The 115,343-nt window shown below is 33.8% G+C and carries 113 protein-coding genes, 4 tRNA genes and 3 pseudogenes; 63 read left to right on the top strand and 57 right to left on the bottom strand.

From position 1 onward, the window contains the following. Nucleotides 1-144: 144 nt before the first annotated feature. A complete protein-coding gene (gene der / locus ABEB31_RS07235; RefSeq protein ID WP_347050673.1) occupies nucleotides 145-1,452 on the bottom strand; it encodes a ribosome biogenesis GTPase Der in 1,308 nt (435 codons plus the stop codon). Nucleotides 1,453-1,695: 243 nt separating this feature from the next. After that, nucleotides 1,696-2,577, bottom strand: a complete 882-nt coding sequence (era, locus tag ABEB31_RS07230; RefSeq protein ID WP_347050672.1) for a GTPase Era — start codon at nucleotides 2,575-2,577, stop codon at nucleotides 1,696-1,698. Between the two features lie 117 nt (nucleotides 2,578-2,694). On the opposite strand from era, the gene ABEB31_RS07225 reads away from it, so the two are divergent. From ABEB31_RS07225 to ABEB31_RS21690, 4 genes and pseudogenes are all read left to right on the top strand, one after another. After that, a tRNA-Met gene (locus ABEB31_RS07225) sits at nucleotides 2,695-2,767 on the top strand. Between the two features lie 676 nt (nucleotides 2,768-3,443). Beyond that, nucleotides 3,444-3,572: a hypothetical protein gene (locus tag ABEB31_RS07220; RefSeq protein WP_347050671.1), complete on the top strand. Its 129-nt coding sequence runs from the start codon at nucleotides 3,444-3,446 to the stop codon at nucleotides 3,570-3,572. Nucleotides 3,573-3,627: 55 nt separating this feature from the next. Continuing rightward, nucleotides 3,628-5,337, top strand: a complete 1,710-nt coding sequence (locus ABEB31_RS07215) for a S8 family peptidase (RefSeq protein WP_347050670.1) — start codon at nucleotides 3,628-3,630, stop codon at nucleotides 5,335-5,337. 238 nt (nucleotides 5,338-5,575) lie between these two features. Then, nucleotides 5,576-5,725 (top strand): annotated as a pseudogene (locus ABEB31_RS21690) (lantibiotic dehydratase); the annotation flags it as partial. Nucleotides 5,726-6,055: 330 nt separating this feature from the next. Here ABEB31_RS21690 and ABEB31_RS07210 read toward each other — a convergent pair. The 3 genes from ABEB31_RS07210 to yiaA form a co-directional block, all read right to left on the bottom strand. After that, entirely contained in the window at nucleotides 6,056-6,316 is a 261-nt protein-coding gene (locus tag ABEB31_RS07210) for a hypothetical protein (RefSeq protein ID WP_347050669.1), read from the bottom strand. Next, nucleotides 6,291-6,650 carry a hypothetical protein gene (locus ABEB31_RS07205; RefSeq protein WP_347050668.1) on the bottom strand — a complete coding sequence of 120 codons (360 nt, stop codon included), beginning with the start codon at nucleotides 6,648-6,650 and terminating at the stop codon, nucleotides 6,291-6,293. The genes ABEB31_RS07210 and ABEB31_RS07205 overlap by 26 nt, the downstream gene beginning before the upstream one ends. Nucleotides 6,651-6,855: 205 nt before the next feature. Next, nucleotides 6,856-7,326 carry an inner membrane protein YiaA gene (yiaA, locus tag ABEB31_RS07200; protein WP_347050667.1) on the bottom strand — a complete coding sequence of 157 codons (471 nt, stop codon included), beginning with the start codon at nucleotides 7,324-7,326 and terminating at the stop codon, nucleotides 6,856-6,858. 128 nt (nucleotides 7,327-7,454) lie between these two features. Here yiaA and ABEB31_RS07195 point away from each other — a divergent pair, with 128 nt between their 5' ends. The 3 genes from ABEB31_RS07195 (at nucleotide 7,455) to ABEB31_RS07185 (ending at nucleotide 10,522) form a co-directional block, all read left to right on the top strand. Beyond that, nucleotides 7,455-8,975: a hypothetical protein gene (locus tag ABEB31_RS07195; RefSeq protein WP_347050666.1), complete on the top strand. Its 1,521-nt coding sequence runs from the start codon at nucleotides 7,455-7,457 to the stop codon at nucleotides 8,973-8,975. Between the two features lie 168 nt (nucleotides 8,976-9,143). Beyond that, nucleotides 9,144-9,215: transfer RNA gene (locus ABEB31_RS07190), tRNA-Glu, on the top strand. A 212-nt stretch (nucleotides 9,216-9,427) separates the two neighbouring features. Then, nucleotides 9,428-10,522 (top strand): exopolyphosphatase, encoded by a 1,095-nt coding sequence (locus ABEB31_RS07185; protein ID WP_347050665.1) that lies wholly within the window; start codon nucleotides 9,428-9,430, stop codon nucleotides 10,520-10,522. Between the two features lie 102 nt (nucleotides 10,523-10,624). Here the strand turns inward: ABEB31_RS07185 and ABEB31_RS07180 are convergent, their stop codons facing one another. Beyond that, the gene (locus tag ABEB31_RS07180) at nucleotides 10,625-10,870 is read right to left on the bottom strand and encodes a hypothetical protein (RefSeq protein WP_347050664.1); all 246 of its coding nucleotides are present in this window, start codon (nucleotides 10,868-10,870) and stop codon (nucleotides 10,625-10,627) included. Nucleotides 10,871-11,159: 289 nt separating this feature from the next. Here ABEB31_RS07180 and ABEB31_RS07175 point away from each other — a divergent pair, with 289 nt between their 5' ends. Together ABEB31_RS07175 and ABEB31_RS07170 are read left to right on the top strand one after the other, a co-directional pair. Then, nucleotides 11,160-12,419 carry a putative DNA modification/repair radical SAM protein gene (locus ABEB31_RS07175; RefSeq protein WP_347050663.1) on the top strand — a complete coding sequence of 420 codons (1,260 nt, stop codon included), beginning with the start codon at nucleotides 11,160-11,162 and terminating at the stop codon, nucleotides 12,417-12,419. A gap of 2 nt (nucleotides 12,420-12,421) precedes the next feature. Next, entirely contained in the window at nucleotides 12,422-13,189 is a 768-nt protein-coding gene (locus ABEB31_RS07170; RefSeq protein WP_347050662.1) for a TIGR03915 family putative DNA repair protein, read from the top strand. 18 nt (nucleotides 13,190-13,207) lie between these two features. Here ABEB31_RS07170 and ABEB31_RS07165 read toward each other — a convergent pair whose 3' ends face one another. Beyond that, on the bottom strand, nucleotides 13,208-14,674 hold the full coding sequence (locus ABEB31_RS07165) for a glycoside hydrolase family 130 protein (protein ID WP_347050661.1): 1,467 nt from the start codon (nucleotides 14,672-14,674) through the stop codon (nucleotides 13,208-13,210). 188 nt (nucleotides 14,675-14,862) lie between these two features. Here ABEB31_RS07165 and ABEB31_RS07160 point away from each other — a divergent pair, with 188 nt between their 5' ends. Then, nucleotides 14,863-15,402, top strand: coding sequence for a helix-turn-helix domain-containing protein (locus ABEB31_RS07160; protein ID WP_347050660.1), 540 nt, complete (start codon nucleotides 14,863-14,865; stop codon nucleotides 15,400-15,402). An 89-nt stretch (nucleotides 15,403-15,491) separates the two neighbouring features. Beyond that, nucleotides 15,492-16,418 carry a hypothetical protein gene (locus tag ABEB31_RS07155; protein ID WP_347050659.1) on the top strand — a complete coding sequence of 309 codons (927 nt, stop codon included), beginning with the start codon at nucleotides 15,492-15,494 and terminating at the stop codon, nucleotides 16,416-16,418. 26 nt (nucleotides 16,419-16,444) lie between these two features. Here ABEB31_RS07155 and ABEB31_RS07150 read toward each other — a convergent pair whose 3' ends face one another. Further along, the gene (locus tag ABEB31_RS07150; RefSeq protein WP_347050658.1) at nucleotides 16,445-16,687 is read right to left on the bottom strand and encodes a hypothetical protein; all 243 of its coding nucleotides are present in this window, start codon (nucleotides 16,685-16,687) and stop codon (nucleotides 16,445-16,447) included. Nucleotides 16,688-17,109: 422 nt separating this feature from the next. Here ABEB31_RS07150 and ABEB31_RS07145 point away from each other — a divergent pair, with 422 nt between their 5' ends. From ABEB31_RS07145 to ABEB31_RS07115, 7 genes are all read left to right on the top strand, one after another. Next, the gene (locus tag ABEB31_RS07145) at nucleotides 17,110-17,655 is read left to right on the top strand and encodes a DUF4494 domain-containing protein (RefSeq protein WP_347050657.1); all 546 of its coding nucleotides are present in this window, start codon (nucleotides 17,110-17,112) and stop codon (nucleotides 17,653-17,655) included. Nucleotides 17,656-17,796: 141 nt separating this feature from the next. Beyond that, on the top strand, nucleotides 17,797-19,329 hold the full coding sequence (locus ABEB31_RS07140) for a glycosyltransferase family 39 protein (protein ID WP_347050656.1): 1,533 nt from the start codon (nucleotides 17,797-17,799) through the stop codon (nucleotides 19,327-19,329). Continuing rightward, nucleotides 19,322-19,846, top strand: coding sequence for a DUF4269 domain-containing protein (locus ABEB31_RS07135; RefSeq protein ID WP_347050655.1), 525 nt, complete (start codon nucleotides 19,322-19,324; stop codon nucleotides 19,844-19,846). The genes ABEB31_RS07140 and ABEB31_RS07135 overlap by 8 nt, the downstream gene beginning before the upstream one ends. A gap of 91 nt (nucleotides 19,847-19,937) precedes the next feature. Next, a tRNA-Met gene (locus ABEB31_RS07130) sits at nucleotides 19,938-20,010 on the top strand. 138 nt (nucleotides 20,011-20,148) lie between these two features. Continuing rightward, nucleotides 20,149-21,015, top strand: coding sequence for a chromate resistance protein ChrB domain-containing protein (locus ABEB31_RS07125; protein WP_347050654.1), 867 nt, complete (start codon nucleotides 20,149-20,151; stop codon nucleotides 21,013-21,015). Nucleotides 21,016-21,075: 60 nt separating this feature from the next. Then, nucleotides 21,076-21,573 (top strand): hypothetical protein, encoded by a 498-nt coding sequence (locus ABEB31_RS07120; protein WP_347050653.1) that lies wholly within the window; start codon nucleotides 21,076-21,078, stop codon nucleotides 21,571-21,573. Between the two features lie 184 nt (nucleotides 21,574-21,757). Beyond that, a complete protein-coding gene (locus tag ABEB31_RS07115) occupies nucleotides 21,758-22,168 on the top strand; it encodes a lipocalin family protein (protein WP_347050652.1) in 411 nt (136 codons plus the stop codon). A gap of 94 nt (nucleotides 22,169-22,262) precedes the next feature. Here ABEB31_RS07115 and ABEB31_RS07110 read toward each other — a convergent pair whose 3' ends face one another. After that, the gene (locus ABEB31_RS07110; RefSeq protein WP_347050651.1) at nucleotides 22,263-22,568 is read right to left on the bottom strand and encodes a hypothetical protein; all 306 of its coding nucleotides are present in this window, start codon (nucleotides 22,566-22,568) and stop codon (nucleotides 22,263-22,265) included. A gap of 276 nt (nucleotides 22,569-22,844) precedes the next feature. Between ABEB31_RS07110 and ABEB31_RS07105 the strand changes: the two genes are divergently transcribed. Beyond that, nucleotides 22,845-23,333: a DUF1761 domain-containing protein gene (locus ABEB31_RS07105; protein ID WP_347050650.1), complete on the top strand. Its 489-nt coding sequence runs from the start codon at nucleotides 22,845-22,847 to the stop codon at nucleotides 23,331-23,333. Nucleotides 23,334-23,451: 118 nt separating this feature from the next. Continuing rightward, nucleotides 23,452-24,597 (top strand): GNAT family protein, encoded by a 1,146-nt coding sequence (locus ABEB31_RS07100; protein ID WP_347050649.1) that lies wholly within the window; start codon nucleotides 23,452-23,454, stop codon nucleotides 24,595-24,597. Nucleotides 24,598-24,604: 7 nt separating this feature from the next. Here ABEB31_RS07100 and ABEB31_RS07095 read toward each other — a convergent pair whose 3' ends face one another. Next, nucleotides 24,605-25,474: a diacylglycerol/lipid kinase family protein gene (locus tag ABEB31_RS07095; protein WP_347050648.1), complete on the bottom strand. Its 870-nt coding sequence runs from the start codon at nucleotides 25,472-25,474 to the stop codon at nucleotides 24,605-24,607. Nucleotides 25,475-25,535: 61 nt separating this feature from the next. On the opposite strand from ABEB31_RS07095, the gene ABEB31_RS07090 reads away from it, so the two are divergent. Further along, a complete protein-coding gene (locus ABEB31_RS07090) occupies nucleotides 25,536-26,498 on the top strand; it encodes an App1 family protein phosphatidate phosphatase (protein ID WP_347050647.1) in 963 nt (320 codons plus the stop codon). 60 nt (nucleotides 26,499-26,558) lie between these two features. Here the strand turns inward: ABEB31_RS07090 and ABEB31_RS07085 are convergent, their stop codons facing one another. Continuing rightward, the gene (locus ABEB31_RS07085) at nucleotides 26,559-28,472 is read right to left on the bottom strand and encodes an ABC-F family ATP-binding cassette domain-containing protein (protein ID WP_347050646.1); all 1,914 of its coding nucleotides are present in this window, start codon (nucleotides 28,470-28,472) and stop codon (nucleotides 26,559-26,561) included. Between the two features lie 64 nt (nucleotides 28,473-28,536). Between ABEB31_RS07085 and ABEB31_RS07080 the strand changes: the two genes are divergently transcribed. Continuing rightward, the gene (locus ABEB31_RS07080) at nucleotides 28,537-28,920 is read left to right on the top strand and encodes a DUF983 domain-containing protein (protein WP_347050645.1); all 384 of its coding nucleotides are present in this window, start codon (nucleotides 28,537-28,539) and stop codon (nucleotides 28,918-28,920) included. On the opposite strand, the gene ABEB31_RS07075 is transcribed toward ABEB31_RS07080, so the two are convergent. The 8 genes from ABEB31_RS07075 to topA all read right to left on the bottom strand — a co-directional run bounded on the left by ABEB31_RS07075 (nucleotide 28,901) and on the right by topA (nucleotide 39,931). Further along, the gene (locus tag ABEB31_RS07075) at nucleotides 28,901-29,974 is read right to left on the bottom strand and encodes an NAD(P)/FAD-dependent oxidoreductase (protein WP_347050644.1); all 1,074 of its coding nucleotides are present in this window, start codon (nucleotides 29,972-29,974) and stop codon (nucleotides 28,901-28,903) included. The genes ABEB31_RS07080 and ABEB31_RS07075 overlap by 20 nt on opposite strands. Before the next feature lie 78 nt (nucleotides 29,975-30,052). Further along, on the bottom strand, nucleotides 30,053-31,042 hold the full coding sequence (gene porN, locus ABEB31_RS07070; protein WP_347050643.1) for a type IX secretion system ring subunit PorN/GldN: 990 nt from the start codon (nucleotides 31,040-31,042) through the stop codon (nucleotides 30,053-30,055). 197 nt (nucleotides 31,043-31,239) lie between these two features. Continuing rightward, entirely contained in the window at nucleotides 31,240-32,229 is a 990-nt protein-coding gene (gene porN, locus ABEB31_RS07065; protein WP_347050642.1) for a type IX secretion system ring subunit PorN/GldN, read from the bottom strand. 44 nt (nucleotides 32,230-32,273) lie between these two features. Beyond that, nucleotides 32,274-33,815: a type IX secretion system motor protein PorM/GldM gene (gene porM / locus ABEB31_RS07060; RefSeq protein ID WP_347050641.1), complete on the bottom strand. Its 1,542-nt coding sequence runs from the start codon at nucleotides 33,813-33,815 to the stop codon at nucleotides 32,274-32,276. A 51-nt stretch (nucleotides 33,816-33,866) separates the two neighbouring features. Then, complete coding sequence (porL, locus tag ABEB31_RS07055) at nucleotides 33,867-34,514, bottom strand: type IX secretion system motor protein PorL/GldL (protein WP_347050640.1); 648 nt, start codon at nucleotides 34,512-34,514, stop codon at nucleotides 33,867-33,869. A gap of 55 nt (nucleotides 34,515-34,569) precedes the next feature. Further along, on the bottom strand, nucleotides 34,570-35,973 hold the full coding sequence (gene porK / locus ABEB31_RS07050) for a T9SS ring complex lipoprotein PorK/GldK (RefSeq protein WP_347050639.1): 1,404 nt from the start codon (nucleotides 35,971-35,973) through the stop codon (nucleotides 34,570-34,572). A 262-nt stretch (nucleotides 35,974-36,235) separates the two neighbouring features. After that, on the bottom strand, nucleotides 36,236-37,387 hold the full coding sequence (locus ABEB31_RS07045; protein ID WP_347050638.1) for a formimidoylglutamase: 1,152 nt from the start codon (nucleotides 37,385-37,387) through the stop codon (nucleotides 36,236-36,238). 6 nt (nucleotides 37,388-37,393) lie between these two features. Next, nucleotides 37,394-39,931: a type I DNA topoisomerase gene (gene topA / locus ABEB31_RS07040; RefSeq protein WP_347050637.1), complete on the bottom strand. Its 2,538-nt coding sequence runs from the start codon at nucleotides 39,929-39,931 to the stop codon at nucleotides 37,394-37,396. A 326-nt stretch (nucleotides 39,932-40,257) separates the two neighbouring features. On the opposite strand from topA, the gene miaB reads away from it, so the two are divergent. From miaB to ABEB31_RS06995, 9 genes are all read left to right on the top strand, one after another. Continuing rightward, nucleotides 40,258-41,703, top strand: coding sequence for a tRNA (N6-isopentenyl adenosine(37)-C2)-methylthiotransferase MiaB (gene miaB / locus ABEB31_RS07035; RefSeq protein ID WP_347050636.1), 1,446 nt, complete (start codon nucleotides 40,258-40,260; stop codon nucleotides 41,701-41,703). Between the two features lie 133 nt (nucleotides 41,704-41,836). After that, entirely contained in the window at nucleotides 41,837-42,208 is a 372-nt protein-coding gene (locus ABEB31_RS07030; protein ID WP_347050635.1) for a GxxExxY protein, read from the top strand. 120 nt (nucleotides 42,209-42,328) lie between these two features. Then, complete coding sequence (locus ABEB31_RS07025) at nucleotides 42,329-43,585, top strand: sigma-54 interaction domain-containing protein (protein WP_347050634.1); 1,257 nt, start codon at nucleotides 42,329-42,331, stop codon at nucleotides 43,583-43,585. 86 nt (nucleotides 43,586-43,671) lie between these two features. After that, complete coding sequence (locus ABEB31_RS07020) at nucleotides 43,672-44,178, top strand: LptE family protein (RefSeq protein WP_347050633.1); 507 nt, start codon at nucleotides 43,672-43,674, stop codon at nucleotides 44,176-44,178. A gap of 95 nt (nucleotides 44,179-44,273) precedes the next feature. Next, on the top strand, nucleotides 44,274-46,106 hold the full coding sequence (locus ABEB31_RS07015; protein ID WP_347050632.1) for a tetratricopeptide repeat protein: 1,833 nt from the start codon (nucleotides 44,274-44,276) through the stop codon (nucleotides 46,104-46,106). 3 nt (nucleotides 46,107-46,109) lie between these two features. After that, nucleotides 46,110-46,442 (top strand): preprotein translocase subunit SecG, encoded by a 333-nt coding sequence (gene secG, locus ABEB31_RS07010; protein WP_347050631.1) that lies wholly within the window; start codon nucleotides 46,110-46,112, stop codon nucleotides 46,440-46,442. A gap of 145 nt (nucleotides 46,443-46,587) precedes the next feature. Next, nucleotides 46,588-46,863: a co-chaperone GroES gene (locus ABEB31_RS07005; protein ID WP_012023920.1), complete on the top strand. Its 276-nt coding sequence runs from the start codon at nucleotides 46,588-46,590 to the stop codon at nucleotides 46,861-46,863. Between the two features lie 78 nt (nucleotides 46,864-46,941). Then, nucleotides 46,942-48,573 carry a chaperonin GroEL gene (gene groL, locus ABEB31_RS07000; protein WP_347050630.1) on the top strand — a complete coding sequence of 544 codons (1,632 nt, stop codon included), beginning with the start codon at nucleotides 46,942-46,944 and terminating at the stop codon, nucleotides 48,571-48,573. 313 nt (nucleotides 48,574-48,886) lie between these two features. Then, nucleotides 48,887-50,086 carry an alkaline phosphatase family protein gene (locus ABEB31_RS06995; RefSeq protein WP_347050629.1) on the top strand — a complete coding sequence of 400 codons (1,200 nt, stop codon included), beginning with the start codon at nucleotides 48,887-48,889 and terminating at the stop codon, nucleotides 50,084-50,086. A 237-nt stretch (nucleotides 50,087-50,323) separates the two neighbouring features. Here ABEB31_RS06995 and ABEB31_RS06990 read toward each other — a convergent pair whose 3' ends face one another. The 4 genes from ABEB31_RS06990 to ABEB31_RS06975 form a co-directional block, all read right to left on the bottom strand. Continuing rightward, nucleotides 50,324-51,163, bottom strand: coding sequence for an oxidoreductase (locus ABEB31_RS06990; protein ID WP_347050628.1), 840 nt, complete (start codon nucleotides 51,161-51,163; stop codon nucleotides 50,324-50,326). A gap of 91 nt (nucleotides 51,164-51,254) precedes the next feature. Beyond that, nucleotides 51,255-52,163: a helix-turn-helix domain-containing protein gene (locus tag ABEB31_RS06985; RefSeq protein ID WP_347050627.1), complete on the bottom strand. Its 909-nt coding sequence runs from the start codon at nucleotides 52,161-52,163 to the stop codon at nucleotides 51,255-51,257. Nucleotides 52,164-52,399: 236 nt separating this feature from the next. Further along, nucleotides 52,400-53,929: a SulP family inorganic anion transporter gene (locus ABEB31_RS06980; protein ID WP_347050626.1), complete on the bottom strand. Its 1,530-nt coding sequence runs from the start codon at nucleotides 53,927-53,929 to the stop codon at nucleotides 52,400-52,402. Between the two features lie 249 nt (nucleotides 53,930-54,178). Next, complete coding sequence (locus ABEB31_RS06975) at nucleotides 54,179-54,391, bottom strand: hypothetical protein (protein WP_347050625.1); 213 nt, start codon at nucleotides 54,389-54,391, stop codon at nucleotides 54,179-54,181. A gap of 211 nt (nucleotides 54,392-54,602) precedes the next feature. On the opposite strand from ABEB31_RS06975, the gene ABEB31_RS06970 reads away from it, so the two are divergent. From ABEB31_RS06970 to ABEB31_RS06945, 6 genes are all read left to right on the top strand, one after another. Then, nucleotides 54,603-55,598 (top strand): sensor histidine kinase, encoded by a 996-nt coding sequence (locus ABEB31_RS06970; protein ID WP_347050624.1) that lies wholly within the window; start codon nucleotides 54,603-54,605, stop codon nucleotides 55,596-55,598. Continuing rightward, nucleotides 55,574-56,287 (top strand): LytR/AlgR family response regulator transcription factor, encoded by a 714-nt coding sequence (locus tag ABEB31_RS06965; RefSeq protein WP_347050623.1) that lies wholly within the window; start codon nucleotides 55,574-55,576, stop codon nucleotides 56,285-56,287. The genes ABEB31_RS06970 and ABEB31_RS06965 overlap by 25 nt, the downstream gene beginning before the upstream one ends. A 117-nt stretch (nucleotides 56,288-56,404) precedes the next feature. Continuing rightward, on the top strand, nucleotides 56,405-56,875 hold the full coding sequence (locus tag ABEB31_RS06960; protein WP_347050622.1) for a hypothetical protein: 471 nt from the start codon (nucleotides 56,405-56,407) through the stop codon (nucleotides 56,873-56,875). After that, nucleotides 56,808-58,046, top strand: coding sequence for a hypothetical protein (locus ABEB31_RS06955; RefSeq protein WP_347050621.1), 1,239 nt, complete (start codon nucleotides 56,808-56,810; stop codon nucleotides 58,044-58,046). The genes ABEB31_RS06960 and ABEB31_RS06955 overlap by 68 nt, the downstream gene beginning before the upstream one ends. Before the next feature lie 17 nt (nucleotides 58,047-58,063). Next, complete coding sequence (locus tag ABEB31_RS06950) at nucleotides 58,064-58,528, top strand: hypothetical protein (protein ID WP_347050620.1); 465 nt, start codon at nucleotides 58,064-58,066, stop codon at nucleotides 58,526-58,528. Between the two features lie 36 nt (nucleotides 58,529-58,564). Then, the gene (locus tag ABEB31_RS06945; RefSeq protein ID WP_347050619.1) at nucleotides 58,565-59,812 is read left to right on the top strand and encodes a WG repeat-containing protein; all 1,248 of its coding nucleotides are present in this window, start codon (nucleotides 58,565-58,567) and stop codon (nucleotides 59,810-59,812) included. 161 nt (nucleotides 59,813-59,973) lie between these two features. Here the strand turns inward: ABEB31_RS06945 and ABEB31_RS06940 are convergent, their stop codons facing one another. Further along, the gene (locus tag ABEB31_RS06940) at nucleotides 59,974-60,219 is read right to left on the bottom strand and encodes a hypothetical protein (RefSeq protein ID WP_347050618.1); all 246 of its coding nucleotides are present in this window, start codon (nucleotides 60,217-60,219) and stop codon (nucleotides 59,974-59,976) included. 269 nt (nucleotides 60,220-60,488) lie between these two features. Continuing rightward, a complete protein-coding gene (locus ABEB31_RS06935) occupies nucleotides 60,489-60,908 on the bottom strand; it encodes a DoxX family protein (RefSeq protein ID WP_347050617.1) in 420 nt (139 codons plus the stop codon). Between the two features lie 256 nt (nucleotides 60,909-61,164). Here ABEB31_RS06935 and ABEB31_RS06930 point away from each other — a divergent pair, with 256 nt between their 5' ends. The 10 genes and pseudogenes from ABEB31_RS06930 (at nucleotide 61,165) to ABEB31_RS06885 (ending at nucleotide 68,386) form a co-directional block, all read left to right on the top strand. Next, complete coding sequence (locus tag ABEB31_RS06930; RefSeq protein ID WP_347050616.1) at nucleotides 61,165-61,623, top strand: hypothetical protein; 459 nt, start codon at nucleotides 61,165-61,167, stop codon at nucleotides 61,621-61,623. Between the two features lie 244 nt (nucleotides 61,624-61,867). Further along, nucleotides 61,868-63,106 (top strand): DUF3754 domain-containing protein, encoded by a 1,239-nt coding sequence (locus tag ABEB31_RS06925; protein WP_347050615.1) that lies wholly within the window; start codon nucleotides 61,868-61,870, stop codon nucleotides 63,104-63,106. 10 nt (nucleotides 63,107-63,116) lie between these two features. Then, nucleotides 63,117-63,632 (top strand): annotated as a pseudogene (locus ABEB31_RS06920) (DUF2199 domain-containing protein). Between the two features lie 47 nt (nucleotides 63,633-63,679). After that, nucleotides 63,680-64,150 carry an Mpo1 family 2-hydroxy fatty acid dioxygenase gene (locus tag ABEB31_RS06915; protein WP_347050614.1) on the top strand — a complete coding sequence of 157 codons (471 nt, stop codon included), beginning with the start codon at nucleotides 63,680-63,682 and terminating at the stop codon, nucleotides 64,148-64,150. Nucleotides 64,151-64,302: 152 nt separating this feature from the next. Then, entirely contained in the window at nucleotides 64,303-65,157 is an 855-nt protein-coding gene (locus tag ABEB31_RS06910) for a tol-pal system YbgF family protein (RefSeq protein ID WP_347050613.1), read from the top strand. A 34-nt stretch (nucleotides 65,158-65,191) separates the two neighbouring features. Continuing rightward, on the top strand, nucleotides 65,192-65,371 hold the full coding sequence (locus ABEB31_RS06905) for a hypothetical protein (protein WP_347050612.1): 180 nt from the start codon (nucleotides 65,192-65,194) through the stop codon (nucleotides 65,369-65,371). A 61-nt stretch (nucleotides 65,372-65,432) separates the two neighbouring features. After that, a complete protein-coding gene (locus ABEB31_RS06900; protein ID WP_347050611.1) occupies nucleotides 65,433-66,641 on the top strand; it encodes an outer membrane protein assembly factor BamB family protein in 1,209 nt (402 codons plus the stop codon). A 262-nt stretch (nucleotides 66,642-66,903) separates the two neighbouring features. After that, nucleotides 66,904-67,335, top strand: a complete 432-nt coding sequence (locus tag ABEB31_RS06895) for a hypothetical protein (RefSeq protein WP_347050610.1) — start codon at nucleotides 66,904-66,906, stop codon at nucleotides 67,333-67,335. Nucleotides 67,336-67,517: 182 nt separating this feature from the next. After that, nucleotides 67,518-67,724, top strand: coding sequence for a hypothetical protein (locus ABEB31_RS06890; protein WP_347050609.1), 207 nt, complete (start codon nucleotides 67,518-67,520; stop codon nucleotides 67,722-67,724). 485 nt (nucleotides 67,725-68,209) lie between these two features. Next, nucleotides 68,210-68,386, top strand: a complete 177-nt coding sequence (locus ABEB31_RS06885) for a hypothetical protein (protein WP_347050608.1) — start codon at nucleotides 68,210-68,212, stop codon at nucleotides 68,384-68,386. Between the two features lie 234 nt (nucleotides 68,387-68,620). On the opposite strand, the gene ABEB31_RS06880 is transcribed toward ABEB31_RS06885, so the two are convergent. The 16 genes from ABEB31_RS06880 to mraZ form a co-directional block, all read right to left on the bottom strand. Next, nucleotides 68,621-68,694 (bottom strand) — tRNA-Arg (locus tag ABEB31_RS06880). Between the two features lie 83 nt (nucleotides 68,695-68,777). Then, entirely contained in the window at nucleotides 68,778-69,227 is a 450-nt protein-coding gene (locus ABEB31_RS06875; RefSeq protein WP_347050607.1) for a GatB/YqeY domain-containing protein, read from the bottom strand. Between the two features lie 204 nt (nucleotides 69,228-69,431). Next, the gene (gene ftsZ, locus ABEB31_RS06870) at nucleotides 69,432-71,408 is read right to left on the bottom strand and encodes a cell division protein FtsZ (protein ID WP_347050606.1); all 1,977 of its coding nucleotides are present in this window, start codon (nucleotides 71,406-71,408) and stop codon (nucleotides 69,432-69,434) included. Between the two features lie 87 nt (nucleotides 71,409-71,495). After that, nucleotides 71,496-72,905: a cell division protein FtsA gene (gene ftsA / locus ABEB31_RS06865; RefSeq protein ID WP_347050605.1), complete on the bottom strand. Its 1,410-nt coding sequence runs from the start codon at nucleotides 72,903-72,905 to the stop codon at nucleotides 71,496-71,498. Between the two features lie 6 nt (nucleotides 72,906-72,911). Further along, nucleotides 72,912-73,634, bottom strand: a complete 723-nt coding sequence (locus ABEB31_RS06860) for a cell division protein FtsQ/DivIB (RefSeq protein WP_347050604.1) — start codon at nucleotides 73,632-73,634, stop codon at nucleotides 72,912-72,914. Beyond that, nucleotides 73,621-74,970 (bottom strand): UDP-N-acetylmuramate--L-alanine ligase, encoded by a 1,350-nt coding sequence (gene murC / locus ABEB31_RS06855; RefSeq protein WP_347050603.1) that lies wholly within the window; start codon nucleotides 74,968-74,970, stop codon nucleotides 73,621-73,623. Before murC ends, ABEB31_RS06860 begins: the two co-directional genes overlap by 14 nt. A 156-nt stretch (nucleotides 74,971-75,126) precedes the next feature. Continuing rightward, nucleotides 75,127-76,212, bottom strand: coding sequence for an undecaprenyldiphospho-muramoylpentapeptide beta-N-acetylglucosaminyltransferase (murG, locus tag ABEB31_RS06850; protein ID WP_347050602.1), 1,086 nt, complete (start codon nucleotides 76,210-76,212; stop codon nucleotides 75,127-75,129). Nucleotides 76,213-76,234: 22 nt separating this feature from the next. Next, a complete protein-coding gene (locus ABEB31_RS06845; protein ID WP_347050601.1) occupies nucleotides 76,235-77,545 on the bottom strand; it encodes an FtsW/RodA/SpoVE family cell cycle protein in 1,311 nt (436 codons plus the stop codon). A gap of 60 nt (nucleotides 77,546-77,605) precedes the next feature. Beyond that, nucleotides 77,606-77,965 (bottom strand): four helix bundle protein, encoded by a 360-nt coding sequence (locus tag ABEB31_RS06840; RefSeq protein WP_347050600.1) that lies wholly within the window; start codon nucleotides 77,963-77,965, stop codon nucleotides 77,606-77,608. A 69-nt stretch (nucleotides 77,966-78,034) separates the two neighbouring features. Continuing rightward, nucleotides 78,035-79,366: a UDP-N-acetylmuramoyl-L-alanine--D-glutamate ligase gene (gene murD, locus ABEB31_RS06835; protein WP_347050599.1), complete on the bottom strand. Its 1,332-nt coding sequence runs from the start codon at nucleotides 79,364-79,366 to the stop codon at nucleotides 78,035-78,037. Further along, a complete protein-coding gene (gene mraY / locus ABEB31_RS06830; protein WP_347050598.1) occupies nucleotides 79,367-80,599 on the bottom strand; it encodes a phospho-N-acetylmuramoyl-pentapeptide-transferase in 1,233 nt (410 codons plus the stop codon). A gap of 72 nt (nucleotides 80,600-80,671) precedes the next feature. Beyond that, a complete protein-coding gene (locus ABEB31_RS06825; RefSeq protein ID WP_347050597.1) occupies nucleotides 80,672-82,135 on the bottom strand; it encodes a UDP-N-acetylmuramoyl-L-alanyl-D-glutamate--2,6-diaminopimelate ligase in 1,464 nt (487 codons plus the stop codon). Then, nucleotides 82,132-84,141 carry a penicillin-binding protein gene (locus tag ABEB31_RS06820; protein WP_347050596.1) on the bottom strand — a complete coding sequence of 670 codons (2,010 nt, stop codon included), beginning with the start codon at nucleotides 84,139-84,141 and terminating at the stop codon, nucleotides 82,132-82,134. The genes ABEB31_RS06825 and ABEB31_RS06820 overlap by 4 nt, the downstream gene beginning before the upstream one ends. Continuing rightward, complete coding sequence (locus tag ABEB31_RS06815; RefSeq protein WP_347050595.1) at nucleotides 84,132-84,479, bottom strand: FtsL-like putative cell division protein; 348 nt, start codon at nucleotides 84,477-84,479, stop codon at nucleotides 84,132-84,134. The genes ABEB31_RS06820 and ABEB31_RS06815 overlap by 10 nt, the downstream gene beginning before the upstream one ends. Before the next feature lie 16 nt (nucleotides 84,480-84,495). Beyond that, on the bottom strand, nucleotides 84,496-85,404 hold the full coding sequence (gene rsmH, locus ABEB31_RS06810) for a 16S rRNA (cytosine(1402)-N(4))-methyltransferase RsmH (protein ID WP_347050594.1): 909 nt from the start codon (nucleotides 85,402-85,404) through the stop codon (nucleotides 84,496-84,498). Then, the gene (mraZ, locus tag ABEB31_RS06805; protein WP_347050593.1) at nucleotides 85,379-85,852 is read right to left on the bottom strand and encodes a division/cell wall cluster transcriptional repressor MraZ; all 474 of its coding nucleotides are present in this window, start codon (nucleotides 85,850-85,852) and stop codon (nucleotides 85,379-85,381) included. Before mraZ ends, rsmH begins: the two co-directional genes overlap by 26 nt. Nucleotides 85,853-86,229: 377 nt before the next feature. On the opposite strand from mraZ, the gene ABEB31_RS06800 reads away from it, so the two are divergent. The 3 genes from ABEB31_RS06800 (at nucleotide 86,230) to ABEB31_RS06790 (ending at nucleotide 88,436) form a co-directional block, all read left to right on the top strand. Next, nucleotides 86,230-86,994 carry an alpha/beta fold hydrolase gene (locus tag ABEB31_RS06800; protein WP_347050592.1) on the top strand — a complete coding sequence of 255 codons (765 nt, stop codon included), beginning with the start codon at nucleotides 86,230-86,232 and terminating at the stop codon, nucleotides 86,992-86,994. A gap of 42 nt (nucleotides 86,995-87,036) precedes the next feature. Beyond that, on the top strand, nucleotides 87,037-87,657 hold the full coding sequence (yihA, locus tag ABEB31_RS06795; protein WP_347050591.1) for a ribosome biogenesis GTP-binding protein YihA/YsxC: 621 nt from the start codon (nucleotides 87,037-87,039) through the stop codon (nucleotides 87,655-87,657). Nucleotides 87,658-87,809: 152 nt separating this feature from the next. Next, a complete protein-coding gene (locus ABEB31_RS06790; RefSeq protein ID WP_347050590.1) occupies nucleotides 87,810-88,436 on the top strand; it encodes a hypothetical protein in 627 nt (208 codons plus the stop codon). Between the two features lie 825 nt (nucleotides 88,437-89,261). On the opposite strand, the gene gldC is transcribed toward ABEB31_RS06790, so the two are convergent. Both gldC and gldB read right to left on the bottom strand, forming a co-directional pair. Further along, the gene (gene gldC, locus ABEB31_RS06785; protein WP_347050589.1) at nucleotides 89,262-89,594 is read right to left on the bottom strand and encodes a gliding motility protein GldC; all 333 of its coding nucleotides are present in this window, start codon (nucleotides 89,592-89,594) and stop codon (nucleotides 89,262-89,264) included. Further along, nucleotides 89,594-90,550, bottom strand: a complete 957-nt coding sequence (gene gldB, locus ABEB31_RS06780; RefSeq protein WP_347050588.1) for a gliding motility lipoprotein GldB — start codon at nucleotides 90,548-90,550, stop codon at nucleotides 89,594-89,596. Before gldB ends, gldC begins: the two co-directional genes overlap by 1 nt. Before the next feature lie 101 nt (nucleotides 90,551-90,651). Here gldB and nadE point away from each other — a divergent pair, with 101 nt between their 5' ends. Both nadE and ABEB31_RS06770 read left to right on the top strand, forming a co-directional pair. Continuing rightward, nucleotides 90,652-91,458, top strand: a complete 807-nt coding sequence (nadE, locus tag ABEB31_RS06775; RefSeq protein ID WP_347050587.1) for an NAD(+) synthase — start codon at nucleotides 90,652-90,654, stop codon at nucleotides 91,456-91,458. 92 nt (nucleotides 91,459-91,550) lie between these two features. After that, nucleotides 91,551-92,180, top strand: coding sequence for a response regulator transcription factor (locus tag ABEB31_RS06770; protein WP_008467169.1), 630 nt, complete (start codon nucleotides 91,551-91,553; stop codon nucleotides 92,178-92,180). 86 nt (nucleotides 92,181-92,266) lie between these two features. On the opposite strand, the gene dnaG is transcribed toward ABEB31_RS06770, so the two are convergent. From dnaG to ABEB31_RS06750, 4 genes are all read right to left on the bottom strand, one after another. Beyond that, nucleotides 92,267-94,330, bottom strand: coding sequence for a DNA primase (dnaG, locus tag ABEB31_RS06765; RefSeq protein ID WP_347050586.1), 2,064 nt, complete (start codon nucleotides 94,328-94,330; stop codon nucleotides 92,267-92,269). Between the two features lie 128 nt (nucleotides 94,331-94,458). After that, the gene (locus ABEB31_RS06760; protein ID WP_347050585.1) at nucleotides 94,459-95,487 is read right to left on the bottom strand and encodes a F0F1 ATP synthase subunit B family protein; all 1,029 of its coding nucleotides are present in this window, start codon (nucleotides 95,485-95,487) and stop codon (nucleotides 94,459-94,461) included. Between the two features lie 44 nt (nucleotides 95,488-95,531). Beyond that, the gene (locus tag ABEB31_RS06755) at nucleotides 95,532-96,254 is read right to left on the bottom strand and encodes a hypothetical protein (protein ID WP_347050584.1); all 723 of its coding nucleotides are present in this window, start codon (nucleotides 96,252-96,254) and stop codon (nucleotides 95,532-95,534) included. After that, a complete protein-coding gene (locus ABEB31_RS06750; protein ID WP_347050583.1) occupies nucleotides 96,241-96,801 on the bottom strand; it encodes an RNA polymerase sigma factor in 561 nt (186 codons plus the stop codon). The genes ABEB31_RS06755 and ABEB31_RS06750 overlap by 14 nt, the downstream gene beginning before the upstream one ends. Nucleotides 96,802-97,082: 281 nt before the next feature. On the opposite strand from ABEB31_RS06750, the gene ABEB31_RS06745 reads away from it, so the two are divergent. The 4 genes and pseudogenes from ABEB31_RS06745 to ABEB31_RS06730 all read left to right on the top strand — a co-directional run bounded on the left by ABEB31_RS06745 (nucleotide 97,083) and on the right by ABEB31_RS06730 (nucleotide 99,738). Continuing rightward, nucleotides 97,083-97,604 carry a GNAT family N-acetyltransferase gene (locus ABEB31_RS06745; RefSeq protein ID WP_347050582.1) on the top strand — a complete coding sequence of 174 codons (522 nt, stop codon included), beginning with the start codon at nucleotides 97,083-97,085 and terminating at the stop codon, nucleotides 97,602-97,604. Between the two features lie 5 nt (nucleotides 97,605-97,609). Further along, nucleotides 97,610-97,928, top strand: a pseudogene (locus tag ABEB31_RS06740) (DUF7677 family protein). A gap of 372 nt (nucleotides 97,929-98,300) precedes the next feature. Then, a complete protein-coding gene (locus tag ABEB31_RS06735; RefSeq protein WP_347050580.1) occupies nucleotides 98,301-98,897 on the top strand; it encodes a hypothetical protein in 597 nt (198 codons plus the stop codon). Then, nucleotides 98,857-99,738 (top strand): hypothetical protein, encoded by an 882-nt coding sequence (locus ABEB31_RS06730; RefSeq protein ID WP_347050579.1) that lies wholly within the window; start codon nucleotides 98,857-98,859, stop codon nucleotides 99,736-99,738. Before ABEB31_RS06735 ends, ABEB31_RS06730 begins: the two co-directional genes overlap by 41 nt. A 3-nt stretch (nucleotides 99,739-99,741) precedes the next feature. Here the strand turns inward: ABEB31_RS06730 and ABEB31_RS06725 are convergent, their stop codons facing one another. Then, nucleotides 99,742-100,719 carry a polyprenyl synthetase family protein gene (locus ABEB31_RS06725; RefSeq protein WP_347050578.1) on the bottom strand — a complete coding sequence of 326 codons (978 nt, stop codon included), beginning with the start codon at nucleotides 100,717-100,719 and terminating at the stop codon, nucleotides 99,742-99,744. Between the two features lie 154 nt (nucleotides 100,720-100,873). Between ABEB31_RS06725 and ABEB31_RS06720 the strand changes: the two genes are divergently transcribed. Next, nucleotides 100,874-101,734: a hypothetical protein gene (locus ABEB31_RS06720; RefSeq protein WP_347050577.1), complete on the top strand. Its 861-nt coding sequence runs from the start codon at nucleotides 100,874-100,876 to the stop codon at nucleotides 101,732-101,734. Nucleotides 101,735-101,816: 82 nt separating this feature from the next. On the opposite strand, the gene rlmN is transcribed toward ABEB31_RS06720, so the two are convergent. Further along, on the bottom strand, nucleotides 101,817-102,869 hold the full coding sequence (rlmN, locus tag ABEB31_RS06715) for a dual-specificity RNA methyltransferase RlmN (protein ID WP_347050576.1): 1,053 nt from the start codon (nucleotides 102,867-102,869) through the stop codon (nucleotides 101,817-101,819). A gap of 485 nt (nucleotides 102,870-103,354) precedes the next feature. On the opposite strand from rlmN, the gene ABEB31_RS06710 reads away from it, so the two are divergent. The 5 genes from ABEB31_RS06710 to ABEB31_RS06690 all read left to right on the top strand — a co-directional run bounded on the left by ABEB31_RS06710 (nucleotide 103,355) and on the right by ABEB31_RS06690 (nucleotide 107,230). Beyond that, complete coding sequence (locus tag ABEB31_RS06710) at nucleotides 103,355-103,921, top strand: YceI family protein (RefSeq protein ID WP_347050575.1); 567 nt, start codon at nucleotides 103,355-103,357, stop codon at nucleotides 103,919-103,921. 8 nt (nucleotides 103,922-103,929) lie between these two features. Continuing rightward, complete coding sequence (locus ABEB31_RS06705; protein ID WP_347050574.1) at nucleotides 103,930-105,321, top strand: hypothetical protein; 1,392 nt, start codon at nucleotides 103,930-103,932, stop codon at nucleotides 105,319-105,321. A gap of 28 nt (nucleotides 105,322-105,349) precedes the next feature. After that, nucleotides 105,350-105,877 carry a YceI family protein gene (locus ABEB31_RS06700; protein ID WP_347050573.1) on the top strand — a complete coding sequence of 176 codons (528 nt, stop codon included), beginning with the start codon at nucleotides 105,350-105,352 and terminating at the stop codon, nucleotides 105,875-105,877. A 201-nt stretch (nucleotides 105,878-106,078) separates the two neighbouring features. Beyond that, nucleotides 106,079-106,477, top strand: a complete 399-nt coding sequence (locus ABEB31_RS06695) for a hypothetical protein (protein ID WP_347050572.1) — start codon at nucleotides 106,079-106,081, stop codon at nucleotides 106,475-106,477. 111 nt (nucleotides 106,478-106,588) lie between these two features. Further along, nucleotides 106,589-107,230 (top strand): O-methyltransferase, encoded by a 642-nt coding sequence (locus ABEB31_RS06690; protein ID WP_347050571.1) that lies wholly within the window; start codon nucleotides 106,589-106,591, stop codon nucleotides 107,228-107,230. Nucleotides 107,231-107,478: 248 nt separating this feature from the next. On the opposite strand, the gene ABEB31_RS06685 is transcribed toward ABEB31_RS06690, so the two are convergent. The 8 genes from ABEB31_RS06685 to ABEB31_RS06650 all read right to left on the bottom strand — a co-directional run bounded on the left by ABEB31_RS06685 (nucleotide 107,479) and on the right by ABEB31_RS06650 (nucleotide 114,330). Beyond that, nucleotides 107,479-108,042, bottom strand: coding sequence for a phosphatase PAP2 family protein (locus ABEB31_RS06685; RefSeq protein ID WP_347050570.1), 564 nt, complete (start codon nucleotides 108,040-108,042; stop codon nucleotides 107,479-107,481). Next, nucleotides 108,042-108,389, bottom strand: coding sequence for a Sec-independent protein translocase subunit TatA/TatB (locus ABEB31_RS06680; protein WP_347050569.1), 348 nt, complete (start codon nucleotides 108,387-108,389; stop codon nucleotides 108,042-108,044). The genes ABEB31_RS06685 and ABEB31_RS06680 overlap by 1 nt, the downstream gene beginning before the upstream one ends. A gap of 153 nt (nucleotides 108,390-108,542) precedes the next feature. Beyond that, nucleotides 108,543-110,786 carry a M1 family metallopeptidase gene (locus ABEB31_RS06675; protein WP_347050568.1) on the bottom strand — a complete coding sequence of 748 codons (2,244 nt, stop codon included), beginning with the start codon at nucleotides 110,784-110,786 and terminating at the stop codon, nucleotides 108,543-108,545. A gap of 62 nt (nucleotides 110,787-110,848) precedes the next feature. Beyond that, nucleotides 110,849-111,355 carry a DUF6702 family protein gene (locus ABEB31_RS06670; protein WP_347050567.1) on the bottom strand — a complete coding sequence of 169 codons (507 nt, stop codon included), beginning with the start codon at nucleotides 111,353-111,355 and terminating at the stop codon, nucleotides 110,849-110,851. Further along, nucleotides 111,352-112,104, bottom strand: a complete 753-nt coding sequence (gene bamP / locus ABEB31_RS06665; protein ID WP_347050566.1) for a BamP family beta-barrel-assembly machinery protein — start codon at nucleotides 112,102-112,104, stop codon at nucleotides 111,352-111,354. Before bamP ends, ABEB31_RS06670 begins: the two co-directional genes overlap by 4 nt. Continuing rightward, nucleotides 112,094-112,792 (bottom strand): carboxypeptidase-like regulatory domain-containing protein, encoded by a 699-nt coding sequence (locus ABEB31_RS06660; protein ID WP_347050565.1) that lies wholly within the window; start codon nucleotides 112,790-112,792, stop codon nucleotides 112,094-112,096. The genes bamP and ABEB31_RS06660 overlap by 11 nt, the downstream gene beginning before the upstream one ends. 16 nt (nucleotides 112,793-112,808) lie before the next feature. Continuing rightward, complete coding sequence (locus tag ABEB31_RS06655) at nucleotides 112,809-113,576, bottom strand: carboxypeptidase-like regulatory domain-containing protein (RefSeq protein WP_347050564.1); 768 nt, start codon at nucleotides 113,574-113,576, stop codon at nucleotides 112,809-112,811. Next, the gene (locus tag ABEB31_RS06650) at nucleotides 113,563-114,330 is read right to left on the bottom strand and encodes a carboxypeptidase-like regulatory domain-containing protein (protein WP_347050563.1); all 768 of its coding nucleotides are present in this window, start codon (nucleotides 114,328-114,330) and stop codon (nucleotides 113,563-113,565) included. The genes ABEB31_RS06655 and ABEB31_RS06650 overlap by 14 nt, the downstream gene beginning before the upstream one ends. Before the next feature lie 165 nt (nucleotides 114,331-114,495). Between ABEB31_RS06650 and pepE the strand changes: the two genes are divergently transcribed. Next, nucleotides 114,496-115,203: a dipeptidase PepE gene (gene pepE, locus ABEB31_RS06645; RefSeq protein WP_347050562.1), complete on the top strand. Its 708-nt coding sequence runs from the start codon at nucleotides 114,496-114,498 to the stop codon at nucleotides 115,201-115,203. The last annotated feature ends 140 nt before the right edge of the window (nucleotides 115,204-115,343 follow it).

Raw genomic sequence — 115,343 nt, 5'->3', positions numbered from 1 at the left:
AGTTAGATGGTTAGACTACCGAAACCTTAAAAGGTTTAATTGTAGTTTTCACATTTATTCAAATATAATGCCAATAAAAAAATTAATGTGATAATTTCAGTGGTATTACCCATAAAAAAATCCCCTTTCCGGGGATTTAATATTTTATTTTTCTCTGATATAAATGTCGATTGGCACTCCTGCAAAATCCCAATTTTCTCTAATCTTATTTTCTAAATAACGCTTATATGGTTCCTTAACATATTGCGGCATATTGGCAAAAAATACAAACTGAGGAGTTGGTGTTGGCAATTGCATGCAATATTTAATTTTCACATATTTACCTTTTGTTGCCGGCGGCGGATAAGCTTCAATAACCTTCAACATATATTCATTAAATTTCGACGTCGCAATTCTTTGTTTTCTGTTTTCAAATACCTGAACCGTAGCTTCCAAAGCTTTCAACAAACGTTGTTTTGTTAAAGCCGAAACGAAAAGAATGGGCACATCTGTAAAAGGCATTAATTCCTTTTTAATTTTTTCTTCGTAATCTCTTGTAGACATGGTATCTTTTTCTACCAAATCCCATTTATTTACCAGAATTACAACACCTTTTCGGTTTTTTTCTGCCAGCCAGAAAATACTCTGATCCTGACCTTCAAATCCGCGTGTTGCATCGATTACTAATATACAAATATCTGCATGCTCAATTGCTCTTACGGAACGCATTACAGAATAAAATTCTAAATCTTCCTTAACTTTCGCTTTTCTGCGAATTCCCGCTGTATCTACAAGATTAAATTCGAAACCAAAACGGTCAAATTTGGTATCAATTGCGTCACGGGTTGTTCCTGCAATATCGGTAACTATATATCGGTCTTTACCAATAAGAGCATTGATAAAACTTGATTTTCCAGCATTTGGACGACCAACAACCGCAAAACGAGGCAAATCTTCCTTAACCTCAACTTCTGGTTTTTCCGGGAATGCTTCAATCAGGGCGTCTAATAAATCTCCGGTTCCGCTTCCGGAAATACTGGCAAAAGTAAAATATTCACCTAAACCCAGATTGTAAAACTCAACGGCATCTTTTTCACGCATAGCGTTATCCACCTTATTTACAGCCAGTAAAACCGGTTTTGTAACTTTGCGAAGTAATTTAGCAACGGTTTCATCCATTGGTGTAATGCCCTCTTCAACATCAACCACAAAAATAATAACATCGGCTTCGTCGATAGCGAGTTCTACCTGTTTACGGATTTCACCTTCAAAAACGTCATCAGATCCACGAACGTATCCTCCGGTATCAATAACAGAAAACTCTTTTCCGTTCCACTCGCTTTTACCATAGTTTCTATCACGGGTCACCCCAGATACAGAATCTACAATAGCTTCTCTTCTTTGTATCAGCCTATTAAAAAGGGTCGATTTCCCTACGTTAGGTCTTCCTACTATCGCAACAATGTTATTCATTTTTTTGAATTTTAGATTTTAGATCTCCGGTTTTAAATTTTTAGTTCCCTAAAAACCTAATCACTTGTGATCCAAAATGCTTATTTTAAATTTTTGCAAAGGTAGTTAAAAAAGTGACTAAGTCACTAAGTTTCTTAGTACCTGAGATTTTTGTTGTTTTTTGTTTCTGGTTTCAAGTTTCACGTTCAATTCAAACTTGAAACCTGAAACCTGATCCCTAAGTTTCGGGAGAAACAATTTAAACTATTGATTATATCCGAATCGTTTTAGCATATTAGCATTACTTCTCCAGTTCTTGTTTACTTTGACATACAGTTCAATGTGAATTTGTTTTCCGAAGAACTTTTCTAAATCGGCACGCGCATCGGTACCTACTTTTTTCAAAGCCGCACCTTTATGTCCGATTATAATTCCCTTTTGTGTCTCACGTTCTACCATAATAACCGAACGAATTCTGATGATTTTCTCATCTTCAAAAAACTCTTCCGTTACAATCTCCACTGCGTATGGGATCTCTTTGCTGTAATTCAGCAAAATTTTCTCGCGAATGGTTTCATTTACAAAGAAACGCTCCGGTCTATCAGTCAATTGATCTTTTGGATAATAAGCTGGAGATTCTGGCAATAATTCGATAATCCTTCCAAAAACTTCCGGAACATTAAAATTCTGTAAAGCTGAAATTGGAAAAATTTCTGCATTTGGCACTTTTTCTTTCCAAAATGATACCTGTTCTTCCAATTGCTCCTGATGCGAATTGTCGATTTTATTTAATAATAATAAAACGGGAATTTTAGCATGAATGATTTTATTAAAGAAAGCTTCATCTTTTAGATCCTGCTCTCCTATTTCGACCATATAAATTAAAATATCAGCATCTTCAAAGGCAGATTTTACGAAATTCATCATCGATTCCTGCATCTCATACGCCGGCTTGATGATTCCGGGAGTATCCGACAAAACCAATTGAAAGTCCTCTCCGTTTACAATTCCTAAAATCCTGTGACGCGTAGTTTGTGCTTTTGAGGTGATAATCGACAAACGTTCTCCAACGAAGGCGTTCATCAAGGTTGATTTTCCAACATTTGGATTTCCGATAATATTTACGAAACCTGCTTTATGTGACATTTTGAGTATAATTTATTTTGCAAAGGTAGTCATATCAAGTTAATACAGAAAATAAAACATTTTTTAATATTTTCATTGTTTTTCTCAAAAAACGGCGTATCTTTGCACCCGAAACATCGCGGGATAGAGCAGTAGGCAGCTCGTCGGGCTCATAACCCGAAGGTCACAGGTTCGAGTCCTGTTCCCGCTACAACGATAAAAAAGCTTCAGAGAAATCTGGAGCTTTTCTTTTTTGTTTATATTTTCTTTTATTCTCTTTGCGGGCACAGATTATAAATCTGCGCTATCGTTGCGGAGATATATCTAAGCGAACGGGGAAGTCTGAAGCTTTTTTTATTTACACTAAAATTTTGATTTAGATTGCGGGTACGAAGTCAGAAACATTCGCGTAGCGTCCACACTTCAAAGAGCAAAGGACATTCGCACAGCGTACATACTTCAAAGAGCCTGGAGGTTTATTAGTTAGTTACATCCAAAATTAATTGTTTTTTTTTGAATATTCTCTATAAGCCTGTTTAGCAATCGAATCCAATTGTCTGCTGGAAAAATAACATAAGCAGTTTTCTAAAATATGTTTTTTATCCCTATCATCTGAATAATACTCATTGACAGGAATATTATTATCTGCTATTTTTTAACTGTCGCCATCAAAGGATATCTGACATCAAATATTACAGTACAAATATTGTCTGGCACATTTTAAACCAATAGTAAATACATTTCAAAAATTGTTTCGACATGTACAACATAGCTTTTTACAAAGTTCTGCACAAATCAAATATATTTGTATTAATAATTTAAAATATATAAAAACATGAAATTTAAAAAAATACCCAAAAAAGATACAAATTTTAATTTAGAAAAATTTGGAAATCGCTAAATTAAAAAACTTACGAGTGATTATTGGTGGTGGAGATGATACAAAAGATGACCCTATTGACACAAATCATCAAAAAGGAGATTCTTCTGATAAGTGTAAGCCGCCACAGCCATAAAAAAACAGCTATCATTAATAAGAAATTGCCTCTTTAATTTATCAAGACTAATAAAATGAAATTACGTTTCTTTCTCTTACTCGCCTCTCTTATAATGTTTGTTCAATGTAATTCAATAAAACATCAAAAGGTTAATGATTTTAAATCAGTGACCGGAAAAAAAAGTTATACGGGTGAGGAAATAAAATCCTGGCATCAAAAAGATTTCGCATTTGATACTATCCCTGGCATTTCATTAGAAAAATGGTATTCAAAGAATAAAAAGAAACCTAAAAATAAAAATATCATCGTAGCTGTTGTTGATACTCAAATTGATAAAAATCACGAAGATTTAAAAGGACAACTTTGGATAAATACAAAAGAAATACCAAACAATGTAATCGATGATGACCAAAACGGCTACATAGATGATATTAATGGCTGGAGTTTTACGGGGACAAAAAGTGGCAGCTATGTTGTTTGGAACAGGTATGAATATGTTCGAATAGTTCAGTACTGGGGTAAATTGTTTGAAAACAAAACCGAATCTCAAATTAATGAGAAAGATTTGTGGAAATTTAAAGAGTATCAAAGGGCTTTAAAAACTTTTGAAGAGAAAACTAAATATTATGGAAACTGGTATAAATCTTTAAAACACGATGTAGCAATTTATCCTTTAGTTAAAGACACTTTAAAATACTTTTTCCCTAAAGAAGATTACACGTATAAACAATTAGATAGTCTTTATAAAAAATACAAAATTAACGATAAAAGATATAGACAAAGACGTGATGATAACGATAAAGATTTAGGGGCTCTAATTTCGTATATGATGAGCAATTTAGAAGTTGGTGAAAACTCTTTTAAGGAATTAAAAGATAAAGAAACCCAACTTGATTCAGTACTCAACAAAAACTTAAATATAAACTATAACGAACGACTGTCGATTGGTGACAATCCTAATATTCTGGAAAAAGGTTATGGTAACAACAAAATTAGTAATACTATAGAGGGAGTACGAACTATTCAGGATCACAATACAATGGTGTCGGGAATTCTTGCCGCAAACCGAAACAATAACATTGGAATAAAAGGTATAGCAAATATAATAATCATGCCTTTAAATATCTCTCCTTCAGGGGACGAACATGATAAAGATATTGCAATGGCAGTGCGTTATGCAGTTGATAATGGTGCTAAAATAATTAATATGTCATTTGGAAAAGAATTTTCTATGCATAAAGACTGGGTATCAGATGCTTTTAAATATGCCGAAGAACATAATGTTCTTTTAGTGCATAGTGCCGGAAACGACGGGGAAGATTTAGATAAAACAATTCACTATCCTAATGATCAAAACTATGACGGTATCAGAGGAATTTGCAATAATTTTATTAATGTTGGCTCAATTAATAAAAATTTTGGAGAAAAATTTGTTTCAGATTATTCTAATTATGGGAAACAAAATGTAGACTTATTTGCTCCAGGGGAAGATATTTATACAACTGGTTCTGGAAACATCTACAAAACAGATTCTGGAACTTCATTTTCGGTACCAATGGTATGCGGTACAGCTGCTTTAATATGGTCATATTATCCTAATCTTACCGCAAAAGAAGTCAAAGAAATCATTATGGATTCAGGGATTGCTTATTCTGGAAACGTAATCTTACCAGGTACTGAAGACAAAAAAGTCGCGTTTTCAGAATTATCCAAATCAGGAAAAGTACTAAATGTCTACAATGCTATGCAATTAGCTAAAAAAGTGAGCAAAAAGAAGAAATGAAACCAAAGTTTAAAATTTCTTTCTTTTTCAAAATATATACTGAGAACCCCCGCTATTTCCCATTCCTTTTTATTTGGATCTTCTCAAAAATTATAATTGTGAAAAGGCAATTTCTATTTACAAAAATATAATAGTAAAGAAGCATTAAATCTAGCATCACCGGAACTGGTAAATGAGCTTAACAAATGGGAAATTTCTAAACCTGATTCTTTTATGAAAAAAAAAAAAATCAGCTTTAGAATTTACCTTACTTCGATATATTGCAAGAATGTCGTCAAGGTGCACACCTTTTGGCCTTTTTGCAGGATGCTCGGTCGGGAAAATAGAGGTTGAAAGCAATATAATATTAGATTTACCTGAAAAAACACAAAAGATTTACCCAGTTTGATATGCAGTTCTGGATAGCAAGAGAATTCATCAAAAAACTTATTGAAAGTTGATAGCTCTTCTGGCTTATATCCGCCGCGGCGGACAAATGTTCGAGTCCTGTTCCTGCTACTGAGTAAAGCTTCAGAGAAATCTGGAGCTTTTTTTATTATATGATTTATAAGCAAAGCTATTAGTATTTTATTAGGTAAGTATTTGTCATGAAAAATTGAACAATTTTATAGACATGCGCACCTTTTAATTTAATGTCTTTACGAAGAAGAAGTAACCTGTCTGCACTCTACTTGTATAGCTTTAATTTTCTGTGCTTTTTTTCCTGTCAATAGTTACACTAAAAGCCAATGTTGCCAGTTTTTGGTGAATAAAGCAACTTCAGATCGAGATAATATTTATCAAATTCTTTTTTTGAAATGGCTTCTATATTTAATAACCACTTTAAATCATTCGCCTGCATTTCATATTTCAAATTCTTATCAAAACTTAGATAATTTTCAACTAGATAATTATCCCGTTCATTGAATAATTTAATTATAAAATCATCAACAACTTTTTCATTTGGTATATTCTTAAATAAGTAAATGTATCCCGCCATTTTGAGTTTTGATTTTCCATGAATTCTCATTCATGAGTAAATATACACCAAGCATAACAACTGCCATAAAAGTAAAAACGATCCACATGTTTGGATCTGCATCTTTATCATTTCTAAAAACAAACGAAAGCCCCGCCATTCCGAAAAATAAAAATGAAATCAACATCAAAACAGGGTTGGTACTTTTGTATGTCATCTTTTCCTTTACTAAATTCTCAAATGCAATTGCTCCTTCGCTTTCTCCACCAATATAAGAGGTCTTGTAAATTAATTTATTATTTAAAATATTGTATTCTCGTTTTGTAAACAACCTTCTTTGTTTTATCGTATACATCTTTACTTATTCTTAACATTAATGAAATATATTATCAAATATATTCTTTTTCTTTAATTTTCAATAAAACCAATGAAGTAATGGATGTTTATTATTCAAAATCATTATACGATATAGAATGTGATCTCTATATCTAAAGCCTTTAAAGTTTAGAAAACCTCAAAACCGCACACTAATGTGTAACAGTAATGAGGCCCGCTAAAAACTATATGGTAGTAGATTCAAATTGTTTAAGATCTCTTGTGTTTTTTTGCACAGCGAGAGCAGAAAACAGTCCTAATACAAACGACATTCCGAAAAATCCTTTTTCACTTAGTAACAAATTGGCGTTCCAAAGACCAATTATTAAGAATACTATCGACGCAATGGTACTAAACCAGCTTATACTGTAATACAAATCGGTTACCGGTATACCTTCGAGTCTGTCTCTCACGCTTTTTTGTACAGATATTACAGAGAATAGCCCAAAAAGAAGAACGGTGAAATAATATCCTTTTTCGTTGTACGCCATAGCCGAATTGTAAAGACCAATACAATAGGAAGTCATCCCTATAAGTAACGTCATCCAGGATGCACCGATGAAAGCAGCACTTGGCTTTAAAGGCGACCCATTATTTAATTTTGCATTTTTTGATTCTGAATTGTTGTTTAATTCATTTGATTTTAGCGGTTCCATAATTTTATGTTTTATAATTATGAAGCAAATGTCTGAATGAAGCCCGACTTTTGAAAATCAATTTATTTAAAAAACTGATGATATAAAAATACATTTTCATTACATTTATGTCCTCAAATATCAACCTTATGAATGCACTTCAGGAAATAGCTAATATGATGAATGATACAGATAAAAAGGCATTCATAACTTATCTATCTAAAAAAAACAAGCGCAAAGACACCAGTAATATTGAATTGTTTAATTCTTTAAAAACTGATGATATAAAAATAAAAAATGAATCTTTAAAAGATAAAAAAAGTGCTGATGCCTACCACGCTCTCCGAAAACGACTCTATGACAACATGATTGATTTCATGGCTAAGAGAAGTTTTGAAAATGACACTTCAGAGGAAAATAAAATACTTCGCCTCATTGTGGTAAGTCGTTTATTTTTTGAATATAAAATGGCAAAAACTGCCTTTAAGTGTCTTGCAAAGGCTGAAGAAATTGCATTAAGCATCGAACAGTTTAGTCTTTTAAATGAAATTTACATGATTCAGATACAATTTGCACATTTTAATTTGTCTGAGCCAATTGAAAATATAATAGAGAAATTTAAAGCAAATAAAAAACTGCTGGAATACGAAGAACAGCTTAATTTAGGATATGCCGTATTGCGCCGCGAACTTGCCGCGATCTACCACGAAAGCCGAATAGTAGATTTTCAGGAGCTACTAAAAAATACTGTTGAGACACATGGAATATCATTAAAAAAAGGCCTGACTTTTAAATCTTTATATCAAATCCTATTCATTGCAAATGAATACGCCGCATTAAATAATAACTATTCTCTTATACAGCCTTTTGTAGTTCAAAGTTATCGGTTCATCAGTAAAAAAACAGATACGACAGACAGACATCTCTATTATCATATCTACATTTTGTATTTTATCGCTAATTTCTATTTTAGAAATGGTCGTTTTAAAGATTCTTTAAATTATCTCCATTTAATGTTTAAGGAGCTTCAGAAACAATCGGGTAAATATTATCAACGTTTTTGCTTTAGATATTATCTCTTATTGGCTTTTAATGAAAATTACATTGGCCATCCTGAAAAAGCAATCGAAATTGCCGGAAAGGCACTTTCTTCTAATAAAAAAACAGATGTTAATGACAGTAATGACATTAGGCTTATGCTAATTGTTTTTTACATACAGCAAAATGCCGGACGAAAAGCTGCAAAAGAAATGGCAAAATTAAACCATACCGAAAGCTGGTACGAAAAAAAAATGGGAATGGACTGGACTATAAAAAAATGTCTGGTCGAAATCCTGCTGCATGCACAACAGGAAAACACAGAGCTGGCATTATCCCGGATAAAGAGTTTTAAAAGACGTTATAAAAAATACCTCTTAATGGTAAACGAAGAACGTGTCCTATCCTATCTTTTATATGTTGAGCACTATATTATGAAACCCGAAATTGTACAGACAGATAAATTTCAAAAAACGATAGAAGATTTTATAATAACATCACAAGATGGTCCGAAAGATATTATCATTATGAGTTTCCTGTCCTGGCTGCTGGCCAAAGTCAGAAGAAAAACCATTTACGAAACCACACTAAGCCTACTTTCCTCCTATTTCCCCGTTACAAATTCTATATAAAACGAAAAGAAGATTAATTTTTTAAGCAGATTTATCTTAAATCCTGTAATAAGATGAATTTATAAATTACAGTGCATCAGCTTTTTTAAAAATAACATCAAAAAAAAGTAAAAATCTTTTTGGATTTTTAAAATATATTCCCTTGTTTTGCACCCGCATTAGAGAAATGGCCCGTTCGTCTATCGGTTAGGACGCATGGTTTTCATCCATGTAAGAGCGGTTCGATTCCGCTACGGGCTACTAAGAATAAGCTTCAGAGAAATCTGAAGCTTTTTTTGTTTATTTAAAATATAAATAAGCACTTCTTCGATTTCTTAGTATCGAAAATGAGAGTAATCGCTGATTTTTTTTATAAATTTGCGCGGTTGTAAATTATCTTCGCAATATTATGGGCAATTAAGAGTCCGTTTTTACATTATATTCAAAATATATTAATACCACAATTAAATCTAATGATTAAAAAAAACAAACCCCTATTTTTATTTTTTATTCTTTTAAATTTATTTTTAACCTTTAATTCTTTTTCTCAAAAAAGCATTTATGCAGGAATCGAAATTGGACGAAGAGCGATAAAAGTTTCTGTTATTGATGTTAGCAATATCAAAAAAGCCGATTATAAAATTCTTTCTTTCTGGACAGAGCGAATTCCTTTTGCAGATCACATTGCCGCTAAAGGCGAATTGACTCCGGAGGACATCAACAAAACCAGCAATATTGTTGTCGAACAATTGAAGAGAATTAAGGCAGAAAACAAAATTCTTGAAGAAAACATTTTTCTTGTTGCTGCTCCAGTCTTTGCATCTGCACGTAATATCGACGCGTTAAAAAACAAAATTGCTACTTTGACAAGTAAAGAACTTGAAATTTTGGAGGTTAACGAAGAACCAAAAACTTTAGTTAAAGGTGCAATTCCGCCAGTTGATTATTCGAATGCTTTCTTACTTGATATTGGCGCTCAAACTACAAGAGGAGGTTATATTGACGAACTTAAAGACGATAAATTAGAATTCATTCCTTTAGAACTTGATTTTGGCACCATGACACTGACAGACGCTGTTAAGAAGACGGTTGCTAATCCGAATCAGGCAAATGATATGTCTACGTATCAGGAAAAATCTTTTGATTACACCAGCGTCCTTCGTAAGGAAATTAAAAAGATGCTCGATGCGAATCCTCTTTTATTAAAGAAAGAAAAAATGTACTTATCCGGAGGTGCTGTCTGGGCGTTTTCGACTCTTTATTATAATGAAGATGTTAAACAACACTATATTCCATTAACTCTGGAAGATGTAATTAATTACGATGCAATCTTAAAAAATAATTTCAGTAAATTTAGCAATCTTGGTAAAACGAATAAAGAAGCTGCAAGGGTTTTAAGCACTTACGATCAGCAATATTTGATCTCTGCGAATAATATACTTGTTGCGTGTCTGGAAAGTATTCCAAATTTAGCTGCCAAGAAAATATACTTTGTAAAAGAGGGACAGGTAATCTGGTTGATTTCTTACATTGCAGATCGTTCTAAAAAAGTAAATACCAATTTTTAATTTGTTTTTTACAACCTCATCAAAGCTTCAGAGAAATCTGGAGCTTTTTTATTTTATAAAGATTAATCAAAGAATTTAAAGTAATCGAATAAAAAGCTGCTATTAAGCTGCTTTTTTAATTTCTTTACTTTTCTTTTCTAATAACTGAAGGTGGTTTTCGGCACACAAAATCTCTTCGCTCACGCCATTCTTTTGTACTTTAATCAAATAATGAAAGTCGATGCTTTTTGAAGCACACTTTATCATTAACCCCTTTTTAAAATCCATTTTTCTTTCAAGTATGGTTGCCTTATAAGATCTCCCACTCAAAGTTGTGTAGGATACATTTTGTCCTTTTACAAATTTCATTGTTTTAGCTTTTTTGTTTTTTAATATTCGCTAATACTATTTAATCGTAAAACCAATATTTAGGGGGTTAATTAGTTTTTTGATTTTGGCGAATGTATAAAGATTCAGCATTTCGCGACCCCGTATTTATACCTGTTTTCACTTCTTAAAAAGTTAAAATTTAAGTATATAAGATTTTTCGCCCGAAAAAATTGATACAATTTAGAACAGTGCTTTTCAGGATCCTTCTACTTCCTATTTGTAATTTTGAGAATTGAATTTTCTTCCAAAACAAATAAAAAAGAGCAAAATGGTACACGAGAGAGTAATGGAAAAATTGGCAATTCTGGCAGATGCGGCGAAATATGATGTTTCCTGTTCGTCGGGTCAAAGTAACAGAAAAAATAAAAATAAAGGTCTTGGAGATGCTGCAGCAAACGGAATTTGTCATTCGTACACAGAAGACGGCCGTTGTGTTTCTCTTTTAAAAATACTGCTAACCAATCATTGTATTTTTGACTGTGCGTATTGTGTCAGCAGAAAAAGTAATGACATCAAACGTGCTGCTTTTACCGTTCAGGAAGTTGTAGATCTTACGATTGGTTTCTACAGAAGAAATTATATTGAAGGACTGTTTTTAAGCTCTGGTATTTTTGACAATGCAGATTACACCATGGAACGTCTGGTGCGTATTGCAAAAAAATTGAGACTTGAGGAAAATTTTAATGGTTATATACATCTAAAAGCAATTCCAGGCGCAAGCGACGAATTACTAAGAGAAGCCGGTCTGTATTCCGATCGTCTGAGTGTAAATGTAGAAATGCCAACAGAAAAAAGCCTGAAATTACTTGCTCCGGATAAAAATCATCTGGATGTAATTAAACCAATGGAATATCTTAAAAACGAGATTGTCGGTTATAAGGAAGAAAAAAAGCTTAATTATAAAGCTCCGGTTTTTGCTCCTGCGGGTCAAAGTACACAAATGGTTATTGGCGCTACACAAGAAAATGACATGGAAATTCTGGGCATGGCCAACTATTTTTATTCGCAAATGAACATGCGTCGTGTCTATTATTCCGGATATGTGCCAATAAGTTATGACAACAGACTTCCTGCAATTGGAACTCCGGTTCCTATGATTCGGGAAAACCGTTTGTATCAGGCAGACTGGTTAATTCGTTATTACGGCTTTAATGTAAACGAAATTGTAGGCTTCGATCAGCCAAATCTCGATCTTGATATCGATCCAAAATTGGGCTGGGCATTGCGTAACCTCAATCAATTTCCGGTTGACATTAACATTGCAGATCTCGAACTAATACAACGCATTCCCGGAATTGGATTTTTGGGTGCTAAAAAAATTGTTGCCGCCAGAAAATTTAAAAGGCTGCAACCCGAAGATTTACAAAAATTAGGCATCGCTTACAGTCGTTCCAAATATTTTCTGGCCTTTGCCTCGCCTTTTTACATGCAGAAAGATTTGACACCCATGCAGATTAAAGATCATATTCTGAATTCTCAAAAGAGTAAATACCAAAATGATTTTTCGAACCAACTTGCATTATTTTAAAAATGACACAAGTAATTTACGACAGCACTTTTGAAGGCTGGCTTACAGCTGTTTTCGAAATCTACGAATACAAACTTTCAGATGTTGTTTTTGCGAAAGAAGAAACTTCAAATGCACTGCTTTTTTCGAATACACATTTTGTGGAAACAGATAGCGTAAAAGCAAAACGCGTTTTGGACGGCCTTAGACAAAGACTAACCAGAATGGGTCTTGGCAATCTTTACAATGCTTTTTTTTCGGAAACAGATCAAATTGAAGAACTTATGTTCCAATTTGTTCAGTATGCTTTTTCAAGTCCGATAAATATAGAACAGGATTTGAGCCGTCATGAAGTTCTGAGCATTAGAAAAGCATCCCATCTTACAGGGAGAGAAAGTCATCGAATGAAAGCTTTTGTTCGTTTTAAACTTACAACTGATAACCTATATTATGCAATTGTTGAGCCCGATTGCAATGTTTTGCCGCTTATAGAAAAGCATTTTAAAAACCGGTACGCCGATCAGCGCTGGCTTATTTATGACTCTAAACGTAAATATGGTATTTATTACGATCTTGAAAATGTTTCTACCGTACAGATACAATTCGACTCTGCTGCTGTTACCGGAAATTCGTTGGCAGAAATAAATGACGATGGTGAAGAATTTTTCCAGCATTTATGGAAAAACTACTTCACCAACGTTAATATCGAATCCCGAAAAAACACTAAACTTCACATCAAACACATGCCAAAAAGATATTGGAAAAATTTGACTGAAAAGATTCCGGATTAAAAAAATAGAAAATGTTTTTTATTTACTCTTTTTAAGCGCTTCCAGTAATTCTGCCAAATCGACTACACCATAAGTAGAGCAGTAATCTGAAACTGCATACGGAAGAATTAAACTATTGTTATGAATAATGGCACCACAAGAATAAACGACATTGGGTACATAACCTTCACGCTCATCTTCGAGTGGCGAAAGCAAAGGCTCTGTTAGTCGTCCAATTTCTTTTGACGGATCATCAAGATCAAATAATGAAGCCCCAATACAATAGCGTCTCATTGTTCCTACCCCGTGAGTGATTACAAGCCATCCTTCTTCTGTCCAGAGTGGTGAACCGCAATTTCCGATTTGTGTAAATTCCCAGGTATAACGCGGCTCCTGCAATAAAACTGGCGTATTCCATTGTGTTACCCTGTCAGAATACATAATATAGTTGTTAACGCCATCAATTCGCGCCAGCATCGCATATTTTCCTTTTATCTTTCTTGGAAATAAAGCCAGGTTTTTATTTTGAGCTCCTTCGCCATGAAGCGGCATCACTCTAAAACTATAGAAATCTTCGGTAGAAATTAATTTTGGCAAAATAGTATGTCCGTTATAAGCTGTATAAGTCGCCATAACACGAACAGAATTATCATCATCTGTAAAACGCACAAAACGGGCGTCTTCTATACCACGGCTTTCAGAATCTGAGATCGGAAAAATTACACGTTCTGTAATATCAGAGTCATGTTTAAACTGCAAATCATAAAAAGAATTGGCCAGCCATAATATTTCCTGCAGCGCCATTTTTCTTTCTCCGCGAATCTCTGGATCCTTTAAGGACTCAACCAACATATTTTTTAAAACAGCAAACTCAAATTCTTCCGGAAGATCCTGCATAATCTGAGCAATATATTTGTCTGTTGTATGCATTTCATACAATTTCTTCAGAAATCGTTCCTTATTAAATAAGGTTTTATGCTCAATTTCTGCTTTATCAATATGATTTCCAATTTTCATTATATGCAAATCATTGTTGCGATCCAGGATTCCTCTTCTAAAAACAATTGACGAAATATGTCCTTCCCCAGTTGCGCGAAACGAAATAACAACACGCTTCTCTCCTATTTCCAATCCGGTCTGATCAAAATCTTCTACAATTGACGGATTAAAAATTGCTGCCGATTCGATTGCATATTCCATTGTACAATAGGAACCAATTAGCATTTTACGATCGAGAGACATGGCTTCAAAATCAATCTGCATATCTTCTATTATAGGTCTGATTTTTTCGCAGTGTCTAAAAAATACTGCCGAAATATTTCGATGTCTTCTTGCAAATTCACGAAGCGTTTGTTCTAATGTTTGCGTGACTTGTTTTTCGTCCAGCATCATAATCCGAATCACCATTTGTTTGGTTCTTTCGACGCCGTTCATAAAATAACGGGCAACAACTCTTCTTGAATCCGGGGCAAATTTTATATTTTTTCGTACTACTGATACTCGCATGATTGTTTTTTTTATAATAATAACGATTGGTAAAAAGTTTATTTCACAACAAGTTAATAATTTTTGTTAAAGAAAAAAATTTAATTTTCTATTAAAACTCAGAATTGTCCATAAAACACGCCGTATTTATATTATCAATTGGTTCAAAAGTTTTTCCTATTTTCGTCTGCGCACCAGAACTAAAATCCATGAAAAATAAAGTCAAATTATTGCGGGAAGAAAAAAATATGACTCAAAATGAACTTGCAGAAAAATCCGGTCTTTCATTACGAACTATCCAGAGAATTGAGGCAGGAAATATTCTTAAAGGTCATACCCTGAAAACAATTGCGAAAACTTTAGAAACTGATTCTGAAAATCTCATTTTCACGAATGAAAATCCGGAAATTGAAAGAGCAAAATTAATTAATCTCTCTGCGTTGTCCGGATTAATAGTTCCCTTTGGCAGCATCATTCTGCCTCTCCTATTGACCTATAAAACCAAAGATCACCTCAACAAAGAAATAGGAAAACAAATTGTAAGTGTTCAGATTATTTTGAGTCTCTTACTTTCTGTTATAATGATAATTTGTCCTTTTGTTCAAAAGATCTTTTCAGTAAAAGTTCCGCTCTTTATTTTTCCATTAATTACAATTCTCAGCTTAAAATTACTCATTGTAATTGTAAACGGGATTAGTTTAAACAAAAAACAAGAATTAGCTATAAAGCTGAAAACCAATATCTTATAAAAACAGACATAAAAGTGTCGTAAAACTGTCGTATTATTTTTGCCAGAAAATTGGAAACGAAACCCGAATCTTGCAGAAAAAACTAACCCATGAAATTATTTAAGAAAATTACACTTGTTATTTTAACTGTTTTCGTTTTATCTTCTCTGGGAGGATATATTTATTTTCAACAGAAATTTACACCGCCCGATAATTATCTGAATGTTTCGGGAACGGCAGAGAACATTCCTGTAAAGTGGATTTCTGAAAATGAAAATCCGTATTTTGCTTTGCTTTTACCCGTAAAAATTAGCGGATTAGACCAAACTTTTTACATGCAGCTTGATTCGGGATCTCCCATAACGGTCTTTTATAAAAATTCACTGGAATCTATTTCTGAAAAATTTCGGAATCAAAGTGAAAAAAATCAATTTTCAACCGCTTTTAAAGTCGGGAATATGAATGTGGCTTCTACTACTTTTGAAGTACTCAATTATGGAAAGAAAATCGATTTAAAAAATCCGGATGCAGTACGTATAATCGGAACAATCGGAACAGATTTATTAGAAAAAAGAATTACAGTTTTAGACTTTAAAAACAACCTTTGTTCGTTCACAGAAACTATGAATGAAAAAAGTTTTTCGGATTTTGAATTTAAAAAACGTAAAATCTTAATCCCGGCAAATCTGGAAAATAAGAACTTAAAGTTACTTTACGACTCCGGCGCCAGCGGTTACGAATTAATTACCACAAAAGAAATCTGGCAGCAATACCGAACAAAAAACAGTAAGGTAAAAATTGAAAAAGGAAATTCATGGGGCAATGTATTGAGTGTTTATTCCGCTGCAGCGAAAAAGAAAATAAAATTTAATACCTTAATAATGGATCTTTCTGAAGTTACTTATATCGAAGGAACATCAGATTTGCAAAAATTCCTGATGAAACGTTCCGGAATGCAGGGAATGATTGGAAATAAGCTTTTCTTAAATCACAAACTAATTCTGGATTGTAAAAACGAGAAATTCAGGTTAGAATAAAGTAAATATATGCAATAAGAGCGTTTTTAAGAATGAAAATCAATAATGCTTTTGACGTTTTCAATAAAAGTTTCGGTGTCTTTTATTTCATATTTAATCAAATGATGGTAACTGGATAAATCATAATGTTCCAACATGTCTTTTTTCAGGTATTTAATCATGGATTCCAGACTTCGCGTATCATTATGACCAGATTTTTTTAATTCGCGTTGTTTGCTTTCAAGATAATTTAAAGTCTCTTGCAACTTTTGAAGATTTAATTTTCCCACTTTAATTTTTTAAAATTCAAAAAAAACAATAGCCAGAAATGCGGTAAGATTCAGTTGGCTCCAAAAACTACATATCAATTTTGAATTTACCTCATTCCCGACCATCGTTACTGACACTTACGATCAATTTGACCATTTGGATTGTGGATCATGAATTATTTTTTAAAGAACTTTAAAAAATAAATGTACATAATTGATTATTAGTCACTTAAACATTAAAATCTAAAAAAAACACTATAGATTTAAGAAAATACAAAAATGAATGAATTCGATTATTAAGGAAATTAAATTTATAAAAATGCAACTTTCAGAACATCAAAAGGTTACCTCAATCAATTAAAAATTGTGAATATCTATTTCAGGATTTAACTATTTATTTTTGAGTAAAATTTATCTTTGACATCCTTAAAATTTAAAAAGAGATGAGCGTAGTTTGGTACGAATGCAAAGTAAAATATAGAAAAACAGATGAAACCGGAGGACAAAAAGTTTTAACCGAGCCGTATTTGGTTGACGCTTTGTCTTACACAGAAGCCGAGAAAAGAATTAATGAAGAAATGGCGGCTTACATTAGCGAAGAATTTAAAATTACCGCTATCAAAGTGGCCAATTATGCTGAAATTCACCCGTTTGAAAATGCAGACAGATGGTTTAAATCTAAAATTACCCTGATCGCTTACGATGAAGAAAGTGGAAAGGAAAGAAAAACGAGTATGTATATGCTTGTGCAGGCAAATGACGTGCGTGAAGCTTATGACAATACCATTCATATCATGAAAAATACGATGGGCGAATATTCGATTCCGGCTATTACGGAAACGCCAATTATGGATGTTTTTCCTTATTTCAGCGGTGAAGAAGGTGAAACAGAAATGTTGGAGAGATTCAATACTCTAAAAGCTTCCAAACCTGAAAAAGTGGAAGAAATTATCGATCACATGGAATTTGAAACGGCTTTGGAAGAATAAATTTTTCTAAACCTACAAAAACACTAAGCTTCAGAATGTTCTGGAGCTTTTTTTATTTTAGTACAATTCAGCTGTATAAGTATAATGTAAATTAATAATATATTAGCGCTATATTATAATTTCCAGACCAAAACAAAACCAATGACCAAAAACAACCTAATTCTCTTCGGATTTATAATTCTGAAATTTATTCTGCAATATATTTTAATTAGTCCCCAATACGATTTACATCGGGACGAATATCTGCATTTAGATCAGGCCGGGCATCTTGCCTGGGGCTATTTGTCTGTACCGCCGGTTACTTCCTGGATTTCGTATATTATAATGCTGCTCGGCAATTCCGTTTTTTGGATTAGGTTCTTTCCTGCCCTTTTCGGTGCGCTCACCTTATTATTTGTCTGGAAAACTATTGAAATTTTAAAAGGAAATCTTTACGCGTTGATTTTGGGTGCAACCGGAATTTTATTTTCCTGCCTCTTGCGGATCAATATGCTTTATCAGCCCAATTCTCTCGACATTTTATGCTGGACGGCATTTTATTATATCATCATTCAATATCTCGGTTCGGCAAAAACAAAGTGGCTTTATTTGGGAGCTATTATTTTTGCTTTCGGCTTTCTGAATAAATACAATATTCTATTTTTATTGCTCGGACTAATTCCTGCAATTTTATTTTCTACTAAGCGTAAAATACTCGCCCGCAAAGAAGTTTATTTTGCCTTGGTTTTAGGTCTAATTCTCATCCTTCCTAATCTCTTGTGGCAGTATAACAATCATTTTCCAATTGTGCATCACATGAAAGAATTGTCGAAAACGCAGCTTGTCAATGTCGATCTCACTGGATTTTTAAAGGAACAGATTCTCTTTTTTATTGGATCATTACTTGTTATTTTGTCTGGTCTTTATGCTTTATTATTTTATAAACCATTTAAAGAATATACACTTTTCTTCGGTACTTTTATTTTTACGTTTTTAATTTTTATCTACTTCAAGGCAAAAGCTTATTATGTTATCGGTTTATATCCTGTGTTTATTGGTTTTGGGTCTGTATATGTTTCGGAGATTTTAAACCAAGGCTGGAAGAGATTTATAAAACCCGTTTTTATTTTGCTTCCATTATTGCTTTTCATTCCGATGTACAATCTTGCTTTTCCAAATAAAAGTCCGGAATATATGGTTGCGCACTCAGAAAAATATAGAAAAATGGGTATGTTACGCTGGGAAGATGGAAAAGACCATCATCTGCCGCAGGATTTTGCCGATATGCTGGGCTGGAAAGAACTGGCACAAAAAACAGATTCGATTTATACTTTATTTCCGAAATCAGAAAATACACTTGTTCTTTGTGACAATTACGGACAAGCTGGTGCTATTAATTATTATACAAAAAAAGGTATAAAAGCAGTTTCTTTCAATGCCGATTATCTAAATTGGTTTGATCTGAATGTTACTTATAAAAACCTAATTCGCATCAAGGCATATGATAAAAACAACGAAGAACTTAAAGAAACCAGTCCTTATTTTGAATCAGCCTTTATTAGAGGTCAGGTCACAACTAAATATGCCAGAGAATATGGCACCACCATTTTCGTTTTCACGAAGGCCAAAATTAATATCAATAAAAGATTAGAAAAAGAAATTACAGCAGAAAAAAATTACATTAAAAATGATTGATTTTAAGAATATCTCGTATTTGAAAAATGGAAACCAAAAACAACAATTGGCTTTTGAGGTTTTGACGAAATATAAAATCTTAGAAAATCTTGCTGAATATAACCCAATTCTGGTGGGCACAATTCCAATTAATATTGACATTAAAAACAGCGATTTAGATGTGGTTTGCTATTGGAAAAATAAATTTGATTTTATTGAAAAAATTAAGCGTCTTTTTGAAAAGGAAAGCAATTTTACTATTCGTGAAATTGTAATTGAAGGTCAGGAATCTGTGGTCTCCAATTTTATAATTGCTGACTTTGAAATAGAGATTTTCGGCCAAAATATTCCAACAGAACTTCAAAATGGTTACAAACACATGATCATCGAAGACCAGATTCTACGGTCAAGAGATGAAAACTTCAGGTTAGAAATCATTAAATTAAAAGAAAAAGGTATAAAAACAGAACCGGCATTTGGTTTGTTACTGGGCTTAAATGGAAATGTTTACAAGGAGTTATTAGATTTCAAACCGTAACAAAACCTGACGTTTTAAAAAATTATAGTAAATAAAGTACCCAAATTATTTGCATAACCGTATTTAGTGTGTATCTTTGCACCCGAAACATCGCGGGATAGAGCAGTAGGCAGCTCGTCGGGCTCATAACCCGAAGGTCACAGGTTCGAGTCCTGTTCCCGCTACAAGTAAAACATCACTTTAAACAAAGTGGTGTTTTTTTTTTGCAAATATTTAATTCATTTCGAAATTCTAATAATCGATTTTTTCAGACTCCTATAAATAATGTAGATTTGAGGAAAATAATTTAGACATCATAGCAGATGAAATGGATTACCAGAGACAGACCAAAAATTGATCGTATCGCATGTCCGTGGCTCATTAGAAAATTTATTGATCATGAAGCTGAATTTATTTATGTGTCATATGATAGTGTTTTAGAAAAAGCAAAAGAATTAAGCGCTATACCTTTTGACATACCAAATGTCGAGTTTACTCATTATAATGAATTGAGCACTTTTGATTACTTTGTAAAAAAATATGAAATCGATGATCCGGCTATTGCAATCATCGCGGGCATTGTGCGGGGTGCAGATACAGACAGACACGATATAGCAAAAGAATCTGCGGGACTCTGGGCAATCTCCGCAGGTCTTTCTTACAACATCCAGGATGATTATAAATTGCTAGAGCAGGGAATCATTATTTATGATGCTTTATATAGCTGGGCGAAGCATTTATATAAGCAGAATCATTTACAAAATAGTCCTTTTGAAAATTTATTGCATGAAGTTTACATCCGGTTTTTAAACGAGAAAAAATCTTCAAACAAAACGCCTTCCTGGGTCAAAGATTTAAAGGAAATAATTCAGGATCAAATCGATACTCAATTCGCTTTTGATCTAAAGAAAATTTCCAGCGAACTCGATTTAAATCCTTCTTATCTTTCGAGAGAATTTTCTAAGTATTTTGAAGATCTGAATTTTGGCGATTATGTTAGAAAACTTCGAATTGAAAAGGCGATAAACCTTATTTCAAATTCCTCCTACTCACTAACCGAAATAGCTTATATGACAGGTTTCTCAGACCAAAGTCATTTTACCAGAATTTTTAAACTTCACACCGGAAAAAATCCGTCATCCTATAGAAGAAAAATTCAAAAAAGTAAACCAGATACAAAAGGTAAATAAGATTCTATTTTGAGCAATTTGATGCTTGTAGATTTGTTTTTATTATTAAAACAAAATACAATGTCTTTAAAATTCACCTCTTTTTTCGCAGTATTACTTTTAAATCTAACTGCTTTTTCACAAACTACTTATCCGAAGGTTACGGGCTATTTTGGGATAATGCATCCATTAGTTACTATAAGTAAGGATGAAACTTTAGTAAACTTCCGAGATTATTATGCTGTTGGCTTTCCGACAGGTATTAACATCTGGAAAAGTGATAAAATCGGATTTTCTTTTGAAATAGTTCCCAATATAAAGAATGATCAGGGTACGGATAAAGTAACTAATATTACCTTTCATCCCGGAGTACTTGTCGCTTTGGGCAACGGCTATACCTTTGCAGGCAGAATAGCTTTTGAAACCGCCGGCAGATACGGTATTACTCCTGTTTTCAACAAGACTATTATGAAGAATGCGAATAGTAGCTATTATATTGCTGTGCCACTTCCAGTACGCTTTGGCAATGATCACCCCAGCGCTTTTACAGTGGGTTTGCAATTTGGAATTGCCTTTTAAAAAGATAAGCGAAGCAACAAATTTAATCCGCATATTTTCTTTATTACCTGATGACAAATAATGATTATATTATTTCATTTTTTAAATTTTGATAAAAACAACAGCTCCTTTTAATTATTTAAAATTAATTGACGCAACCTTTCTTACAAATCATTATCTGTTTAGTATAACTAAAACCGTAATTATGAAAAAGAATATTTTACTTTTAATGAGCATTGTACTTTTATTTTCTTGCAGCAATGACGAGAAGGAAAACTTAAAACTAGATTCAGAATCAGAGTTTATTGGAACATGGAAATTAATTGAAGTGAATGCTGATCCGGGAGATGGAAAGGGTACTTTTAGACCGATAGAAAGCAACAAAACATTAGAATTTAAAAGAGGCGGTATTATTACTACCAACAGTTCTTTGTGCGACCCATATTCAGAAGAATTAATAAGTTCCGGAAGTTATGATCTCAGTAAAAACACAATTACTACAAATTGCCAAAATATAAATATAGATGTAATATCTTTTGAATTGAAAAATGAATATTTGATTTTAAACTTTAAATCGAATGAAGGTTATTCGCAGAAATTCAAAAGAATAAATTAAACCGGATTACTACTCAATTGATTTTAAAATAAGGATAAAAAAAAAGACCATTTTGAAATAAAATAGTCTTTTTTTGTTCTTAAGTTTGTAGAAATTATGCTCTGAATAAAGCATATCTATTATGGTTAAACAACACTTTATCATAAGGAACATAAAGCGAAACGATTTTCTCAGATGATTCGTCAAATTTAATTCCGTTATATTTTCTGAACAAGTAGATTTCTTTTAAGCAATTAGAAAGACTCTGATGAATTTCAGTTGTAAAAGTTGGTACTTTTTTGTCGCCAACCAAAAGATCAATCTGGTAATTTGAACTGCTTTTTGATAAGTTGTTACCAATAATTCTTAATGTAAAAGTGGTCGACTTTCCATATTGTTCACCTTTATATTGTAGTGTCATAATTCTGTTTATTAAGTGATTAGTAGTATTGCCGACAAATCGGCTTTGGTTCCCGGTATAGTATAATAAAGTTATAAAATTTTAGACAAACATAAAAAATACTATTCTAAATTAAATGTTATTTTTTGAAAATCTTTATTTTTCAAAACCAAATTGTTATGACATAAAACCAACTGAAAATTATTCATTTTATAAGATTGTATTCATTTTATAATCTTAAAATTCTAATCATTTTTTATTTACTTTTGAAGCAACTAATTCTAAAAACCTCACATTATGGAAATTAACTTTGTTGCATTACTTCTGGCCGCAGTTGTCACTTTGGTAACCGGTTTTATTTGGTACAATCCAAAAGTATTCGGAACGATCTGGATGAGAGAAAACAACCTCACTCAGGAAGACTTGAGAAAAGGAAATATGATAAAGATCTTCGGATTTACTTATCTTTTTTCTTTAATGATTACAGTGACTTTAATGTCATTAACTATTCATCAGTCGGGTGCGGTTGGCATGGTTGGCGGACCTCCAATGCTTGCAGATGCAAAACCGTCATTTGCTGCTTTTATGGCCGATTACGGAATGGCTTACCGAACTTTTAAACATGGAGCGCTCCACGGATTCCTGTCCGGATTATTTTTTGCTTTTCCGATTATTGGAATTAACGGATTATTTGAAAGAAAATCATGGAAATATATCTTTGTCCACAGCGGATACTGGATGCTTACACTAACTCTTATGGGCGGAATCATCTGCGCATTTGCCTAAATAAAAAATCATAAAACCCGTTTCAGAATCAAAGCTCAAACGGGTTTTCTTAATAATAACTTAAAGACCTTTTGTTATTATAATTATTATCTAATTTTGAAGAAATTAGCTCACTCTCTTGAATACAACTTATTCTTTCCAGATTTACAAAAGCACTTCGGTACTGCCGTCAGAATGGAACTCACTGGCAGCAAACAACATTTTTTTGACACGGGAATATCTCGAAGTACTGGAAAATTCTTGTCCGGTAAACATGACCTGCCATTTTATTGGTCTTTTTGATGAATCCAAACTAATTGGAATTGTATTAACTCAGTTTTTATTTGCCGAAAAACTGGAATCATTTGGAGAGCGTGATAAATGCATTAAAACTTCTGTCCGCAATTTTGCTTTTAAGAACTTTGCTTCTCATGTGCTATTTGTGGGAAACAATATGCTCACGGGACAAAATGCTTTTATTTTTGATTCCGCTGCTACAGAATCAAAAGCTATAAAAACCCTTCATAAAGCAATCAATCAGCTGAAAAAAGATTTAAAAGAAAGCGGAAAGAAAGTTCACATCACAAGCATTAAGGATTTTACATCCAAAGAAATCAAACCTCTTCAGTCCGAATTCAAAAACAATTATACTTTTTCGACCCAGCCGAATATGATTTTTGAAATCAGGGAAGACTGGAAAACAGAGCAGGATTATATCGATGCATTATCCAAAAAATATCGGGATCAGTATAAACGTGCACGTAAAAAATCAGAGGGAATTGTCAAGCAAAAAATGTCTCTTTCAGACATTAAACAATATGAAGATGTGATTTACGAGTTATATTTTCATGTAGCAAAAAATGCTCCTTTCAATACGTTTTTTCTGGCTCGAAATCATTTTAGCTTTTTCAAGGAAATAATGGGAGAGAACTTTCTGCTATATGGCTATTTTCTGGAAGATAAATTAATCGGTTTTAATACTTTAATAAAAAACGGAGAAATAATGGACACTTATTTTCTGGGTTATGATGAAAGTGTGCAACGCGAAAAAATGCTGTATTTAAACATGTTGTACGACATGATTGCCTACTCCATCAAAAAAGGTTTTAAAGAAATTGTGTTTGCGAGAACGGCACTTGAAATTAAAAGTTCTGTCGGCGCCAAACCGGTAAAAATGTATGGTTTAATAACGCATAGTAATGCTTTAATAAACCATAACATTTCAAAATTTTTCAACTATCTGGAGCCAAAAACAGAATGGCAGGAACGTAATCCTTTTAAATAGAAAGCGATTATGGCACAGCCAGTTTCATTTGTTTATGCAAAATATGAATCTCCAGGGATTTTTCTGCTCCGCAATATTCTCCGTCAATCTGAAAATTAACCGGATAATCTGTCTCTATCGTGGCTTTATCTGTTGAAACAATCACAATATCGTCGGAATCGATTGGCATGTTTCCAGTAATGATTTTTCCGATTAAAAGTATATCGAGGCTTTTTAAAATCACCAATTCAAACTTCCCGTCATTCATTGTTCCATTAGGATTAATAATGACGCCTGTTCCGTATTTTTTCGAATTGGCAATTACAATCATTCTTGCAACATGCTTAATGGTTTTATTATTAGCTTTAATAGTCGCTACAAAAGGTTCTTCTGCCTCTTTTAATGTTGTAAAAGCCTGAAGCGCATAACCCCAAAAGCCTCTTACATCGCTTTGTTCATAGTTTTTTACCAGATTCGCATTTAGTCCAAGATCACTTAAATGAATACTTTTTTTACCGTTGATACAAATCATATCCATTTCGATATAATGATTCATAAAGGCGATTTTTAAATTTTCTTCAATCCCTTCGGGAAGATCTAAATCCACAGAGAGTCCGTTGGCCGATCCCGCCGGAATTATACCTATTACAATGTCATGATCCTCCATAGCTTCTGCCACCATTTTTATGGTACCGTCACCACCTGCAACGACAATTCGTTCGGGCTTATATTCATCGTATGCAGCTTGTATTTCTTTGATATCATTTTTTCCGGTAGTTTCATACACCCGAAGATCAAAATGATGTGTTGTAGAAAACTCTTCTACAGATTTTATTAAGTCAGATTTGTCCAGATCTCCCGAAATGGGATTTACAACAAACAGGATATTCTTTTTCACAATTTTATTTTTAAAACCAATTAATTTAAGTAATTTACAGTTACATAAATATACGCAATTAATGAAACCAATTTTACAATTATATCGAGGTTATGCAAATGAGCAAGAATTAATTGTGATGGGGCACGTTTTAAGAAGAGAACACAATTATGATTTTGAAAAAAAGAAGTTAAAAAATGCCACATCAATTCTGAAATTATTCCGAATAAAAACCATTAAAAATTTTGATGTCTATCTTCATTACAATGATACCGTAATTCACACCAAAACCTTAGACGATGGTTATTTTAAATTTTGTATACCCTTAGAAAAAGAAACCCAATTTGGATGGATGCCCTACGAAGTGCGATCCAAATATGGAGACCAAACCGTAAAATGCAAGGGCAGTTTTATAAGACCTCATAAAGGAAAACTGGGTATTATCTCAGACATTGATGATACTTTTCTAATATCTCATACCAATAATTTATTTCTGAAAATTTACATTTTACTGTTTAGAAATGTCAACGACCGAAAAGTTTTTAAGGATGTAGTTGCTCATTATCAGGCATTGAGTGCTGCAGGACGCAATAATACACAAGAAGCAAATGCGTTTTTCTTTGTTTCCAGCAGCGAGTGGAATCTGTATCGGTTTATTGCTAAGTTTACCCGCATACATGAACTGCCGAAAGCCGTTTTTTTATTAAAGGATATCAAACGCGGACTTACTGATTTTTTAATGAGCGGCAGAGGAAGCCACGATCACAAATTTGAAAAGATAAAACATGTTGTCGAATTCTATCCTACTTTAAAATATGTTTTAATGGGAGATGATTCACAACATGATCCGGTTTTATATGAAAAGATCTGCAAAATATTTCCCGTAACTGTAATTGCAGTTTATATACGGCAAACCGGAAAATCTCCAAAAAGAGAAGTGCAGAAAATAATGGAGAACTTAAAAAGTCTTAATGTTGCGGTTTGTTATTTTAAAGACAGCAGTGAAGCTACGCAACATTCAAGAGCAATTGGAATTATTAAATAATTGGTTGCAGGTTTCAGATTACGTGCAAAAACTTGGAACCTGAAACCTGAACAAAATTATCTAGGCGTTAAGGTTATCAATCTCCTCCTGAACGATTTCCCAATCTAAAAGCAATTGATCCAGATCTGCTTTCTTTTTGTTATATGCTGTAAAAAAAGAGGCGTCTTCGATGTGTTTATCGTAATTCGAAGCCAGCATTTTATCGTCGTACTGGATGTCTTTCTCTAATTGTTTAATCTGACTTTCAACTTTACTTAGTCGGTTTTGAAGCGACTTACCTTTTTTCTGGTCTTCGTACGAAGTTTTGTTATTTTCTTTTGAAGCAGTTGCTTTTACAACATCTCTTTTTTCGACTTCACGCATGTTTTCAAGGTTGCGCTGTTCTAAGAAAAAGTTGATATCTCCTAAATATTCTTTAATTTTCTGATCTTTAAATTCGTAAACAATATTCGACATTCCCTGAAGAAAATCCCTGTCGTGAGAAACTAAAAGTAATGTACCGCCAAATTTTTGAAGTGCAGCTTTTAACACATTTTTAGATTTAATATCCAAATGGTTTGTAGGCTCATCCATCAGCAAAACATTGATTGGCTGTAACAATAGTTTACAAAGTGCCAAACGGTTACGTTCTCCTCCTGAAAGTACTTTTACTTTTTTCTCTACATCGTCTCCGCGAAATAAAAACGATCCCAGCATATCGCGGACTTTAGAACGGTTAGTATCTGTTGCAGCATCTTCCATTGTTTGCAGCAAAGTAATTTCTCCATCTAAATATTCGGCCTGGTTCTGAGCAAAATATCCTAATTGTACATTATGTCCTAGTTTGATATTGCCTTCGTATTCAAATTCGTTTACCAAAGCTTTAATAAAAGTTGATTTTCCCTGACCGTTTTGTCCAACAAAAGCAATTTTACTGCCTCTTTCAACAAGTAAATTAATATCTTTCAGAATCGTCTTGTCTCCGTACGCTTTTGTAACATGTTCTGCCTCTATCACCACTTTTCCTGGCTCTTTGGAGACTGGAAAAGAGATATTCATTACCGAATTATCATCTTCATCAACTTCAATTCTCTCTACCTTATCCAGTTTTTTAATCAACGATTGCGCCATAGAAGCTTTTGAAGCTTTTGCACGGAATTTCTCGATTAATTTCTCTGTTTCTTCAATCTTTTTCGCCTGATTCTTTTGAGTCGCCAATTGCTTTTCGCGAATCTCGTGACGCAATTCCAGATATTGAGAATAAGGTTTATTAAAATCGTACGCTTTTCCCAAAGAAATTTCTATTGTTCGGTTGGTTACATTATCCAGGAACATTTTATCGTGCGATACAATTACAACTACTCCGGGGTAATTACGAAGAAAACTTTCTAACCAGATAATACTCTCGATATCAAGGTGATTCGTTGGCTCATCCAGAAGCAAGACATCATTGGATTGCAATAAAAGTTTTGCCAGTTCTATACGCATTCTCCAACCTCCCGAAAAAGTTTCGGTCTGGTTATTAAAAACTTCTCTTTTGAAACCTAAACCTAAAAGAATTTTCTCGGTATCACCCACATAGTTATATCCTCCTAAAAGATCAAAACGATGTGTATAGTCCGATAAATCTTCAATAATCTGTCCGTATTCTTCACTTTCATAATCGGTTCTCGTAACCAGTTGATGATTGATTTCTTCCAGCTTTTTCTCTACAATTTTAATTTCGGTAAAAGCTTCAAAGGCTTCTTCCAAAACTGTTCTTCCCTGTTCAAAATCAATATCCTGACGAAGGAATCCCATTTTTATATCTTTCTCCTGAGAGATTACACCAGAATCTGGTTTAAAATCTCCAGCCAACATTTTTAACATTGTAGACTTACCTGCTCCGTTTTTACCAACAAGACCTACGCGGTCTCCGGCTCCTAACCGAAAAGTAACTTCTTCAAATAAATATGTTCCTCCAAAAGAAACCGAAAGATTGTGTATATTAAGCATAATTTGTGACTGTTGTTACAAGAAATAAAGGCACAAAAATGTACCTTTGATAAAATTTTTGCAAATGTTAAAAAAAGGATCCAAACTAAATAGCATTTTAACAGGAAGTTGTCCAAAATGCCAAAAAGAAAGCATGTATGAAGACAAAAATCCGCTTCATTTGAGTAAAGTTCTAAAAATGAACGATCATTGCAGTCACTGCGGATTCAAATATCAAATTGAACCATCGTTTTTTTATGGTGCCATGTATGTAAGTTATGGACTAAATGTTGCTGTGGGAATTGCTGCTTTTATTGTGTCTTTTGTCTTCTTTAAAGCCAATATCGAGCAGTCTTTTATTTCTATTATTATAACTTTAGTACTTTTATTTCCATTTGTTCTTCGGCTTTCCAGAAACTTATATATTAATATGTTTGTTTCCTATGATCCTAACGCCGGTCGGAAATAAGACTTTTGAGATATCTTCTGTGAAATCTCATAATATCTGCTTCCTTGTCTAAAGGGATTCCTTTTTCAATATGATCAAATAGTGATTTTGCCATTGCAGGTCCGAGCAGGACACCGCGGGTTCCTAATCCGTTTAGAATATGTATAGATTTTCGTTCTTCATGCGTACCCAGTAATGGCCTCCTGTCTGCTACAGTAGGGCGAACTCCTCCAAAGTGCTTTATAATTTCAAAATCACAAGTTATAATCTCTTTAATTTTATCAAGGAGCTCCAGTTTACCTTCCTCTGTAGGTTCTGCAGTTTTATCATGCCAGCTGTAAGTTGCTCCTACTTTAAATAAATCGTCACCAAGCGGTAAAATAAAGACACTGGTATTTACGATTACATCCAAGTTTAAATCGGGTGCCTTAATGATGAAAAGCTCCCCCTTAGTCCCATCTAGCGGGAGATAATTAAAGAATGGGTTTTTATGCATTCCAAATCCTTCGGCAAAAATAATATGCTGCGCCTTAATATCTTTATATTGAACTCCTGAATCTAAAAATTTAATATAACTATAATCAAATGACTCTTCTAAAAACAATTGATTTTGAATTAGATAGTCCTTATAAGAGTCTTGTAATAAAGCGGTATTAACATAACCTGTATGCAAAACCTCTCCATAATCATATGGAGAATCGATACTTGTAAACTTTTGAGTAATTAATTTTGTGGATAAAAAAGGGGCGAGATTAATTTTATCTGAAGCCGAAAACCAGTTATTTTGCTCTTCGATTGAAAAAAACTTTCTCAAAACAGGCATTTTATAGTTGAACTTCTCTTTCAGCTTCCCTTCTACCTGATGGTAAAAATCATTCATCAAAGCTAGTTGATTCTGAGCGTCCCAAACTTCGCTAAAACGTTTTAAAATTACAGGATTATACAAGCCACCGGCAACTCGCGTAGAGTTTTGTGACTGATCATCTATAACTAAAATAGTTTTATTGTTTTTGAGTGCAACTTCGGCAAAAGAAATTCCAGCCAATCCGGATCCGACGATTAAATAATCAAGCATTTTGAAGTGTATAAATAAATAGAGAAACTGTTACTACAAAGGTAGTAAGAGTTTTTTGATATTAGGTTATGTGCTAACTTAGTAGTTCCACATATCTTCTTCAAAATTTCGAATCTTCTCTTTTACTCTTTCTGCTTCTAACAACTGATTTTGAGCATTATCTTTCATGTAATCTTTAATATCACGGTCGCCATACATATTTTCTTCCCTGTAAATAACCGAATTGAATCTTCTTGAATTCAATACCTGATCGAACGCAATTGGAAGTGCTGAATTCTTATCGTTAAAAGCTTTTGCCTTATGTAAAACTTCGCGGGCATCGGGGTAGAATACCCAGAACAACTCTATATAATCTTTTTCGTCGCTGTTCATGGTATAAACATCCGGAGTTACCGGGCAAATTCCAAGCAGTCTGTACTTTAACTGACTTTCGCGTTTATCAAAATACCAGAAACCTTTTATTTTGTACTGACTGACATCGGCAGCTGTAAGATCCTGCTTTAAAATATATTCTGCAGGAACCGTTCTGGTTGGCCCAACTGTCTCTTCGACATAAGACACGCTTTTATTTTTACCTTTACCGGTAACTACTTTTTTCTTGACAACACGTGTTCTGTAATCATCCGGATACTGATTAATAAGTTCTCTACCGGCATCTGTAGTATCGACACGTGACAGTGCACCCTGAATGTCTTTTAAGGATTTTTTAGTATTGAAATAACTATCCGCATAAACTTCTGTTATTTTACCTTCTCTGATGCCTTTAGTTAGCACATCATAAAGCGAACGTCTGTCGGGACCTATGTTAGCAGTATCTACAGGAAAATACAAAGGGAAATTTATTTTTTCGTTCAAATCGATTATTTCCCAAACCGTTTTTCCCATCAGGATATCTCTATCATCCACATATCCATAAGCCAGAGGCTTATCATTATCAGAGATCATTTGAGCAGGCGTCTTAATACCAATCTGATCGGCAGTTTTGGCATTAAGTAAATTTGACTGTGCATTAGACATTAAACATCCCGCAACAGTAACAATAGCAATTAAAAAATTTCTTACTTTCATCATTATAACTTTTACAAGAGATTAAACGAAATTTTATTACAAATATTGTTTGACTTTTCTTACATGATTAAATTTGGTCAAAATTAAGTAACCAACATAAATATGCAGAATTTCTAATCTTAATTACAAGGCATAAAAAAAACTCTTACTACAAATGTAATAAGAGTTTTTCAAATATTTAACTATGTATCAACTATTTAGTAGTTCCACATATCTTGTTCGAAGTTGCGAATTTTCTCTTTCACTCTCTCAGACTCTAACAACTGGTTTTGCGCATTGTCTTTCATGTAGTCGCTAATTGCTCTATCTCCGTAAAGATTTTCTTCTTTGTAAACAACAGCATTAAAACGTCTTGAGTTTAAAATCTGGTCAAATGAAATCGGAAGAGCTGAATTGTTGTCATTAAAAGCTTTTGCTTCGTGCAGTGCTTCTCTTGCATTTGGGAAGAAAACCCAAAACAATTCAATATAATCCTTTTCATCACTATTCATTGTATAAACGTCCGGAGTTACAGGGCAAATTCCAAGTAAACGATATTTCAATTCACTTTGGCGTTTGTCAAAATACCAGTAACCTTTAATTTTATACTGTGTAACATCTGCAGCAGTTAAATCTTGTTTCAAAATATATTCAGCAGGAACCGATCTTGTTGGCCCAACTGTTTCTTCTACGTAAGAAACACTTTTGTTTTTACCTTTACCAGTAACTACTTTTTTCTTCACAACACGTGATTTGTAGTCATCAGGGTATTGGTTGATTAACTCTCTACCAGCATCTGTTGTATCAATACGAGATAATGATCCTTCGATATCTTTCATAGACTTTTTAGTATTAAAATAACTATCAGTATATACTTCAGTTATTTTTCCACCTTTAATAGCTTTAGTCAGAACATCATAAAGAGAACGTCTGTTAGCACCAATATTAGCTGTATCTACCGGGAAATACAATGGAAAATTGATTTTTTCATTTAAATCAATAATTTCCCAAGTAGTTTTCCCCATCAGGATATCTCTATCATCAACATAACCATAAGTCAAAGGCTTATCATTATCAGATATTAACTGAGCAGGAGTTTTAAGTCCAATTTGATCAGGTGTTTTTGCATTAAGCAAATTAGACTGCGCATAAGAAGCAAAACCTCCAGCGATAGAAACAATGGCTACTAAAAAATTTCTTACTTTCATCGTGGTATCATTATAAGATATTGAATGTAGTTTTCACTACTTTATTATTGTATTTCGTAAATTACCGGAGCAGTTCTTGGTAATAAATAACTACCTGCACCTACCAGTTTAGTTTTAATTTCAGAAATAGTAACCTGGTCTCCTTTACCTGCTCTTGAAAGTACTTGTTTACATTGTGCATTCATTCTGTTTCCACTAACTACAACTGTAGGTTGTCCAGCGATTTTCATATTGAACCCAACAACATCTAAACCAACTTCAAAATCAAAATCTAGAAGTTTAGCTCCAATAGTAGCAATTTCAAGGTTAGATTTAGGCCCTTTTACAACACCCATTTCTCCTCTAATTGTTCCTGTTGGACCAGGAATACCTTTAATTCTGAATGTTTTCTTATCTGTTACTTTATCACCGTTTGGTAATGTACCAGTTACAGAGATAGTAGCTTCAGTTCCCTGACCAGGGCTCATGTTATATTTTCCTGGCTTTCCGGCAGAAGCCAAACCTGGAGCACTTGCAACGATTTTATTAGCATCAACACCTGCAAAAGACACAGAAATTGGGTTAACAACACCTCTATATACAACATTCATCTTATCTGCAGAAATTGTAGCAGAATTTGGTCTTGGAACTACAACATATTTTCCAGCGAATTTCAAAGGAATATTTTTACCATCTTCTAAGAATGTAAATTGTCCGTTGATATCTTGTTCTCCAACTCCTCCAGCAGTTAAAGAGATAACAGCTTGTCCGTTTACAATTTGTCCAGGACCTTGGAATGATGTTGGTTTTGTGTTTTCGTCATAACGACCTAAAACAACTTTACCTGTAACTTTTTCTCCCTGGAAATAAGCATTTTTGTCTAAAACTACAATTGCCTGGTAATTACTGTAAGAAGCAGCAGCAACCGCAGCTTTTCCTAAAGCACTGTTATAAACGTCAGCTTCAACTTTCTTAACGTCATTTTGCCAAGCTGAAAGTTTAGCAGCAGATGCAATTGCAGGGAATCCTTTAAAGTGGTAAGCTAAATATTTTTCTTTGATACCTTCTTTGTTTTTCACATCAGAAACATCAAATTTTTTCTCAACTTCAGAAATAATTCCAGCGTATTTTTTATCTGTTCCTAAAGCCGCTTTAATATCAGCTTTGTATTTTTCGATTTTGGCGATAATTTCGTTACCTTTTTTAGTGTAACCGTCTCCTGTAAACCAGTCGTCGATATTATCTCCTCTATCCATAGATTCGTATGGCAATTTACCAGTTTCTTTTTCTACTTCGAAACCTTTTACAGCCTGAGCTTTTAGAGTAGCTATATAATCATAAAAATCTTTTGTTATTGTTTCAACTTTGTGAGAAGTAACTGCAGCAATGGCGAATTCACCTTTTGCTTCAGCAGCCTTCTGATCTAAAGATTGTAGTAATGAAGCGTTTGTTTCTGCAGAACTAGTATTTGCACCTTCAAATTTTTCGTTCATCAGACCAAAAGCAGAAATTACTTCTTTTGATACGTTCATTGCTAACATTGCGATGAAAACCAGGTACATCAGGTTAATCATCTTCTGTCTAGGGGTTAATTTTCCTCCTGCCATTTTTTTCTAATTAGTTCTTATTAATAAATTTAATATCTAGTTAAAAACTAATTATCCTTTGTTACTCATTGCAGAAAGCATACCACCGTAAACGCTGTTTAAAGAAGCGATATTTGCAGTCATAGAAGCCATTTGCTCTTTTAATTTAGAAGCATTTTCAGCAATTTCAGTGTTTGCCTGTGCGTTTCTTGTAGCACTTTCTAATTGTACTTTGTATAAACTATTCAAAGATTCCATTTGTGCAGCAGCCATTGACATCTCTTCAGCATATTTCTTTTGTCCTGCAATAGAATCTACTGTTGGAGAAATTGCTTTTGCAGCTCCTTCGAAGTTTTTGATAGAATTTCCTAAACTTGCCATTAACTCACCGTCAATTTTAGCATCTTTTAATAATGTATCTAATTTTTGAGACAATAATCCTTGGGCATCAGATGGAGTCTCAGCTTTAACTTCTTTTTTTCTAGCTTGTCCGTTAGCTAATTCAGGATAAACAAGTGTCCAGTCTAATTCGTCTTCAACTGGTTCGAAAGCAGAAAGCGCAAAAATTAACGCCTCAGTAACTAATCCTACTGAAAGCATAACTGTTCCTGTTAATGGTCCAATCTCAAAGTGAGTAATTTTGAATAAAGCTCCAACGATTACCACTGCCGCTCCCATACCATAAGCGAAATTCATTGCTTTTTTACTTAATAATGCCATAATAATTTTTTTTTAGGTTTTAAAATAGATTTGTTGGATATTGATAAATTATAAATTACTTTCTTTTGTTACCGCCGCCCCCAGTTACCTGAGTTCCCATGTAATCTTGTACAGTTCTGAATCCGATGTAACTTCTTGCTGAATCCGCATATTCATGATCACGAGTACTTACTTGTAAGAAGTATGCAACGTCTTTCCAGGAACCTCCACGAACTACTTTTCTTTGGTTTTTACCATCGATTACGTTAGGATTCATTGTTGAAACATATTCGTAAGCGTTAGGATTGTAAGCTGAATCGGTCCACTCAGAAACGTTTCCTGCCATGTTATATAAGCCGTAACCGTTTACTTCATATGATTTTGCTTCAACAGTATATAATGCTTCGTCTGCAGCATAATCTCCTCTGCTTGGCTTAAAGTTTGCTAAGAAACATCCTCTGTCACTTTTCGTGTAAGGACCACCCCAAGGATAAGTCGCAGATTCCAGACCTCCTCTAGCAGCATATTCCCATTCTGCCTCAGTTGGCAATCTGAATGCATTAACTAAATCACGTCCTTTTTTCTTAGATTTAATATAACTGTTTTTGTTTAAAGTTCTCCAGGCACAAAATGCTTTAGCCTGTTTCCAGGTAACACCAACTACAGGATAATCTCCATAAGCTTTATGCCAGAAATAATCATTATGCATTGGCTCATTATAAGAGTAAGCGAAATCTTTAATCCAAACTGCTGTATCAGGATAAACATTTACCTGTTCCGTTTTTACGAAGTCACTTCTTTTTCCAACTTTTGCTTTTGCAGCTGCCTGAATATCCATCCAGGAATAACGGAATTTCAATTTATTTACATCAATTGTTCTCAAACCATTGTATGATTCTTCAATTGGCAAATACATAGAATCCATTACCTCAGTGTAATATTCGTCCGGATATGCTTTTGTATCTTTAATTAATTTAACTTTTCTGTTTAATTTTCTTCCTGCATACGGATCATCTTTTGTACCGACACTATAATAGTTGTCATACATATATTTATCGTAAGCTGTCATTTTCTCAGGATCAGAATCATTAAATGCGTAGTCAGAAATACTTCCGCCCTTACTTCCTTTTCCATCCGTAGATTTTTGACCCGTTTCGTCAGCTAAAATTGCTAAACGAACTCTCATTGTAGAATCTTTAACCCACTCTACAAACTGACGATACTCACTATTTGTGATTTCAGTTTCATCCATATAAAACGAACGTACAGTTACCGTTTTTGTTGGAGCATCTTCTACATTAGCTAAATCTGCATCAGATTTACCCATGATAAAAGATCCACCCGGAACCAAAGCCATTCCATAAGGTTTTTCAGGATGCCATTTCCCTCCTGTAACACCAACTAATTCACCTTTGTCACCTGACTTACCACAGCCAATTACCAGTGTTAACATTGCTGCAAATGCAATAAACTTCTTCATATAAATTTGGATTATCTATTCATTATTAAAAGTCCGTAAACGTATTTATTATTTATCTAAAAAACAATACTACTTGCGAAATTTATTTTACCGTTCAAAAATAATGTTAAATAAAATAAAAAAAAAATATTTTATCGATAAACTGTTTTAAAAAATCGATGTAAAACGTTAAATTTTACCATTTATAATTATTTTCCTACTAACTTATTTTAACTTTTTTTTACGCATTTCAGAAACCTAAGATTAAACTTAAATTTTCTTTTTATAAAGCGTTTTTTCTTTGCGCTTTCCACCATCTTTCTGGCAATTCTTGATTGCAAGCCGACAAATATTCGTCATAAGAACAGGGTAATAACGTATTTCTTTTCAATTTATTGCTTCTGTTTGATTCGTACGGAATTTCAATCCACCAACGATCTGTTTTGTCACTTTTATAAAATATCAATTCTTCGTCATCAAGAGGAACAATATACTTTAAATAATTTGCCCTGCTTCCAAATGGATATTCTTTAGAACGGTAATGGAACCCTTCAATAAAATACCACACAATCTGGGCGATAATAACCGATTCTGCCATTGTACTATTGTGATTAAACACTCCGAAAGATGACACTTTATCACTGATTCCCGCATATCTCGCTAATGCGCAAATTTCTTTTCCGTTAAAACCATTCGGCTCAAAAGTTACTGTATTTCCTGAAGCTGAGGATTTTACCGAATTCAAATCGATACTTACCAAATCTGCATCCCTAAATATTGGCTCTGCTAAAGTAATTTTATTTGAAATTTCACCCAATCGGTAAGCATCAAAAAACAACTTTTCTATCAAATCGATTTCTTCTTGCGAATTATAATATGTCTGATAACCTATATTACAGTAATTGAATAAGTTATTTGGTTCGTCGATAATAATTTTTGTCAGGTAAGAATTTGCAGAAACAGATTCGTTTTCTTTTCCGAAGTCAAATCTATTATCAACAGCAACTAAATTTACCATTTGCTCCAGATCATCATAAGCACGATACATTGCATAGGTCAAATCCTGCGAACCTCCCAGGACTATAGGAATTACTTTTCTCTTAATTAAGGAAGCGGTAACTTTCTTTAAAGCATAATAAGTATCTTCAATGGTATCACCTGCAAGTATATCTCCAAGGTCTGCAATTGAAGCATCCCAGTTACCAGGAAACATACTATACAGCTTTTTACGTACAGCTGTAAGATTAACTTCATTAATCATATTGATGTTTGTTCGATCTTCTAAAACGCCAATTACAGCAATATTAATCTGTTCAATATCAGGAAACTGATCCTGGGTATGAAAGACAACTTTACTTCCAAGCTCTTGTGAAGACAGTGCGCCGACGAATTTTACAATTGCATCATTAACTGGTTCTAGAAAATCAAATTCCATCTATAATTATTTCTTTTTAGCAGCTGTTTTTTTAGCTGGGGCTTTTTTAGCAGTGGTTGTTGTTTTTTTGGCTGCAGTTGTTTTTTTGGCTGCAGTTTTCTTTGCCGGTGTTTTGGCGGCTATCATTTCCTGAACTTGTTCCAATGTTAATTTTGTTGCATCAACATCCTTGCTCAATTCAATTTTGATTTTTCCTTTTAGAATTACAGAACGTCCCCAACGAGCCTTTTCTACTACAATTCCTTCTTCTTCCCAATTGTGAAGAACTTTATCAATATTTTTTTGAAGTTTATCTTCAATCAGTTCTTCAACATCTGCCTGTGATAAATTGTCAAAATTGTATTTTTTACTCACATTTATAAAAAGTCCGTTCCATTTTATAAATGGACCAAAACGTCCCACACCTTTTTGTACTCCTTCTCCTTTATAAACTGCAATTGGCGCATCCGCAAGTGCTTTTTCGTCAATTAATTCCTGAGCTCTTTCTTTTGAAACATTAAGAGGATCTTCTCCTCTCGGCAACGAAATAAAAACACTTCCGTGACGCACGTACGGACCATAACGCCCATTATTTACCTCAACTTCTTCTCCTTTATAGTCACCTAAACTTTTTGGAAGTAAAAATAAATTTAAAGCTTCTTCAAGTGTAATATTTCCGATATTCTGATCTGCCATTAAGCTGGCAAACTTTTTATCTTCATCATCTGCTTCGCCAATTTGCGCCATTGGCCCAAATTTTCCTAAACGAACAGAAACCTGTCGTCCGTCTGCATCTTTTCCTAAAATTCTTTCTCCGCTTTCACGCTCAGCATTTGCCTCAACTTCTTTTACATTTGGATGAAACTGATTATAAAAATCCTGCATCATATTTGCCCAGTCTATATTTCCCTCGGCAATTTCGTCGAAATCCTGTTCTACCTTTGCTGTAAAATTGTAATCCAGGATGTTTCCGAAATTTTTCACCAGGAAATCTGTAACAATTGTTCCGATATCTGTAGGTACTAATTTTCCTTTATCTGATCCTGTATTTTCTTTCAGAAGCTTCTCTCCTACTTTACTGTTTTGCAAAGTAAGTTGTGTATAATTTCGCTCCTGTCCTTCTAATGTTCCTTTTTCAACATAGTTTCTATTAATAATAGTAGAAATAGTTGGCGCATACGTAGAAGGACGGCCAATACCTAATTCTTCCAGCTTCTTAACCAAAGATGCCTCAGTATAACGTGCCGGCGGTCTGGAATATCGTTCTGTAGCCGTAATATAATTATTAGCTAATTTTTCATTTACTTTTAATGCAGGAAGCATTCCTTCTTGTTCTTCCTCGTCATCATCGTGACCTTCCAGATAAACTTTTAAGAATCCTTCAAAAAGCAAAACTTCTCCGGAGGCAGTAAAAATTTCGCTGTGATTATCTGCTTCAATTTTTACGTTTGTTCTTTCTAATTGCGCATCGCTCATTTGTGATGCCAAAGTTCTTTTCCAGATCAAATCGTATAAACGAGCCTGATCACGATCAATGTTTACAGTGTGGCGCGACATATCAGTAGGACGAATTGCTTCGTGTGCCTCTTGCGCTCCTTTATTTTTATTAGCAAAAACACGAGGTTTAGAAAATTCTTTTCCGTAAGATTTGATGATTTCTGCTTCTGCAGCATTCATAGCCTCACTGGAAAGGTTTACTGAATCTGTTCTCATGTAGGTAATAAGTCCGGCTTCATAAAGACGCTGAGCTAACTGCATGGTAATCCCAACCGGCAAATACAATTTTCTCGCTGCTTCCTGTTGTAAAGTAGAAGTAGTAAAAGGTGCTGTTGGAGATTTTTTGGTAGGTTTAGTTTCTAAATCTGCTACCTTATATTTAGAGCCAATATTTTGATTTAAGAAATCTTCGGCTTCTTTTTTTGTATTGAAATTTTTAGGCAGTTTTGCTTTGAATGCTTTTCCGGCTTCGTTTACAAATTCTGCAACAATAGAATACGTTGCAACTGCATTAAAATTCTGAATTTCGCGTTCTCTTTCTACGATTAAACGAACAGAAACAGACTGAACACGTCCTGCAGAAAGTCCGCCTTTAATTTTTCTCCATAAAACCGGAGATAATTCGTAACCTACTAAACGGTCTAAAACTCTTCTGGCCTGTTGTGCATTTACTAAATTATAATCAATTTCTCTGGGATTATCAATTGCCTTTAAAATTGCGGTTTTTGTAATCTCGTGAAAAACAATTCTTTTGGTTTTTTTATGATCCAGTTTCAGTTCTTCCGCCAGGTGCCATGAAATAGCTTCACCCTCGCGGTCCTCATCGCTTGCTAACCAAACCATTTCGGCATTCTTAGATAGTGTCTTTAATTTACTTACCAAAGCTTTTTTGTCCGGAGATACTTCATATTTAGGTTTAAAACCATTCTCTACATCTACTCCTATTTCTTTGGATGGTAAGTCGGCTATGTGACCATAACTTGACTCAACCTGAAAGTCGCTCCCGAGAAACTTCTCGATCGTTTTCGCCTTTGCAGGTGACTCCACTATTACTAAATTCTTTGCCATTGCTGTATTTTTCTGCAACAAAAGTATCTATTTTTTTTAAATATCAACCTTGTTAATTCATTTTTGAGGTATTTTGATATTATGATTCTTAAAATTACAGATTTATCTGTATTCTCTCCTATTATATATATAGGTATAACTTTTACCCGAAAATGTGTCTGAATAGTTTAGAATAAAGATTTAAGATTTTAGATTATTGTTGTCCAAATCTCTCATCTTCATATTATATATCAATCTACAATCTAAAATGATAAATCTAAAATTCTTTTCTGCCATCTTGTCACATTTACATCATTTACGTTATCTTTGCACTTTGAATTTTTGCAATGGAAAAGATTATTGAAGAAAGCAAACAAGGCGAAAGTCTTGTTTTAGAGAATAAACCTGAGAATACTAAAAAACTCTTTATAGAAAGCTACGGTTGTGCGATGAATTTTTCGGACAGTGAAGTCGTAGCGTCCATATTGTCTGAAGGTGGATATAACACAACCTCGGTTTTGGAAGAAGCCGATTTGGTTTTGGTAAATACCTGCTCTATTCGGGACAAAGCAGAACAGACTATTCGTAAACGTCTGGAAAAATACAATGCGGTAAAACGCACAAATCCGAAAATGAAAGTGGGCGTTTTGGGCTGTATGGCAGAACGTCTGAAAAGTCAGTTTTTAGAAGAAGAAAAAATTGTCGATCTTGTTGTGGGTCCGGATGCTTACAAAGATCTTCCAAATTTACTGGCAGAAGTTGAAGAAGGACGCGATGCTATTAATGTAATTTTATCGAAAGAGGAAACGTACGGAGATATTTCGCCGGTTCGCTTAATGAGTAACGGTATAACAGCACTTGTTTCAATTACCCGAGGATGCGACAATATGTGTACCTTTTGCGTAGTGCCTTTTACACGAGGACGCGAGCGCAGCCGTGAACCGCAGAGCATAATGGCAGAAATTCAGGATTTATGGAACAAAGGTTTTAAAGAAATCACACTTTTAGGTCAGAACGTTGACAGTTACCTTTGGTATGGCGGCGGATTGAAGAAGGATTTTGTAAATGCTTCTGAAATGCAAAAAGCCACAGCGGTTGATTTTGATCAATTGCTGGAAATGGTTGCGATTGGCTTTCCTAAAATGCGAATCAGATTTTCCACTTCAAATCCGCAGGATATGCACGAAAGTATCTTGCATGTTATGGCGAAATATCCAAATATCTGCAAGCATATTCACTTACCGGTTCAATCGGGGAGCAACAGAATTTTGAAAGAAATGAACCGTTTGCATACGCGTGAAGAATATATGGCTTTGATTGATAAAATTAGAACGATTATACCAGATGCTTCGATTTCGCAGGATATGATTGCCGGCTTCCCTACAGAAACAGAACAAGATCATCAGGATACAATGAGTTTAATGGAATATGTGAAATATAATTTCGGTTATATGTATTCTTATTCTGAGCGCCCTGGAACTTTGGCTGGAAGAAAAATGGAAGATGATGTTCCAGAAGATACAAAAGCCAGAAGATTACAGGAAATTGTGGATTTGCAGCAAAAACATGCGTGGTTTAGAAGTGAGGAATTTGTTGGAAAAACGGTTGAAGTTTTAGTTGAGAAAGTTTCTAAAAAATCAAAAGACGAGTTCTCTGGAAGAAACTCTCAAAGCATTACGGTTGTTTTCCCAATAGAAAATTATAAGATCGGAGATTTCGTAAACGTAAAAATCACAAGCTGTACCAGTGGAACTTTAAAAGGTGAAGCGGTTGGATATTCAAATATGAATTGATTTTTTCTTTTGCCACGAATTACACCAATTTCACTAATTTTTAGATTCTGTATCCATAAATTAGAAATTGAAAGCGTAAAATAAAAAGTAGTATTTTTCTTTATTTTATTTTTAGTTTTGCTTAAAAACAAATATGGAATTATATAAAAAAGAAGAATATTATAAGATTGTTGGCATTTGCATGGAAGTACATAGAATTCTTGGTGGCGGGCTTTTGGAAATTGTTTATAAAGATGCTTTGGAATATGAATTTAGAAAAAATAATATCCCATATGAGCGTGAAAAAGAATTCAACATTCAATACAAGGAAATTGTTTTAGCACATAAATTCTATGCAGATTTTGTTGTTTATGATGAAATTATTCTAGAAGTAAAAGCATCAAAAGAAATCGTCGATGAACACACAGCTCAAACTATAAATTATTTAAGATTAGCTGACAGCGATTTAGGAATTATTGTTAATTTTAATAAAAAGACATTACAGCATAAAAGAGTCATTCACTAACCATATTTCAAAAATTAGTGAAATTGGTGTAATTCGTGGCCAAAAAAAACATACAAGCCAAGTTTGAGGTCAAAGTAAAAACTTGAAACCTGAAACAAATAAAACTGAAACAAAATACACATGGAAACAGTTCAAGCAATAAAACAGCGATTTGAGATTATTGGAAATGATCCGAAATTAAATCGTGCTATCGAAAAAGCCATTCAGGTTGCTCCTACTGATATTTCGGTTATGGTAACTGGGGAAAGTGGTGTTGGTAAAGAAAATCTTCCCAGAATAATTCACTCGCTTTCACACAGAAAGCATGGAAAATATATTGCTGTAAACTGTGGAGCTATCCCGGAAGGAACAATTGACAGTGAACTTTTTGGTCACGAAAAAGGTGCTTTTACAGGCGCAACAAGTACACGTGAAGGTTATTTTGAAGTAGCCGACGGAGGAACAATCTTTTTGGATGAAGTTGGAGAATTACCTTTAACGACTCAGGTGAGATTACTTCGTGTTTTGGAAAACGGTGAATTTATAAAAGTGGGGTCTTCCCAGGTTCAAAAAACCAATGTGAGAATTGTCGCTGCCACAAACGTAAACCTTTTTAATGCAATCGAAAAAGGAAAATTTCGTGAAGATTTGTACTATCGTTTAAGTACAGTCGAAATTACGCTTCCTCCTTTGCGTGAAAGAAACGACGACATTCATTTACTGTTCAGAAAGTTCGTAGCAGATTTTGCTCATAAATACAAAATGCCACCTTTAAGACTGGATGATGATGCAGTGCAGCTTTTACAAAAATTCAGATGGAGCGGAAATATTCGTCAGCTTCGAAATGTTGCCGAACAGATTTCTGTGTTAGAAACCAATCGTGACATTACACTGGCAACTTTAAAATCTTATTTACCTGCCGAAGGAAGTAATCTGCCTTCTGTAATTAATGAAAATAAGAAAGAAAGTGATTTTAGCACAGAAAGAGACATTTTGTATAAAGTGCTTTTTGATATGAGAAGCGATCTTAACGATTTGAAAAAACTGACTTTGGAACTGATGAAAAATGGTACTAAAGTGCAGGATATTAATCCAAATCTGATTCAGAAAATATACGGAAACCAGGAAAATGACAGCGAAATTGATTTTGAAGAAGAGCCAAGAACTGCTGTAATGACAACCCCGGCTGTTAGAGAAGAAAACTATCAGATGCAGGATGATAATTATTTGTTTGCTGAAACTATTGAGGAAGAAGAAATTTTACGTCTGGAACAAAAAGAAATCGAAATGATTAAAAAATCATTAGAAAAAAACAAAGGAAAACGTAAAGCTGCTGCAGACGAACTGGGAATTTCAGAAAGAACCTTATATCGCAAAATCAAACAATTCGATCTTTAATAAATCGTAACAATTAATACCGAAACTTCGGGCCAAATACCAAATTGCTATCTTTGGACACAATTGGAATTTTTCTACTAAATATTATGAAAAAAATATATTCACTTTTTGCATTTATCAGCCTTTTTATGTTAAGTGGTTGTGGCGTTTACAACTTTACAGGAACTACCGGGAAGATTGATGCCAAAACATTTCAGGTTAACTTCTTTCAGAACAATGCCGACTTAATTGAGCCTGGAATTGACCGTACTTTTACATTGACATTACAGGATTTGATTATGAATCAAACCAATTTAAACTTAGTGAGTAATGGTGGTGATTTGGTTTACGAAGGTGAAATTACAGATTACAGAATTACTCCAATGACCGCAACTGCAGATCAGCAGGCTGCACAAAACCGTTTGTCTATTCGTGTCAATGTGAGATTTATGAATAAAAAGAAAGAAACAGATGACTTTGAAAAATCTTTTGAATTTTATTATGATTTCCCGGGAAGAGATTTACCGACAGGATCTACTTTAAATGCCGCTATTACTACAATTTTCGAAAGAATAACACAGGATATTTTTAATGAATCATTGGCAAAATGGTAATTTTTTTGTTGAGTCGTTTAATCGTAAAACCGTTTAATCGATAAGACAGCCAAAATAAACGATTAAACAAATAAACGATTAAACAAAATAAAATAATGAACGTTACCGATTATACCTACTTAATGAACAAACCCGATGCTATTACAGAAAAGCAGGCGGACGCATTAGGGAGTGTTCTGAATGAATTTCCGTATTTTCAAAGCGCGCGTGCATTGCGATTAAAAGGACTTTACAATCAAAACAGCTTTAAGTATAATTATGCCTTAAAAGTAACGGCTGCCCATACAGCTGATCGTTCTGTTTTATTTGATTTTATTACTTCAGAAGCTTTTACTTCTATTCAGAATGACTTTTATGAACAAAAGTTAAGAGATCTTCTGGAGATCAAAGTTTTTGACAGTGAAATTATTTCTCCTGAACAAATCAAAAAAGCACTTGAAGTAAAAGTTGATCCCGTTGAGCAATCCATTCTAAACTCCATAAAAGAGGCTCAAACATCAACTCCTCAGCAAATTATAAAAACAGAGGATTTAAAAGATTCAGTTATTGCAGAAACTCTTAACAGCCAAAATGAGGTTTCTTCTATAATTATTCCAGAAGAAATTAAAACAGAAGAACCTGAACAAGCCGTAACGAATGACAGCAAGGATGATGCAGATGATTCGGCTGAAGAGGTAAAAACTGTAGAGAATAATCTCCCGGAAATAGATCCTTCTATTTTCAAAGCGATAATGGATGCACAATCTGTTACCTATGAAGAATCGGTAAAAATTGAAGAGCCAAAAGCAATTCCTGTAATTGACGAATCTTATTTTACTCCTTTAAAAGAAGCTCAATTTATAACTTACGAAAGGCCGGTTAAAGAAGAGGAAAAACAAATTGATCCAATTGAAGTTGATTCAATTGAAGTTGATCCGGTTGAGGATACCACTTTCGATGTTACCGATGTTGAGACTTCAGAGGAAGAAACTAAAATCGAAGAAATCAAAATTGACCGTATTGAAAATTCCATTTTAAGTTCTATAAAAGTTGCCGAAAGTCCAACTCCAGCAGAACCATTAAAAATCGAAGAACAAAAAATTGATTCTGCAATCGAACGTTCGATTTTAAGTTCAATTAAGGAAGCCGAAGCGCCAACTTCTCAGGAATCAAAAATTGAAGAATCAAAAACTGAAACTATTGCTGAACAACCAGTTTTTAATTCTGTTGAAGAAGACGAAGACGATAGTGTCATCGAAGAAATGATTATTCCGGAATTTAAACTTAATATTATTGAGCCACCAGCGTATTCTGCAATTAAGGAAACTGAACCTGTAATTTCTCAAGAAAAAGAAATTAAGAGAGAAGAAGTTTTCGCAGAAAAAGCCCAGGAAGAAAAAATTCAGCCAGAAATACAAACTCAGATTTCACAAGATGCTGAACAAGAAATTGAAAAGCCGGTAAATGAAAATGTAAAGACAGCGGCCGAACATTTAGAAATTGGGAAACCTCTTGATTTTTCTTTAAATGAAAAACATTCGTTTCAGGAATGGCTTCAATTATCCAGGACAGAACCAATTGACCGTTCGAATGAAGGGCCGCAAAAAGAAGAAATGGCATCTGAGACAGTAAATGAAGAAAAAGTAATTATCGAAGAGAGACAGAAAAAGGCTGAAATTATCGATAAATTTATCGAAACCAATCCTAAAATCTCTCCAATCAGATCTACGAGCAGTACCCCGGCGGTGCAAATTGAAAGCAATTCTGATGACAATTCTTATCTGATGACAGAGACTTTAGCCAGAGTATATCTGGAACAAAAGAAATATACAAAAGCAATTCAGGCATATGAAATATTAATTTTGAAATATCCAGAAAAAATTACTTTCTTTGCAGACCGCATATCGGATATAAAGATTTTACAACAAAATAACAATAACAATAATTAAGTAATGAGCACATTTTCAATTTTTTTAGTTTTAATCACAATAGTTTGTTTTCTATTGATCGTAGTTATTATGGTACAAAACCCTAAAGGAGGCGGATTGTCTTCTACTATCAGCGGAACGCAAATGTTAGGCGGAGTACAAAAAACAACCGACTTTTTAGATAAAAGTACTTGGACTTTAGCTACCGTTTTAATTGTGTTAATTTTACTTTCAAGTTTAAGTTTTTCTACCGGAACTTTAAGCGATAACGACTCTAAAATCATTGACAAATCTGAAGCTCCTGTAACTACTCCTGTAGTACCTGCACAAGGAACTCCTGCAGCTCCGGCTAAATAATTACAGCCCGATATAAAAATCTAATGCCAGCCTGTCAAAGCTGGCATTTTTTTTAGGAAAAAATGTCAGTTTTTGCAGCATGGCACAATTTCTGAAAGTTAAAAGAACATAAAAAAAACGTATAACTTATAATATTTATAAAATCATGGCTTTAAACATTAAACCGCTTTCAGACCGCGTACTTATTGAGCCTGTTGCAGCTGAAACCAAAACTGCCTCAGGTATTTTTATTCCGGATACTGCCAAAGAGAAACCACAAAAGGGAACTGTTGTTGCAGTAGGAAATGGATCTAAAGATCATACAATGACCGTAAAAGTTGGCGATACTGTTCTATACGGAAAATATGCCGGAACAGAGTTAAAATTAGAAGGTACTGATTATTTGATTATGCGTGAAGATGATATTCTTGCGATAATCTAAAAAGTATTAAGTACAAAGCACTAGGTACTAAGTACTCATAGAACTTGAAACAAATAAAACTTTAAACAAAAACTAAAAATGGCAAAAGATATAAAATTTGATATTGAAGCACGTGACGGATTAAAACGTGGTGTTGATGCATTGGCAAATGCTGTAAAAGTAACTCTTGGACCAAAAGGTCGTAATGTAATTATCGGGAAATCATTTGGTGGACCAACCGTTACAAAAGATGGTGTTTCTGTTGCAAAAGAAATCGAATTAAAAGACCCATTAGAAAATATGGGCGCTCAGATGGTTAAGGAAGTTGCTTCTAAAACTAATGATTTAGCAGGAGACGGAACTACAACTGCTACGGTTTTAGCTCAGGCTATCGTAAAAGAAGGTTTAAAAAATGTTGCTGCAGGAGCAAATCCAATGGACTTGAAACGTGGTATCGACAAAGCTGTTGAAACTATCGTAGCTGACTTAGCAAAACAAGCTAAAGTGGTAGGAAGTGATTCTGATAAAATCAAACAAATTGCTTCTATTTCTGCTAATAATGATGAAGTTATTGGTGAACTAATCGCTACAGCTTTTGCTAAAGTTGGAAAAGAAGGTGTTATCACTGTTGAAGAAGCTAAAGGAACGGATACTTTTGTTGACGTTGTTGAAGGTATGCAGTTTGACAGAGGATATTTATCTCCTTACTTTGTAACAAACCCAGAGAAAATGGAAGTGGAATTAGATTCTCCTTACATTTTATTATACGATAAAAAAGTATCTTCTTTAAAAGAATTACTTCCGGTTTTAGAACCAGTTGCGCAATCAGGAAAACCATTATTAATTATTGCTGAAGATGTTGATGGAGAAGCGCTTTCTACATTAGTAGTAAATAAATTAAGAGGTGCTCTTAAAATTGCTGCTGTTAAGGCTCCTGGTTTCGGAGACAGAAGAAAAGCAATGCTGGAAGATATCGCAATCTTAACTGGTGGAACTGTAATTTCTGAAGAAAGAGGTTATACATTAGAAAACACAACTATCGAAATGTTAGGAACTGCAAAAAGAGTTGCTATCGATAAAGACAATACTACAATTGTAAGCGGTGCAGGTGAAGCAGATATCATCAAAAACCGTGTAAACCAAATTAAAGGTCAGATGGAAACAACTACATCTGATTATGATAAAGAAAAATTGCAGGAGCGTTTGGCTAAATTAGCCGGAGGTGTTGCTGTTCTTTATGTTGGTGCAGCTTCTGAAGTAGAAATGAAAGAGAAAAAAGACAGAGTAGATGATGCATTACACGCAACTCGTGCTGCTGTTGAAGAAGGAATCGTTGCCGGAGGTGGTGTAGCTTTATTAAGAGCTAAAACTGCTTTAGCTGACTTAAAAGCTGATAATGCTGACGAAGCAACCGGAATTCAGATCGTAGCTCGTGCTGTTGAATCTCCATTAAGAACTATTGTTGAAAATGCAGGTCTTGAAGGTTCTGTTGTTGTTGCAAAAGTTTCTGAAGGTTCAGGTGATTTTGGTTACAATGCTAAAACAGACGAATATGTAGATATGCTTTCTGCCGGAATTATCGATCCTAAAAAAGTAACGCGTGTTGCATTAGAAAATGCTGCATCTGTTTCTGGAATGATATTAACTACAGAATGTGCATTAATTGATATTAAAGAAGAAAATGCCGGCGGCGGAATGCCAATGGGTGGCGGTATGCCAGGAATGATGTAATTTATTCTCTTCTTAAAACTTAAAAGCGCTGGATTTTTATCTGGCGCTTTTTTTATTCGCCACGAATTCACGAATTATTTTTTCTCTAATCTTTACGTATATTTTTTATTTGCCACAAATTGCACAGATTAAAAGAATTATAATCTGTGGCGAGCTTTTTTCATAAAAAGCATTCGTGTAATTAATGACAACTATTTTAAACACAAAGATCAGAAAAAAAATAATTCGTGAATTCGTGGCTATCTTTTATTTAACATTCTCTTTTTCTTTAAAAAATGGTTTAGTCTTAACTTTGCGCTTTTAAAATTATAAAATGAGAAAATTTACTATTCGTCTATTACTTCTTACATTCGTAATCCTTTCCAATTTTTTAAATGCACAAAACAGCAAAGAAAATTACGTCGTTTTAGTTTCTATGGATGGATTCCGTTGGGATTACGGGAAACTTTATAATCTCCCAAATCTAAAACAGATTGAAAAAGAAGGCGTTCATGCAAAATCAATGAAACCTTCATATCCGAGTAAAACTTTTCCAAATCATTATACAATAGTCACAGGACTTTATCCCGATCATCACGGAATTATTAATAATGTTTTTTATGATACTTCTCTAAACCAGCCTTTTTCATTATCAAGTGATGCCAAAAATGATTCCAGATTTTACGGTGGAAATCCGATTTGGAATTTGGCAGAAGAACAAGGCGTGAAAACAGCATCCTTCTTCTGGCCGGGATCTGATATTGATAAAAGAAATCCAACTTATTTTAAAAAATACGATGGCAAAATTCCGTACGGAGCAAGAATTGATACTGTCATGAAATGGCTCCAGCTTCCCGAAAAACAGCGACCTCATCTGGTGACCTTATATTTTGACGAACCCGATCATTCGGGGCATAATTATGGTCCGCTTTCGCCGGAAACTAAAAAATCTGTAATAAAAATGGATTCTATAATGGGTGAAATATCCCGAAAATTAGATCAGTTGCCCATCGGAAAACAAATCAATTTAATAATTGTTTCTGATCATGGAATGGCCAATATCAGTAATGACAGGAAAGTTGCTGTTTTAGATTATTTAAAACCGGAATGGCTGGGATATAAAGATGTAATCAATCCGATTATGAGTTTGCAGGCAAAACCCGGTTACAAGGATTCTATTGCGAATGCTTTAAAGAAAGTTCCGCACATTAGATTCTGGAAATCAACCGATGTTCCAAAAAGATTGCATTACGGAACTAATCCGCGCGCGCATGATTTTGTTATTGAAGCACAAAAAGGATGGAGTTTGGTAACGAAAGAAAGTACGCATATCAAAGGCGGAACACACGGTTATGATAATAATGAAAAAGATATGCACGCTATATTTTATGCCAAAGGCCCGGCTTTTAAAGTCAATAAAAAAGTAAAAACATTTCCAAACATTTCCGTCTATCCTTTAATTGCAGAAATTTTAGGTTTAAAAATTGGCGAAATTGACGGAAAGCTTAGCGATGTCAAGTCGATGCTAAAATAATCAGAAAATGTGTCCATTTAATAATGAGATAATTACATTAAATAAAATCAATTGCCTCCAGGCTTTAGCTAAGAGTTTTTGATCAAAATTTAAAAGGCTTTAGCCAAACTTTATAGTTTTGGCTAAAGCCTTTTAATCATCTATTTTTATTCCACCAGATAAATCTGGAGTAAGTCAGCAAAACAACAATGATCTAATTATCAAATTACCACATTTTCTAATTAAAAAGTTTCTCATTTACAGCGCTGTCGAAACAGAAACTTCTTTCCATTTTCCCAATTCACTTTGAACACTTGCAATTTTCTGGTTGGCCATATTAAAAGCATCTTCACCTAAAAATAAATGCAGCGGCGGATTCTGATCCTGACTAACTTTAATTAAGGCTTCAGCTAATTTTACCGGATCTCCGGGTTGATTTTCGTTTATATCTCCTTTGTGAGCGTTTTCAGATTGTCTAACTTCCTTATAATCTGCAATAGGATTTTCTGGCAGTAAAAGCGAACCGTCTTTTAGGAAATCGGTTCTAAAATAACCTGGATAAACGATCGTGGCATGAATTCCGAAAGGTTTAATTTCTGCTGCCAGTGATTCTGTTAAACCGGCAACGGCAAATTTGGTTGAACAGTAAATTCCCCAACCCGGAAATTCTCCGAAATATCCTCCAACAGAAGAAATGTTAAAAATATGTCCTGATTGATTCGCACGAAGAATGGGCATTGTATTTCTGATTACATTTAATAATCCGAAAACATTTACTTCGAAGTTTTTTCTCGATTCTGCATCGGTTAATTCTTCTAAAGCACCTAATAATCCGTAACCTGCATTATTTACCAAAACATCAATTGTATTAAAATGGCTTACCGCTTTGTTGATTGCATTCTGAACACTTTTCTCGTTCAATAAATCCATTTCAAGCGGAAAAAACTTTTCGGATGCATTTCCTAATTCTTTAATCAAAGATGCTTCATTTCTTGATGTTGCAGCAACTTTAAATCCTTCTGCCAATAATTTTTTAGCTAATTCTAATCCAAGTCCTTTTGAAGCACCTGTAATAAACCAAACTTTACTATTTTCCATGATTTAAATTTTTTAAGTATTAATTACATGACAAAGGTATTGGCAAAGTCCCTGCTAAAAATTAAACCAATCAAGCAAGAAGTTACAAAAATCAATCAATTTCTGCTAATCGATAGTTTTTGGGAGAAACTTGAACATTTTTCTTGAAGAAATTAATAAAATGAGACAACTCTTCGAATCCTAAACACCAAGCAATTTCATTAATATTCCAATTGGTTTGTTTTAGCAGAATCATCGCTTCCTGTACAATTCTTTCAGAAATAATCTGAGAAGTTGTTTTTCCGGTTGTTTCTTTCAAAGCTTTATTTAAATGATTGACATGCACATTTAACTGTTGTGCAAATTCTGAAGGAGAACGAAAATTAATTTGCTGAGAAATTGATTCAACAGGAAATTGTCTTTCTAGCAATTCTAAAAACAAAGAAGAAACTCGAATTGTAGCATTCGATTTACTATATAATGAAGTAGTTACGGTCTGTGTTTTTAACGCAAGATGAATAATCTCAAAAACCAGATTTCGAAGTACATCGTATTTAAAAGCGTAATCAGAATTAATTTCCTCGAGCATTTTCTCATAAACCAGTTTTAAAGATGCTGCCAGTTCTTTAGAAACCGGAACCACCGGATTTCCTCCGGGCTGAAACAATGGATAGTCCTTTAAATTCCCAAACTGACTAAAAAATGCATCGGTAAAAATGCAGAAAAACCCGGTTTGTTTTTCGTCAATATGTTCCCAGCTGTAAGGAATCTGTGGATTTGCAAAAAATAAAGCCTGATCTTCTATTGCTACCACTTTATCTGCATAATGAATCTTATTCCTGCCAACGATCAAACTTATTTTAAAAAAGTCTTTACGCGTATAAGGTAATGGATTGCAAGTGCTTCCAATATAATCGTCCAGTTTAAAAACATTAAAATGTCCGATTTCCTTTGTAAGGTTTTCGGGCATTCCCTTTATTTTAACGGTATAAAAATCTTCGAGTGTTTCTGTAAGTTTCATTTATCAAAGTTACAAAAATCAAATTATTAATTTAAGAATGTGACAATTTGAGAATTAGATAATTATCGAATGTTATCCTGAGCGATCCCGGGGGCTTTAGGAGAAGGGGGCTCCCAATTGTCACGCAAGGCTTCTGTGAAAGCTTCCATTGCTCCGCATTACAAAATAAAAATGCAAAATATTTTTAGAACAATTATCTAATGATCAAATTGACACATTTTCTAATTATTAAACTATCATGAAACCACCTTATAACTCGGATCTTCAATTACATTTACATTAATAACGGCATCTGCATTTTTAAGTAATTGCCTGCAGTCTTGGCTTAAATGTCTTAATTCAACCTTTTTATTGAGCTGACTGTATTTTTTCGTGAGATTATTTACAGCTTCAATTGCTGACATGTCTGAAATACGGCTTTCTTTAAAATCAATTATCACATGATCCGGATCGTTCTGAATATCAAATTTTTCCATAAAAGTGGTAGTCGAACCAAAAAATAACGGACCATAAATTTCGTAATATTTAATTCCGTTTACATCAACAAAATGTCTGGCGCGAATTCTTTTGGCACTTTCCCAGGCAAAAACCAAAGCCGAAACTATAACGCCAATTAAAACTGCTAATGCCAGATTGTGCAATAAAATTGTAATAACGGCAACCAGGATTCCGACAAAAATATCGTGTCTCGGCATTTTATTGATCACCTTAAAACTGGCCCATTCAAAAGTCGTAATAGCCACCATCATCATTACTCCTACAAGAGCTGCCATTGGTAATTTTCCGATTACGGGAGCACCAAAAAGAATAATCAGTAAGATCGTCAACGCGGCAATAATTCCCGAAAGTCTGGCTCTGGAACCGGCACCAAGATTTACCAAAGTCTGTGCAATCATCGGGCAGCCTCCCATTCCGTAGAAAAAACCATTTAGAATATTCGAACTTCCCTGCGCTATACATTCGCGATTGCTGTTGCCACGCGTTCCTGTAATCTCATCTACGAGATTCAGCGTAAGCAAACCTTCTGTTAAACCGACCGCGGCAACAATTACCGAATAGGGAAATATTACTTTTAAGGTCTCAAAAGAAAATGGAATATTTGGAATATGAAATGGAGGAAATCCGCCTTGAACTGAAGCGATATCCTCGACTGTTTTGGTTTCAATATTAAAGACAATCACCAATGCAAAAACCACCATAATGGCAACCAAAGAAGCCGGAACTGCTTTTGTAATCTTCGGAAATATCAAAACAATTGCAATCGTCAATGCCACCAAACCCAGCATAATGTACAAAGGCGTTCCCGAAAGCCAGGAAACCTGACCGTTGATCACGGTTTTAAACTGTTCCAGCTGCGACATAAAAATAACCACTGCCAATCCGTTTACGAAACCAAACATTACAGGCTGAGGAACAAGCCGAATAAATTTTCCGAGCTTAAAAAGTCCAACACAAATTTGTACAACACCACCAAGTGCGACCGCTGCAAAAACATATTCGATTCCGTGAGATTTCATTAAGGCAATCAGAACGATTACGGTAGCTCCTGCCCCGCCGGAGATCATTCCGGGTCTGCCTCCAAAAATTGCGGTTACTAAACCTGCAATAAAAGCGGCATATAATCCGACTAAAGGTGGAAATCCTGCTAAAATTGCAAACGATAAAGATTCAGGAATCATCGTCATCGCAACTGTTAAACCTGCTAAAATTTCATTTTTGTAATTCACCTTTTGAGTAAAATCGAAGAGTTGGAATGCTTTTTTCATGGCACAAAATTAGAAAAATAATATGCAAAAAAAGAACAAACCTTTTCATGATGAAAAAGCAACTATAAGACAGCTTAAAGAATTGGACTGGAAAATCAGCTCAATTGTTTCAGAAGAAAAAGAAAAATGGAAAGAATAAAACCAATCATTTTTTTATTTTAATTAAAAGTAAATAATAAAGCAAAATACGTATATATAAAGGAGATATTACCGCGTATTTTTACCTGATTTTCAAATAAATGGATTTAATTATTCCAATCTCACGCAGGTAAAACCCAGACAATGCACATAATCCATAATAGGTTCACATTTGAGGTCTTTACCTTCTACTCTGAGTATCTTGTCGCAATCTTCCAGATCAAAATTTATTTTATAATCTGGAAATTTCGTCTGGATGATTGCCATTACATCCTCTTTCTGGGATTCCTTATAAACATTTGTTTTAAAAACTTCTACAATCATAAGTTCTTTTATTTAATATTTTAAACTTATTAATTCTCTTTCACGACAGTGGTTTCATGAAATGCACTTCAATTGAGACCAAAAATACTCCACCGCTTTAGATTTTTATAGCAATTTTATACCAGTGGCGTATGTTTTATACGAACGGCGTTGGTATAATTTATTTTGTTCAAATGCTTCCAGACCATACTATTATATTATTTTTGCGCTTATGACAATCGCTAAAATTTATCAAAACTTCTTTCTTCGAAATCTCCTCGTACACACGCTTGTATATTTAGTAATCCTAGCTTGTATTTATGACGAGGTAAAACTTGACGGACACGACTGGACTTATATTCTTAGTAAGATTGCCGTTGGTTATTTTCCGTGTATTGTCTGGATTACCCTTTTTAATGTTTTTATAATTAAACCTTTTCTGTTTAGAAAAAAGGTCAAGCTGTTTTTTGTGCTTCTGGTGATATATTGGACTGGTTTTTATTTCTTTATGAATTGGTTTTTTCCCAATGTCGGATTAGGAAATCTAAAAACCCTTCAAATTGTTTCGCTCATTATCAACGGGACCTTTTTCTACTTTATTCATATTGTTATTACCAAGAAAATGAGTCAAAACGACAAGGACATTATGAATTTCAAGTCGGAACTTTCTTTTTTAAAGCAACAGCTGAATCCGCATTTTTTACTGAATGCTATGAATAATCTTTACGGAGAAGCACTTGCAGAGCCCGATAAAGTTCCCGATCGAATCCTGAATCTTTCTGATATGCTGCGGTACCAGATTGAAGCTTCAAAAAAAGATTATGTTTTAATGGAGGAAGAAATTGCTTTCATAACTAAATATATTGAATATTACACCTTTAGAAACGAAAGACTTGCTGTTAATCAGAATATTGAAGGTCTGCACGACTTTATAGAGATTCCGCCTTTGTTCTTTTTGCCATTGGTCGAAAATGCGGTAAAATTTTCTGCAGAAACGGCAGCGCCATTTATTAATCTGGATTTAAAAGTAAAATGCCGAAATTTGACATTTACTTTAAAAAACAATTATCTCGATTCGGGATCACGGCTTTCGAGCACCGGAATCGGAATTGAGAACCTCAAACGACGTTTGGAAGTTTACGGCTTAAAACATGATTTGAGTTGTAAAAAAGAGAAAAATACCTTTACCGTAAAATTAAGCATATGGCACTTACCTACCGCTGTCTGATCATTGATGACGAATCGCCGGCGCACAAAGCACTGATTTCGCACATCTCTAAATTTGACGAACTGGAACATTCCGGAAGTGCTTTTAATGGTATGGAAGGTATAAAAATGCTCAACAAAAACCAATACGATATCATTTTTCTCGACATTAACATGCCGGTGATTTCGGGTGTAGAATTAATGGAACTCCAGCCAAATAGACCGCTCACAATTGTAACAACAGCATATTCAGATTTTGCACTTTCGGCGTATCAAAACGATGCAATCGATTATCTTTTAAAACCAATTTCGCCGGATAAATTTGCCAAAGCCATAGAAAAAGCCAAAACTTTTTTCTCGGGAAACAGTCTTAAAAAAGAAACCGCAACCGACGCCAAAGCCATTTCCTACAGAGTGAATGGGCAAAATATAGACATGTCGCTTCATGATATTGTTTATGTAGAAAGCCTGGGCAACTATATGAAACTGCACAGCACCAGGTTTAATTTACCCCACATTATTTACGGTTCACTCTCTAGCATTGGCTCAGAAATAGACTGTAAAAGTTTTCTCCAAGTGCATCGTTCTTTTATTGTAAACGTAGACAAAATCACTTCGGTTACTTTTAAATCGCTTACGATGTGTAATGGGGATATTATCCCGGTGGGAAGGAAATATCAGATTTTGCTGGATAATCTTTCGATTAGATAATTAGGGAACTTATCAATTATATAATTTAAAAATAAAATTTAACTTTCAAAAATCTATATACTTAACATTCTTTATTAAGCATTTATTTATATTTGGAGATTAAATTATAATTATACGATGTCAAAGAATTACTTTATTTTTATTTATTTCCTAATTCTGATGGTTACTTCTTGTGCCAGTATCGAAGATAGTGACGCTGAAACAAAATCAAAATCATCTACTTATACCGAAAAAGTTACTGTTGAAGAATTATTAAGTAGTTTAAAAAAACAAAATCTCGATTTAGCTTTGTTTATAGAAAATAATCCTGTTTCAAACCTTAGAACATATTCAGGACCAACCAACTATTACTTCGATCACAAAAATATTACAGCTGTTAAAAATAATAAAAATGAAGCAGCTTACAGTATCCCGCTATATCTAAAATCTGATACAAATTCTAATATATTATATAAGCTATCTGTTGAAATAGGAGAAAACTACGTTAACACAAAATTAATTATACTTGAAGGCATGGCTGATGGTAGTATTAATTATAAAGCTTTTAATTTTGATCCATACAACAAAAAGAGCTACTTCAAAATATGATTGTTATTGTGTTACCCTAATCATGGATTGCACTTGTCATGCCCATCCCAATGGTGCATGTGAACATCCAAATGTGCTTACAAATTGCAATTGTTCAGGAAGTAATTTCTCACAATCTGGCACCAGCACACCTCCTTCAGGCACAAAAACAACGTGGTCAGGGGGATCTGGAGGGTCCACTACTTCTGCTACAACCGGAGAAGCTGTATACTTTGAATTACAAAAAATATTTAAGTCCGACTATACACTGAATGCATTACAAAAATATACTATAATAAATGGTTTTAATTATAGCATATTATTACTTGATTTCTTAAATACAGATGGAGATACTCCTTCCAATAAGGCTTTTACAGAACGAATGATCTATGCTATAGAAGATGGTCAATTCTCTGCAACTACCCAACTTAAAAATGCCATTCAAAATTTTAAATATTCGCAAAAATCACCAGCAGACATTGACTTATTTTCAATATTAGACAAAAAAGATTTATCTGAAAATAAAAAATTTATAGAAATCTACGATGCTTTAACAAAATCACCTGAATTTAAAAGTTTATTTTTAGATATTTTTACTGATAGTAAAAAGTTTAATGTGAAATTTGAGATAGAGGATCATGTTTATAAAGATAATGATCCAACAAAGGAAGAAGTTAATGCTATTACAATACAGGATCCGATTACAAAAAACATTATAATAAAAGTAAGCAAACAGATATTAATGGTTGGATCAAGTATGAGTCAAACTAAGATTGAAAATGCTAAAACCGTATTGCATGAATGCATACATGCTTATCTATTTGTAAAAGCAAGCAATCCCAATGTCGGAGCAGATTTCGTAAAAATTTTAAACTCTATGTATCCTACTGTAAATGAACAACATGATTTCATGTACAACAAAATGATTCCTACGATGCAAAAAGTACTTTTTGAGATAAGAGATTCAGTAACTACACTATCAAATAGAACAATTCTTGAAACACAATATACTATGCATCCATCAACAAATCCTTTAACATCTACATCATGGATTTGGGATGAATATTATAAATTTTTAAGCTTAAAAGGACTAGACGAAGCAAATTGCTTCAAAATAGATTTACCAGTTGGATCAGACAAATGGAATCTATTTACTAAGTATATAGACTACGGACATAATGTGCTAGATTAATACAAATAAAATCAACAATGAAAAAGATAATCCTTTTTATTTTTATAACAAATTTTGCATTTAGTCAGGATATGAATCAAGTAAAAAAACTTGACACTGTCTACGTATTATTTAAAAAAGCTAAAAAATCAAAAAGAACTATTTATACAGAAAACTTTAGGGAATATTTTTTCTATTTGAATTCTAATAAAAATAATCAACAAGAAAAACTGATCTTTAGTAAGCCTGATCGTAAAAATTCTTATACTGACAAAAACCATCCGATTATTGATACCAGAATAGAAAACAAATCCTTTTTAAAAAAATATAAAAGCAACATAATAACTGCTGATTTTTTAAGAAATTTTAATGAGGAATATATTGTTTGCTATATGTTCTCAAAATCACAAGTTTTTTACATTATTGACTTAAGCGAAAAGAAAAGAGGTGATATAAAAATCTATCGTACTTTTCTTTTAAACTATTGTCCTGTAAGTGAATGAAATTAATGGAAATATCTTAATGAAAAATAGAAAATCATGAAATACAAAATATTACTCTGTTTTATACAATTTTTATTAATACATCAATACACATTTTCGCAGGGAAAAATCAAACCCGATGTAAAAACTTTGACTTTCCTTGGAAAAAGTCCTTCGAAAACTAAAAGCAATTGTTTGCCAGAAAATCTTATAAAAACAATTTTTTTCACTCCACAACCAAAAAGCAATTCTAAAATTGGTTTCATGGATAATAAAGGAAAAATAGTAATTAAGCCTATTTATAACATGGCTTCAGATTTTTATAATGGATTTGCAAATATTATAAAAGATTCAACTTATGGATATATTAATAAAAAAGGAATTGAAGTTTTATTTAAAAATTATGATGAAACTTATTTTTATTACAACAATACTGGGATTGCAAAAAAAAATGGAAAATATGCATTAATTGATCGAAAAGGATCACCTTTGACAGAATTCAAATACAATTCAATTCTTTTTTTTGGATTTGATCACTTTCGTGGCCTTATATCTGGAAACTTTGGACATATTTTGGATAATAAAGGAAAAATTATATTCAATAAAAATTTAGAGTATGATATAAAAAGTGAGTATTTTGATAAAGATTCTCTACTAGTTTATGAAAAAACAATCGATGGCAATTCTCTTAAAGGTATAGTAAAAATTGACAATACAATTATTATTGAGCCTAAATATGATAACATCGATTTGCTTGAAAACGAAGATTTTCTTTTGGCTGAAAAAGATCAAAAATTCGGTTTAATTGATAAATCCGGTAAAGAAATAATTCCTTTAATATATGACAAGATCAAAGCGATTTCTGAGAATCTAATACTTGTTAAGCAAAAAGATAAATGGGGATTTATAGATAAACTAAATAAAATAATTATTCCTCTTGAATATGATGATGCTTTTCCATTTTTTAACGGCATTGCATTTGTCCAAAAAGAAAGCTTCTATGGAGCAATAGATAAACATAATCAAACGAAAATACAATTTAACTTAGACAAATTAATATTTCCTATTGATTCAGATAATTTAATTGTATTCAAAAAAAATGAGAAGTTTGGCTTCATTAATAGCTCGGGTAAAATTATTGTACAAGCAATATATGATTATGCATATCCTTTCATAAAGGACATGGCTTACGTACAAAGAGATAACAAAGCTGGATTTATAAATAGAAAAGGAGAACAAGTTATTCCTATAAATTATAAACAGTTATGGTTAGAAAGTGAAAAATTAATTCGTTTTACAGAATAACGTAACTTCCTTTCAGTAAATCCTCGCTCGTTAACATAAAGCTTATAAATTATTTTTGATTGTGGCGCGACGCGCTCACGCTAGCAAATTATCAAATGAAATGTCCTTCTATAAAAAAGCTCCGCAAAAACGGAGCTTTCTCTTTTCAAAACGATAAAAACCTAAATAGCCTTCACCATTATCACATTATTACAGACTTTTTGAATTTGCTTATCTGTGAACTGAGATAAAACTTTGACCAGATCCCGGCTTGTTTTGAGGCAGCTCAACATCTTTTGTCTTAAAACCAGATCATTTCCAAATTCGGTGTCGAGTAATAACTCGAAAGCTTCCTGCAAATAAATTGGTTGTTTTTTAAAATCGCCTTCAAAACTTAAGTCTGAAACGAACTTTGCTAGCACCCGCATTACGTCGCGGTTTGTTTTTTGATGTTTTTTTGTCCTGTTCTAAAAAATTAAACGCACGAAGCCTCATCTTCGGTTGTGACAAAACATTCTTTAAGGAATGAAATTAGGGCTATCACTAGCTCCAGCAACGTGAATGAGGGCTCGTTTATTTAAACTTATAAAAAGTCTCAGGAAATAAATCCTTAATAATGTTTTGTCGTTGACAAACGTACAAAATTAAAGTACTGCAAAGAATAAAAAATAAGATATTTTCCTACAAATTTAAATTGCTAATTTTTACTTCCAAACAATACCTTAAGTGCTCCAGTCGACCATAAAGCCAGGAAAATCAAAACAGGCTGGAAAAATAGTCTTATCAATCGAGCCTGATCAGTGTCAAGTCCAAAGGCAGACGTTCCGTTTATGTATTGTGCTATGTTACCCGGGAAAATCAGCACATAAAACACAGCGAGTGCGATTCCCACTTTCACTTTGTATTTCGTTAGAAAAACCATTCCAAGACCTAAAATAATTTCTACAATTCCCGAAAGTATAACAACCAAATCTTTGCTTAGCGGAACCCATTCGGGAACCTGAGCCTGAAACTCTGCTCTCTGAAACGTAAGATGTCCTATAGCGGCCATTATCATAAACAATCCTAGTATTATTCGAACAATATTTTGAAATCTTGAAGTGTTTGTATTTTCCATATTTGAAAGGTTTTTTTGATATTATTTCCTCATTCAAATTTACGGGATATTCAATAATAAGTTTTCTAAGGTTAACAGGCTTTTTTGTGTAATCTCCATGTAGCTTTTAAATATATTTTAATGAGCCTCTTAATACTGAAACCCCGTTGTAATTCTTATAGTAATTGTTTTATTAAAAAAAACACATTTAAAGTATATTTTTCTTACTTATTTATTTAAATTCGCAATTAACCAAACCCCTAACTTTCAGAACCAAATGCGCATTTTTAATTTATTTAGAAGATCGGCTGTCAAATGTCCGAGATGTCTTGGCAAAGGATTTGTCAGCCATGAAGATATTGCTCGTTTAAACAGACAATTAAAATGGGTTCCCGCTCCGTGTGCATATTGCGAAGCCACAGGAAAAGTCAAAAAAGAATTACTTTCAAAAGTCGCAATAGATTGCATGTATCTTACCATAGATCTGCCAGAAAGTGTTATTGAAAAAATAAAAGCAGGCGATCCGGAAACAATAGAAAAAGGAAAACAACGCGAACTTTTTGTTGATCATCTTATTCAATACGCACAACATCATCATGTCTCTCAAAACATGAATGCCGAAAGTATTGCCAGTCTTTATCTTAAAGCAGAAGCCGAAAAAGCTTCGTTTGCTGTAACCCGCGAAGAACTAACAAAATACATTCAGGGCGTTATCGAACTTAAAAACCAGATTTAATGGAATGTGATCGCTTTGGCGGAATCACCCCTTAGTGTTACTACTCTATACGTTTGCCCCTTTGTCCCTTTGTCCATTTATCACTTTGCCCCTTTGTCCCTTTGTTTCTTTCTCCCTTTGTCCCTTTGTTACTTTGTCCCTTTGTTACTTTGTCCCTTTGTCACTCTTCTGTCTTTACAACTTCAAAAAAAAGAAGTATTTTTGCGTTCTATAAATTCCACGAAATTAAAGTCCAGAAATCGACATGACCCGAGAACATTATATTCCGTTCAACAAAGAGTTTTTGCTGGAAAAGCAAATTGCCGCTTTCGCGGATATTGCTAAAAAAGTTGATGATTTTAAAAAGCTTTTCGAAATTATCGAGCATTATTACCACTACGAATCTTTTAATCTCAACCGGAATCTAAAGCATAATTATGCACTGTATGATCCGGATCTCAGCGAGAAGGAACGCGAACAGTTTATTAGTAAAAGCGACTTTTCTACTTTCAAAAAAACTTTATCGACCGTTTTAGAGCGTGGGAATTATTATCGAATTGACCAGCAGACGTTAAGTAATGCTTTTAAAGAATCCGATTTAATCGGACTAAAACTGATAATCGATTTTAATGCTTTTAAAGATTTTGAAGTTTACGCGCGCGGACATCATAAAGCAAAAGAACAAGTTAAAAAATTTATCTTCTGGAAAAAGGAAGTCGAAATCGAATATTACGACCGCGTTTTAATTTACCTCAATTACAGCGATGCCGATTATCTTAAGGCTAAGAAGGTTAAATTAGGAAAAATGCCGATAGATCCGGGTTCAATTGCTTTGAAGATTTTTAAGCGTGTTCCTAAAAATGATTTGGAAACTATTTTCCCAAACGCTATTCCGAAAATGTCTTTAAGGGACAAAATGCTGCTTTGGGTTCCCGGACTTTTTGGCGGAATTTCGTTGTTGAGCGCCAAGGTAATTCCAGCCTTATTAAATATGTATGAGGCGTATCAGACCGGAGAAACTATCGATTTATTAAATAGCAAAACTTCATTAAATCAGGGATTAATTGCACTGGGCATTTTGGCTGCATATTGTTTTCGCCAGTACAATAATTTTATAAACAAAAAAATTCGGTATTCTAAAACGCTTTCAGACAGTTTGTATTTTAAAAATGTAGGAAACAACAGCGGGGCATTTTATTCACTTTTAAATTCATCTGAAGAAGAAGCTTTAAAAGAAACCATATTAGCCTACACTTTTTTACACGAAAGTGAAAAACCTTTAACTGCCGAAGAACTGGACCATAAAATAGAATCCTGGTTTAAAACACAATTAAACACCGACCTTGATTTTGATGTAAATGATGCTTTACTGAAATTGAAAAACATTGGTATTGGTATGGAAAATAATGGAAAATGGAATGTAGTTCCTTTAGAGAAAGCCCTTGTCACTATTGATGCATTATGGGACAATGTTTTTCAGTACAATCAAAAGGTAAATTCTTAAAAAAAGAAAAATGTCCCAATATAAATGTTCCTGCTGTGGAGAAATTTTTGATGAAATGCCTTTGTGTTTTGGCAACGACTATCCCGCTTACTATTTTTCTGTTCCGCCGGACGAAAGGGAAAAACGTATTGAATATGGCGGCAGCTGATGCTATGTCGACGAGGAGCATTTTTTTCACCGCGGAAGATTGACAATTCCGATTATCGATTATCATGAAGACCTGGTTTTTAATGTCTGGACCACAATCAGTGAAAACAATTTCTGTATCCGGATGGATTTGTGGGAAGACGCAGAAAGAATCAATCAGGAACCTTATTTTGGATGGATGCAGACCAATGTTCCAACCTATGGCGAAACTTTATCTCTACAATCAATCGCTATTGAGCAAGGTTTAGGTTTAATTCCGGAAATAAAAATCATTGAAGAAAACCATCCGTTAAAAATCGATCAGGAAAACGGAATTACGCTTGAAAAAGCAATTTCGATCGTTGATGAAATTATGAAAATTGAGCACGGTAAAAGCTAGGAGAAAATTTATTAGATTTACGCAACTAACTATTAAACCACCAAAGAATGAGAACATTAGAACAATGGTTTGCAGAATATGCCGTAAGTCACCAAAATCCTAAAAACAAAGCGATACATTATATCTGCGTTCCCGCGATTTTCTTTTCGATTGTCGGGTTGCTTATGAGTATTCCTTCTGCTATTATATCGAATACGGTTCAATTAAATGCTCCAATTATAGAAAACTGGGCTTTTGTGGTGTTGCTTTTGGTTCTCGTTTTCTACATTCGATTGTCAATTTCAATGACGTTTAAAATTGCTGTATTTTCAATTCTTTGCCTTATTGTCAATTATTACATCAGTAAGTTTGTTCCTTTATGGATATTTTCCGTTGTCGTTTTCGCTTTAGCGTGGATGGGACAATTTTATGGACACAATATTGAAGGTAAAAAACCTTCCTTTTTAAAAGATCTGCAGTTTTTATTAATCGGTCCGGCCTGGGTTTTAGAAAATTTATTTTCTAAAAAGAATAATTAGTTACGGCGACTGAACTTCATTATTGACGAACAAAATAAAATTGCAATAAAACCAATATATAAAGAAGTGACGAATAAGATTTTTGTCCTTTTTTATGCGTAAAATATTAGCCCAAATATCTTTATATTAGCAGAATAAATTTAAGTCAGCAAATGAGAAAAATCTTCAGTTTTATAATCTTGGCTATATTAGTTTCTGCCTGCAAACAAAAAGATAATAAAGCCATTCCAACCCAAACGGAAACAGGAAAAGACAGCATAAAGGAGGATCATTCTGCAACAATAGCACAAACCGATTCAGATTTAGCAGAATTATTTTCAAAAAACAAAAACGAAATAATCTTAAAGCTTAAATCGCTTTCTAAAGAAGAAGCCAATGCGTTATACGAAAAATATTATGAGGAAAACGGGATTTTGCTTGGCAGAATAGACGAAAAGGAAGCTAAACTACTGGACAAGTTTTATAGCGAAAGCGAAGCTGATAAAAAAGAAATTAAACTTCTCGATCAAAAACTGGCAAAACATCAATTACAATTTGATGAACTGGGAGAAGGATATGTTGAAATCACCGCCAGAAGCGACTTTTATTATGCTATTTTCAAAGATTATGTTACACCCGATTACAAAGAATATCTGTTCTTAAAAAGTGAAGAAAACAAAATGCCGTATTCTGCAGATGCCGGACTTATTATAACCTTCAAGGATCTGGGAGACCGGATAATTTCATGGGAAAATTTTATGAACAAGTATCCAAATTCAAAACTAATTCCGTCGGTAAAAGAAGAATACAAGAACTATCAAATGGATTATCTGATTGGTCAGGATAATACCCCAACATATGAAAAAGTAAATGATGTGTATATTTATCCGGAGAACATTCAGGAGTTTAACAGATTTGAAAAAAAATATCCAAAAAGCCCAACCGTTTCTTTAATTCATATATTTAAGGAAAACTTTAAAAACGAAAATATTCCACAACAATTAAGAGCGGAACAAGAGAAGTTGTAATTTTAAAGATTGAAAACATATTAAAACTGTAAGCATGGAAAACAACAAATCAATAACATTCGTTTTTTGGGTTATCGCTATCATTTTGGGTGTAACTTTGTTTAAACAATTTGATGTTAAAACTCTTAAATTCGAAAATCCTGCAATGGCGGTTATTTATGCGATTGTTTTTGTTTTTTCGGTTTACTATATTATTAAAAACTCTAAAAAATAATATCTATAAATTTCATTTAGAACAATGCACATAAATTGACTGGATGATCAAAATTTTAAAAATGAAAAAAAGAATTACAATAATTTTATTTGTATTTAATATTATAAATATGTTTGGCCAAACGCCGAACGAGGCAAAACCCGGGCAGACTAATTATACAAATAGCAAATTATCTGTTAGTGACATGGTCACTAATAAAGCCTTAAAAACGCTTAAGAAAGTTCCGTTAGATGGTGAGTCTATCCTCATTTATGATTACGACGGAAATCTTTTTTCATTTGATTTAACAACAGAATCTATAAACTGGACTGTAAAAGCCAGTGATTCTCATGCTGAAATGTGTGCAAATAAGGTAACGCTGCAGGATGGAGTTGTTTATGTTCCGTTTATTAATGGCGAAATTTACGCCGTAGACAATCAGAACGGTGCTCTTTTTTGGAAATCAAGACTAGGAAATATTACAGACCAAATTGTTCTAAAAGATCAGACTCCGGTTATAAGTAACGGAAAATTATATATAACAGCTCAAAATCAAAATCAAACCAGCAATTTATATGCTCTTGATTTAAAAGACGGAAGCTTAGCGTGGAACTATAGATTCGATTCTCCAACCAATGATATTACATTACTTTTATTTGACAATAAAATCTTTACACAAAGCGTTTCTACAATTTATAGTTTTGATGCCAACACAGGAAAAGTTCTTAACCAGAAAAGTTTTGATCAGATCATGAATGGAAAACCGGTAACCGATGGCGAAAATATATTTGTTGCCGGTGAAAAAGATATCCTTTTTGCTTTGACTCCAAAATTGGATATTTTATGGCAGTTTAAGCTGGATGAAAATCAATTTAATGTAAAAGACCGTGTATTTTGCAAAGACAAAAAAATCTACTTTGCGGCACAGGGACCCAACATTTCTTCTTTATATGCCGTCGATTCTAAAACGGGAACGCAGTTATGGAAAACCGATTTTAAAGACGATAATGTCGAATATATAGTGAATGAAAACAATAATATTTGGGGATTTACCCGTAAAGCCAAACTTTTTGAGCTGGACATGACAAATGGCGAAACGGCGTATGAAGTAAAATTAACAACTTTACCGATTTCAAATTTTGAATTCCCTGCTGATGATAATTTACTTTATTATTATTGTGATGCCGGGTTAATTCAGTTTGATTTACAGGAAAAAGACGAAAATGTCTATTATATGAGAACTTCTCTTTTAGATAACATTTATAGTGCTCATTTAAAAATTATCAGATAATAAAAAAGCTTCCTTTTAGGAAGCTTTTTTATTCAGTCACCTTGACGGTGCAGAATTCGAACCATTTATTAGAGGATTTACAAATTTTAAATGAATTCAAATTTTGTGAGATTTGAGTGTAAATCTAAATCACTCCTAAGTAATGAAATAAAAAGCTTATTTTTGAAAAGAAGAAAATACTGAGATTTGTCAGGTGTAGCCAATATATATTTAATTTGTATATGTCGGACATGCATATAAGTTAGCAAGAAGCTTAAACAAGATGAACATACCAAAAACAGCAGATGATTTTCAAAAAGAATTTTATTTATCTATTGACTTAATCGATAAAATAGGAGATTTAAGAATACGACAACTTATTGATAGATTGGATAACGTTATGGACGAACTAATTGTCGAAGCCATAATTAAAATATTCAAAAATGTAAATAGACCAAACACTCAATATACCGACCAAAAATATGCTGGAATAATATTAAGTACGCTAAAACCAAAGACAGAAATTGATTTAAATATTGTCCTAAAATCTACAATCGAAAATTGGAACAAAAGCGTTGAAGAATTCCCTTTTTGGCTAAAAGAAAATTATGGGCTCGAATCGCTCAAAAATACATTGGCTGAATTTGATGCTCAAAAATTGAATGACATCCAAGTTGAAAAAATAAAAACAATGAAATGGTGGCTGAAAATTTAAATCGTACTAAAAGTATTAGATAACAGTTCTTTCAATCGATTTTCGGATTTAGTGGGGTTATTGTTTTTATTTATATTTTAGTTAAACAGAAAAACAATTATTTTCATAGCCCGTAAACCGCTTGTAGAGTCAAAACGTTATAAGCCATTTCGAAAACTGTCAAGTGTAAAGAAATTTAAAATATGCGAGATAAAAACAGAATAAAACCCATTATTGAAAAACTTGAAAATCTCTGGCTTTCAAATCCTGATTTTAGATTAGGACAACTTATTATGTGCATAATAAAGCCTGAAGAAGCTAATCCAAAAATATTCTATCTTGAAGATGAGGATTTCTTAACGAAATTGAATGAACTAGAAAAACGATGGAACGAAATTAAAGAACAATGAGATGAATAAAGCTATTTCTCGAGTGCCAAATTCGAAAAGACTTAATTTAGTCTCAAACCATTTATAGTACGATAACGTTATGTAAAGGAAAACCCAAAAAACAATGAGAAAATTTATAACAATAGTAGTAGTCGCTATTAATTTAGTTTTATAGATCTTGGAATGGATTATTCAATTGAAGCTAATGTGAAAACAAAATGCAAAGATGATTTCCTCCAAGATTATGATTTTTTCTGAACAAATTGGAGGTTTTGGAGATAAAAGCATGGTTACTCAAGTAGAAAAAACTCTAAAGATTGATATCTCTACATTTCAAGAATATGATTATATGGATAATCATCAGATGAGTATTGGAAAACAGAACCACATTCTAAGCTGTAATAGATAAATTAATTTTAAAAATTAATACAAATCTAAAATATTACGAAAAGGTAAAATACAATCCTATAAAATTAGAATATGCATTTTCTTCTGATACAAATGAAATGAAGAAGATTAAAGCTAAAGAACAAGAATATGAAAATAATCCAATGTATGGCTATCGATACGATAAAAAATATTTAAGTAGTGGAGCTTTAGTTGAAGATTTAGAAATACTGAAAAACATATTGAAGTGTTATAAAAAAAATGGAGCAACAAAAATCAAATTGAGTTACGATTAAATTAACTACACTTTACTGCTAATACAACTGGTTGGTCAATTTGCATAATTGATGTGCTAACTCCTTTAAAAGTTGAAAGAAAATCGTAAACCTTTTATAGATCCATGATGGAGTTCGAACCAAAAACTCCTCTAAATATAGACCTTTTCAAGATATAGAAGAAAATATTGGAACTTTTCGAACCATAAAAAAGCCTGCAAAATATAAACTTTGCAGGCTTTTGATTTTTTATAGTGACCGCGGAGGGGTTCGAACCCCCAACCCTCAGAGCCGAAATCTGATATTCTATCCAGTTGAACTACGCGGTCGGTTATGATTGTAGATTTCAGAATTCAGATTTTAGATTACTTATTGGAAATTTAAAATCTGAATTTTTAGAATCTAAAATTTTTTAAGATAATAATTTCTTTACTATTGTAGAAATAGTTTTTCCTTCAGCAGTTCCGCCTAGTTGAGCAGATGCTAATCCCATTACTTTCCCCATTGAAGCGATTCCTGAAGCCCCGGTTTCAGCAATGATTTTTGCTATTACAGCTTCTACTTCTTCCTCGCTTAATTGCGCCGGTAAAAACTTCTCAATTACAGCAACCTGTGCCAATTCTGGTTCAGCTAAATCAGGACGGTTTTGTTCTGTAAAAATTCTCGCGCTTTCTTTACGCGTTTTAACTAATCTTTGAAGTAATTTAATTTCGTCTTCTTCAGACAAATCTTCTTTAGATCCTGAAGCTGTTGATGCCAATAACAATTCAGATTTAATTGCTCTTAGAGATTCTAATGCAACTGTATCTTTTGCTTTCATGGCCGTTTTAATTTCGTCCATGATTTGTGTTTGTAAACTCATGTTTATGTCTTTATATAAATAAGCTAAGCTTATAAATTGATTATTTAATGTAGAAGCTGTTCTTAAATTCTCCTGAACTGACTCACAAAATTAACTTTTAAAACTAAGTACGGAAGTCAAATTTCTAAATTCTGTGCGAAGATAAAAAAAATAACCCGAAAATTAAATCCAATTTTCGGGTTACCCAATATTATGATTTTAAATTTAATCTACGTTGTCGTGCAAAAATGAATTATTAGAACGTAATTGTAAATCATTATTGCTGTCTGTTCCAACAGAAATTCTTGAATTTGTATTGTTGGATTGCGAGTTAGACAAATCTATCCCTAATCTTTTATAAGCCGGTTCTTTTTCCAACTCATCAATTCTTGAAACATTATTGTGGAATTTATAATTAAATTCTTTTAGTTTCTTTCTTCTTTCTTCAGCTCTCAGACGTAATGTTTCTTCGATCGTTAATTCTAAAGGAGAAATTTCAGAAGTAGTAGATAAATCAGGCTGACTTGCAAAATCAACTCTTGGTTTCAAAGTGATATTCAATTCCTCAGGAACGGTTTCTATTACTTTTTCAACTGGTTTAGAAGACAATAAATCATTTTCAACTTCCATATATTCTTCCAGAGAATATTTGATGATTCCGTTATCTGCAACTTCCGTTACCGGTACAAATTGCACAGGATCGTTTACTTTTATTTCACGGGTTTCATTTGTAAGTTCAAATAAAACTCTGTTATCTTCAATAACCGGTTCTCTTTTTACAGGCTCTTGTTTAAACAAAGGAAGATCAAAAGAAAAAGTAGTCTGCTCTTCTCTTTCAAATACTCTTTGCTGTGCAGGCTGCTGTACTTCTCTTGCTGCTGGTGTTTCAGGTGCAGAAATAGTAAAATCGATGTCTGTAATAGGCGAAACAATTTCAAAAGTTACATCCAGATTTTTGATAAATTCAGACATAACAACCAATTCTTCCTGATTAATTGCTGGAGCAACAGCCTGAGGAGCAGTTGGAGTTGGAGTAAAAGTTTCATCTTCATCCATTAATTCAAAGACAACTTTTTCTTCTGTTTTTGCTGTTGGTGTATCAGCTGTTAAGTCGAAAGAAGTAAGTGGTCTGTTTGTTAAATTATGAACGCTTCTTTGCTCATCTTCTAAGGTATGAATGATTTTTTTTGGCTCTGTATTTACGATTTCGTTTTGTTGTTCAACATCAAAACCAGTTGCAATAATAGTTACCGCAATTGCATCACCAAGAGTTTCGTCTTCACCAACTCCCATGATAATATTGGCATTGTAACCTGCTTCAGCCTGGATGTGATCGTTAATTTCTCCGATTTCATCAAGAGTAATTTCGTTAGTTCCAGAAACGATAAGCAACAATACGTTTTTGGCACCTGTAATTTTATTATCGTTTAACAACGGCGAATCTAAAGCCGAAACAATTGCGTCTTTTGCTCTGTTTTCACCTGCTGCTACAGAAGATCCCATGATCGCAGTTCCACTGTTTGACAAAACAGTTTTTGCATCACGTAAATCGATATTTTGAGTATAGTGATGTGTAATTACTTCAGCAATTCCTCGTGAGGCAGTTGCCAAAACTTCATCCGCTTTAGAGAATCCGGCTTTAAAACCAAGATTTCCATATACTTCTCTTAATTTGTTATTGTTGATTACAATTAACGAATCGACTTGCTTGCGCAATTTTTCGATTCCGATAATAGCCTGCTCCTGACGTACTTTCCCTTCAAACTGAAACGGAATTGTCACAATACCAACTGTTAATATTTCTCTTTCTTTGGCTAATTGTGCAATTACCGGAGCCGCACCTGTACCTGTTCCACCACCCATACCGGCAGTAATAAATACCATTTTGGTATTTCTGTCCAGCATTTTTTCAATATCAGATATACTTTCAATAGCTGATTGTTGTCCAACATCCGGATTTGCTCCCGCACCCAATCCTTCAGTCAAATTAACTCCTAACTGGATTTTATTTGGCACTGAACTATTTTGAAGCGCTTGCGAATCGGTATTACAAACGATAAAATCTACCCCTTTAATACCTTGTTTGAACATGTGGTTGATCGCGTTACTTCCGCCTCCGCCTACACCTATTACTTTGATCACATTTGACTGATTTTTTGGTAAATCAAATGAAATACTTCCAAATTCTGAGTTGCTCATCATCTTTTTGGTTTTTGAAATTCTTATTTAGTACATTTTTTACTTCTTGACTTGGGGCAACAAGTAATATCCTTCTCTTATTAATCTAATTTATTCTGCGTTGTCTAAAAATTCTTTGATTTTATCGACATATCGATCAAAAAATGATCTTCTTATTTTATTTTCGGTAGATTCTTCCCTCACAGCTTTCTGATTTACTACTTCTCTTTGCTCTTCGATAGTTTCTACTCTTTCAACGTAATTTTCTTCAACTTCGTGCCTTTGCACCTGAACCGGAGGATTTCTGTAAACTACTTTTGGCTGTTCATTCACCAATTCCATTCTTACAGCACTTTGAGAACTGTTTTCGATACTGTTCATAACCAACCCTACCGCTGTTGCAAATAATGGACTTGAAATTTCTTCTCCGGAATTTCCGGCAAGATGTTCATTTGGATATCCAATTCTGGTATCCATACCCGTAATATATTCTACCAATTGTTTAATGTGCTGCAACTGTGCGCCGCCACCCGTTAAAACAATTCCGGCGATTAATTTTTTACGCGGATCTTCATGTCCGTATGCTTTTATTTCTGCAAAAACCTGTTCTATAATTTCTACCACTCTTGCGTGAATGATTTTAGAAAGATTTTTTAGAGAAATTTCTTTTGGTTCTCTTCCTCTTAATCCCGGAATAGAAACAATTTCATTATCTCTGTTTTCTCCAGGCCATGCCGAACCAAATTTTACTTTCAGAAGTTCTGCTTGTTTTTCAATAATAGAACAACCTTCTTTAATGTCATCTGTAATTACATTTCCTCCAAAAGGAATAACTGCAGTATGACGGATTATTCCGTCTTTAAAAATGGCCAGATCTGTTGTTCCGCCACCGATATCGATAAGTGCAACACCAGCTTCTTTTTCTTCCTGACTTAAAACTGCATCAGCAGAAGCTAAAGGTTCCAGTGTTAATCCGGACAATTCAATTCCGGAACTCTGAATACATCTGCCGACATTTCTAATAGAAGAAGCCTGCCCTACTACAACGTGAAAACTAGACTCTAATCTTCCGCCGTACATTCCGATTGGCTCTTTTATTTCAGATTGCCCGTCGATTTTAAATTCCTGTGGTAAAACGTGAATAATTTCTTCTCCCGGCAACATCGCCAGTTTATTTACCTGATCGATCAGGAGCTGAATATCATTTTCACCAATTACTTCTTCCGGATTATTTCTGCTGATATAATCTGTATGCTGAATACTTCTTATGTGCTGCCCGGCAATACCAACAACAACATCTTTTATTTTATAACCCGAATTATTTTCTGCTTCGATTATCGCTTGTTGTATCGATTGTATCGTTTGCGTAATGTTATTTACAACTCCTCTGGCAACACCCAAACTTTTGGATTTACCAATGCCCAAAATCTCCAACTTACCATATTCATTTTTCTTGCCGATCATGGCAACGATTTTGGTTGTTCCAATATCTAGACCTACTGCAATTTTATCTTTTTCCATTTTCTATTATTTAGTGCACACTACTTGTTCCGTAAACCTAAGGTCAATCTTTTTGTATTTGTATAACGAACTATCCAAAACTGCTTTTTGAAAAAAGGCTTTATAGTTTCTAAATTTCTTATCAACATTCATTGTTCTCCCGAAATCTATGAAGTAATCATAGTTACGATTAAACATTTTTAGGCTTCCATTCGGCATAATTTCTATTGCAATGATGTTTTTTTTCAAAAAAGCATCATCGTAAATTGTGCGAAATAAAGCAGCTAAATCTTCGTTATTTTTTTTATTAATTGCCCCTGAAACAAGAGGAACTCTTGCAGTGAAATTGTCTGATAAAGGCATTTTATCACCCTCATAGTCAATATAAAAAGAAGAACCGCCGTCATAAACTCTTGCTATGGGCGTCTTCTGTTTTACTACTGCTTTCAGAACTCCGTCGATACTTACAAAAACATTTGACTTTTCAATCATCGCCTGCGTATCGAGGGTTTTCTCTATCTTATTCAAATCTAGTTCATCTTTTCTAATACTGGAAGCGTGTCTTTTATTTTCTATCAACAATTTATTAACTATTTCCGGCTTTACGAAAAGCGTATTTTCTCCTACAAAAACAACCATCGATTTTTTCAGTTTTCGATCACCATTTCGGTGCTTTGCGAAGGAATATAAAAAAACCACCAGCCCTAAAATGAGTATTAATCGAATATTAGCCCAATTAAATATTTTCATTTAGCATGTTTTTAATTGACGGAACCATTTCACCTAAATCACCAGCTCCTATTGTTACAATTATCGGTGCATCACTGGCTTTGATTTCACCTAATAAATTTTCTTTTGCAACAATTTTTTTGTTCGAATTTGTCATTTTACCCAAAAGCCATTCTGAGGTTACACCTTCCATAGGAAGTTCTCGTGCCGGGTAGATATCCATTAAAAACACTTCGTCAAACTGTGATAAGCTTGAAGCAAATCCGTCGACAAAATCTCTGGTTCTGCTAAATAAGTGAGGCTGAAATACTGCCAGAACTTTACGTCCCGGATATAATTCTCTAACCGCCTGATGAACAGCGTTTATCTCGGTCGGATGATGTGCATAGTCATCAATATAAACTAAATTTTCACTCTTAATCTGATAGGAAAAACGTCTTCTTATTCCGCTAAATGAAGCAATCGCTTTTGCAATAGAATCAGTCGGGGTACCAAAAGTCTTGGCCATTGCAATAGCCATTAATCCATTCATTAAATTATGTTTACCAGGCAGTCCAAAATGCAGATCTTTTATAATTTCTGATGGCGTCTGCACATCAAAAACATAACTTCCGTCTTCTATTCTAACATTAAATGCTTTATATACAGCATCTTCATTTACAGCACATTGAACACCATCTAATGGTAATTCATTTGTAATGAAGAGTTTGTTTGTATCTTCAACTTTTGAAGCAAATTCCCTAAAAGAGTTTTCAATAGCATCGCTGGTTCCGTAAATATCCAAATGGTCGGCATCCATTGAGGTTACACAGGCAATGTCCGGGTGTAAATGCAAAAATGACCTGTCAAACTCATCTGCTTCTACAACTGTTACACTTTTACCGCTTCCAATTAAATTTGAATTGTAATTTTCTACAATTCCACCAATAAAAGCCGTTACATCTGCTCCGCTTTGAAATAAGATATGCCCTAAAATACTTGAAGTTGTTGTTTTACCGTGCGTTCCTGCAACAGCAAAACAAAAAGTATCTCTGGTTATAATACCTAAAACTTCGGCACGTTTTTTTACTTCGTAATTTCTTTCAATAAAATAATTCCATTCCGAATGTGTTTTTGGGACAGCCGGTGTATAAATTACCAAGGTATTCTCGATGTAATATTCTTTCGGAATTGAATTAATATCATCTTCAAAATGAATATCAATACCGCTTTCAATTAATTCATTTGTCAGCATAGACGGCGTTTTGTCGTAACCGGAAACCTGTTTTCCGATAAACTTAAAATAACGAGCCAGGGCGCTCATTCCGATGCCTCCGATACCAATAAAATAAACGTTCTGTATTTGATTTAAATTCATTTTAAATTCTTGTTTTTCAGACTATTTTCAATCTTTGAATTTTATAAGAAACTAGGTATTAAACTATTATAACTTTAAAGATTTTATGCGTCTAAATTGCCTAAAATAGTTTGCTAATTTCTTTCTGCTGTTTTATAATTTTCATAAAAAGTTACATTATAACAACTTTTTAATTTGTTCTACAATCTGTTTTGTGGCGTCCGGACGAGCCAGTTTTTTAATATTGACACTTAATTGTTGTTGCTTTCCCTCATCTTTTAGCAGCGCTTCAAAAACAATGCTAAATTCATTTTCCAACTGAATTTCTTTCAGTAAAATTGCCCCTTTAGCATCAACAATTGCCTGTGCATTTTTGGTCTGATGATCCTCAGCAACATTGGGTGACGGAATAAATATTACCGGTTTCCCAACAATACATAATTCTGAAACCGAAGATGCGCCTGCACGTGAAATGATTACATCCGCAGCAGCGTAAACAAAATCCATTCTTTCGATAAAATCAATCACTTTTACATTTAGCTGATTGAATTTTTTATACTCTTCAAAATATAATTTTCCGCATTGCCAGATAATCTGAACATTTTGAGAAAGAAAATTTTGTAATTCTTTCTCAATCAACTGATTGATTTTTCTTGCTCCCAGACTTCCTCCTAAAACCAATAATGTTTTTTTATTCGGATCTAAGCCATAAAAAGTTATTGCTTCATCGCGTTTACTTTCAATATCAATTAAATCCTGACGAACCGGATTTCCGGTTAAAACAATTTTCTCTTTAGGGAAAAATCTTTCCAGATTTTCGTAAGCCACACAAATTGCATTGGCTTTTTTACTCAGCAATTTGTTGGTGATTCCCGGAAAAGAATTCTGTTCCTGAACCACCGTCGGAATTCCGGCTGATCCCGCCGCCTGCAGCAAAGGTCCGCTGGCAAAACCTCCCGTTCCGATCACCACATTTGGTTTAAACTGTTTAATAATTCTTTTTGACTCCAATAAACTGCTTGCGAGTTTAAGAGGAAACATCATATTTTGTAAAGTTAGTTTTCGCTGCAAACCTGCGATCCACAAACCTTTTATTTCGTAACCTGCCTGAGGCACTTTCTGCATTTCCATTTTATCTTTAGCACCGACAAAAAGAAATTCTGCATCAGGAAACTGTAATTTTAATTCATTTGCAATCGCAATTGCAGGATAGATATGTCCTCCTGTTCCTCCGCCGCTAAGTATGAATTTATAATTTTTCATTTTTCGATTAAAACGTTTATTTCTATTTATTTAAAACTGCATTCATTGGGTTTCTCGAATTGTCTTCTATAGAATACATGGCTTCTTCCTCATAAACTTCATCAGCAGCTAAATCTTCTTCTGCCAGTTCTTTGTCTATTAATCGCTGCAAAGCTTCTTTGCGTTTTTCTTTTTCCTTCTTTTCTTCGGCAATTTCTTCTTCTTTTTTGGTCACACTAATAATAATTCCCAAAGAAAAACAAGTCATCCAGATAGAACTACCTCCCGAGCTTATCAGCGGCAGGGTTTGTCCGGTTACCGGCAATAATTCCACAGCCACAGCCATATTGATCATGGCCTGAAATATCATTGGAAATCCGACCCCGACGACGACTAATTTACCAAAGAGCGTATTGGCTTTATGTGATGCAATTACAAATCGAAACAAGAGTAATAAATATAAGATTACAATTGCAACGCCGCCAATTAAACCATATTCTTCCACAATAATTGCATATATAAAATCGGAAGATGACTGTGGCAAAAAGTTTTTCTGAACACTTTTTCCCGGTCCCAATCCGCCAAACTGTCCGGATGCTATGGCAATTTTTGCTTTCTCAATCTGATAATCGTCTTCGTCAGGCTTGTCTGTGGTAAAGTTGGCAATACGACTTTCCCATGTTGATACCCTGCTGAAGAATCTTGAATCGGGAAAAGCTTTTGCCACTAAAAGGAAAAATGCGAGCATCGCTATTCCGGAACCTATGATAAAACCGATATATTTTAGCGGATATTTACCAATAAAAGTCAACATCATCACCATTGCAAAAATCAATGCCGTTGTTGAGAAGTTGGCTGGTAATATCAATATTAATGTAATAAATACCGGAATCCAAAGCTGTACAAATGAAACCTGAAAAGGCTCATTTTCCTCTTTGGTCTTAGACAAATATCTGGCCACATAAATAAACAATACAATAGATGCCAGAGTCGAAGTCTGAAATGTGATTCCGATAAACGGAACCTGAATCCAACGACTTGCATTTGCTCCTGCAATTACCGTTCCTTTTAAAAGTGTGTAGGCCAGTAAAATCCAAACTACAGGAAGCGCAATCTTCGAAATCGCCCTAAAATAATGATATGGCACTTTATGAACCCAGTAAATAATTAGAAAACCAATACAGATATGCGCCAGATGTTTTACCAAATATCCCAGTGTATTTCCTGTACCATGTCCGATATAAGCCAAATTACTACTCGCACTAAAAACAGGCATAAACGAAAACAGTGCTAATAAAGCCACAAATGACCATATTACTCTGTCTCCTTTAAGTTTGTTTACGAGCTCTTTCATAATCTTAATTTTAGATTTCCGATTTTAGATTTAAGATTGATCTTAAACCTTCGGTTTTGACTATTTATTAATTCTATTATTTACTGTTTTTAAACTACTTACAAAAATCGCTGTTAGTTCGTTTGCTTCTTTCAAAGCTATTTCTAACTCTTCTTTTGCAAGCCACATTTTTTCTTTTATAATTTCTATCCAGAATAAAGTTTCATCTGCTTCCTCTAAAACTATATTCATTTTGGCTATAAATTCTTTATCACTTCGAGCTCTACATACCGCACGGTAATTTGCTCCGACCGATGTTCCGCTCCTAACAATCTGGCTAGTAATAGACTTAATCACATTAGTATTGGGAAGCTTTTCAGCTAAATCAATCACCATCAAAGAGAATTTCTTTGTTCTTACCTTCATTTCATTCGTCGTCATATTCAAAAGAACTTTTGTGATTTTTAGAGTTTAGCAATCAATCTAAAATCTAAAATCAGAAATCTAAAATTATAAATTGTGTACCGCTTGTTTAAACTGCTTTCCTCTGTCTTCATAGTTTTCGAATAAATCGAAACTTGCACAGGCCGGAGACAATAAAACTGCATCACCTTTCTCTGTTAATCTCTGCGCAGTTTTTACTGCATCGCTCATATTATTTACTTCAACCATAATATCTACTACATTTCCGAAAGCATCAATTATTTTTCGGTTATCAACACCAAGACAGATAATTGCTTTTACTTTTTCGCGTACTAGCGACATTAATTCATTGTAATCATTTCCTTTGTCCACACCACCGACAATCCATACTGTTGGAACATTCATACTGTCAAGGGCAAAAAAAGTAGCATTTACATTTGTTGCTTTTGAATCGTTGATGTATTGTACATTCTGAATTTTTAATACCTTTTCTAAACGGTGCTCCACACCTTGAAAATTAGATAAACTTTCGCGAATTGTTGCATTTCTAATTTGCATCAGTTTCGCTACAGAGCTTGCTGCCATTGCGTTTTTCATATTATGTTTTCCTTCTAATGCAATGTGTTCAGTGTCCATTGTAAACTCTTCTTGGTTGATCTTAATTTCCATTTTGTTGTTATTTATAGAAGCCCCTTCATCAAAAATTTTAGTCAGTGAAAAAGGAATTAATTTTGCTTTTGTTTTATTCTTATTTAACCATTCGGTGCTTGCCTCATCATCTGCATCGTAGATGAGATAGTCACTCTCGGTTTGATTCATCGTTATCCGAAACTTCGAATTGATATAATTTTCATATTTATAATCATATCTGTCTAAATGATCCGGGCTGATATTTGTTATAATCGCAATATCAGGTCTGTAATTTATAATGCCGTCCAGCTGAAAACTGCTTAATTCAAGAACGTATGCATCGTATTTATTTTCTGCTACCTGCCAGGCAAAACTCTTACCGATATTTCCTCCCAATCCCACATTTAAGCCGGCGTACTTCAGCAAATGATGTGTGAGCATCGTTGTGGTAGTCTTACCATTGCTTCCCGTAATTCCGATAGTCATTGCCTCTGTGTACGGAATCGCAAATTCTATTTCAGAAATTACTTTTATTCCCGCTGCCATAAGCTTTTTTACTATTGGCGATTTTTCCGGAATACCGGGACTTTTCATCACCACATCAGCATTTAGAATCAAATCTTCTGTATGCTGCTCTTCTTCCCAGGCAATTTTATTAATGATAAGAACCTCTTTGTAACTCTCCTTTATCTTTCCGTAGTCAGAAACAAAAACTTCATATCCCTGTTTCTTTCCGAGGATTGCAGTTCCTACGCCACTCTCTCCTCCACCTAAAACTACTAATCTCATTTATCTTAGTTTTAAGGTTATGATTGATAAAATAGCCAGCATGACTGCGACAATCCAGAAACGGGTTACAATTTTACTTTCGTGATATCCTTTTTTCTGATAATGATGGTGCAAGGGCGACATCAGAAAAATTCTGCGTCCTTCACCAAAACGTTTTTTAGTATATTTAAAATAAGTTACCTGAATAATTACAGAAGCACTTTCTGCCAGGAAAATTCCACAGAATAACACAATTAATATTTCTTTACGAACTGCAATTGCCAGAACCGCAATAATTCCTCCAATGGTCAAACTTCCTGTATCTCCCATAAAAACCGATGCCGGATACGAATTATACCAAAGAAACCCAATTAGCGCACCCACAAAAGCAGAAATAAATACCGTCATTTCACCCGAATTAGGTATGTACATAATATTCAGATAATTCGAAAAAATAATATTACCCGAAACGAAAGTAAAAATCCCGAGCGCGAGAACCGATATTGCAGAGGTCCCGGCTGCGAGGCCATCAATTCCATCTGTTAAATTTGCTCCGTTTGAAACTGCTGTTATAATAAAAATTACAACCGGAATAAAGATCAGCCAGGCCCATTTTTCGTAACCGTCTCCCATGAAAGATAAAATCTCTGCATAGTCAAACTCGTTATTTTTTACAAAAGGAATTGTAGTTGCAGTAGATTTTTCCTCAACCGGTGCAGGCAACACTACTGTTGTATTTACTCCCGTTCTAAAAATATCTGTACGACCTGTATCTGTTCTTACCGTAACGGCAGGATTAAAATACAAAACAGCACCTACAACAATTCCCAAACCAACTTGCCCGAAAACTTTAAAAATACCTTTTAAACCCTGTTTGTCTTTTTTGAATATTTTGATGTAATCGTCAACGAAACCAATTGTCCCCATCCATAAGGTAGTTACAATTAACAAAACGATATAAATGTTGTGCAAACGCGCAAATAACAACACTGGCAATAAAGTCGCAAAAATGATAATTAGTCCGCCCATTGTTGGTGTACCTGCTTTTTCATTCTGACCTGCAAGACCCAATTCGCGCACTGTTTCTCCTACCTGCTGACGACGTAAAAAGTTAATTACCCTTTTACCATAAATAGTCGACAAAAGCAAAGAAAGCATAAATGCCAATGCTGATCTAAACGTGATGTACTGGAAAACTCCTGTTCCCGGAAGATCCAATGTTTTGTCAAAATATTCAAATAAGTAGTACAGCATATTTCTCTATTTTTTAAATTCCTATTTTGAAACTTCAAATTCCAATGTGGTATTTGAACTTAAAAATTATTATTATTTATTTAGTTGTTCTAAAATTTCTTTAATCGTTTCCATATCATCAAAATGGTGACGAACACCCTTTATTTCCTGATATGTTTCGTGTCCTTTTCCTGCAATCAGGATAATATCTTTTGATTCTGCCAACTGACAAGCGGTTTTTATCGCTTGTTTTCTGTCGGTAATCCGAAGCATTTTTTTATAATTCTGAGGCTCAACTCCCTGCTCCATTTCGTCCAGAATAACTTCCGGATCTTCATTTCTTGGATTGTCAGAAGTCAGAATTGCTTTCGTACTTAAATCTGAAGCTATCTTCGCCATAATTGGACGTTTTGTTTTATCCCTGTTTCCGCCACAACCTACAACCGTAATTAGTTGTTCGTTTTTAGTTCGAATGTCATTTATTGTTTTTAAAACATTTTCCAATGCATCCGGCGTATGCGCGTAATCTACTACTGCTGTAATTCCTCCTTCAGAAACTATATATTGAAAACGCCCCGAAACACTTTCTAAATCAGACAGTAAGCGTAACGCTTCAAGACTATCAATCCCAAGCTCTACTGCTGTTCCGTATATGGCCAAGACATTATATGCATTAAAAGTTCCTATTAGTTTTACCCAAACTTCATTATCATTTACTTTTAATAATAATCCGGACAACTGGCTTTCTAAAATCTGAGCTCTGTAATCTGCGTATGATTTTAACGCATACGTCAGTTTTCTGGCTGCTGTATTCTGAAGCATTACTGCTCCATTTTTATCATCTATATTGGTTAAAACGAACGCTGATTTTGGAAGCGAGTCAAAAAAAGATTTTTTAACATCTCTGTATTCTGCAAAAGTCGGATGATAATCCAAGTGATCGTGTGAAAGATTCGTAAATATTCCACCAACAAAATGCAGGGCTTCTGTTCTTTTTTGGTGAATTCCATGCGAGCTAACTTCCATAAAACAGTGCGTTACTCCGGCTTCAATCATCTCATTTAGATAATAATTGATCGTCAAAGAATCTGGTGTTGTATGTGTTGCAGGATATTCAGTATTATTCACCATGATTTTCACAGTGGATAATAAACCAACTTTAAAACCTGCTTTTTGAAACATCTGAAACAATAAAGAAGCAATTGTTGTTTTCCCGTTTGTGCCCGTAACGCCAACTAATTTTAGTTTTGAAGATGGATCGCCGTAATAATTAGCCGCAATAAAAGCCAAAGCAGCATTGGTATCTTTTACTTGTACATACGTAATATTTTCCTGAAACTTTTGCGGAAGCGTATCACAGATAATAGCTTTAGCACCAAGTTCTATCGCTTTTTCGATAAAATCGTGTCCGTCTGAAAGTGTTCCGCGAATCGCTACAAAAACATCATTTGTTTCTACTTTACGTGAATCAAATTCAATTTTATGAATAGCAAGATCGGTAGAACCTTTTACAGATTCTATTGCAACTTTATATAATATGTCTTTTAATACTTTCACGATAATTCTAAAACTATAGTTGTGTTTTTATTTATTGCTTCTCCGGCCTGAATAGATTGTTTCTTCACTTTTCCCATTCCGTTTACTCTCACTTTCAAACCTAAATTCTCCAAAAGGGCAATTGCATCCATTCCCGGCATTCCTTTTAAATTTGGAATCTGATTTATTTTTTTATTGGCTTCTACAGTATATTTCTCATAACTGCTTTCCTGTTTTGGAATTTTTAAATCCAGTTGTTTTATTTTATTGGTTGAAGGCGCATCTGTAAAAATCTTTTGTGCGATTCTTTTAAAAACCGGACCCGCTACGTCTGCTCCGTAATAATTATTTTTGGATGTATTGGGTTTATGAACCACTACAATACAAGAATATTTTGGATGATCTGCAGGAAAATAACCCACAAATGAAGAAGCATAATACAAGGCCGATTTTCCTTCTTTTCCTCCATAATTCATCTGAGCTGTCCCTGTTTTTCCTGCCATCGAAAAATCTTTCGAATACAACTTTGAACCTGTTCCCTTTTTAACTACATTTAATAATACTGCCCTTAGTTTCTTCAACGTTTCAGGCGAACAAACCTGCGGATTAAGTACTTCAACATCGAACTTTTTAATGGTTTTATTCCATTCTTTAATTTCTGAAACAAACTGCGGTTTTACCATTACCCCGTTATTGGCAACTGAATTATAAAATGCAAGTGTCTGCATTGGCGTTATAGAAACATTATATCCAAAAGCCATCCACGGAAGTGTAGTTCCCGACCAATGCTTGTCTCCAGGTTTAGGAATGTAAGGCCTTCCTTCTCCTTTAAAATGAAGCCCTAACGTTTTATCTAAGCCCCAATTTTTGATATGATTTACAAACTTTGAAGGGTTGTCTTTATAATTATTATAAACCGCCTGAACCATAATGGTGTTTGAAGACAATTCAAATCCACGCGCTAAAGATAATTTGCCATATCCTCCATTATGAGAATCCCGCACTGATCTTCCATAATACTTAACCACGCCACCGTGACTATCATAAACAGTATTGGTATCTGCTACCTTATCTTCTAAAATGGCCATCAAATCGACCAATTTAAAAGTAGAACCCGGTTCGTGAGATTCAGCAATTGCGTAATTCGTTGTTTCATAATACGATCCGTCTTCAGCTCTCCCTAAATTTGAAATTGCTTTTACATGACCTGTTTGCGTTTCCATTACTACCACACAACCATGATCTGCTCCATAATCCTGAAGCTGCTTCAACAAAGCATGATGCGCAATATCCTGAATAAAAACATCTATGGTAGAAATTACATCGTAACCGTCAATTGGATCTACTTCGTTAATATCACGAATTGGTTTCCACTGGCCTTTTGCAATTTTTTGTTTTAGAATTTTTCCATCTTTTCCATTCAGGTAATTCTTAAACGCCCATTCTATACCTTTCCCCACTTCTACTCCAGTCGCCGGGTCGATTTTGTCGTAACCAATAGTTCTTTCGGCAATTTTCCCGATCGGATGTTTTCTAACCGTTTCCTGCTCTATAATAATACCGCCTTTAAAAGCACCCAGATTAAAAAGTGGAAAACCTTTGATTTTCATATAATCTGTATAACTTAACTTTCTGGCAATCAAATAATAACGGTTTTTATTTTCTCGCGCCTTTCTCAGTTCTTTCTCATAATATCCTGCAGGCCTGTCTAAAACAGTTGCCAACGAATCTGATAAGGCTTTAACATGTTTTTCAAAAGTTTCCAGTTTTGGCGCTTTTGCATCAAAACGAATTTCATAATTCGGGATAGACGTAGCCAGTAGACTTCCGTCGGCAGAATAAATATTTCCTTTATTGGCCGGAATCACAAAATTTCTAACGGTACGCTGTTTCGCCAGTTTTCTGTAATAATCGCCCTGAACCCATTGAATATTGGTTAACTTAACAACGATAGCAATTGCCATCACAAAGATGAAAACTGCTACGAGGTAAATTCTGTAGGATATATGTTTATCGTCTACTGCCATATTCTTTTAAGGAAACTTTTTTCTTCTTCTTTTGTAACTTCTATTTTTGTTGGAGGAACCGTCGACGGAAAAATCTGTTTTTCTAACATTTTATCCGAAATAGTAGACTCCATTTTTAATTTCATCAATTCTGAGCGTCGGTCCACAAATTCAGATCTAAGCTCTTTTACTTCGTTATTTAATTTCGCAATTTCAAAAACCTTTTGTTCATAGCGTTGTGTATTCGCAATCATCAAAATAGCCAGCAGAATTATAAAAACAATGAATCTCCAGTTTTTTACTGCATCTTCATGAATTAGAAATCTTGCTTTTAATATGCCAAATACTCCACCTTTCATTTTATACCTATATATATTATATCTTTTCAGCAATTCTCAACTTTGCACTTCTGGCTCTGTTGTTGATTTTTATTTCAGCATCATCCGGAACTATTAACTTTCCGATGGTTTTAAAAGGAACAGAAAAATTTCCGTAAAAATCTCTCTCAGGTTCTCCTTCAAACATTCCGTTTTTTATGAATCTTTTTACCAGACGATCTTCCAGGGAATGATAGGAAATTACAGAGAACCTTCCGCCTGGTTTTAAAATTTCTAATGACTGCTCGATAAATTCTTTTAAAACATCCATTTCCTGATTTACCTCAATTCGAATCGCCTGATAAATCTGAGCCAGGATTTTGTTTCGAACTTTTTCCGGCAAATATTTCTTTAAAACTTCTTTTAATTCATCTGTTGTTTTAATCGGATGCTCTTTTCTGGCCTCCACTATTGTTCTTGCCAGAACCGGTGCATTTTTCAACTCCCCATAATCAAAAAAAACACGACGTAAATCCTGTTCTTCATATTCGTTAACCACACGGTAAGCATTTAAATCATTTTTCTGACTCATCCGCATATCCAGTCCGGCATCAAATCTTGTTGAAAAACCTCTTTCAGGCACATCAAACTGATGGGACGAAACTCCTAGATCTGCCAGAATCCCGTCAACTGCCTTAACTCCGTGAAAACGTAAAAATCTTTTTATAAATCTAAAATTTTCATTTATCAGGGTAAACCTTTCGTCTGGCAATGCATTCGCAAGCGCGTCTTCGTCCTGGTCAAATGCAAACAGCTTTCCGTTTGGCCCTAATCTTTTTAAAATCTCTTTTGAATGACCACCGCCTCCAAACGTAACATCTACATACACACCATCTGGTTTAATATCTAAACCATCAACTGTTGGATGAAGCAAAACCGGATTATGATATTCCATTGTCGTCGTCATTAATATTTCCCATTACTTCTTCGGCCAGATCTGCAAAATCCATATCTTCGCCGCTTATTGATTTTTCGTATAAATCCTTATCCCAAATCTCTACGATATTAACCGCCGATGAAAAAACTACATCTTTAGAAATACTTGCAAAAGAAACCAGATCTTTTGGCACCAGTAATCTTCCTAATGCATCAACCTCAACCACTTTAACACCAGCAGTAAACCTTCTAATGAAATCGTTGTTCTTTTTTACAAAGCGATTAAGCTTATTGATTTTTTTCATCATCGCATCCCACTCTTCCATCGGATACAACTCCAAACACGGTTGAAACACTGAGCGCTTCAAAACGAATCCGCTTTGAAGAGAAGCCGTCAATTGCTTTTTCAAAGGCGCAGGCATCATTAGCCTTCCTTTAGCATCGACTTTACATTCATATGTTCCTACGATTGTGTTCAAAAAATTCAGTTAACATGTTATACAGCAAAAATATAAAAAATTTTACCACATTTTACCACTTTATACCACTTTGTTAATAAGTTTAACCACTTTATATCCACAACCCTTAATTTATAGGTAATCAATACTTTGCATATTAATCAGCATAGAAATAAATTCCTTTAACAATAATAAAAATTACATAGCCTTTCTCTTAAAAAATTAATTATAACGTAATAGATTTAACAATTTAGAAATATCACAAAAACACTTTTAACAGCTGATTTTTAAACACTTATAAATTCTAGTCAAATTATCTAGTTAAAAAATGGCGGCAAAAATTCATTTTTATTTAATTAACCCTATATTTGTCGAAATTGAAATTGGCATTAGATTAGATGGACAAACACTATAAAAAAGAAGGCAAATACAGCTATTTTGAAGCTGGAGAAGGAACTCCAATCGTTATTCTTCACGGATTAATGGGAGGTCTTAGTAACTTTGATGGTGTAGCACAATATTTCCCAACAAAGGGATACAAAGTCGTTATTCCGGATTTGCCAATATATACGCAGAGTATTTTAAAAACCAATGTAAAAAGCTTTGCCAAATATGTTAAAGATTTTATCACATACAAAGGTTTTGATAAAGTAATTCTTCTCGGAAATTCTCTCGGAGGACATATCGCTTTATATCATACGAAACTGTATCCGGAAAAAGTTGCCGGACTTGTAATTACCGGAAGCTCTGGTCTTTACGAAAGCGCAATGGGAGATAGTTATCCCCGAAGAGGCGATTACGAATACATTAGAAAAAAAGCTGAAGATGTATTTTACGACCCAAAAATTGCAACTCCCGAACTAATTGATGAAGTGTATGCGACTGCCAATGACCGCATCAAACTGATTAAAACTTTAACGATTGCCAAAAGTGCAATTCGCCATAATATGGCTAAAGATTTACCTAAAATGGAGGTTGAAACCTGCATTATCTGGGGTAAAAATGACTCTGTAACGCCACCGAATGTAGCCGAAGAATTTGATAAACTTTTACCAAACTCTACGCTTTACTGGATCGACAAATGTGGCCACGCTGCAATGATGGAACATCCGGACGAATTCAATGAGATTCTTGAAAAATGGCTGACTGAAAAGAAGTTCTAGCCAATAAACATTACTTTTTAGGAGGTTTTAAAACGAAGAAACATGAAAATTAACACCGCCGAATTTATTATCAGCAATTCTGTTGTATCAAAATGCCCACCGGAATTTTTGCCGGAATATGCTTTTATAGGAAGATCAAACGTAGGTAAGTCCTCCTTGATCAACATGCTTACGAACAATAAAAACCTGGCTAAAACTTCTGGAAGACCTGGAAAAACACAATTAATTAATCACTTTAAGATTAACAATAATTGGTTTTTGGTCGATTTACCGGGTTACGGTTATGCGAAGGTATCTAAGAAAACAAAATCGGTTTTCCAGCAATTTATCACAGATTATTTTGAAAGCAGAGAACAGTTGGTTTGTGCTTTTGTTTTGATTGATATTCGTCACGAAGCTCAAAATATCGACATCGAATTTATGTCGTATATGGGCGAGAGCGAAATTCCGTTTTGTATTATTTTTACTAAGGCAGATAAAATTAGCAAAGTAAAAATTGATTCGCATATTGCCGCTTACAAAAAACAAATGTTTGCCAATAACTGGGCAGAAATGCCACAGTATTTTGTAACGTCATCTACAGAATCAATAGGAAAAGAGGAATTGCTTACTTATATTGATGAAGTAAATCAGGAAGTTTTCAAAAACAATTCGCAGTTTTAATTTAATTTTAAAACTAAAAATAGTCACATAAAAAAATCCAAATTTCAATCTTAACAATTGGAATTTGGATTTTTTATTTATTGGAATTTTCTTGCACCGTATTGTAAATCTATCTTTTATATTACATTTGACAGATATTCAAAAAATAGTTTATGAAGAAAATTTACTCCTTACTTTTTATTTCTTTATTTCTTTTATCGTCCTGCACCACGCCGTCGTATATATTTTTGACTCCACAAAGAACCGGCGTTGATTTTAGTTCTGGTAAATGGTTACTAAACGAATTAGATTGTCCTAAATATTCTAAAGACGAATTAACACGGGAAACTACAAAATATTTTAAAAAGAATTTGGGCGAACGATTTTTTTATATTCATGATGTAAACGGACTTTTGGTTCCGCGCAAAATTCCTTTAAATCCAAATAAAACAAAATTAAAAGAACTTAAAGACGGAACTGGCTTTGATTTCTTTATTAATATTTCTACAGAAAAAAACAGAAGTGATTTTTCTTCTGTTGAACTTTATCAAAACGAATATACATCAGGAAGAAATGAAGCTTCGGTTACGGTAGAAATTTACGACCTGAATCTGCAGCAAATTATATATTCGCAAAATGTGCTGGGAACAACGGGAAAAGCATCTGCACAACCGATTTACCCGACCCAAAATTCAAGTAAGCTTATAGATAATGTTTCTCTTTACAAAAACTCAAACCAATTAATGTTTGGAGCTTTAAAAAAAATATTTAAGGATTTGGATAAAAAATCGGTAAAGTAAAATTTGAAAATATTCAATAAATTTATTCTGTCACTTTATTTTCAAAACTTCTTTTAATTGTTCTTCTAAAGTTCAAAACCTTCCATTCCTTATAAATTAAAAACTGATACAAAATATAAAAGAGAGAATTAAAAAACCAAAAATCAAGTACAAATGGTTCTGTAAAGAGTACTGAATCGGTATTTCCAGATAAAAAAATACTTGCACTACTTGTTAGGTACATCATCAATCCGATGCAGAAATAAAAATAATCGTATTTTGAATTTTTAAAGTTGGACACAATATAATAGAATGCATAAAGTAATAACGGAAGTGACGTTATTACTATTTCAATCAAATTAAATTTCCAATAAAGAGAAGGCGCTCTGTAATATTGCATTCCTAAAAAAAGTAATATCGAAACCAATATTATAAGCACAGCATTCTTTAAGATTTTATTATTTGAAAAGCATTTATAAAAAAAGAGACTGAGCGCTATAAACTGGAAATTGAAATAATAATGAGAAAGATAAAAGTTAGATCCCGAATTTTGAAATCCGATAATATTACATAATAGTTCTACGCAAAATAAAAGAACCAAATAAATAGCAACGATACTATACAAAACATCTCTGTTTTTGCACGTAATACAAAACCTTATTGCATTAAAAAGCAAAAAAAACAGTCCAATAAGACTCACAATAAAAGGAAACCACATAACTATTTATTTTGGGGTTATTTTTAATTACAATCTGCATCCGGATTGGAATTTCTTCTAAAATATAAAAAAAATCCAAACCTAATTTTTAAGTTTGGATTTTGGAATTTCATTATTTTGAAATTTCATTATTTTGTAAGTTCCAGTTTTTCCGCAAAATAATCACAGAAATCTTTCATAGTATCAGACATTTTTTCGTCGTCTGTCGCGCGTTTAAAAGTATCAGCCATTGCTACTAAAGTCTGGTGAAAGAAAATTTTCATTTCGTCTACCGGCATTTCCTTTGTCCATAAATCGATGCGCATGGTCTCTTTCGCTTTACTGTCCCAGATAGAAAGCATAATTGCTTTTGCTTCTTCTGCCTGCACTCCGCCGTCCTGCGCGCTCCATGTTAATTTTTCCGGAACACGATTTTCATCTAATTCTACATTAAATCTTATCTCTGAATTTATATTTGCCATTATTTCTTGGGTTTATATTTTGATTTTTCGAAAATTTCCTTTGCGTCGGTTTTAAACAATTCTGCTAAAGAAACATCACTATTGTTTTTCATGTAAGAACGTACCATCTGCCAGCCTATCCACGCTCCGGCTCGGCCAGGTGTATCGTTGTCTATCTCTAAGAAGAACTTAGAAAAAGGGGCTGGTGTCATAAATCGTGTCGTGAGTTTTGGATCGTCGCTAAACAGCAATTCATTTTCTATAAAATAACGCCACATATAACCTTCATTTTCCTCACACCATTTAATTTGTTCGGGAGTATATCCCATTTTTTCTGCATCTGTATAGTCAGGGAGCAGTAAATCTTTCGCATAAAGCTGTTTTCCTTCAAAAACCATTTGAGCAACTAAACTTCTGTCCGGTGAATTTGCAATATTGCGGTAAGAAAAACTGGAAACCACATCTGGCATCATTTGTCTTTCTTCGAAATTTTGCTTCAAATAATTCGGAAACTCATAAAACTTATGGTCTTTTCCTAAATAAAGTTCCAACGCGACAATTACAAGGCTGTCTGCGTATATCGCTTTAGCGTTATAATCCATTTCTCCTATAACAGTGATAACTTTCGGAATTTTAGTCTTAGGAAAATAATATTTTACGTGTTGAAACAATTCATTAAATTCTTTACGAACCGGTTCAAAATCACTGTATTTTTTCTGAACTTCCTGATAAACTTCTTTCCAGATCGGATCATTCATTTTCTGAAGCCATACATTATCATCATTACCGGGAAAAAAGAACGGATACTGTTTTTTTATCTTCGCAAGATCTTCAGGTTTGGTTTCAAAAAAAACTTTATCAAAACGTTCTACTTTAATATCAACCGGAATTTCTTCGACTTCTTTTTCAACCTTAGTTTTTTGGTCACAGGACAAAAAAAACAGACATAAGACCACTGCAAGGCGATATATTTTCATTTTATTTTAATTAGATTTGTGTAATAACAATTTAAAGTAAAAGTATACTTTAAAAATAATTTTGCAAATATACATCCCTCCATCTTAAAACTTAAATTATTATGGCTAAAAAAAGCACAATTCAAACAGAAGAAGTAAATACATATATTGTAGAGTGGTTAAAAAATTATGCTACTACTGCAAAAGTAAATGGTTTTGTAATCGGAATTTCTGGCGGTGTAGATTCTGCAGTAACTTCTACTTTATGTGCACAAACCGGGCTTAAAGTATTATGCGTAGAAATGCCAATTCACCAGGCGCCAAATCAGGTGTCCCGCGGAAGAGAACATATTGAGCAACTTAAAAAACGTTTTCCCAATGTTTCGAGCGTAGAAACCGATTTAACAGCAACTTTTGAAGCTTTTAAAAGTGCTGTCCCTGCTACAGAAGATGCTGCAAAAGTAAGCTTAGCTCTAGCAAACACTCGTGCGCGTATAAGAATGACCTCATTATACTATTTGGCAGGACTTCATGGCTTACTTGTTGCCGGAACAGGGAACAAAGTAGAAGACTTTGGAGTAGGATTTTTTACCAAATATGGTGATGGCGGTGTCGATTTAAGTCCGATTGCAGATTTAATGAAATCGGATGTATATGCTTTAGGTCAACTTTTAGCGATTCCGGAATCAATTTTAACAGCAGCGCCTACAGATGGTCTTTTTGGCGACAACAGAACCGATGAAGATCAATTGGGTGCCAGTTATGACGAATTGGAATGGGCGATGTTGGCGTCGGAGTCAGGAAATACGGGATCTGACTTTGAAGGGAGAGAAAAATCTGTCTTTGAAATTTATAAACGATTAAACACCAGCAACAAGCATAAAATGGATCCGATTCCGGTGTGTTTAATACCAAAAACGTTAAAATAATAGATTTTAACATTCTTGTCTGGATATTACAGAATTTATTTATTAATTTTACCACTCCAAAAACATGAACAATTCTAAAAAAGGTAAAAATTATGATTAAAGTATGTCTAGCAGACAATCATCCTGTTACGCACTTTGGCGTTAAGTCTTATTTTAAAGACCACGATCAAATTTCAATTGTTGCCAATGTAGGCAATTTTTCAATGGTTAGAGATATTCTTCAGACGAAGGAGATCGATATTCTAATTCTCGATCTGGAATTAGAAGGTCTTTCGAGTATCTTTGAAATTAAATCTATCCTAAAAAATTTCCCAAAAACAAAAATTGTTATTTTCAGTGATCTTGCTGAGCAAATGTACGCTCCAAACGCAATTAAAGCAGGAGTTTCCGGGTATGTACACAAAACAGAAAAACTTGAAACATTAGGTCATTCTATTATTAAAGTACACGAAGGAAAAATTATCATCAACGAAACAGTTCGCAAAAACATGGCACTTATTGCAAAACAAAGCAAAAGTGAGCGTCTGTACAGAAAACTTTCTAACCGTGAAATCGAGGTTTTACGTTATTTAAGTGATGGTAAGAAAAACAATGAAATCTCTAAAATCTTAAATCTGAACGAGAAAACGATCAGTACTTACAAATTGAGATTATTGACTAAATTAAATGTTACTAATTTAGTTGACTTAGTAAATAAAGCTAAGACTTTAGAAATTATTTAATTACAATTCGAATTTCTATATTAGAAATTTGAAAAATTTATAAAAACTCTATCGGTTTGATTTATCAACTGATAGAGTTTTTTCTTTTAATGGTAAGGCACTACTACCCTTCCTAATTTTTTAGAAAAATTATTGAGTAATTTAGAATAATCAACCACCATACCCAAAACCTCCGAATTGTCTTCCTGCGGATTTGTGAGTAACGAATTTTTTAATTCGGCAATAATTCCGGAAACCAAATACCAACGAAGCGAGAAAATAGTATCCGAAACATTCAGCTCAATGGTTTCAGCTTTATGTTTGGGAAAAATGTTTTGTCCCTCCCAATTATGAATGGTCAATCTTTCATCTTCCATTAAAATATTGGTTACTTCCTGAGCAAATTCAGGCTCTAAATGCATTAAATATTTATCTAAACTAAACGTTTCGTTTTGATTATAAAAGTCAATAATATTGTTATATATATTTTTGAATAAGTCATTTGAGAGCTCTACCTCATCTTCCTGCAGACTCAGGTAAACCTTTTCATAGACTTTGTATTGTCTCTTTTCAGAAACTTCCTTTATATTTCCTTCTTCATCTGCTTTTAAAAATACATCTTCAAAACTTTCTACGACACTTCCGTATAATAAAAGAATTTCAATAACTTTCCTTTCAAAACCATATAAAATATCTACTTTTTCTACTTGCTCCGGCGGAGATCCGTAATCTCCGGGATAATCGTCCGGCGGTCCTGTTCTTGGATCATCGGGATCTCCTCCTGAAAAAGTGTTTGGTTTTGGATTTTGATTTCTGACAACATCAAAAGGTTTTTGTTCCTGTTTTTGTTTTTTATTTGCCTCAGCAAGATCTTTCTGAATTAGCTGCGCCAAGGTACTTACCAAAACCTGCTCTGAAATATCCATAATTCTGGCACATTCCTGAATGTATACTTCACGCTGGATACGATCTGGTATTTTAGAAATACTGGTCACCATATCGCGAATCAGATCGGCTTTTTTTATAGGATCGTTCTTTGCTTCATCCATCAGGATTGAAGCTTTAAACTGTATAAAATCCTTACTGTTAGTTTCTAAATATTCAACTAGGTCATCATGCGAATTTTTTCTGGCAAAACTATCGGGATCTTCCCCTTGCGGAAAAGAACAAACCCGCACATTCATTCCTTCTTCCAAAATCAAATCAATTCCGCGAATTGCCGCACGGAGACCCGCCGCATCTCCATCAAAAAGTACGGTAATGTTTCTGGTAAGACGATTAATAAGACGAATCTGATCTGGCGTTAAAGCCGTTCCAGAAGAAGCCACAACATTTTCTATTCCGGCCTGATGAAACTGAATTACATCGGTATAACCTTCAACCAGATAACAATTATTAAGTTTCGCAATAGATTGTTTGGCATGATAAATTCCGTAAAGGACTTTACTTTTATGGTAAATATCACTTTCGGGCGAATTTAAATATTTTGCTGCTTTTTTATCATTCGTTAAAATACGTCCGCCAAAACCCAAAACACGGCCCGACATACTTTGAATAGGAAACATTACGCGTCCTTTAAATCTGTCAAACGGACGATCTTCCCTGGCAATGGTCAAACCTGTACTTTCCAGAAATTCCAGTTTATATCCTTTTCCCAGAGCTTCTTTGGTCAAAGCATCCCAGGTTTCAGGAGAATATCCCAAATTAAATTTTTTAATCGTTTCGGTCGTAAAACCTCTTTCCTTAAAATAAGACAAACCGATTGCTTTTCCTTCTTCTGAATTTAAGAGCACATTTTCAAAATATTTCGCCGCAAATTCAGAAACGAGATACATACTTTCGCGAACATCAGTCATTGCCTTTTCAGCGTCTGTTTGTTCTGTTTCTTCAATTTCGATGTTGTATTTTTTGGCTAAGTACCGAATGGCTTCCGGATAAGTAAACTGTGAATGTTCCATCAGGAATTTTACAGAGTTCCCGCCTTTTCCTGTACTAAAATCTTTCCAGATTCCTTTTGCAGGGGAAACCATAAAAGATGGCGAGCGCTCATCTGAAAACGGACTCAATCCTTTAAAGTTACTTCCTGCACGTTTTAAATTTACAAAATCACCGATAACCTCCTCTACGCGAGCAGTTTCAAAAACAGAATCTATGGTACTTTGTGAAATCAAAATGTAAAAATATTTATAAAGTTGAGAGCTGGCAAAAATACGCAAATACTATCGAAATTGAAATGGTTTTTAAAACAAAAAGCACCTCAGACGAGATGCTTTTTAATAATGAACTAAATAATTGTTTTTTAGTTCAAATCTACTCTAAGTCCTAACGAAATGTTATTTTCCTTAACTAAATTATTCTCAAACAATGGGTTTAAGTCATATTTGAAATACAAACTTAATTCTCTGTAACCAATGTAAGAACTTAGTCCGTACACAAAATTATTTACATTGTAATCGCCTTTAATGGTTGTTTTATATTTTAAATCTTCTTCTTCAAATTTTAAAATTTGTTTCGATTTTACATTTATTCCGGCATAACCTCCAATTCCGAAACGAAAACTCTTATGCGTTCTGAAATAGGTTTTACCATTATTTTCTTCTGCTTTGGTAAAGTCAAACTCTAAATGCACCGGCACGGCCAAATATATATTTCGAAAACGTGATTCTGTTAAATGCGTTGGATTGGTTACAAGATTTGTCTGATCTCCGTCAACCACAAAACTTCTGTTGTCTGTCGGACGAATGTTATTATACATTAATGAAAGCCCGTATTTTGCATGCAACAGATTGTCGTTTTTTAACAATCTGGAATTATAAGTAAAACCCCATTCGTAAAAATGCGAACCCATAAAGCGATAATTAGAATCCTGAAGCTTTCCCTCTGCCAGCGTATTGTTTAAACCCATTGCAAATACAAACTGAGAAGTCGTTCTTTTTTCGCCGTAAATAGAATCTTTGTCTCTTTTTTTATGTTTAAAACTGATCATATAAACTTTAGAAGAATCTTCTTTTATCTTTCCGTCTACTTTTGCCTGCACCAAATCATTTAATTCATTTTGTGCAAGGGTCACTTTCTCTTCTATTATTACTGCTCTTGCTTCTGCCAATTCTTTCTTGCGTTTTTCAGCTTGTTCCTGCGTGATTTTCCCTTCAGATAACTGAACATTTACAGCTTCAACTTCCTGTTTTAAAATTTCTTTTTCGTCCCTGGTGATTTTCTCAATTTTATCGGCAATTTTTTTTGCCTGAGATTCAAAGGTCTCCTGTCCGACTACTTTACTTACTACTAAAAAGAAGAAAAGTATAAGATAAATGGTAAAATTTCTCATGATTGATTGTTTTAAAATGATTGATTATTGATTGATGTTTTTAATTATTCTTGTTGATTTCTATTCGATAAAGCGACTTTTACTTCCTGAAAATTTTTGTTGACTTTTGTTATCATTTTTTCTCTGAAAGAAAGTTCCAGTTCGCCATCGACCTGATTTAATAAATCACTGGCATTAATTTTTACTTTTGCCTTTTTGGCCTGATTTTGAGCTAAAACTTTATTTTCTGCTATTTCCAAAAGTTGATCTACATTTTCTTTTTTAGAAGTTTCTGCAATTTCTGTTTGTTTGTTTTCTGATTGTTTTTGATGATTGTTTTTGATGATGACTGAAGACTCCGCTATTTGATTTGATTCATTTTTAATTGTTTTATCTGAAATTGGTTCTGAAACTTCGAGATTGTTTTTTTGTTGTTTAACTAAAGTTCCTTTTGAAGATTTATCTGAAACAGCAATTTCATTTCTCACCGGATCAATTTCATTAACCATTGGTTTTACAATTGTTTCCTTCTGCAGTTCTTTTTCTGTAACTACATTTTCCGGTATTTCAACTGATCTTTTATTTTGATTAAAAAATAAAGTCCCAACCAGTAAAAACCCAATAAAACTCGCTGCGATATAAAACCATTTTTTTGACTTTTTCTTCGGTTTATTTTCTTCTGCTACGCTCAACATCGCATCCAATCGGTCCCAGGCTTTGTTGCTGGGTTCAATTTTACGTTCGTTTAGTTTGTCACGGAAATCCTTTTCAAAATTATTCGGTTCCATTATCTTGTTTTTTTAAAATATTAATTTGGCTTTGCAGCATTTTTCTGGCGTGCGATAATTGCGATTTAGATGTTCCTTCGTTTATTCCCAACATCTTTGCAATTTCATTGTGTTTGTAACCTTCAATAGCGTACAAATTGAAAACCATTTTATAACCGTCCGGCAAAGCATCAATTAAATACTGAATTTGTTCTACTGTAAACTGGCTTTCGATTTCGTTGAAGCTTTCTTCAATAAAAAATTCATCTTCGGCAAATTTTACTTTTTTCTGCACTCTCAAATAGGAAATGCATTCGTTAACCATAATTCGGCGGATCCAGCCTTCAAAACTTCCTTTGTGTTCAAATTTGCTTAAATTGGTAAACACTTTCATAAAAGCGGTAATCATTACATCTTCTGCCAGCTGTATGTCTTTTATGTACTGACGGCAAACGCTTAACATTTTCGAAGAAAACTTACCATAAATCTGCTGCTGCGCCTGACGATTGTTTTCGACGGCTAGTTTTATGATTTTAGCTTCTTCCTGATGTAATGGAATAATTTTCATTAATATGCTTTCGGTTTTGCTTTGGTTTTGGTTTTAGAAACAGACTTCTATTAGCATAGACGATTGTCGATTTAAAATGGTTGCATGGGATGAAAAAATAAAAAAAAATTATATTCATTCAGCCATTAGCTGCAAAGGAATATAAAATCTTATAAAGGTTTTTATTTGTAAGTCGATCACAAAGTTAATCTAAAGTTTATTCTGGATTGTAGAATTGTATCTGATTTGGTACTTTTGAATGAATCATTTTCTCTCTTATAAGGAGATCCAAACTTTAAAAAATGAAAGACATACACATTCAAAAAGTAACTATAAACGATATTAACGAATTACAAAAAATTGGCAGACAGACTTTCTCTGAAACTTTCTCGGGAGATAATTCTGAGGAAGACATGAGGAAATATCTCGACGAGAATTTTTCATCAGAGAAATTAACTGCCGAACTTAACAATAAAGATTCAGAATTTTATTTTGCTGTTCTTGACAATGCCGTAATCGGCTATTTAAAACTCAATTTTGGAGCATCGCAAACCCAATTAAAAGACAATAAAGCATTGGAAATAGAACGTATTTATGTTCCAAAAGAATATCACGGACAGAAAGTCGGGCAACTCCTTTATGAAAAAGCAATTCAGATCGCCAGACAAAAAGAAGTTAGTTATGTTTGGCTAGGTGTTTGGGAAGAAAATTTCAGAGCACTTAGTTTCTATAAAAAAAATGGTTTTGTAGAATTTGACAAACACATTTTTAAATTAGGAAATGACGAACAGACGGATATTATGATGAAGCTGGAATTAAATTAATAATTATGAAGCTAAGTAATTCTTTTAGTGGCGCACTTAGAACATTTTCTTATTTTATGGCAAGTGGAACTCAAAATACTTTACAAGGAATAGATTATTTAACCTTATATGGTGAAGATCCAAGCGCAATTGAACAGGTTTTTGCAATATGCTAATGTCATAGAATTAGATGAAAATGGAATAGTTTTAAATGCAAAATATGCAGAAAAAAGAGCTACAGACTATATTAGACAATATTGCGATTCTAATTTTATTGTAAAACCACCGTATGAAGATTGGGAAATTGAGTTACACAACCCACCTCCACTTAAAGACTTAATTTAAATTAAATTTTAAAAGCTACGACTGCAAATTCATAAATCACTAAATTCCAAACACTTGAATACTGGCTTTATCGCGGTATCTTAAACATAAATTAGAAAATTGTTTTAAACAATAAAAAGACGTTTTGTAAGTTTTTATTTACAAAATATCTTATGCAAAAAATACTTTTACTTTTACTATTCTTCGCTCTGTATTCTTGTAAACAAACAGAGTCTGAAGAAAGATATTTAGTAATTCCTGGCAGCGAAAGAACTAAAATACAGACTTGGAAAAGGATGTTTAGATCCTTGTAAATCAGATACAATAATTAATACAGAAAAGTATTGGAACAAAATTATTGCAGAAAACAAGCATACCCTTAAGAACAAGAATGTGGTGTTTTTTTGGAATGAAATAAAATATTCTCATAATTTTAAACGCTACACTATTTTTAATCATATAAATAAGGAGTATTGTAAAACAATATCTGAACCTGAACGAGCTGCATTAGCTTATATATCATTATATGCAGTAAGTCTGAGTTATGATCCAGATAACCCCAGAGAAGCTGAAAATATTCAATCCGCAATTAATTTAGATTATGAATGTTCTGAAAAATTTATATCCTTTTACAAATCATGGTTTAGACATGAGAAAAAGGCATTAGAAAAGGTGAATCCCTGTTATCAAGTACCAGACACTTCATCTGAAATATGGGGGTTCAAAAAAATTACTTTATCTGTAAAAGGTAATAAAATTTATATAAATGCAATAATTCAAGGCAATTTTAGAGATGAACATGAATATTGGTGGTATCAAAATTATATATTTTTAGTTAAAGCCAACTCTATTAAATTAATTTCAGAAAAAGGAACGACACCAACACATACTTATAATGCTGCAACAATTCTTGCCAGCAAAATTCCTGCTGGATATATAGATGATGGAAATGGGAATTACTATTTACCTCAAAAATCTAAAAAGAAATAAAATTATAACACTTAAAGAAATCTGTTGTTTTATTTTAATTTTATTCTGCTCCTGCAATCACGTAAAGCCTAAAGAAAAAGATTTAACAACTCCGACCAGCAAAACATTTCAAAATAAAATTGGAAAAGAGTATTTTGATATTTATAAATCTGATACTATTCATGGCATAGAAAATAACTGGCATCAAGTCGCTAAAAAAGATTCAATATATAGGAAATTTAAAGGAGATTTTGCTAATTCATTACCATTGAAAAATAAAAAAATCTTTTTTTTATATAATGATAAAAACTCCAATGATTTAATTAACGAAGATTTTTGCATAACAATATTAGAAACCGAACGTCTTGCACTATCATATATAGCAATGTTTTACGGAAGTGGAGAATCTCGTTTTAACAAAACACCAACAAAACTTTGTTCATTGCGTAATGCGTTAAATTTAGATGATCATTGTACCGAAATATTTAAATATTATATGAGCCTTGGCTTTCGGAATGATCCCAACTCCTTAAAAGAAATAAATTCGTGTAGTTACACATCTTATTTCAAAGGCCAATCAGTTTATTTTTGCTACAAAGAAATAATCCTCACTTTAAAAGAAAATAAAATAATAATTGATTATAAAGCTGAAGGTTTAAACAGAGATATTTGGAAATGCAAATGGACTGGAAAATTCGTATTTCAAGTAAATCCTAATTCTATTAAATTAATCAGGGAAGAAAAATCTGCAGAACAATATATTTATCATGCCTATAATCGTAGTGGAGAATTACCTCCCGATGGTTATGTAAACAATGGTAAAGGAGATTATTATTTACCTGTAAAATCTAAAGGAAAATAAAAACTATTTCTTCCTTTCAATTACATAATTCACCATCAAGATCAAAGCGTCCTTAAACTCAGAATCTTCAAAGTTTTGAAGCAATGAAAGCGCTTCCTGTTGGAATTCGACCATTTTGTTTTCTGCGTAAGCCAGACCATTATTATCTTTTACGAAAGCAATAACTTTTTTTACGCGTTTTTTGTCTTTGTTGTGGTTTTTGATGGAGTTTATCAGCCACTTTTTTTCTTGTGGTGTACAAGTATTTAAAACATGAATTAAAGGCAATGTCATTTTTTGCTCTTTAATATCGATTCCGGTTGGTTTTCCGATGGCTTCTTCGCTGTAATCAAATAAATCATCTTTAATTTGAAATGCCATTCCGATCAACTCGCCAAACTTTCGCATGTGCTCAACCTGAATATCGTCTTCGATTACTGCCTTGGCGCCCAGCGCACAACAAGCTGCAATAAGCGTCGCGGTCTTTTTTCTGATGATTTCGTAATAGACCTCTTCGGTAATATCGAGTCTTCTTGCTTTTTCGATTTGAAGCAATTCTCCTTCGCTCATTTCGCGAACGGCTACAGAAATGATTTTTAATAAATCAAAATCGCCATTGTCTATAGAAAGCAACAACCCTTTTGACAATAAATAATCTCCAACCAATACCGCAATTTTATTTTTCCATAATGCGTTGATGGAGAAAAACCCGCGGCGTCGATTGCTGTCATCGACAACATCATCGTGTACTAAAGTTGCGGTGTGAATCAACTCGATTACAGAAGCTCCACGATAAGTTCTTTCGTTTACAGTACCACCCGAAACCATTTTTGCAGTCAGAAAAACAAACATCGGACGCATTTGTTTTCCCTTGCGGTTTACGATATAATAAGTGATTCGGTTTAACAGCGCCACCTTCGAAGTCATCGATTCATGAAACTTTTTTTCAAAAAGTTCCATCTCGGTCAAAATAGGCTGTTTTATTTGAGACGTAATATTCATTTCGACCCCAAATATACTATTTTTAATAAAAATACGTTGTGTAATTTAGATTAGGATTATAATATTTTATCTTTTAATCTAAAAACAGCCACCAAAAATAGCTCTGACTAATACTGATTTGAATTCATTAATTAAAACCCAAAACTATTTATTTATGAAAACAAAATTTTTATTAATTAGCACTTGTATTACTATGTCTTTCTTCATTAGTTGTAATTCTGATGAAAAAACAAATGACGGCTCGTCGGCAGCAATTACCAACGAGGAAATTATCACAAACTCAAAAATCGATGCTTCTGTAGAAGATGTTACCAATATAGCTGAAGATCAGTTTAGTTCTCAACTAAATGTGAATTCAAAACCGGGCGGACCAATTAAGAGCTTCCTGCCAGCGTGTGCCACAATAACAACCGTTTTAACCAACAACACCTGGACCAAAACCATTGATTTTGGTGCAGAAGGCTGTACTTTGAATAATGGAAATACGGTGAAAGGAAAGATGGTCGTTTCTTTTTCTAACGATTTTAATTCTTCAACCCAAACCATAAACTATACTTTTGAAGGTTTCTATCATAACGGAAGAAAACTTCAGGGCAGTAAAAGTATTGTAAGAACGATTAAAGAAACCAATATTTTGGTGACCCCGCATCCGGTATCAACCGCTTCTATTGATCTAAGCATTACTTTTGATGATGGCAAAATATATACAAGGAAAGGGACTCTTGTAAAAGAAATGACCTCTGGTTACGATACGTGGTTTGATTGGGATGACAATGCGTTTGTGGTTACCGGAAGTGGTTCTACAACTTTCCCGAACGGAGATACTTTTGCTGCAGAAATTACAACGCCTTTGGAATTTAATGCTACATGCAGAAAATCTTTTGCTGTAAAAGGAATTGTCTCTATTACAAAAAATGGCGCTTCGGCAACTATAGATTACGGAAACGGAGAATGCGATACGCTTGCAACAGTAACAAAAAACGGAGTTACCGAAGAAGTAGATTTAAAAAAATAGCATCCTTTTTGCCCAGAAAAAAAGCATTAAAAACAACTACAATCGTTTTTAATGCTTTTTTTGTTTTATAAAATATTTGTTTTTATACGGCTTCTGCTTCTTTGTTGGCCAATTGCCCACAGGCAGCATCAATGTCTTTTCCCCGGCTTCTTCTCACCTTTACTACTATTCCGATATTCTCTAACGCTTTTATGTAGGCCATAATTGACTCTTCGGAAGCTTGCTGGAATTCGCCGTCGTCAATTGGGTTGTATTCAATTAAATTCACTTTGCATGGTACATATTTGCAAAATTTAACTAATGCATCAACTGAAGCTTTATCGTCGTTGATTCCCTTCCAGACCACATATTCGTAAGAAACTTTACTTTTCGTTTTTCTGTACCAATATTCTAATGCTTCCCGCAAATCTTTTAATGGAAAGTTTTTACTGAAAGGCATAATTCTGGCGCGTGTTTCGTCAATAGCAGAATGTAAGGAAACGGCAAGTTTAAACTTTACATCATCATCGGCCATTTTTTTGATAATTTTCGGAATTCCCGATGTCGAAACCATAATTCGCTTGGGAGACATTCCCAAACCTTCTTCTGAAGTAATCATGTCGATGGCTTTAATGACATTATTGTAATTCATTAAAGGTTCGCCCATTCCCATAAAAACGATATTGGAAAGCGGATGATTGTAATACAGACGGCTTTCTTTATCAATTGCCAGCACCTGATCGTAGATTTCTCCCGGCTCCAGATTACGCATTCTTTTTAATCTTGCAGTAGCACAAAAATTACAGTCGAGACTACAACCTACCTGACTCGAAACACAGGCCGTAGTTCTGGTATCGGTCGGAATTAAAACCGATTCGACAACTAAACCATCGTGAAGACGTACGGCGTTTTTTACAGTCCCGTCGCTGCTTTTCTGCATCGTATCAACTTTAATATGATTGATTACAAAATTGTTTTCCAGCATTGTTCTTGTAGATTTTGCGACATTTGTCATGTCTTCAAAACTGTGAGCGCCCTTGCTCCACAACCATTCATAAACCTGATTTCCGCGAAAAGCTTTGTCTCCGTTTTCAACAAAAAAATCGCGAAGCTGGTCTTTTGATAAGGCTCGTATGTCTTTTTTCTCCATTTGCATGCTGCAAAGTTAAGCACTTTTAGCGTTTTTTTTCTGTTTTTTAAATGTATTCTTAGTCATAGAATAGAAAATCATAGCAAATTTGAGGTATCTCCAAAATTACAATTGGCTAAAAAGCAATAGCTTAATAGAATTGATTATAAAATTTACAAAATCCCAGGTAATCTAAATGTATTTATTTAATCACATTCTATTAAATGGCATCCCGAAAATTTCAGACTTTTCATATATACCATCTATATCCACAATACTTCCCTGTGCACTTTTAACTAATTAACAATATCGCATATTTCTACTCCACATTTCTGTCGGTTTTACGAATAATGAAAACGTTGTAGTTATAAATACCAATTTAATAAAATTTTAACAATGATTTTTATCATGTATTAAGCTGGTTTATAGATTGATCTTTGATACAAGTTAAAACATCAAATATAAACCGGCCTATATATTAACTTATTTTTAATAATATAAACATGACAAAAATGAAAACCAATAAATCACAATTATTACTGATTGTACTTGCAATTTTCGGCATTACTTCATTTGTAAAGGCACAAAAAGCATACACCTTAGACACTAAATCCACTTTCTCTGTTTCGGGTACTTCCACTCTGCACGATTGGGAAATGAAATCGGCTTTAGGGACGGGAACAGCATCGTTAAGCATTGTCAACGGAAAACTAACAGATATTGATGCTCTGTCCATTACCCTGGCAGCTGAAAGCATCAAAAGCGAAAAGAAAAGTATGGACAAGGTCGCGTACGAAACTTTAAAAACAGATAAAAACAAAAACATCAAATATGTTCTGAAATCTGCTGAAAAGGTAAACGAAACGACTTGGGAATTAACCGGAACTTACACGATTGCCGGCGTTAGTAAAGTATACAAAACGGCTGTAAAAACAACGGTAACCAAAGACGGTATAAATCTTCAGGGATCTAATAAAATAACCTTTACAGAATTCGGTATGAAATCTCCAACCGCAATGCTGGGCACGATAAAAACAGGACAGGACCTAACCATAAAATTTAATTTAAACTTTAATTAATAACCGCCATGAAGAAAATTTATATCCTATTTATTACTGTAATAAGTACATTCGCTGTTCAGGCTCAAGTAAGCTTTGGACATATTCAGAACCAAATTCCGAGAAGCCAGAAAGGAATCAATCAGTTTGATGTAAAAAAAGACACTGTGGCGTATAAAGGTTTAAGTGTAGATATGGGTGCGGCATTTGCACTTCAGTTTCAGGCTTTAAATTCGTTTAACGATCAGAAAGATTTGGCTAATGCTCCGGGGTACAGATTAAACAATCTTGAAAACAACTTTAACCTTCCAAATGCCAACTTTACAATTGGTGCTCAATTGTATGATGGTGTCCGCGTAAACTTAGATGTTTATCTGGCATCCAGACATCATAACGAAACCTGGGTAAAAGGAGGTTATTTACAAATTGACAAGTTAGACTTCATTAAAAAAGATTTCCTTAAAGATTTTATGCAGTATACAACCATTAAAATCGGTCAAATGGAAAATAATTATGGTGACGCGCATTTTAGAAGATCTGATAACGGAAATGCATTTATGAACCCTTTTGTAGGCAACAATATTATGGACGCTTTTATTACCGAAATGGGAGCTGAAGTGTATTACAACAGATCTGGATTTGTGAGTATGATTGGTGTTACCAACTCCAAACTGAATCAAAATGTTCAGGAAATTATAGCTTCGGCTCCTACGGCTACAAAACCAGACAATAATACTACTATAAGTCCATCTATTTTGGCAAAGTTAGGCTGGGACAAACAAATCAATGACGATTTAAGAATTAGATTAACAGGATCTTATTATCATACAGCCAATTCAAGCGGAAATTTATATGCTTCTGACAGAGCAGGAAGCCGTTTTTACGGAGTAATGAGTCACTCAGAATACAGCATAGTAAATCCTGCAACAGGCGCAGTTTTAAGTACTGTTGCCAATAACTTTGATCCAACAGCCAATAAAGATACCGGAAGATTTAATCCGGGATATGGAAATTGGGCAACATCTTATATGGTTAACCCATTTATTAAATACAAAGGCCTTGAGTTTTTTGGAACCTTAGAATTTACTTCCGGCGGAGATTTTAAAGGAACTGATGCCACTCGTAAAGTTAATCAGTATGTGGGAGATCTTGTATATCGATTTGGTGAGAATGAAAGATTTTATGTAGGCGGAAAATACAATTTAGTGGATGGAAAATTAGCAAATGCTAACACTCAAAGCATACAGATCAACCGATTCGAAGCTGCAGCTGGATGGTTTATGACTAAAAATGTTCTGGCAAAACTTGAATATGTAGACCAAAAATATAAAAACTTCTCTCAGTTTAACGGGGCTACACCAAACGACCTTTTTGGTGGCAGCTTTGAAGGACTAATGTTCGAAGCAGTAATTTCATTCTGACACAATGTTAAATAGAATTCAAATAGTAATGATGGGTTTAGTATTATTCTTTTTATTAGGAAGTGCTAAACCCACTTTTTTTGCAGAAGATACTCCTGTGGTAATAAATAAAATAAAAATAGAAATCACAGGACTGTCTACTGTTGGCAAATACAATTGCTCTAATACTTTTTCTATAAAGGATACAGTATATGTTAATTCGGTTAAAAAAAACACTTTTAATACCGACATTAAAATGTCGAATTTTGATTGTGGCAATAAAATAATGACCAAAGATTTACAGGGAACTGTGAAAGTAAAAAAATTCCCAAACAGCACAGTGACTATCAGCGATATAAAGCAATGCGGAAAAAATTACAAATGCAGGCTAAATTTCCTCATTACGGATAAAACACTTAAATACAAAGATTTTATTTTATACAATACTGATGATAAAATCCAGGGAACCTTAAATTTAAAATTTTCTGATATTGATTTAGAAGCTCCTGTAAAAATGGCTGGACTAATTAAAGTAAAAGATGATATTGTTATTAATTTCAGTTTATATAAAAACTAAAAATTACCCCAGAAAGCTCCTGACCCAATTCTAGAAATAAATTTGGCTTGCATTTTCAAAATTGAAAAATTTGGCATAAGAATTGTCTTGCAATCAAAAGAAAAATAATCTTACAAAGTGCGCAATAATTTTAAAATTTGTATTTTTATTATTCTACATATAACCTATAAATTTTTAATACCTAAAAAAAGACATTTCATTATGAAAAAACAAATTTTAAGTTTGGCTATTGTTGCTTTATTAGCATTTGCAGTTCAATCTTGCGAGAAGAAAGAACCAAAACCTGCTGAAGACGAATTAACACTTGGTAACAAAGTGGATTCTCTTACCACAGATATTGAGGAAGTAACAGACAGTGCGGTAAGTAAAGCTGAAAGTGCTGCCGCGAAAGCCAAAGATGCTACACAAAATGCAGCAACAGATGTGAAAGAAGCTACTAAAAAAGCAGCAAGTGATGTAGAGAATGCAGCGAACAAAACAGCTACCAATGTAAAAGACGCTACTAAAAAAGGTGCAGAGAAAGTTGAAAATGCAGCGAAAGCAGCAAAAGACGGAACCGTAAAAACAGCAAAAGACGTTAATGAAGCTTTAAAAAAATAAACTCATTTTTTTAACTCAGAAGAAAACCATTCGCAAAACGAATGGTTTTTTTATGCGCTATTACAAGTTTATATTTTTGTATTTTTGCACTTTACTACAAGATACAACAACATGCATTTTATCTCTCAGGAACTAGAAGATTATATAGAACAACATTCTCAAAATGAACCGGAATTGTTGGCAAAACTTAATAAAGAAACTTACCAGAAAATACTTCTGCCCCGAATGTTGAGCGGACATTTTCAGGGTCGTGTTTTAAGTATGTTATCAAAATTAATTCGTCCCGTCAATATTCTGGAAATTGGCACTTATACAGGCTATGCAGCTTTATGTCTGTGCGAAGGAATGCAGGAAAACGGCCAGTTGCATACTATCGATATCAAAGAAGAATTAGTAGATTTTCAAAGAAAATATTTTGATGCATCGCCGTGGGGAAAACAGATTTTTCAGCATTTGGGAGAAGCCATAGATATTATTCCTAATCTCGACGTAAAATTTGATTTGGTCTTTATTGATGCTGATAAAGAAAACTATCTGAATTACTGGGAAATGATTGTTCCAAAAATGAATAAAGGCGGCATTATTTTATCTGATAATGTTTTGTGGAGCGGAAAGATTTTGGATCCCGTACATCCAAATGATGTAAGTACAAAAGTACTTCTGGAATACAATTTACTTTTAAAAAATGACCCAAGAGTAGAAACAGTTTTATTACCAATTCGGGATGGACTGACTGTTTCCAGAGTATTATAAATAAAGGTACTAAGGTTCTGAGCGGCTAAGATTCTAAGTTTTTTTGTACTGTCATAATATTTGAGCCGTCTCAGAAAACAACTAAGACTAAAACTTTAAATAAAAAAGGCTTTAACCAAACATTATGTGTTTGATTAAAGCCTTTTCAGTTATTGTAAAAAAACCTCCAGCTAAAACAGGAGGCAATATTATGGTAAATTCAATTTATCTTTCAAAATTAGAAACTTAACATCTTATACGCTCATAAATCATCCCGGGAAATACTGTGGTTTTAATTTTCGGTAAACCAAATAAAGCAGTGATCCGAAAAGTGCTCCAAAGAAATACCCTGAGAGTATATCTACCGGATAATGCAAACCGAGATATATTCGACTGTAAGCAAATATTAAAGGCCATAAAAATATAAACCCGAAATATCTGAAGTGACGTCTTAAAATCCAAAAAAGGAAAGTGGCTACCGCCATTGTATTAGCTGCGTGTCCCGAAAAGAAACTGTACGATTTACGAACCTGAACAATTCGAATAATAGAGGCCAGATCCGGATTATTACAAGGGCGTAAGCGTTGAAAAGTATGTTTGAACAAATTACAGGTCTGATCTGTAAATGCAATTAAAATTGCTATGAAAAGCAATAAGTATAAAGTTTGTTTTCCGCCGACTTTTTTATAGATAAGAAAAAAAAGGAACAAAAAGAAAGGCGTCCAATATAGTTGGTTTGTTATAATCAGCCAGAGCTTATCGTATGTTTCAGAACCTAATCCATTTAAATAAATAAGCAGATCAGTGTCTAATTGCTGTATTTTTTCGAGCATTATCTTTGGCGTTTAATAGGTCCGGAAAGTACATCAATATCTTCTTTTACTTTTTCGATTTCATTGGTTGTCTCTGCTAAAAGATTCCCGTTTTCGCCCAGTATGTTCGACTTTGCGTTACTAATTTCTGCATTGATATTACCGGTAATATCACTCAGAGATTTAGAATCAAGACCATTCGCCTCTGCTCCTTTCTGAATTTCACTTTTAATATCATTAGTCGCATTTTTTAACTGTGCCATGGCTTTACCCATTGTACGGGCAATCTCAGGCACTTTATCTGAACCAAAAAGCATTAATACGATAAACAGTATGAAAACTAATTCTCCTCCTCCTATACCAAACATAACTTTTATTTTTGTTGATGCAAAGATATTAAATTTTGTAGCGTAGACTTTTAAAATTAACTTAAAAAGTCCTTTAAAATACATTTTACAAAAAAGAAAAAAGTTCATTGGGCTATTTACATCCTAATGAACTTTTTTATTAATTGTTATTTGTTAGTCAAATTTTGACTTTGTTTCTGCTTTTGGCCAGGAATTGTTGGTTACATCAATATCTGCTGTCAGCAATTTAGGGTCGACCTGAATACTTTTAATAGCCTTTGTTGTTGCGTAAACCTTTCTGGCTGTTTCATTACTTTTTCTCCATATTTGTGCCGGATATTTGTAATTATCTTTAGAACCGTCTTCGTACGTGATTTCAACTAAAATAGGCATAATCATTCCGCCCGGCTTATTAAATTCTACTTCGTAAAAATATTTAGGAGATTTGATACTTGCTTTTTCATCAGCAGTATAAGTCTGATCTATATAATCTGCCAGAGTTTTAAATTCTTCTACTTTTAACGCTTTTTTCTTCGAAGAGTTTACTTCTGCGTTATCACCTGAAACCAGATAAACAAAAGGCCCTTTTTCATATCCAAAACGTCCTTTTCTTACCTTGACATCTTTAAGATCTGCGGTTGGAGTATCAGACACATAATATTGTTTTACATCTTTGATTCCGATATCAACAAAATCAGTAGAATAAAACCAACCTCTAAAGAACCAGTCTAAGTCTACTGCAGAAGCATCTTCCATTGTTCTGAAGAAATCTTCAGGAGTTGGGTGTTTAAATTTCCATCTGTTGGCATAGGTTTTAAAAGCATGGTCAAACAATTCTCTTCCCATAACCACTTCTCTCAAAATATTAAGACCTGTTGCGGGTTTTCCGTAAGCGTTGTTTCCAAACTGGTGAATGGTTTCTGAGTTTGACATAATGGGCTCCAGAAACTTTTGATCCCCGCTCATATAAGGAACTATGTTTTTTGCCGGTCCTCTTCTGGATGGGAAAGTAGGATCTAACTCCTGTTCGGCCAAATATTCCAGAAATGAATTCAGACCTTCATCCATCCAGGTCCACTGACGCTCGTCTGAATTTACAATCATAGGAAAAAAGTTATGCCCCACTTCGTGAACAACAACTCCGATCATTCCGTTTTTAACTTCTTTGCTGGTCACACCGTTTTCATCCGGACGGCCATAATTCCAGCAAATCATTGGATATTCCATTCCCTGATCTTCTGCTGAAACAGAAACCGCTTTTGGATAAGGATAATCAAATGTATGAGAAGAATAACTTTTTAAAGTATGGGCAACTGTCATTGTTGAAGTTTCTCCCCAAAGCGGATTTGATTCTTTCGGATAAACCGATTCTGCCATAACCACTTTGTTATTCAGTTTTACTGCCATCGCATCGTAAATGAATTTTCTTGAGGAAGCGATTCCAAAATCACGTACATTTTTAGCACTGAATTTCCATGTTTTTTTCTTTTCAGAAAAACCTTTTTCAGCGGCTTCTGCTTCTGCCTGTGTTACAATAACAACTGGCTTATCAAATGATTTTTGTGCCTGTTCATAACGTTTAACCTGCTCTGCAGTAAAAACTTCGCTTCTGTTTGTCAATTCTCCTGTTGCATCGATCACGTGATCGGCGGGAACTGTAATATTAACATCGAAGTTTCCGAAAGGAAGAGCAAACTCTCCACTTCCCCAAAACTGCATATTCTGCCAGCCTTCAACATCGTTATAAACTGCCATTCTTGGATAGAATTGCGCAATTACATATAATTTATTGCCGTCTTTTTCGAATAATTCATATCCGGAACGACCGCCTTCTTTTCTGTAATTATTGATGTTATACCACCATTTTACTGAAAAAGAAATCTTTTCTCCCGGTTTTAAAGGAGAGGTAAGGTTAATACGCATCATCGTTTCGTTAATCGTATACGACATTGCATTTCCTTTTGCGTCTTTAACTTGTTCAATATTAAAACCGCGTTCTAAATCTTTTTTCAAATATTTTGAAGAAAAACCATCAAGTGGAAGCACCTGACTAATTTTATCGCTTTCTGCTAATGAAGTCTGTGTATTTGCTTTCGCCTGATTCTGATCCAGTTGTACCCATAAATACTCCAGACTGTCCGGTGAATTATTAGTGTACGTGATTGTTTCAGATCCGCTTAATTTTGAATTTTTATCGTCCAGTTCAATATCAATTTTGTAATCTGCCTGTTGCTGATAATACGCCGGGCCGGGTGCTCCGGAAGCCGTACGAAACATATTTGGCGTCGCCAGTAAATCGTACATCTGACTGAACTTATTTGTATCGTATTTTCCCTGTTGTTTTGCCGGAGTGGCTGGTGCTTTGTCCTGTGCTGCTAACATTGCAGGAAAAAGTAATAATAATGAAAGTCTTTTCATAAAATGTAATGGTAATTTCAAGCTGTGAAAATAGTAATTTAAAAAATATTTTTACAGATTCATTAATATTTTAACACTTCTTTCCTTGAAGATTCTGTAAAAAGAACACTTTTTTTGGTGTCATATGCTGAAATATGTGTAATATTTTGCTGTTCTGCATTCCAATCTACTAAAATCGTATTTGAAATTTCAAGCGTTTTAAATTTGTCAACATCCTTAATTCTGGAATAACAGACTAAAACATCATCTGCTTCTGCTTCTTTAGACAAAAAAGTTATCGCTTTTGACTGTCCGTTTACTTTAATTAAAAAATGTTCAGACAAATATTTTTTCAGCAACTCAACATCTTCGGGTGTTTCCTTGCTGGTTCCGACAAATATTTTTCGGTGGTACTTTTTTTCCATCGCATTATTCAGATCATCAATAAAAATACGGGAAGTAATCTGCAGCATTTTTTTTTCTGCAGCATAATTTACCTGAAAAACCCCGACATAAAATTTATGAAAAGTAAATGCCGAAGTCGATACAAACAAAATTGCAAGCAAAAAGTAGGCTAATTTATTTTTCATTTATGAACAGCAGCAGCTTTAAATTCCTTATTTTTATTTACCATGAAATCCATAAGCTGAAATTTTTGCTCCGGATCTACCATCTGCTTTGTGTGCGGATCATTTGAGCAATACATCAGGAACAATTCTATTTCATCTTCTTTAAGATTAAGAGTTTTGGTGTAGAAATCTTTGGTAAAATTATCCTTAGCATATTCTACAAAAGCAATATCGGTAACCTCTTCCTCTTTTACATCTTGTTTCTTGCTCAGAAGCTTTTTAACATCTTTAAAGATTCGGACAAAATCGGTTCCGTATTTAATCGTCTGATCCGAAAGCATAGCCGTATTTTTGGCCGTAGACTGTTTGTCGTCTTCAAACTGCATATCCACCATTTTCTGCGATCCTCCGCTAAGCGATTTTACTTTCAATTCTTTATGAACCACAACTTCTTTTAGCTGATTATTAACCAAATCCAGTTTTATTTTAAACAAAATCTCTGCGCAGTCTTGCTCTGTTAAAACAATTTTTTTAGATTGAAATGCCAAACCCGAAAACAGCAATGTATCCTTAGGCCTTGCCATAATATCAAATAAACCGCCCGAACCAATAAATGTTCTTACATTGGCATTGATATTCATTACATAACCACTTTCAATGGCTAAAAAATCATTTACAACCTGTCCATGCAATGGCTTTCTAGGACCATTTTGTCCCAACACAATTTGACAAAGTAAGCAGACAACGAGTATTCCTAATTTATTTTTCATTTTCGAGAATTGTTAGATATTTTCTGGCGAGATCTGTGATTAAAAACATACTCATTGTTTTGTTTTTAGTATTCAAAGATACAGCAAAATCGGCATCTTCCACACAAAATAACTGAAATCCTTTTATATCAGCGACCGGAATTCTTAATCTTTGTGTATAATAATTTTCTTCAAAAAGATATTCCAGCTTTCTAAAAAGCGCTTCTTTTTTCTCCACATTTGCCTCTTTTTTCAACATCGCAGTGCGACCTGAAATTGAATTTAGCAGTTTATCGACAGAAGTTGAAGTTGCCGTGTACACTTTACGCTCGGCAGGAGTATATTTTTTCTGTCCATACGGAATAATTCCTAAATTTTCTGCCGTAATATTGGCGTTTTCATTAACAACTACCTCTTTTAATTCGACTTCTTTAGCTGTCATCCTGACGATCATGACGTTTGGATAAATATCTTCTGACACAATCCTTCTTTTCACCGGTTCTAAATTTACAGCAGAAAAAACCAAAACCTCCCCTTCCCTAACGGCAATTGAAAAATTACCCTCAGCATCTGAGACAGTCGCTACCTGAGTCGTGTTGTTAATAATATTTACCCCTTCAATTGGAGTTGACTGTTCCACTACTTTACCGACTAATTGTTTTGAATCATTTTTTTGTCCGAAGCTAATCTGAACAAAAACCAAAAACATTAGTAGAGCTATCTTTTTACTTATTTTCACCAGCAATTATTTCTTTATACCTGACAGCTAATTCTCCTAAAAGAAATTCTGTTGAAGTTTTATTTTTAGTGTTCATCGTCATACAAAAACTTTCGTTTTCGACTGCAAAAAACTTAAATTCATTTATATTTTCCTTAGGTATTTTCAATCGTTCAATAAAATAAACCTCATCAAACATATAACCTAATTTTGTAACATTCTTTTCTTTTTTCTCAACTTCGACATTTTTCTTTAAGTTCCTGGTCCTTCCGCTAATTTTATTAATCAAAGGATCAATTGGCATTGAGCCGCCTAATAATCCCAGCAACATTATAGGTTTAAAATCTCCTGCGGTTTTTAATTGTCTTTCTGCCTGCGTATATTTCTTCTGATCACGCGGAATAATACCGAGATTTTCTGCTGTAATAGCAGTGTTTTTATTTACTATCACCTCTTTTAAAACCTCTTCTTTTGTCGTCATTTCGACAATAAGTTTTTCTAAGGAAAGATCTTCACTTGTAACCCTGCGTTTTAACGGATTTAAACTGACTGCAGAGAAAACCAAAATCTGACCTTCTTTTACAGCAATAGAAAAATTCCCTTCAGCGTCTGAAATAGTAGTTTCCTGTGTATTGTTATTGACAATATTAACTCCTTCAATTGGCGCAGATAAGTTATTTATTGTTCCATACAATTGCTTTGTAACTCCCTGCCCATAATTACTATGAGCTAAAAGCAGAAAAAAAGCAGTCGATATGTTTTTACTTATTTTCACCAGCAATAATTTCTTTATATTTTACTGCCAGTTCCCCCAACAAAAATTCTGTCGAAGTTTTATTTCTGGAATTTAAAATTACCGTAAACTTTTCATTTTCGATTGCAAAATATTCGAAACCTTTTACATATTCCGCAGGAATTTTTAACCGTTCCACGAAATGTTCTACACTAAACATGTTTTCTAACATCTTCATGAAAAATTCTTTCTTCTCGACAGCAGCTTCTTTTTTAAGCATCGCCGTTCTTCCGGAGAAAAAATTTAATAAAGGATCTGCAGAGATGGATCCGCCCGCCATAGTTCCTGCGTTTGCTGTAGCATTTAATGCAGTGGCCGTTTGCAATTTTCTTTCGGCCGCAGTATATTTTTTCTGTCCTGCCGGAATTATTCCTAAATTTTCAGCATTGATATTATCATATCTTTTTATGACCACTTCCTGTAGTTGATACATAACCAAATTTAGATTTACAGTAAAATTCAGATTTGAAAAGTCTTCCGGTTTCAATAAAACTCTTTTTTCTTTAAAATTTATGGAGGAAAAAATCAGTAAATCATCTGCTTTTGCCAAAATAGAAAAAGATCCGGACGTATCGGTAGTAACTGTTTCTTCTGTTTTCGCATTGATAACATAAACCCCTTCCAGATCTGCCGTATTTGAAACTATTTTACCACTAAAAACAGAACGTTCCTGAATTTGAGACCAGCAAGTCTGGCCAAGCACCACAATTAAAAAACAAGTAATTTTCTGAATCAAAATGACATAGTTTAAAGATATTCTTAAAACTGTAAAAATATCTTAACATCCTCCAAATTTAGTATTAATGACATGGTAAAAATATGTTAATTAAAACAAGAATAAGTCCTGTGAAAACGCAGATTTTTAATACCTTTAACACACCAAATTTTGAGTTTTAAATTTATGAAAAGCATTATTATTGCAAGCACTTCTACCCTACATGGTGGAAAATATCTGGAATATCTTTTACCCACTCTGAAATCTCATTTTAAGAACTGCAAAACTATTTTATTTATTCCATACGCCAGACCGGGAGGTATCTCGCATGATGAATATACACAAAAAGCAACTGAGGCGTTTGCCGCTATTGACATAAAAGTAACCGGAATTCATGAATTTGAAGATCCGCAGGAAGCCGTAAAAAATGCTGAAGGAATATTTACAGGCGGAGGAAATACTTTTTTGCTGGTGACACAGCTTTACAAAAACAATATTATGCAGTTGATTTCTGAAACTGTAAAAAACGGAACCCCTTATTTAGGATCAAGTGCAGGAAGTAATATCTGCGGTTTGTCGATGCAAACTACAAACGATATGCCGATTGTTTATCCACCGAGTTTTCAGACATTGGGACTTATTCCTTTCAATTTAAATCCGCATTATCTCGATGCTGATCTACAATCTAAACACATGGGAGAAACCAGAGAAACAAGAATTAAAGAGTTTCATGCCTTCAATTCAGTTCCGGTTTTAGGTTTAAGAGAAGGAAGCTGGCTGGAAGTAAAGGATGAGAAAATTACCTTAAAAGGAGATTTAAGCGCTCGTTTGTTCCGACAAAACCAAAATCCTGAAGAATTGGAAACAGAAAGCGATTTGAGCAGTTTGAAATAGTTTTTTCTCTAAATCATATAAGTTATATAAGTTCATTTAATAAAAAAATCACACAAAAATTTGTCAACTTATATCACTAATACAGTAAAAAAAAACGACAGAAAACAAAAAAGCCTCAAACAATGTTTGAGGCTTTTGAA

It is taken from the genome of Flavobacterium olei (assembly GCF_039749035.1).
In the GTDB taxonomy this organism is placed as follows: domain Bacteria; phylum Bacteroidota; class Bacteroidia; order Flavobacteriales; family Flavobacteriaceae; genus Flavobacterium; species Flavobacterium olei.
The sequence above is the reverse complement of the archived record's forward strand: the minus strand, read 5'-3'. Positions and strand labels throughout refer to the sequence as shown.

Coding starts and splice junctions, on each gene's coding strand:
- der (WP_347050673.1), bottom strand. CDS start 1,452: ATGAATAACATTGTTGCGATAGTAGGAAGACCTAACGTAGGGAAATCG.
- era (WP_347050672.1), bottom strand. CDS start 2,577: ATGTCACATAAAGCAGGTTTCGTAAATATTATCGGAAATCCAAATGTT.
- ABEB31_RS07215 (WP_347050670.1), top strand. CDS start 3,628: ATGAAATTACGTTTCTTTCTCTTACTCGCCTCTCTTATAATGTTTGTT.
- ABEB31_RS07210 (WP_347050669.1), bottom strand. CDS start 6,316: ATGGCGGGATACATTTACTTATTTAAGAATATACCAAATGAAAAAGTT.
- ABEB31_RS07205 (WP_347050668.1), bottom strand. CDS start 6,650: ATGTATACGATAAAACAAAGAAGGTTGTTTACAAAACGAGAATACAAT.
- yiaA (WP_347050667.1), bottom strand. CDS start 7,326: ATGGAACCGCTAAAATCAAATGAATTAAACAACAATTCAGAATCAAAA.
- ABEB31_RS07195 (WP_347050666.1), top strand. CDS start 7,455: ATGAATGCACTTCAGGAAATAGCTAATATGATGAATGATACAGATAAA.
- ABEB31_RS07185 (WP_347050665.1), top strand. CDS start 9,428: ATGATTAAAAAAAACAAACCCCTATTTTTATTTTTTATTCTTTTAAAT.
- ABEB31_RS07180 (WP_347050664.1), bottom strand. CDS start 10,870: ATGAAATTTGTAAAAGGACAAAATGTATCCTACACAACTTTGAGTGGG.
- ABEB31_RS07175 (WP_347050663.1), top strand. CDS start 11,160: ATGGTACACGAGAGAGTAATGGAAAAATTGGCAATTCTGGCAGATGCG.
- ABEB31_RS07170 (WP_347050662.1), top strand. CDS start 12,422: ATGACACAAGTAATTTACGACAGCACTTTTGAAGGCTGGCTTACAGCT.
- ABEB31_RS07165 (WP_347050661.1), bottom strand. CDS start 14,674: ATGCGAGTATCAGTAGTACGAAAAAATATAAAATTTGCCCCGGATTCA.
- ABEB31_RS07160 (WP_347050660.1), top strand. CDS start 14,863: ATGAAAAATAAAGTCAAATTATTGCGGGAAGAAAAAAATATGACTCAA.
- ABEB31_RS07155 (WP_347050659.1), top strand. CDS start 15,492: ATGAAATTATTTAAGAAAATTACACTTGTTATTTTAACTGTTTTCGTT.
- ABEB31_RS07145 (WP_347050657.1), top strand. CDS start 17,110: ATGAGCGTAGTTTGGTACGAATGCAAAGTAAAATATAGAAAAACAGAT.
- ABEB31_RS07140 (WP_347050656.1), top strand. CDS start 17,797: ATGACCAAAAACAACCTAATTCTCTTCGGATTTATAATTCTGAAATTT.
- ABEB31_RS07135 (WP_347050655.1), top strand. CDS start 19,322: ATGATTGATTTTAAGAATATCTCGTATTTGAAAAATGGAAACCAAAAA.
- ABEB31_RS07125 (WP_347050654.1), top strand. CDS start 20,149: ATGAAATGGATTACCAGAGACAGACCAAAAATTGATCGTATCGCATGT.
- ABEB31_RS07120 (WP_347050653.1), top strand. CDS start 21,076: ATGTCTTTAAAATTCACCTCTTTTTTCGCAGTATTACTTTTAAATCTA.
- ABEB31_RS07115 (WP_347050652.1), top strand. CDS start 21,758: ATGAAAAAGAATATTTTACTTTTAATGAGCATTGTACTTTTATTTTCT.
- ABEB31_RS07110 (WP_347050651.1), bottom strand. CDS start 22,568: ATGACACTACAATATAAAGGTGAACAATATGGAAAGTCGACCACTTTT.
- ABEB31_RS07105 (WP_347050650.1), top strand. CDS start 22,845: ATGGAAATTAACTTTGTTGCATTACTTCTGGCCGCAGTTGTCACTTTG.
- ABEB31_RS07090 (WP_347050647.1), top strand. CDS start 25,536: ATGAAACCAATTTTACAATTATATCGAGGTTATGCAAATGAGCAAGAA.
- ABEB31_RS07085 (WP_347050646.1), bottom strand. CDS start 28,472: ATGCTTAATATACACAATCTTTCGGTTTCTTTTGGAGGAACATATTTA.
- ABEB31_RS07080 (WP_347050645.1), top strand. CDS start 28,537: ATGTTAAAAAAAGGATCCAAACTAAATAGCATTTTAACAGGAAGTTGT.
- ABEB31_RS07075 (WP_347050644.1), bottom strand. CDS start 29,974: ATGCTTGATTATTTAATCGTCGGATCCGGATTGGCTGGAATTTCTTTT.
- porN (WP_347050643.1), bottom strand. CDS start 31,042: ATGAAAGTAAGAAATTTTTTAATTGCTATTGTTACTGTTGCGGGATGT.
- porN (WP_347050642.1), bottom strand. CDS start 32,229: ATGAAAGTAAGAAATTTTTTAGTAGCCATTGTTTCTATCGCTGGAGGT.
- porM (WP_347050641.1), bottom strand. CDS start 33,815: ATGGCAGGAGGAAAATTAACCCCTAGACAGAAGATGATTAACCTGATG.
- porL (WP_347050640.1), bottom strand. CDS start 34,514: ATGGCATTATTAAGTAAAAAAGCAATGAATTTCGCTTATGGTATGGGA.
- porK (WP_347050639.1), bottom strand. CDS start 35,973: ATGAAGAAGTTTATTGCATTTGCAGCAATGTTAACACTGGTAATTGGC.
- ABEB31_RS07045 (WP_347050638.1), bottom strand. CDS start 37,387: ATGGAATTTGATTTTCTAGAACCAGTTAATGATGCAATTGTAAAATTC.
- topA (WP_347050637.1), bottom strand. CDS start 39,931: ATGGCAAAGAATTTAGTAATAGTGGAGTCACCTGCAAAGGCGAAAACG.
- miaB (WP_347050636.1), top strand. CDS start 40,258: ATGGAAAAGATTATTGAAGAAAGCAAACAAGGCGAAAGTCTTGTTTTA.
- ABEB31_RS07030 (WP_347050635.1), top strand. CDS start 41,837: ATGGAATTATATAAAAAAGAAGAATATTATAAGATTGTTGGCATTTGC.
- ABEB31_RS07025 (WP_347050634.1), top strand. CDS start 42,329: ATGGAAACAGTTCAAGCAATAAAACAGCGATTTGAGATTATTGGAAAT.
- ABEB31_RS07020 (WP_347050633.1), top strand. CDS start 43,672: ATGAAAAAAATATATTCACTTTTTGCATTTATCAGCCTTTTTATGTTA.
- ABEB31_RS07015 (WP_347050632.1), top strand. CDS start 44,274: ATGAACGTTACCGATTATACCTACTTAATGAACAAACCCGATGCTATT.
- secG (WP_347050631.1), top strand. CDS start 46,110: ATGAGCACATTTTCAATTTTTTTAGTTTTAATCACAATAGTTTGTTTT.
- ABEB31_RS07005 (WP_012023920.1), top strand. CDS start 46,588: ATGGCTTTAAACATTAAACCGCTTTCAGACCGCGTACTTATTGAGCCT.
- groL (WP_347050630.1), top strand. CDS start 46,942: ATGGCAAAAGATATAAAATTTGATATTGAAGCACGTGACGGATTAAAA.
- ABEB31_RS06995 (WP_347050629.1), top strand. CDS start 48,887: ATGAGAAAATTTACTATTCGTCTATTACTTCTTACATTCGTAATCCTT.
- ABEB31_RS06990 (WP_347050628.1), bottom strand. CDS start 51,163: ATGGAAAATAGTAAAGTTTGGTTTATTACAGGTGCTTCAAAAGGACTT.
- ABEB31_RS06985 (WP_347050627.1), bottom strand. CDS start 52,163: ATGAAACTTACAGAAACACTCGAAGATTTTTATACCGTTAAAATAAAG.
- ABEB31_RS06980 (WP_347050626.1), bottom strand. CDS start 53,929: ATGAAAAAAGCATTCCAACTCTTCGATTTTACTCAAAAGGTGAATTAC.
- ABEB31_RS06975 (WP_347050625.1), bottom strand. CDS start 54,391: ATGATTGTAGAAGTTTTTAAAACAAATGTTTATAAGGAATCCCAGAAA.
- ABEB31_RS06970 (WP_347050624.1), top strand. CDS start 54,603: ATGACAATCGCTAAAATTTATCAAAACTTCTTTCTTCGAAATCTCCTC.
- ABEB31_RS06965 (WP_347050623.1), top strand. CDS start 55,574: ATGGCACTTACCTACCGCTGTCTGATCATTGATGACGAATCGCCGGCG.
- ABEB31_RS06960 (WP_347050622.1), top strand. CDS start 56,405: ATGTCAAAGAATTACTTTATTTTTATTTATTTCCTAATTCTGATGGTT.
- ABEB31_RS06955 (WP_347050621.1), top strand. CDS start 56,808: ATGGTAGTATTAATTATAAAGCTTTTAATTTTGATCCATACAACAAAA.
- ABEB31_RS06950 (WP_347050620.1), top strand. CDS start 58,064: ATGAAAAAGATAATCCTTTTTATTTTTATAACAAATTTTGCATTTAGT.
- ABEB31_RS06945 (WP_347050619.1), top strand. CDS start 58,565: ATGAAATACAAAATATTACTCTGTTTTATACAATTTTTATTAATACAT.
- ABEB31_RS06940 (WP_347050618.1), bottom strand. CDS start 60,219: ATGCGGGTGCTAGCAAAGTTCGTTTCAGACTTAAGTTTTGAAGGCGAT.
- ABEB31_RS06935 (WP_347050617.1), bottom strand. CDS start 60,908: ATGGAAAATACAAACACTTCAAGATTTCAAAATATTGTTCGAATAATA.
- ABEB31_RS06930 (WP_347050616.1), top strand. CDS start 61,165: ATGCGCATTTTTAATTTATTTAGAAGATCGGCTGTCAAATGTCCGAGA.
- ABEB31_RS06925 (WP_347050615.1), top strand. CDS start 61,868: ATGACCCGAGAACATTATATTCCGTTCAACAAAGAGTTTTTGCTGGAA.
- ABEB31_RS06915 (WP_347050614.1), top strand. CDS start 63,680: ATGAGAACATTAGAACAATGGTTTGCAGAATATGCCGTAAGTCACCAA.
- ABEB31_RS06910 (WP_347050613.1), top strand. CDS start 64,303: ATGAGAAAAATCTTCAGTTTTATAATCTTGGCTATATTAGTTTCTGCC.
- ABEB31_RS06905 (WP_347050612.1), top strand. CDS start 65,192: ATGGAAAACAACAAATCAATAACATTCGTTTTTTGGGTTATCGCTATC.
- ABEB31_RS06900 (WP_347050611.1), top strand. CDS start 65,433: ATGAAAAAAAGAATTACAATAATTTTATTTGTATTTAATATTATAAAT.
- ABEB31_RS06895 (WP_347050610.1), top strand. CDS start 66,904: ATGAACATACCAAAAACAGCAGATGATTTTCAAAAAGAATTTTATTTA.
- ABEB31_RS06890 (WP_347050609.1), top strand. CDS start 67,518: ATGCGAGATAAAAACAGAATAAAACCCATTATTGAAAAACTTGAAAAT.
- ABEB31_RS06885 (WP_347050608.1), top strand. CDS start 68,210: ATGAAGAAGATTAAAGCTAAAGAACAAGAATATGAAAATAATCCAATG.
- ABEB31_RS06875 (WP_347050607.1), bottom strand. CDS start 69,227: ATGAGTTTACAAACACAAATCATGGACGAAATTAAAACGGCCATGAAA.
- ftsZ (WP_347050606.1), bottom strand. CDS start 71,408: ATGATGAGCAACTCAGAATTTGGAAGTATTTCATTTGATTTACCAAAA.
- ftsA (WP_347050605.1), bottom strand. CDS start 72,905: ATGGAAAAAGATAAAATTGCAGTAGGTCTAGATATTGGAACAACCAAA.
- ABEB31_RS06860 (WP_347050604.1), bottom strand. CDS start 73,634: ATGAAAATATTTAATTGGGCTAATATTCGATTAATACTCATTTTAGGG.
- murC (WP_347050603.1), bottom strand. CDS start 74,970: ATGAATTTAAATCAAATACAGAACGTTTATTTTATTGGTATCGGAGGC.
- murG (WP_347050602.1), bottom strand. CDS start 76,212: ATGAAAAATTATAAATTCATACTTAGCGGCGGAGGAACAGGAGGACAT.
- ABEB31_RS06845 (WP_347050601.1), bottom strand. CDS start 77,545: ATGAAAGAGCTCGTAAACAAACTTAAAGGAGACAGAGTAATATGGTCA.
- ABEB31_RS06840 (WP_347050600.1), bottom strand. CDS start 77,965: ATGACGACGAATGAAATGAAGGTAAGAACAAAGAAATTCTCTTTGATG.
- murD (WP_347050599.1), bottom strand. CDS start 79,366: ATGAGATTAGTAGTTTTAGGTGGAGGAGAGAGTGGCGTAGGAACTGCA.
- mraY (WP_347050598.1), bottom strand. CDS start 80,599: ATGCTGTACTACTTATTTGAATATTTTGACAAAACATTGGATCTTCCG.
- ABEB31_RS06820 (WP_347050596.1), bottom strand. CDS start 84,141: ATGGCAGTAGACGATAAACATATATCCTACAGAATTTACCTCGTAGCA.
- ABEB31_RS06815 (WP_347050595.1), bottom strand. CDS start 84,479: ATGAAAGGTGGAGTATTTGGCATATTAAAAGCAAGATTTCTAATTCAT.
- rsmH (WP_347050594.1), bottom strand. CDS start 85,404: ATGACGACGACAATGGAATATCATAATCCGGTTTTGCTTCATCCAACA.
- ABEB31_RS06800 (WP_347050592.1), top strand. CDS start 86,230: ATGGACAAACACTATAAAAAAGAAGGCAAATACAGCTATTTTGAAGCT.
- yihA (WP_347050591.1), top strand. CDS start 87,037: ATGAAAATTAACACCGCCGAATTTATTATCAGCAATTCTGTTGTATCA.
- ABEB31_RS06790 (WP_347050590.1), top strand. CDS start 87,810: ATGAAGAAAATTTACTCCTTACTTTTTATTTCTTTATTTCTTTTATCG.
- gldC (WP_347050589.1), bottom strand. CDS start 89,594: ATGGCAAATATAAATTCAGAGATAAGATTTAATGTAGAATTAGATGAA.
- gldB (WP_347050588.1), bottom strand. CDS start 90,550: ATGAAAATATATCGCCTTGCAGTGGTCTTATGTCTGTTTTTTTTGTCC.
- nadE (WP_347050587.1), top strand. CDS start 90,652: ATGGCTAAAAAAAGCACAATTCAAACAGAAGAAGTAAATACATATATT.
- ABEB31_RS06770 (WP_008467169.1), top strand. CDS start 91,551: ATGATTAAAGTATGTCTAGCAGACAATCATCCTGTTACGCACTTTGGC.
- ABEB31_RS06760 (WP_347050585.1), bottom strand. CDS start 95,487: ATGAGAAATTTTACCATTTATCTTATACTTTTCTTCTTTTTAGTAGTA.
- ABEB31_RS06755 (WP_347050584.1), bottom strand. CDS start 96,254: ATGGAACCGAATAATTTTGAAAAGGATTTCCGTGACAAACTAAACGAA.
- ABEB31_RS06750 (WP_347050583.1), bottom strand. CDS start 96,801: ATGAAAATTATTCCATTACATCAGGAAGAAGCTAAAATCATAAAACTA.
- ABEB31_RS06745 (WP_347050582.1), top strand. CDS start 97,083: ATGAAAGACATACACATTCAAAAAGTAACTATAAACGATATTAACGAA.
- ABEB31_RS06730 (WP_347050579.1), top strand. CDS start 98,857: ATGGGAATTACTATTTACCTCAAAAATCTAAAAAGAAATAAAATTATA.
- ABEB31_RS06725 (WP_347050578.1), bottom strand. CDS start 100,719: ATGAATATTACGTCTCAAATAAAACAGCCTATTTTGACCGAGATGGAA.
- ABEB31_RS06720 (WP_347050577.1), top strand. CDS start 100,874: ATGAAAACAAAATTTTTATTAATTAGCACTTGTATTACTATGTCTTTC.
- rlmN (WP_347050576.1), bottom strand. CDS start 102,869: ATGCAAATGGAGAAAAAAGACATACGAGCCTTATCAAAAGACCAGCTT.
- ABEB31_RS06710 (WP_347050575.1), top strand. CDS start 103,355: ATGAAAACCAATAAATCACAATTATTACTGATTGTACTTGCAATTTTC.
- ABEB31_RS06705 (WP_347050574.1), top strand. CDS start 103,930: ATGAAGAAAATTTATATCCTATTTATTACTGTAATAAGTACATTCGCT.
- ABEB31_RS06700 (WP_347050573.1), top strand. CDS start 105,350: ATGATGGGTTTAGTATTATTCTTTTTATTAGGAAGTGCTAAACCCACT.
- ABEB31_RS06695 (WP_347050572.1), top strand. CDS start 106,079: ATGAAAAAACAAATTTTAAGTTTGGCTATTGTTGCTTTATTAGCATTT.
- ABEB31_RS06690 (WP_347050571.1), top strand. CDS start 106,589: ATGCATTTTATCTCTCAGGAACTAGAAGATTATATAGAACAACATTCT.
- ABEB31_RS06685 (WP_347050570.1), bottom strand. CDS start 108,042: ATGCTCGAAAAAATACAGCAATTAGACACTGATCTGCTTATTTATTTA.
- ABEB31_RS06680 (WP_347050569.1), bottom strand. CDS start 108,389: ATGTTTGGTATAGGAGGAGGAGAATTAGTTTTCATACTGTTTATCGTA.
- ABEB31_RS06675 (WP_347050568.1), bottom strand. CDS start 110,786: ATGAAAAGACTTTCATTATTATTACTTTTTCCTGCAATGTTAGCAGCA.
- ABEB31_RS06670 (WP_347050567.1), bottom strand. CDS start 111,355: ATGAAAAATAAATTAGCCTACTTTTTGCTTGCAATTTTGTTTGTATCG.
- bamP (WP_347050566.1), bottom strand. CDS start 112,104: ATGAAAAATAAATTAGGAATACTCGTTGTCTGCTTACTTTGTCAAATT.
- ABEB31_RS06660 (WP_347050565.1), bottom strand. CDS start 112,792: ATGTTTTTGGTTTTTGTTCAGATTAGCTTCGGACAAAAAAATGATTCA.
- pepE (WP_347050562.1), top strand. CDS start 114,496: ATGAAAAGCATTATTATTGCAAGCACTTCTACCCTACATGGTGGAAAA.